109 protein-coding genes (1 of these 109 only partly in view) are annotated in these 112,726 nt (G+C 60.0%); 54 read left to right on the top strand and 55 right to left on the bottom strand.

All coding sequences use genetic code 11. The annotated features are described in order from the left end of the window. Both glcF and IB254_RS13455 read left to right on the top strand, forming a co-directional pair. Positions 1-674, top strand: the 3' portion of a protein-coding gene (glcF, locus tag IB254_RS13460; RefSeq protein ID WP_192417645.1) for a glycolate oxidase subunit GlcF. The gene continues 568 nt to the left of window position 1, outside the view; only the last 674 of its 1,242 coding nucleotides appear in the window; its start codon lies off the left edge, out of view; it ends in the stop codon at positions 672-674. Then, positions 671-1,072, top strand: a complete 402-nt coding sequence (locus tag IB254_RS13455; RefSeq protein WP_192417643.1) for a heme-binding protein — start codon at positions 671-673, stop codon at positions 1,070-1,072. Before glcF ends, IB254_RS13455 begins: the two co-directional genes overlap by 4 nt. Before the next feature lie 313 nt (positions 1,073-1,385). Here the strand turns inward: IB254_RS13455 and IB254_RS13450 are convergent, their stop codons facing one another. From IB254_RS13450 to IB254_RS13440, 3 genes are all read right to left on the bottom strand, one after another. Then, positions 1,386-2,858, bottom strand: coding sequence for a bacteriocin immunity protein (locus IB254_RS13450; RefSeq protein WP_192417637.1), 1,473 nt, complete (start codon positions 2,856-2,858; stop codon positions 1,386-1,388). A gap of 91 nt (positions 2,859-2,949) precedes the next feature. Then, on the bottom strand, positions 2,950-3,228 hold the full coding sequence (locus IB254_RS13445) for a bacteriocin immunity protein (RefSeq protein WP_192417635.1): 279 nt from the start codon (positions 3,226-3,228) through the stop codon (positions 2,950-2,952). Continuing rightward, positions 3,228-5,774, bottom strand: a complete 2,547-nt coding sequence (locus IB254_RS13440; RefSeq protein ID WP_192417634.1) for an S-type pyocin domain-containing protein — start codon at positions 5,772-5,774, stop codon at positions 3,228-3,230. Before IB254_RS13440 ends, IB254_RS13445 begins: the two co-directional genes overlap by 1 nt. Positions 5,775-6,066: 292 nt before the next feature. Between IB254_RS13440 and yghX the strand changes: the two genes are divergently transcribed. From yghX to IB254_RS13425, 3 genes are all read left to right on the top strand, one after another. After that, positions 6,067-6,954 carry a YghX family hydrolase gene (yghX, locus tag IB254_RS13435; RefSeq protein ID WP_192417632.1) on the top strand — a complete coding sequence of 296 codons (888 nt, stop codon included), beginning with the start codon at positions 6,067-6,069 and terminating at the stop codon, positions 6,952-6,954. 67 nt (positions 6,955-7,021) lie between these two features. Then, positions 7,022-7,849, top strand: a complete 828-nt coding sequence (locus tag IB254_RS13430) for a glycosyltransferase (protein WP_192417630.1) — start codon at positions 7,022-7,024, stop codon at positions 7,847-7,849. Positions 7,850-7,905: 56 nt separating this feature from the next. Then, entirely contained in the window at positions 7,906-8,709 is an 804-nt protein-coding gene (locus IB254_RS13425) for a 2OG-Fe(II) oxygenase (RefSeq protein WP_192417628.1), read from the top strand. Between the two features lie 12 nt (positions 8,710-8,721). Here IB254_RS13425 and IB254_RS13420 read toward each other — a convergent pair whose 3' ends face one another. Beyond that, the gene (locus tag IB254_RS13420; RefSeq protein ID WP_192417626.1) at positions 8,722-9,666 is read right to left on the bottom strand and encodes an aldo/keto reductase; all 945 of its coding nucleotides are present in this window, start codon (positions 9,664-9,666) and stop codon (positions 8,722-8,724) included. Between the two features lie 1,570 nt (positions 9,667-11,236). Here IB254_RS13420 and IB254_RS13415 point away from each other — a divergent pair. Continuing rightward, positions 11,237-12,025: an alpha/beta hydrolase gene (locus tag IB254_RS13415; RefSeq protein WP_192417625.1), complete on the top strand. Its 789-nt coding sequence runs from the start codon at positions 11,237-11,239 to the stop codon at positions 12,023-12,025. A gap of 9 nt (positions 12,026-12,034) precedes the next feature. Here IB254_RS13415 and IB254_RS13410 read toward each other — a convergent pair whose 3' ends face one another. The 4 genes from IB254_RS13410 to IB254_RS13395 all read right to left on the bottom strand — a co-directional run bounded on the left by IB254_RS13410 (position 12,035) and on the right by IB254_RS13395 (position 16,022). Beyond that, positions 12,035-12,364 carry a hypothetical protein gene (locus tag IB254_RS13410; protein WP_192417623.1) on the bottom strand — a complete coding sequence of 110 codons (330 nt, stop codon included), beginning with the start codon at positions 12,362-12,364 and terminating at the stop codon, positions 12,035-12,037. A gap of 201 nt (positions 12,365-12,565) precedes the next feature. Further along, positions 12,566-13,606, bottom strand: a complete 1,041-nt coding sequence (locus IB254_RS13405; RefSeq protein ID WP_225602344.1) for a GGDEF domain-containing protein — start codon at positions 13,604-13,606, stop codon at positions 12,566-12,568. A gap of 273 nt (positions 13,607-13,879) precedes the next feature. Next, positions 13,880-14,899, bottom strand: coding sequence for an ABC transporter substrate-binding protein (locus tag IB254_RS13400; RefSeq protein WP_192417620.1), 1,020 nt, complete (start codon positions 14,897-14,899; stop codon positions 13,880-13,882). Positions 14,900-14,948: 49 nt separating this feature from the next. Then, a complete protein-coding gene (locus IB254_RS13395) occupies positions 14,949-16,022 on the bottom strand; it encodes a sigma-54 interaction domain-containing protein (protein ID WP_192417618.1) in 1,074 nt (357 codons plus the stop codon). A 685-nt stretch (positions 16,023-16,707) separates the two neighbouring features. On the opposite strand from IB254_RS13395, the gene IB254_RS13390 reads away from it, so the two are divergent. The 6 genes from IB254_RS13390 (at position 16,708) to IB254_RS13365 (ending at position 25,739) form a co-directional block, all read left to right on the top strand. Next, positions 16,708-17,781 carry an ABC transporter substrate-binding protein gene (locus IB254_RS13390; protein WP_192417616.1) on the top strand — a complete coding sequence of 358 codons (1,074 nt, stop codon included), beginning with the start codon at positions 16,708-16,710 and terminating at the stop codon, positions 17,779-17,781. 14 nt (positions 17,782-17,795) lie between these two features. Further along, on the top strand, positions 17,796-19,019 hold the full coding sequence (locus IB254_RS13385; RefSeq protein WP_032828708.1) for a lipase family protein: 1,224 nt from the start codon (positions 17,796-17,798) through the stop codon (positions 19,017-19,019). A gap of 15 nt (positions 19,020-19,034) precedes the next feature. Further along, positions 19,035-20,243, top strand: coding sequence for an LLM class flavin-dependent oxidoreductase (locus IB254_RS13380; protein ID WP_192417615.1), 1,209 nt, complete (start codon positions 19,035-19,037; stop codon positions 20,241-20,243). 4 nt (positions 20,244-20,247) lie between these two features. After that, complete coding sequence (locus tag IB254_RS13375) at positions 20,248-21,837, top strand: ABC transporter substrate-binding protein (protein WP_192417613.1); 1,590 nt, start codon at positions 20,248-20,250, stop codon at positions 21,835-21,837. A 200-nt stretch (positions 21,838-22,037) separates the two neighbouring features. Continuing rightward, positions 22,038-24,620 carry a TonB-dependent receptor plug domain-containing protein gene (locus tag IB254_RS13370; RefSeq protein ID WP_192417610.1) on the top strand — a complete coding sequence of 861 codons (2,583 nt, stop codon included), beginning with the start codon at positions 22,038-22,040 and terminating at the stop codon, positions 24,618-24,620. A gap of 33 nt (positions 24,621-24,653) precedes the next feature. Continuing rightward, positions 24,654-25,739: an LLM class flavin-dependent oxidoreductase gene (locus IB254_RS13365; RefSeq protein WP_192417609.1), complete on the top strand. Its 1,086-nt coding sequence runs from the start codon at positions 24,654-24,656 to the stop codon at positions 25,737-25,739. 125 nt (positions 25,740-25,864) lie between these two features. On the opposite strand, the gene IB254_RS13360 is transcribed toward IB254_RS13365, so the two are convergent. The 8 genes from IB254_RS13360 to IB254_RS13325 form a co-directional block, all read right to left on the bottom strand. Further along, positions 25,865-26,323 carry an REP-associated tyrosine transposase gene (locus IB254_RS13360; RefSeq protein ID WP_192417608.1) on the bottom strand — a complete coding sequence of 153 codons (459 nt, stop codon included), beginning with the start codon at positions 26,321-26,323 and terminating at the stop codon, positions 25,865-25,867. 202 nt (positions 26,324-26,525) lie between these two features. After that, a complete protein-coding gene (locus IB254_RS13355; protein ID WP_192417607.1) occupies positions 26,526-28,340 on the bottom strand; it encodes a dipeptide ABC transporter ATP-binding protein in 1,815 nt (604 codons plus the stop codon). Next, positions 28,337-29,182 carry an ABC transporter permease gene (locus IB254_RS13350; protein WP_192417606.1) on the bottom strand — a complete coding sequence of 282 codons (846 nt, stop codon included), beginning with the start codon at positions 29,180-29,182 and terminating at the stop codon, positions 28,337-28,339. The genes IB254_RS13355 and IB254_RS13350 overlap by 4 nt, the downstream gene beginning before the upstream one ends. Positions 29,183-29,192: 10 nt before the next feature. Continuing rightward, complete coding sequence (locus tag IB254_RS13345) at positions 29,193-30,254, bottom strand: ABC transporter permease (protein WP_192417605.1); 1,062 nt, start codon at positions 30,252-30,254, stop codon at positions 29,193-29,195. Further along, positions 30,247-31,815, bottom strand: a complete 1,569-nt coding sequence (locus IB254_RS13340) for an ABC transporter substrate-binding protein (RefSeq protein ID WP_192417604.1) — start codon at positions 31,813-31,815, stop codon at positions 30,247-30,249. Before IB254_RS13340 ends, IB254_RS13345 begins: the two co-directional genes overlap by 8 nt. A gap of 10 nt (positions 31,816-31,825) precedes the next feature. Then, on the bottom strand, positions 31,826-33,025 hold the full coding sequence (locus IB254_RS13335) for an LLM class flavin-dependent oxidoreductase (protein WP_192417603.1): 1,200 nt from the start codon (positions 33,023-33,025) through the stop codon (positions 31,826-31,828). Positions 33,026-33,164: 139 nt separating this feature from the next. Further along, the gene (locus tag IB254_RS13330; RefSeq protein WP_192417602.1) at positions 33,165-33,896 is read right to left on the bottom strand and encodes a class II aldolase/adducin family protein; all 732 of its coding nucleotides are present in this window, start codon (positions 33,894-33,896) and stop codon (positions 33,165-33,167) included. A gap of 15 nt (positions 33,897-33,911) precedes the next feature. Continuing rightward, positions 33,912-34,967: an ABC transporter substrate-binding protein gene (locus tag IB254_RS13325; RefSeq protein ID WP_192417601.1), complete on the bottom strand. Its 1,056-nt coding sequence runs from the start codon at positions 34,965-34,967 to the stop codon at positions 33,912-33,914. A gap of 440 nt (positions 34,968-35,407) precedes the next feature. Here IB254_RS13325 and IB254_RS13320 point away from each other — a divergent pair, with 440 nt between their 5' ends. From IB254_RS13320 to IB254_RS13260, 13 genes are all read left to right on the top strand, one after another. After that, on the top strand, positions 35,408-36,676 hold the full coding sequence (locus IB254_RS13320) for an acyl-CoA dehydrogenase family protein (protein WP_192417600.1): 1,269 nt from the start codon (positions 35,408-35,410) through the stop codon (positions 36,674-36,676). Positions 36,677-37,168: 492 nt separating this feature from the next. Then, positions 37,169-38,950 (top strand): ABC transporter ATP-binding protein, encoded by a 1,782-nt coding sequence (locus IB254_RS13315; RefSeq protein ID WP_192417599.1) that lies wholly within the window; start codon positions 37,169-37,171, stop codon positions 38,948-38,950. Beyond that, entirely contained in the window at positions 38,943-40,811 is a 1,869-nt protein-coding gene (locus tag IB254_RS13310) for an ABC transporter ATP-binding protein (protein WP_192417598.1), read from the top strand. The genes IB254_RS13315 and IB254_RS13310 overlap by 8 nt, the downstream gene beginning before the upstream one ends. Before the next feature lie 378 nt (positions 40,812-41,189). Further along, complete coding sequence (locus IB254_RS13305) at positions 41,190-42,350, top strand: LLM class flavin-dependent oxidoreductase (RefSeq protein ID WP_192417597.1); 1,161 nt, start codon at positions 41,190-41,192, stop codon at positions 42,348-42,350. 20 nt (positions 42,351-42,370) lie between these two features. Further along, positions 42,371-43,423, top strand: a complete 1,053-nt coding sequence (locus IB254_RS13300) for an ABC transporter substrate-binding protein (protein WP_192417596.1) — start codon at positions 42,371-42,373, stop codon at positions 43,421-43,423. A gap of 36 nt (positions 43,424-43,459) precedes the next feature. After that, a complete protein-coding gene (locus IB254_RS13295; RefSeq protein ID WP_192417595.1) occupies positions 43,460-44,518 on the top strand; it encodes an ABC transporter substrate-binding protein in 1,059 nt (352 codons plus the stop codon). Positions 44,519-44,893: 375 nt separating this feature from the next. Further along, the gene (locus IB254_RS13290; RefSeq protein ID WP_192417594.1) at positions 44,894-47,164 is read left to right on the top strand and encodes a TonB-dependent receptor; all 2,271 of its coding nucleotides are present in this window, start codon (positions 44,894-44,896) and stop codon (positions 47,162-47,164) included. Positions 47,165-47,536: 372 nt separating this feature from the next. Next, positions 47,537-49,999, top strand: a complete 2,463-nt coding sequence (locus tag IB254_RS13285) for a TonB-dependent receptor plug domain-containing protein (protein WP_192417593.1) — start codon at positions 47,537-47,539, stop codon at positions 49,997-49,999. Between the two features lie 225 nt (positions 50,000-50,224). After that, positions 50,225-50,986, top strand: coding sequence for an ABC transporter permease (locus IB254_RS13280; RefSeq protein WP_192417592.1), 762 nt, complete (start codon positions 50,225-50,227; stop codon positions 50,984-50,986). A gap of 9 nt (positions 50,987-50,995) precedes the next feature. Continuing rightward, a complete protein-coding gene (locus IB254_RS13275; protein ID WP_192417591.1) occupies positions 50,996-51,757 on the top strand; it encodes an ABC transporter permease in 762 nt (253 codons plus the stop codon). Positions 51,758-51,770: 13 nt separating this feature from the next. Then, on the top strand, positions 51,771-52,565 hold the full coding sequence (locus IB254_RS13270) for an ABC transporter ATP-binding protein (protein ID WP_192417590.1): 795 nt from the start codon (positions 51,771-51,773) through the stop codon (positions 52,563-52,565). A gap of 341 nt (positions 52,566-52,906) precedes the next feature. Beyond that, positions 52,907-53,068 carry a hypothetical protein gene (locus IB254_RS13265; protein WP_192417589.1) on the top strand — a complete coding sequence of 54 codons (162 nt, stop codon included), beginning with the start codon at positions 52,907-52,909 and terminating at the stop codon, positions 53,066-53,068. Further along, on the top strand, positions 53,065-53,712 hold the full coding sequence (locus IB254_RS13260; protein ID WP_008029123.1) for a helix-turn-helix domain-containing protein: 648 nt from the start codon (positions 53,065-53,067) through the stop codon (positions 53,710-53,712). Before IB254_RS13265 ends, IB254_RS13260 begins: the two co-directional genes overlap by 4 nt. Before the next feature lie 452 nt (positions 53,713-54,164). On the opposite strand, the gene IB254_RS13255 is transcribed toward IB254_RS13260, so the two are convergent. The 5 genes from IB254_RS13255 to IB254_RS13235 form a co-directional block, all read right to left on the bottom strand. Then, a complete protein-coding gene (locus IB254_RS13255) occupies positions 54,165-54,674 on the bottom strand; it encodes a hypothetical protein (protein ID WP_081500240.1) in 510 nt (169 codons plus the stop codon). A gap of 492 nt (positions 54,675-55,166) precedes the next feature. Further along, the gene (locus IB254_RS13250) at positions 55,167-56,513 is read right to left on the bottom strand and encodes a glutamine synthetase family protein (RefSeq protein ID WP_192417588.1); all 1,347 of its coding nucleotides are present in this window, start codon (positions 56,511-56,513) and stop codon (positions 55,167-55,169) included. Positions 56,514-56,536: 23 nt separating this feature from the next. Further along, positions 56,537-57,091 carry a helix-turn-helix domain-containing protein gene (locus tag IB254_RS13245; protein WP_192417587.1) on the bottom strand — a complete coding sequence of 185 codons (555 nt, stop codon included), beginning with the start codon at positions 57,089-57,091 and terminating at the stop codon, positions 56,537-56,539. A 26-nt stretch (positions 57,092-57,117) separates the two neighbouring features. Beyond that, on the bottom strand, positions 57,118-58,407 hold the full coding sequence (locus IB254_RS13240) for an NAD(P)/FAD-dependent oxidoreductase (RefSeq protein ID WP_192417586.1): 1,290 nt from the start codon (positions 58,405-58,407) through the stop codon (positions 57,118-57,120). A gap of 182 nt (positions 58,408-58,589) precedes the next feature. Next, complete coding sequence (locus IB254_RS13235; protein ID WP_192417585.1) at positions 58,590-59,792, bottom strand: NAD(P)/FAD-dependent oxidoreductase; 1,203 nt, start codon at positions 59,790-59,792, stop codon at positions 58,590-58,592. A 266-nt stretch (positions 59,793-60,058) separates the two neighbouring features. Between IB254_RS13235 and IB254_RS13230 the strand changes: the two genes are divergently transcribed. Then, the gene (locus IB254_RS13230; protein ID WP_192417584.1) at positions 60,059-60,616 is read left to right on the top strand and encodes an RrF2 family transcriptional regulator; all 558 of its coding nucleotides are present in this window, start codon (positions 60,059-60,061) and stop codon (positions 60,614-60,616) included. 106 nt (positions 60,617-60,722) lie between these two features. On the opposite strand, the gene IB254_RS13225 is transcribed toward IB254_RS13230, so the two are convergent. Together IB254_RS13225 and IB254_RS13220 are read right to left on the bottom strand one after the other, a co-directional pair. Next, complete coding sequence (locus tag IB254_RS13225; RefSeq protein WP_008044852.1) at positions 60,723-61,058, bottom strand: hypothetical protein; 336 nt, start codon at positions 61,056-61,058, stop codon at positions 60,723-60,725. Between the two features lie 71 nt (positions 61,059-61,129). After that, positions 61,130-61,348, bottom strand: a complete 219-nt coding sequence (locus IB254_RS13220) for a hypothetical protein (protein WP_192417583.1) — start codon at positions 61,346-61,348, stop codon at positions 61,130-61,132. 170 nt (positions 61,349-61,518) lie between these two features. Between IB254_RS13220 and IB254_RS13215 the strand changes: the two genes are divergently transcribed. Both IB254_RS13215 and osmE read left to right on the top strand, forming a co-directional pair. Further along, complete coding sequence (locus tag IB254_RS13215; RefSeq protein ID WP_192417582.1) at positions 61,519-61,758, top strand: hypothetical protein; 240 nt, start codon at positions 61,519-61,521, stop codon at positions 61,756-61,758. A gap of 14 nt (positions 61,759-61,772) precedes the next feature. Next, positions 61,773-62,132, top strand: a complete 360-nt coding sequence (osmE, locus tag IB254_RS13210) for an osmotically-inducible lipoprotein OsmE (RefSeq protein WP_192417581.1) — start codon at positions 61,773-61,775, stop codon at positions 62,130-62,132. Between the two features lie 43 nt (positions 62,133-62,175). Here the strand turns inward: osmE and IB254_RS13205 are convergent, their stop codons facing one another. After that, the gene (locus tag IB254_RS13205; RefSeq protein ID WP_008029102.1) at positions 62,176-62,379 is read right to left on the bottom strand and encodes a hypothetical protein; all 204 of its coding nucleotides are present in this window, start codon (positions 62,377-62,379) and stop codon (positions 62,176-62,178) included. Positions 62,380-62,602: 223 nt separating this feature from the next. On the opposite strand from IB254_RS13205, the gene IB254_RS13200 reads away from it, so the two are divergent. Continuing rightward, the gene (locus IB254_RS13200; protein WP_192417580.1) at positions 62,603-62,965 is read left to right on the top strand and encodes an NUDIX hydrolase; all 363 of its coding nucleotides are present in this window, start codon (positions 62,603-62,605) and stop codon (positions 62,963-62,965) included. A gap of 6 nt (positions 62,966-62,971) precedes the next feature. Here the strand turns inward: IB254_RS13200 and IB254_RS13195 are convergent, their stop codons facing one another. From IB254_RS13195 to benA, 5 genes are all read right to left on the bottom strand, one after another. After that, positions 62,972-63,670, bottom strand: coding sequence for an alpha/beta hydrolase (locus tag IB254_RS13195; protein WP_192417579.1), 699 nt, complete (start codon positions 63,668-63,670; stop codon positions 62,972-62,974). 39 nt (positions 63,671-63,709) lie between these two features. Beyond that, positions 63,710-64,483, bottom strand: coding sequence for a 1,6-dihydroxycyclohexa-2,4-diene-1-carboxylate dehydrogenase (locus IB254_RS13190; RefSeq protein WP_192417578.1), 774 nt, complete (start codon positions 64,481-64,483; stop codon positions 63,710-63,712). A 162-nt stretch (positions 64,484-64,645) separates the two neighbouring features. Then, positions 64,646-65,659 (bottom strand): benzoate 1,2-dioxygenase electron transfer component BenC, encoded by a 1,014-nt coding sequence (gene benC / locus IB254_RS13185; RefSeq protein WP_192417577.1) that lies wholly within the window; start codon positions 65,657-65,659, stop codon positions 64,646-64,648. Between the two features lie 10 nt (positions 65,660-65,669). After that, positions 65,670-66,158 carry a benzoate 1,2-dioxygenase small subunit gene (benB, locus tag IB254_RS13180; protein ID WP_008029093.1) on the bottom strand — a complete coding sequence of 163 codons (489 nt, stop codon included), beginning with the start codon at positions 66,156-66,158 and terminating at the stop codon, positions 65,670-65,672. Continuing rightward, positions 66,158-67,519 carry a benzoate 1,2-dioxygenase large subunit gene (gene benA, locus IB254_RS13175; RefSeq protein ID WP_192417576.1) on the bottom strand — a complete coding sequence of 454 codons (1,362 nt, stop codon included), beginning with the start codon at positions 67,517-67,519 and terminating at the stop codon, positions 66,158-66,160. Before benA ends, benB begins: the two co-directional genes overlap by 1 nt. Positions 67,520-67,700: 181 nt before the next feature. On the opposite strand from benA, the gene IB254_RS13170 reads away from it, so the two are divergent. From IB254_RS13170 to IB254_RS13160, 3 genes are read left to right on the top strand one after another with little or no spacing between them, the layout of a single operon-like run. Then, positions 67,701-68,186: an Hcp family type VI secretion system effector gene (locus tag IB254_RS13170; RefSeq protein ID WP_192417575.1), complete on the top strand. Its 486-nt coding sequence runs from the start codon at positions 67,701-67,703 to the stop codon at positions 68,184-68,186. Further along, positions 68,183-69,649 carry a hypothetical protein gene (locus tag IB254_RS13165; protein ID WP_192417574.1) on the top strand — a complete coding sequence of 489 codons (1,467 nt, stop codon included), beginning with the start codon at positions 68,183-68,185 and terminating at the stop codon, positions 69,647-69,649. Before IB254_RS13170 ends, IB254_RS13165 begins: the two co-directional genes overlap by 4 nt. After that, on the top strand, positions 69,646-70,032 hold the full coding sequence (locus IB254_RS13160; protein ID WP_192417573.1) for a hypothetical protein: 387 nt from the start codon (positions 69,646-69,648) through the stop codon (positions 70,030-70,032). Before IB254_RS13165 ends, IB254_RS13160 begins: the two co-directional genes overlap by 4 nt. 37 nt (positions 70,033-70,069) lie before the next feature. On the opposite strand, the gene IB254_RS13155 is transcribed toward IB254_RS13160, so the two are convergent. The 4 genes from IB254_RS13155 to IB254_RS13140 form a co-directional block, all read right to left on the bottom strand. Beyond that, entirely contained in the window at positions 70,070-71,029 is a 960-nt protein-coding gene (locus IB254_RS13155; RefSeq protein ID WP_008044866.1) for an AraC family transcriptional regulator, read from the bottom strand. Positions 71,030-71,312: 283 nt separating this feature from the next. Beyond that, positions 71,313-72,242, bottom strand: coding sequence for a catechol 1,2-dioxygenase (gene catA, locus IB254_RS13150; protein ID WP_192417572.1), 930 nt, complete (start codon positions 72,240-72,242; stop codon positions 71,313-71,315). A gap of 54 nt (positions 72,243-72,296) precedes the next feature. After that, positions 72,297-72,587, bottom strand: a complete 291-nt coding sequence (gene catC / locus IB254_RS13145) for a muconolactone Delta-isomerase (protein ID WP_008029082.1) — start codon at positions 72,585-72,587, stop codon at positions 72,297-72,299. Between the two features lie 10 nt (positions 72,588-72,597). After that, positions 72,598-73,746 (bottom strand): muconate cycloisomerase family protein, encoded by a 1,149-nt coding sequence (locus tag IB254_RS13140; RefSeq protein ID WP_008029080.1) that lies wholly within the window; start codon positions 73,744-73,746, stop codon positions 72,598-72,600. Between the two features lie 124 nt (positions 73,747-73,870). Here IB254_RS13140 and IB254_RS13135 point away from each other — a divergent pair, with 124 nt between their 5' ends. Then, positions 73,871-74,767, top strand: a complete 897-nt coding sequence (locus tag IB254_RS13135) for a LysR family transcriptional regulator (protein ID WP_008029078.1) — start codon at positions 73,871-73,873, stop codon at positions 74,765-74,767. A gap of 506 nt (positions 74,768-75,273) precedes the next feature. Here IB254_RS13135 and IB254_RS13130 read toward each other — a convergent pair. Continuing rightward, positions 75,274-75,516 (bottom strand): DUF1652 domain-containing protein, encoded by a 243-nt coding sequence (locus tag IB254_RS13130; RefSeq protein ID WP_192417571.1) that lies wholly within the window; start codon positions 75,514-75,516, stop codon positions 75,274-75,276. A 281-nt stretch (positions 75,517-75,797) separates the two neighbouring features. On the opposite strand from IB254_RS13130, the gene IB254_RS13125 reads away from it, so the two are divergent. The 6 genes from IB254_RS13125 (at position 75,798) to IB254_RS13100 (ending at position 79,372) form a co-directional block, all read left to right on the top strand. After that, positions 75,798-76,457 (top strand): hypothetical protein, encoded by a 660-nt coding sequence (locus IB254_RS13125; RefSeq protein WP_192417570.1) that lies wholly within the window; start codon positions 75,798-75,800, stop codon positions 76,455-76,457. Then, a complete protein-coding gene (locus IB254_RS13120; protein ID WP_192417569.1) occupies positions 76,454-76,864 on the top strand; it encodes a PAAR domain-containing protein in 411 nt (136 codons plus the stop codon). The genes IB254_RS13125 and IB254_RS13120 overlap by 4 nt, the downstream gene beginning before the upstream one ends. Continuing rightward, on the top strand, positions 76,861-77,433 hold the full coding sequence (locus IB254_RS13115) for a DUF4123 domain-containing protein (RefSeq protein WP_192417568.1): 573 nt from the start codon (positions 76,861-76,863) through the stop codon (positions 77,431-77,433). The genes IB254_RS13120 and IB254_RS13115 overlap by 4 nt, the downstream gene beginning before the upstream one ends. Continuing rightward, positions 77,426-77,791: a hypothetical protein gene (locus IB254_RS13110; RefSeq protein WP_192417567.1), complete on the top strand. Its 366-nt coding sequence runs from the start codon at positions 77,426-77,428 to the stop codon at positions 77,789-77,791. The genes IB254_RS13115 and IB254_RS13110 overlap by 8 nt, the downstream gene beginning before the upstream one ends. Before the next feature lie 172 nt (positions 77,792-77,963). Beyond that, entirely contained in the window at positions 77,964-78,623 is a 660-nt protein-coding gene (locus tag IB254_RS13105; protein WP_225602343.1) for a Tox-REase-5 domain-containing protein, read from the top strand. A gap of 29 nt (positions 78,624-78,652) precedes the next feature. Next, positions 78,653-79,372 carry an Imm52 family immunity protein gene (locus tag IB254_RS13100; RefSeq protein WP_192417566.1) on the top strand — a complete coding sequence of 240 codons (720 nt, stop codon included), beginning with the start codon at positions 78,653-78,655 and terminating at the stop codon, positions 79,370-79,372. 78 nt (positions 79,373-79,450) lie between these two features. On the opposite strand, the gene IB254_RS13095 is transcribed toward IB254_RS13100, so the two are convergent. Together IB254_RS13095 and IB254_RS13090 are read right to left on the bottom strand one after the other, a co-directional pair. After that, positions 79,451-80,350: a polysaccharide deacetylase family protein gene (locus IB254_RS13095; protein WP_192417565.1), complete on the bottom strand. Its 900-nt coding sequence runs from the start codon at positions 80,348-80,350 to the stop codon at positions 79,451-79,453. A 100-nt stretch (positions 80,351-80,450) separates the two neighbouring features. After that, positions 80,451-81,341, bottom strand: a complete 891-nt coding sequence (locus IB254_RS13090) for an ABC transporter substrate-binding protein (protein WP_411737722.1) — start codon at positions 81,339-81,341, stop codon at positions 80,451-80,453. A 354-nt stretch (positions 81,342-81,695) separates the two neighbouring features. On the opposite strand from IB254_RS13090, the gene IB254_RS13085 reads away from it, so the two are divergent. The 6 genes from IB254_RS13085 (at position 81,696) to IB254_RS13060 (ending at position 86,614) form a co-directional block, all read left to right on the top strand. Then, entirely contained in the window at positions 81,696-82,682 is a 987-nt protein-coding gene (locus IB254_RS13085; protein ID WP_192417563.1) for an aliphatic sulfonate ABC transporter substrate-binding protein, read from the top strand. A gap of 64 nt (positions 82,683-82,746) precedes the next feature. Further along, a complete protein-coding gene (locus tag IB254_RS13080) occupies positions 82,747-83,589 on the top strand; it encodes an ABC transporter permease (RefSeq protein WP_192417562.1) in 843 nt (280 codons plus the stop codon). A gap of 3 nt (positions 83,590-83,592) precedes the next feature. Beyond that, positions 83,593-84,306 carry an ABC transporter ATP-binding protein gene (locus IB254_RS13075; protein ID WP_192417561.1) on the top strand — a complete coding sequence of 238 codons (714 nt, stop codon included), beginning with the start codon at positions 83,593-83,595 and terminating at the stop codon, positions 84,304-84,306. A 662-nt stretch (positions 84,307-84,968) separates the two neighbouring features. After that, a complete protein-coding gene (locus IB254_RS13070) occupies positions 84,969-85,649 on the top strand; it encodes an SOS response-associated peptidase (RefSeq protein ID WP_192417560.1) in 681 nt (226 codons plus the stop codon). A gap of 273 nt (positions 85,650-85,922) precedes the next feature. Then, complete coding sequence (locus tag IB254_RS13065) at positions 85,923-86,195, top strand: hypothetical protein (protein ID WP_192417559.1); 273 nt, start codon at positions 85,923-85,925, stop codon at positions 86,193-86,195. A 191-nt stretch (positions 86,196-86,386) separates the two neighbouring features. After that, on the top strand, positions 86,387-86,614 hold the full coding sequence (locus tag IB254_RS13060) for a DUF6555 family protein (protein ID WP_192417558.1): 228 nt from the start codon (positions 86,387-86,389) through the stop codon (positions 86,612-86,614). A 69-nt stretch (positions 86,615-86,683) separates the two neighbouring features. On the opposite strand, the gene IB254_RS13055 is transcribed toward IB254_RS13060, so the two are convergent. The 3 genes from IB254_RS13055 to IB254_RS13045 all read right to left on the bottom strand — a co-directional run bounded on the left by IB254_RS13055 (position 86,684) and on the right by IB254_RS13045 (position 87,908). After that, complete coding sequence (locus IB254_RS13055; RefSeq protein WP_192417557.1) at positions 86,684-86,833, bottom strand: hypothetical protein; 150 nt, start codon at positions 86,831-86,833, stop codon at positions 86,684-86,686. 65 nt (positions 86,834-86,898) lie between these two features. Beyond that, positions 86,899-87,210, bottom strand: coding sequence for an AzlD domain-containing protein (locus IB254_RS13050; protein WP_167362959.1), 312 nt, complete (start codon positions 87,208-87,210; stop codon positions 86,899-86,901). Next, positions 87,210-87,908, bottom strand: coding sequence for an AzlC family ABC transporter permease (locus tag IB254_RS13045; protein WP_032828797.1), 699 nt, complete (start codon positions 87,906-87,908; stop codon positions 87,210-87,212). The genes IB254_RS13050 and IB254_RS13045 overlap by 1 nt, the downstream gene beginning before the upstream one ends. 378 nt (positions 87,909-88,286) lie before the next feature. Here IB254_RS13045 and dapA point away from each other — a divergent pair, with 378 nt between their 5' ends. From dapA to IB254_RS13030, 3 genes are all read left to right on the top strand, one after another. Further along, positions 88,287-89,159: a 4-hydroxy-tetrahydrodipicolinate synthase gene (gene dapA / locus IB254_RS13040; RefSeq protein WP_192417556.1), complete on the top strand. Its 873-nt coding sequence runs from the start codon at positions 88,287-88,289 to the stop codon at positions 89,157-89,159. A gap of 64 nt (positions 89,160-89,223) precedes the next feature. Next, the gene (locus tag IB254_RS13035; protein ID WP_008030239.1) at positions 89,224-89,625 is read left to right on the top strand and encodes a DUF2784 domain-containing protein; all 402 of its coding nucleotides are present in this window, start codon (positions 89,224-89,226) and stop codon (positions 89,623-89,625) included. A gap of 283 nt (positions 89,626-89,908) precedes the next feature. Beyond that, positions 89,909-90,826 carry a LysR family transcriptional regulator gene (locus IB254_RS13030; RefSeq protein WP_192417555.1) on the top strand — a complete coding sequence of 306 codons (918 nt, stop codon included), beginning with the start codon at positions 89,909-89,911 and terminating at the stop codon, positions 90,824-90,826. A 2-nt stretch (positions 90,827-90,828) separates the two neighbouring features. Here the strand turns inward: IB254_RS13030 and IB254_RS13025 are convergent, their stop codons facing one another. Continuing rightward, the gene (locus IB254_RS13025; RefSeq protein WP_192417554.1) at positions 90,829-92,406 is read right to left on the bottom strand and encodes a sensor domain-containing diguanylate cyclase; all 1,578 of its coding nucleotides are present in this window, start codon (positions 92,404-92,406) and stop codon (positions 90,829-90,831) included. Positions 92,407-92,484: 78 nt separating this feature from the next. Beyond that, positions 92,485-93,012 carry a DUF3087 family protein gene (locus IB254_RS13020; RefSeq protein WP_192417553.1) on the bottom strand — a complete coding sequence of 176 codons (528 nt, stop codon included), beginning with the start codon at positions 93,010-93,012 and terminating at the stop codon, positions 92,485-92,487. A gap of 213 nt (positions 93,013-93,225) precedes the next feature. Here IB254_RS13020 and ppnN point away from each other — a divergent pair, with 213 nt between their 5' ends. After that, complete coding sequence (gene ppnN, locus IB254_RS13015; RefSeq protein WP_192417552.1) at positions 93,226-94,599, top strand: nucleotide 5'-monophosphate nucleosidase PpnN; 1,374 nt, start codon at positions 93,226-93,228, stop codon at positions 94,597-94,599. 570 nt (positions 94,600-95,169) lie between these two features. Here the strand turns inward: ppnN and IB254_RS13010 are convergent. Together IB254_RS13010 and IB254_RS13005 are read right to left on the bottom strand one after the other, a co-directional pair. Continuing rightward, the gene (locus IB254_RS13010; protein WP_008043220.1) at positions 95,170-96,234 is read right to left on the bottom strand and encodes an alpha/beta fold hydrolase; all 1,065 of its coding nucleotides are present in this window, start codon (positions 96,232-96,234) and stop codon (positions 95,170-95,172) included. A gap of 116 nt (positions 96,235-96,350) precedes the next feature. Beyond that, entirely contained in the window at positions 96,351-96,614 is a 264-nt protein-coding gene (locus IB254_RS13005) for a DUF2790 domain-containing protein (protein ID WP_192417551.1), read from the bottom strand. Positions 96,615-96,841: 227 nt separating this feature from the next. Between IB254_RS13005 and IB254_RS13000 the strand changes: the two genes are divergently transcribed. From IB254_RS13000 to IB254_RS12980, 5 genes are all read left to right on the top strand, one after another. Next, positions 96,842-97,582: a response regulator gene (locus IB254_RS13000; protein ID WP_192417550.1), complete on the top strand. Its 741-nt coding sequence runs from the start codon at positions 96,842-96,844 to the stop codon at positions 97,580-97,582. 199 nt (positions 97,583-97,781) lie between these two features. Then, a complete protein-coding gene (locus IB254_RS12995; protein WP_192417549.1) occupies positions 97,782-98,174 on the top strand; it encodes a hypothetical protein in 393 nt (130 codons plus the stop codon). A gap of 148 nt (positions 98,175-98,322) precedes the next feature. Then, a complete protein-coding gene (locus IB254_RS12990) occupies positions 98,323-99,057 on the top strand; it encodes a substrate-binding periplasmic protein (protein WP_192417548.1) in 735 nt (244 codons plus the stop codon). A 110-nt stretch (positions 99,058-99,167) separates the two neighbouring features. Then, positions 99,168-99,392, top strand: a complete 225-nt coding sequence (locus IB254_RS12985) for a hypothetical protein (RefSeq protein WP_032832783.1) — start codon at positions 99,168-99,170, stop codon at positions 99,390-99,392. A gap of 426 nt (positions 99,393-99,818) precedes the next feature. Further along, positions 99,819-99,992, top strand: coding sequence for a hypothetical protein (locus IB254_RS12980; RefSeq protein ID WP_192417547.1), 174 nt, complete (start codon positions 99,819-99,821; stop codon positions 99,990-99,992). Positions 99,993-100,449: 457 nt separating this feature from the next. On the opposite strand, the gene IB254_RS12975 is transcribed toward IB254_RS12980, so the two are convergent. From IB254_RS12975 to IB254_RS12920, 12 genes are all read right to left on the bottom strand, one after another. Further along, positions 100,450-101,877 carry an FAD/NAD(P)-binding protein gene (locus IB254_RS12975; RefSeq protein WP_192417546.1) on the bottom strand — a complete coding sequence of 476 codons (1,428 nt, stop codon included), beginning with the start codon at positions 101,875-101,877 and terminating at the stop codon, positions 100,450-100,452. 14 nt (positions 101,878-101,891) lie between these two features. Next, positions 101,892-102,659: an ABC transporter ATP-binding protein gene (locus IB254_RS12970; RefSeq protein ID WP_008029215.1), complete on the bottom strand. Its 768-nt coding sequence runs from the start codon at positions 102,657-102,659 to the stop codon at positions 101,892-101,894. Between the two features lie 3 nt (positions 102,660-102,662). Next, on the bottom strand, positions 102,663-104,003 hold the full coding sequence (locus tag IB254_RS12965; RefSeq protein WP_008029213.1) for an ABC transporter substrate-binding protein: 1,341 nt from the start codon (positions 104,001-104,003) through the stop codon (positions 102,663-102,665). A gap of 30 nt (positions 104,004-104,033) precedes the next feature. Then, positions 104,034-105,083: a branched-chain amino acid ABC transporter permease gene (locus IB254_RS12960; protein WP_192417545.1), complete on the bottom strand. Its 1,050-nt coding sequence runs from the start codon at positions 105,081-105,083 to the stop codon at positions 104,034-104,036. Between the two features lie 4 nt (positions 105,084-105,087). Then, positions 105,088-105,969, bottom strand: coding sequence for a branched-chain amino acid ABC transporter permease (locus IB254_RS12955; protein WP_008043195.1), 882 nt, complete (start codon positions 105,967-105,969; stop codon positions 105,088-105,090). After that, positions 105,969-106,745, bottom strand: coding sequence for an ABC transporter ATP-binding protein (locus IB254_RS12950; protein ID WP_192417544.1), 777 nt, complete (start codon positions 106,743-106,745; stop codon positions 105,969-105,971). Before IB254_RS12950 ends, IB254_RS12955 begins: the two co-directional genes overlap by 1 nt. Beyond that, positions 106,742-107,647, bottom strand: coding sequence for an AMP-binding protein (locus IB254_RS12945; protein WP_192417543.1), 906 nt, complete (start codon positions 107,645-107,647; stop codon positions 106,742-106,744). Before IB254_RS12945 ends, IB254_RS12950 begins: the two co-directional genes overlap by 4 nt. A gap of 500 nt (positions 107,648-108,147) precedes the next feature. Continuing rightward, positions 108,148-109,551 (bottom strand): LLM class flavin-dependent oxidoreductase, encoded by a 1,404-nt coding sequence (locus tag IB254_RS12940; RefSeq protein WP_192417542.1) that lies wholly within the window; start codon positions 109,549-109,551, stop codon positions 108,148-108,150. Positions 109,552-109,839: 288 nt separating this feature from the next. Further along, entirely contained in the window at positions 109,840-110,148 is a 309-nt protein-coding gene (locus tag IB254_RS12935) for a hypothetical protein (protein ID WP_192417541.1), read from the bottom strand. Positions 110,149-110,427: 279 nt separating this feature from the next. Next, positions 110,428-110,856 (bottom strand): acyl-CoA dehydrogenase, encoded by a 429-nt coding sequence (locus tag IB254_RS12930; RefSeq protein ID WP_192417540.1) that lies wholly within the window; start codon positions 110,854-110,856, stop codon positions 110,428-110,430. 10 nt (positions 110,857-110,866) lie between these two features. Beyond that, positions 110,867-112,069 carry an SfnB family sulfur acquisition oxidoreductase gene (locus tag IB254_RS12925; protein ID WP_192417539.1) on the bottom strand — a complete coding sequence of 401 codons (1,203 nt, stop codon included), beginning with the start codon at positions 112,067-112,069 and terminating at the stop codon, positions 110,867-110,869. A gap of 216 nt (positions 112,070-112,285) precedes the next feature. Beyond that, positions 112,286-112,606 (bottom strand): hypothetical protein, encoded by a 321-nt coding sequence (locus tag IB254_RS12920; RefSeq protein WP_192417538.1) that lies wholly within the window; start codon positions 112,604-112,606, stop codon positions 112,286-112,288. Positions 112,607-112,726 lie beyond the last annotated feature (120 nt).

Here is a 112,726-nt window from a genome sequence, read left to right as displayed (position 1 = left end):
CGCGGGTGCTGGATCGACTGGGTATCAGTGTCACCCCGTCCAGCGAAGCCGGGTGTTGCGGCGCGGTGGATTATCACCTCGACGCTCAGGCCGCCGGCCTCGACCGCGCTCGCCGCAATATCGATGCGTGGTGGCCGAGTATCGAGAACGGTGCAGAAGCCATCGTGCAAACCGCCAGTGGCTGTGGCGCCTTCATCAAGGACTATGGCCATTTACTCGAACGCGATCCGGCCTACGCCGAGAAGGCAAAAAGAGTCAGCGCGCTGGCCAGGGACCTGGTGGAAGTGTTGCGCGACGAACCGCTGGAAACACTCGGCATCCACAGTGACCAGCGCCTGGCCTTCCATTGCCCCTGCACGTTGCAGCACGCGCAAAAGCTCGGCGGCGCGGTGGAAGCGCTCCTTGCCCGCCTCGGTTTCAACCTCACACCTGTGCCCGACAGCCATTTGTGCTGCGGGTCGGCGGGCACTTATTCGATCACCCAACCCGAACTGTCCCGGCAACTGCGCGACAACAAACTGAATGCGCTGGAAAGTGGCCATCCTGAAGTTATCGTTACCGCCAATATCGGCTGTCAGTCGCATCTCGACGGCGCGGGCCGAACCCCGGTCCGGCACTGGATCGAACTGCTCGACGCGGCGCTGCCCTCATCGATCACCGGAGATTCCCCATGAAAAGCAAAGCCGTCCTGAGCCAGACCGAAGTCAGCCGGATCCTAACGGCCGCACGCACCGAAGCACAAAATAACCAATGGGCCGTGACCATCGTGATCGTCGACGACGGCGGCCACCCCCTCGCCCTCGAACGCCTCGACGGCTGCGCGCCCATCAGCGCTTACATCGCCACCGAAAAGGCGCGCACCTCGGCGTTGGGCCGGCGCGAATCCAAAGGTTATGAAGAAATGGTCAACGGCGGGCGCTTCGCGTTTTTGTCGGCCCCCTTGCTGACATCCCTGGAAGGCGGCGTGCCGATCATCGTCGACGGTCAGGTGGTGGGTGCGGTTGGCGTGTCCGGCGTAAAAGCCGATCAGGATGCGCAAGTGGCGAGCGCCGGGGCGCAATGCCTGAACTGACCTGTGATTGACGGTTCACACAAAACCTGTAGGAGCCGGCTTGCTGGCGATAACGATCTCACGGACGCCATCGCTGGCAAGCCAGGCTCCCACAGATCCAATGGATGCTCGAGGATTTGGGGTTAACGCAAAACTTGTAGGAGCCGGCTTGCTGGCGATAGCGATCTCACAGACGCCATCGCCAGCAAGCCAGGGTCCCACAGATCCAATGGATGTTTGAGAATTTGGAGTTAACGCAAAACCTGTAGGAGCCGGCTTGCCGGCGATGGCGATCTCACGGACCGCTCATGCAGGCCTCGAGCGAGGCAAACCGTCATATCAATTGGGCAGGTCGGTTGAAAACGATGTAAATCGGGTCAAGCCCTGACTCGACGGGAAACACCAGGATGTAATCGTCAAACCGGCCATGCGCCTCGTCTGCAAAAGCTTCAATGGTCGGCGCTGACGCGGAGCGAACAAACCCTATGCGACGCGAATGGACTGACTCAAGGGCAACCGTGGTCGACCAGTGAACGGCGATCGCTGCCACACCCTCAGAGGTAAAACTAAAGCTATTCAGGTGCTGGTCCTGCGTCACCGCTCTGACCCTGACACCCGAGATCGATTGGTATCCTCTGCACGCAGAGAGGGAAACCTGTGACAGCGTTTTGATCTCGCGCAAACCCTGGAACATTTTTCCGGGTTGGGCCGGGATTGTCGCAGTGCTCATACGAAAAGGTACATCGACCTCAGCCTCGCTCGCGGCCAGGTGTTGCCAATCCTGGCCTTCGATGGGCAGAAGTTCGCTCAGGGGCACGCTCAAACCGTAAACCTGAGTGTCTGCCCGGCTGGAAAAAGCGAAACTCATTACCGCAGCCTGCTGGTTTCCAGTGTCCGGCTCGCCTGAGGTGTTCTGCCAGGAAAACTCCGCAACAACCGAGCGCACCGCTTTGAGCAGATCCTTCTGCTGAGACGCCAGCAGCGCGGATGAACCGCCTGTCAGCAAAAGGTCGGGACGTTTATCGGCGAAAGCGAGCGAAGCGCTGATCGTGGGCATCGTTTGATTAGAACCGCGCGAATCGATCAAACGTTGCGACGCCGCCATCAGCAATGCCTCCGCTTCATCATGCAAAGCGCGATGGCGCAGGGAAATGCTGGCAAGCCGTGAGATGTAGCGTTCCTGGGTTGCGTTGATCCGCTGCACAAGGCTCTGCCATTGCGCTTGCTCGGATCGCGCGTAAGTCAGGTTGCGCTGAGCACCGCTTTGGACAAACGCTACTCTCATTTTCCAGAATTCATACTTTCTGACGGCCATCAGCGCTTCATGCTGGGCATCTTCCAGAATGCGGATGCCTGCTTCGTTTTGGTGGGTGTCCGGATGGGTGTTCTGTTGACTTCGCAGGTTGTAGATTTGCTGCGCGAAAACGCTGAAAGCCTCTTCAACAACCTGTCCTGAAATCGCCACATCCGCTGTGATTTTTTCGACCTCGGCCAAGCTTCTGGCCAAAGGAGTTAGCGGCGCGACAGGTGTTTTTGCAGCGGAAATATCCTCGCCTTTGAATGCCGATATTCCTTGCTGGTGATGCCATGTTCTGACGTAGTGGACAACGCTTTCCGGGCTGTTGGTGTTCGACTTGTCCGATGGGTAGAACAGCAAATCTGCCCCTTGGGGATGACCAACGATCCGGTCGAAATGGTCGATCAGTTGGTCATGTTCCGTTTTCGGCAGATCAACGGCCCAGATTCTGTTGACCAGTGCCTGGAATTCCGACACGGTGTAATCCTTGAGTGTGGTTTTAAGTTCCATCTTTAATTCTTCCTTGTTCTTTCGCACGACAAAAACGGCGCACCTGCTCACTCCTTATGAGCAGGTGTCAATCTATTACGGCAGACAATGACTATTCAGGCTTGAATCCTGGCTTGTTATTGGCTGCACGCCATTCTTTTACTAATTTCAGAACTTCTGCCGGTGTGCTTCTACCTCGCTCTCCCTGATTCAGAAAGGCATGCAGCCCCCCAGGGTGCTGCGTAACAGTCTCAAAATGCAAAATGCTTTTGACTACGAGATCATCAAACGCGTCATCAGACAAATCATCGCGCTCCTCATAAATAGCGTCCAACAATTCTAAAAACTCTGCTTCTGTGTAGTCTTCAAATTTCTCTTTAAAAACCATCATCAGTTCCTTTTTCCATGAAGTTTTATATGCCGCACTGGCGTCATCACAACCAAATTATCCATTTCGTAAACCGCGCCCCCTTGAGCAACTTCTACAATATGATGAATTTCAAACTTAATCCGTCCTCCATTTCTATCTGGTAATAATGCAACAGGTGCTTTGCCTCGCTTCATCAAGTTTAAATCGAAAGGCTCGAATTGCGTTCTCAACTCAGGATCCGCCGCAACCGCCTTCCAGAACGCCCGCCTGAATCCATGAAAATTACGAAACTCCTTCCACCGCAACTGTTCTGCAATTTCCCATGGAACCGGTGCCCCATCTCCCCTCGCATCGTCCCCAAGCCAAACCTCCGAGACGTCGGATCCCCAACCTGTAGCGATGCCGGGGTCATCACGTCGATCCCGGAACAGCGCATCCGGCGAAGGCAGCTCCATATCCCCCGGATACCCGGGAATACTCGCACCAATCTCCCCTTCGTCAACAGCCGGAAACGTCTCGTTTTGCGGTAGGACCGGGATGGCAGGGCTGCCGGGATAAACCACTGGGACAACGGGTGCGATCGGCGATGTCGTCGAACCCAGATGTTCGCTACCCGGCGGCACCAACGGTGTCCAGGTGCCAACAGGCGGAACCGGCCAGGGCACAACCGCCGGTACGATGCCCAACCACCCTTCGGCACTTTGCGGCGTTTTGATGCTGATTTTGTCGAGATTGAACGGGTCAGACCAGAACTCCGGCCGCTCCTGAAACCGCAGTTCGAACTCGCGACTTTCACCCGTCCATGTGCTTTTCGGCGCGTACGGGGCGAAGCCTTGCTCAATGCGCTTTTTGTTCACCTCATCGAGTGGATGAGTCAGGGCCGAGTGCTCACCGAGCGTTCGCCACAGCGCTTCGTCGAAAGCCTCGAACGACTTGAATTCCCGGCCTCGGAACTGATCGCCAATCTGACTAGGGATCGCGGCGCCGGCTGTCTGGCTGGTGCTTTTCCACCAATCAGCCGTCGGCGGTTGACCGGTTCCGGTGACAATGCCGGAGCCCATGGCCGGAACGTTGAAGGACAGGTAGGTCGGTGGCAGGCCTGGCACGCAGACAATGCAATCCTGAATGCGCCAATCAACACCCGTCGGGATGTCCTGAATCTGCGGTTCCGTGACGGTTAGACGAGTCTCGCTGGCCAGGGCCGCTTGAGGCGTGGCGTCTGGGGCGAACTGCACCTGCCTGGCAGGTGATCCTGGAATCTCGGCGGTGTAGACGCCAGTCTGCGGATTGAGCACCGCATTCACGACCAGGACGCGGGAATCGATATCGCCCCCCGTGCCGGCAACGACTATCGCGAGACCTTGCGGCGTGGCCACGGGTTTGAGCCGGTATTCCACCGCCACCGATCCGCCTGCATCGGCAGCGGCCTGTAGCTCTTGAGAGTCATGAAGTTCCAGGGCGTGAGCCGGGACTGCGACAACCTCAAACAACCGATGTCGTTGCTCGGGGGTCAACTCGCCGTTGCCCAATTCACGAGTCGGATAAAACACTCCCGCCATGAATATCGCAGCTTGCGGTCGCGTGACCGTGCTCAAGACGCCACCTACGATGGTGGCCGCACGCGTCACCGCGCTTACCAGATTTTGCGCATCGACCCATTCCCCGCCGTGGCTGGGCAATATCCCCGCGGAAAGCGCTGAAGAAGTAACAGGCAAATCAAAGGTGTTGGCCTGCCTGACTCGTTCGAGGCGAGCATCCTCATCAACCTGCTGCTTGAACCGAACGCGCGCGCCACGCTGCTCGGCGTGCTGTCGTTGGCGTTCCCAAAGTGCCTCTCGCTCACGCCAGACAGTGCTTTGCTCGGCATGATGAGTGGCCAGTGCGCTGGACTTAGGGTTGAGCGCGTCGATTTGCGCCTGCAGCAGTCGGGCTTCGTGAGCAGCGTTGTAAGCGCTCTCCCAGAGTTGATGCCCCGCCATCAACGCATCACCGAACTGGTCGAGTCGGATCAGGTAATCGGCGGCGGTGCGCGTGAGCGGATCGTGTCCGTCGAATGCCGCGGCAATTGCGTTTTTACCGTTGAGTTCTGTGGTTTTTCGGGAAATCAGCCCATCGATTTCGCTCTTGTCTTTGGTGATGAGGTACAGCTGCCAGCGTTCGCTGGACATACCTGCATGGTGGCGTTTGGCGGCGGTGATTTCGTGCTCAAGTGATTGTGTGAGCTGTTCGGCCCTGGCGTTAAAGCTTCGGTCGAGCTCGGTTCTGAAGGTGCCATGACGCTGCGTCAGAGCCGTGAGCAGTTGCTGCCGCGACTGGAGGCGGGCCTGTTCCTGCACTCGTGCCGCAGCGTCGGCCCTGTCTTGGGCCGCCTTGGCTTCGCGTTCTCTGTTCGCCGCCTTCCTGAGTGCGATGGTTTTTGAGCTGGGGCCCCCAAAATTGCCGGAAGCGCCTACGCGATTACCTCCAAAACTTCCGCCTCCTCCCCCACCACCACCGCCGCCAGAAGCAGGCGGACCGGATCTGATGACGACGTCTCCTGACGTCCCATCGTTGAATCGTTGTGCCATACAGTCTCTCCTTGTCTGTAGGGCACAGTTTGTCGATGGGGGAATGGCTGGGTGCGGTACATATGTATCGCGCGGGGTTTACTCAGGAGATCGTTTTTTTTACGCGGTAGGGGTGTCCGGCGTCGTGGCGAGCGCCGGGGCGCAATGCCTGAACTGAACCGTGCTCGAGAACGTAATCAGAAGAAACAAAAAAGAGACTTACGTCTCTTTTTTTATGCGCGGCTAGAATTGATAGTTGTTGCCGCTTTTTCGAACTGACAGAGCAACCGTCCACTTCAAAGGAAGCGCAAAGATGAATCGTCTTACTGCGAATGACTTTGCCCCTGAGCTGCTCGAACTCTACGACTACTACGCCCACGGCAAGATCAACCGGCGAGAGTTTCTCGACCGGGCGGCGTTATTCACCCTTGGCGGCCTGACCGCCAGTGCGCTCCTCGCCGCCCTGAGTCCCGACTATGCCTTGGCCGAGCAAGTGGCGTTTACCGATCCGGACATCATCGCCGAGTACATCACCTACCCCTCGCCCAAGGGCCACGGGCAGGTTCGGGCCTATCGGGTGCGTCCGGCAAAAGCCACCGGCAAAGTGGCGGCCGTGGTCGTCGTGCATGAAAACCGCGGGCTCAACCCCTACATCGAAGATGTTGCCCGACGCGTGGCCAAGGCCGGGTTCATCGCCCTCGCCCCCGATGGCCTGACGTCAGTGGGCAGCTATCCCGGCAACGACGACAAAGGCCGGGAGCTCCAGGCGACCGTTGATCCTGAAAAGCTCATGAATGACTTTTTTGCCGCGATCGAGTGGCTGATGAAACACGATACGACCACTGGTAGAGTCGGCATCACCGGCTTCTGCTATGGCGGTGGCGTCGCCAACGCGGCTGCCGTGGCCTATCCCGAACTCGGGGCTGCCGTGTCCTTCTATGGCCGGCAACCAGACGCCAGGGATGTCCCCCGGATCAAGGCGCCGGTAATGCTTCACTTTGGCGAACTGGACACACGCATCAACGAAGGATGGCCCGCCTACGAGCAGGCATTAAAAGCAGCCGGCAAAACCTATGAAGCCTACATCTACCCCGGCGCCAACCACGGTTTCCATAACGATTCCACGCCTCGATTCGATGAGGCTGCAGCCAAACTTGCCTGGGAAAGAACGCTAGACTGGTTCCGGCGATACTTGTCTTAGCGCCGCAAGCAATAAGTGGTCTTGAATTTTTATTGCTGTTTCCAGGTTTTTAAAGAGTGCATCACACATGAATAACAATGATTTTCTGTCGCAACAGAAACCACCCTTCAGCATTGTCCTGGTCAATTACAAAACCATCGAAATAACCCGGATTTGCCTCGACCTGCTACATCAACACCTGGGCGACAGCAACATTCCGGTCTGGGTGGTTGATAACGACTCGGCCGATGAAAGCACCGACTATCTGCGCACACTGGACTGGATCAACCTGATAGAGCGAAAAGCTCCCGGACCGGAGCATGGTCATATCGCGCATGGCAAAGCACTCGACCTGGTGCTGGAACGGGTTGAGACCGACTTTCTGTTCCTGCTGCACACCGATACCTTTATTTTCGACAAAAATGTATTTTCAATGATGCTGAACAAGTGCATCAAAAACCCGAATGTCGTGGCCGTCGGGTGCACAGAACAACTTAACCGCGGCACCACCAGAACCCTTTGGCGCTTTAGCTCACGACTGGTAAAACATCACGTCAGACGCCTGAAACTGTCTCTGGGACTACGTTCCAGAGAGCCAAAGCCCTACAGGGAAGTTTATTTGAAAAGCTTCTGTACCTTATGGAACTGCAAGCTGATGAAGCAGCACGGCATGCATTTCCTGATGGATGAGCGCGTACCCGGTTATACCCTCCAGGACCGCATGACCCAGTTGGGCTATGTTGTTGAACTGTTGTCCCCGCGCAAGATATTCAGCTACCTCGACCATATTCAAGCGGGCACCGTCGCGGCCGCTGGCGGTTATGCGACAACGCACAGACGAACGAAGATGTACAACGACATCCTTAAACGTTTGAAAGGTGACAACAACCAGGTATCGGCAGCGCGTCACAAGTAGCGCTCCTCTTGCAGGAAGCACTCGCAGGTTGTTATGAACAGACTATTGGAGCGGTAATGACACCGATCACTCAGACACTCCCCATCGTCACCACCCCGGAGCTGGATTTTGACCAGAACGCTGCCAGCACTTTCGGTCACTCGCTAGCCAGTACTTATGCTCAAGCCACCCCCTTTCCGCACATCGTCATTGACGATTTTTTACCGCAGGACCTGATTGCGAGCATCTGCGCGCATTTTCCCGTCGAGCCAACCAACAACGAAATGCTCTATGAGCGAGGCTATAAGGGTCAGCACAAACGGCAAGTCAGCCCCAACGAGTGCGATCCCTACTTGAAGACGGTTTTCAACGCCTTCAACTCGGCGCCCATGTTGCAGTTTCTTGAAAAGCTCACAGGTATCGAGGGTTTGATTCCCGATCCTTACTTTACCGGCGGCGGACTGCACGAAACGAAAAAGGGTGGGTTTCTGGGGGTGCACTCGGACTTCCGGCTCAACAAAAAGTTGAATATCGAGCGCAGACTGAATGCCATTATTTACCTGAATCAGGATTGGCAAGAGGCGTACGGCGGCAACCTGGAGCTATGGGACGTCGGGATGAAGACTTGCCTCAAGAAAGTCCTGCCGATCTACAACCGCTGTGTCATTTTCAACACCGACAAGGACAGCAATCATGGACACCCGGAGCCTCTGACGACGCCGGAACACATTACACGCCGGTCCATCGCGCTGTACTACTACACCGCAGCAACCGTGGCGGCTGATCCTGCGCAAAGAAACAAAACCCACTACAAACCAAGGCCCAAGGATCGCTTGAGCCTCAAGTACTACCTCAACAAACTCATCAAGAAAAAAAACTGACGGCACCTGCGGTTATCCGACCACATCGATCAACTGCTCGCGTTGCGCCCCCGTCAGCATCGGGCCGAAACCGGCACCGGCGTTGTCCGCCATGTAACGCGGGTTGCCGGTGCCGGGGATGACGCAGGTCACTGCCGAATGCGCCAGCAAATACTTGAGCGCCAACTGTGCCCAACTGGTGACGCCGACTTGCGAGGCCCAGCCGGGCAGCGGTTTGCCCTTCAAGCGGGCAAGCAAATCACCGCCGCCAAATGGCCGGTTGCAGATCACCGCCACGCCGCGTTCGCGACACAGCGGCAGGATGCGTTTCTCGACCCCGCGATCGTCCAGCGCATAGTTGATCTGCAAGAAATCCAGTGACTCGGTTTTGAGCACCGCTTCCACTTCCTCATATGCCGACGCGGTGTAATGGGTGATGCCGATGTAGCGAATCCGCCCTTCTTCCTTCCATTTGCGCAATGTAGGCAAATGGGTTTTCCAGTCCAGCAGGTTATGGATCTGCATCAGGTCGATCCGGTCGGTCTGCAGCAGTTTGAACGATTGCTCCATCTGCGCGATGCCTTCTTCGCGGCCACGGGTCCACACCTTGGTGGCCAGGAACGCTGGTGAACGCGGCTTGTGGATCGACAGCAGTTCGCCGATGGTCTGCTCGGCGCGGCCATACATGGGTGAGCTGTCGATCACCGTGCCGCCCTTTTCAAATAACGCGCTGAGAACGGCGGGCAGGTTTTTGTAGGCCGGATCGGCAGGTGCGACATCAAAGCCGCGATAGGTGCCCACGCCGACAAGGGGCAATGGCTCGTTGCTGGAAGGAATGGCGCGGGTCAGCATGTTCTTGCCTCCTGTTTCCTTCGACGGCGCGGTGGCTGCAAAGGCCGGATCGAAAGTGAGCACCGCCGAAGCACCGGCAGCCAGCGTGAGTATTCGTCGACGCGTGTATCCATCAGTGTGGCTCATGGTGGTGTCCTTCCACTCTTTTGCGCTTGTTGCGCGGCAAATGGCGCGGTTACTAGCGTCACGAGTCCTCTGCTAGCCAAGAGAATAGCTGCCGGCGGCAATTCGTCCCTGCTTGAAATACAACATGGTCGCAGGCGTTGGTGTGTAGCAGCGATCAGTTGGGTGAATATCCGATTCTTCGGTGATGGCGGCTGGCGGTTTCGCCCTTACGGCGAGTCACTTGGAGAAGCGCCAAGTAACCAAGCGCTCTTGCCCCTTTCGTTCGGTGCCTCGCCTAGGCTCGGCATGCCCTCGCTCCGGTCCTGCTCCGTGGGCCCGCCGCCATCGGCCATCCATGACCGGGGGCGGCTAACCCGGCATCCATGCCGGGTTGCCCACTGCGCAGAACCTGCGCTCGGCCTCTCGAGGGGGCGCTCAGATCAAGAGCTGAAGGCGAGCTAACGCTCGGCCTGATGAGTGGTGAAAATCAAAAGCGTATGGGATTCCCTGTAGGAGCCGGCTTGCCGGCGAAAAACGTCGGGGCAACGCGTTCATTCAGACACTCCGCGTTATCGTTGGCGTCCATCGCCAGCAAGCTGGCTCCTACAAGGGAAATGCATAGGTGTTTGGATAAATACGATCAACTGTAGGAGCCGGCTTGCCGGCGAAAAGCGTCGGGGCGACGCGTTCATTCAGACAGCCCGCGTTATCGTTGACGTCCATCGCCAGCAAGCCGGCTCCTACAAGGGAAATGCAGATGTGTTTGGATAAATACGATCAACTGTAGGAGCCGGCTTGCCGGCGAAAAGCGTCTGGGGGACGCGTTCATTCAGACAGCCCGCGTTATCGTTGACGTCCATCGCCAGCAAGCCGGCTCCTACAAGGGAAATGCAGATGTGTTTGGATAAATACGATCAACTGTAGGAGCCGGCTTGCTGGCGAAAAGCGTTTGGACAACGCGTTCATTCAGACAGCCCGCGTTATCGTTGGCGTCCATCGCCAGCAAGCTGGCTCCTACAAGGGAAATGCAGATGCATTTGGATAAATACGATCAACTGTAGGAGCCGGCTTGCTGGCGAAAAGCGTTTGGACAACGCGTTCATTCAGACAGCCCGCGTTATCGTTGGCGTCCATCGCCAGCAAGCCGGCTCCTACAGGGGATCGGTGTACATATCCGGAATGAGGGAACGCGTGCACCAAAGAGCCAGGTCGGCTTTCAGGCCGCCTCGGCGGCGGTAGCGGTAGTCGCCCCCTCGAGAGGCTGAGCGCAGGTTCTGCGCAGTGGGCAACCCGGCATGGATGCCGGGTTAGCCGCGCACGGCCAAGGATGGCCGATCGCGGCGGGCCCACGGAGCAGGACCGGAGCGAGGGCATGCCGAGCATTAGCGAGGCACCGAACGAAAGGGGCAAAAGCGCTTGGTTACTTGGCGCTTCTCCAAGTGACCCGCTGTAAGAGCGGAACCAATAGCCGCCACTACCCAAAAAACGGATATGCCCCCCCTCAAAAACCACACCCCCAAGGGCCCCACCGTGATTCAACTACACTCTGTAAGCGATCAAGCCGTCGCGGTCCTCAGGCCCAGAGCAGTCAATGCCACCCACTCACGCTAACCGAATGTCACGCTCCCTGATGTATCTCATCGTCATCGTTACCGCGTTGTACCTGGCGCTCTGCGTCGCGCTGTTCGTGTTCCAGCGCGCCCTCATCTACTTCCCGCAACCCGCCGCGCTCGGGACGCCCGAAACGCTGCTCACGCTATCGGTGGCGGACGCACAGGTGCAGGTCACCGTCAAACCGCACGACGGGCCAAATGCACTGATCTATTTTGGTGGCAATGCCGAGGACGTTTCGCGCAACCTGCCCGTGTTTTCCCAGGCATTCCCCGGCCATGCCCTCTACTTACTGCACTACCGGGGCTTCGGTGGCAGCACCGGCTCACCTTCCGAAGAAGCGATTTCCCGCGATGCCCTGACCTTGTTCGACAAAGTCTACGACACCCATCCTCACATCGCCGTGGTCGGCCGCAGCCTGGGATCGGGCGTCGCCGTGCGCCTCGCCAGCCAGCGCCCGGCCTCCCGACTGGTCCTGATCACCCCCTACAACAGCCTTGAAGACCTCGCCGTCCGCCAGTACCCGATATTCCCGGTGAAGTGGCTGCTGCAGGACAAGTTCGAATCGTGGAAATACGCCGGGCACATCTCGATACCGACGCTGTTGCTCGCGGCCGGGCAGGATGAAGTCATCCCGCCCTCCAGCACGGAAAAACTCTACGGGCATTTCGCCAAAGGTGTGGCGACCCTGAAGGTTATTCCTGGCGTGGGGCACAATTCGATCTCCGACAGCCCCGAGTATCTGAAGCTGATGGAAGACGGGCTGTAGGTCACTCGGTCATTTGCGCGCCAACTTAAAGCGCACGCAATCTTCGTAGAAACTCTGGCGCAGTGCTGCGGGTTTGATCCGCGACGGGCTGTCGTAGGTTTGCTCGGTAATACCCATGGCCGTCATGCGCATCCACGGTTTGCTGAACTTGTAGGTCTGTAATTTCTGGCGGGCGGCGTACAGCGAAACACCGGCCAGTTTGAGTTCCTGGGCTCTGGCTGCAGTGCCCGCGCCCCAGCTGCACATATACCGGTCATTGGCTTGAAGCTCTTTGGCCTGGGCGGAGACGGCGATGCCCGCCAGGCCTAATGAAATCAGCGTAATCCACACATTGCGCATTTAAAGCCAGCCCTAACCACCTGAAATTAAAGTGATTCTGTCTGTAACTTTCGAGCTTCGGGGCCAGCAAAATGCCTTATTTCAAAACTTCTCGGCTTTCCCGTGACCCGCTTGAGTCCGATAACGCCGACCAGGATGACGACGATGCACAAGCCCGGCAGTAAATGGATCCGACCGGCGCTTTGAAAGGCGTTTCAGCGCTTAGCGATGCACCCGGTTCCGCCCAGCGCGCTTGGCCTGGTAGAGCGCGTCATCGGCGCGGGTCAGGAGGCTGTCCATATTCTCGCCGGGTTGCGCGAAGGCCACGCCAAAGGATGCCGTGATCGTATCGAGCACCTTGCCATCAAGCCGCGCCTTGATCCGCAACGACTGTACTTTCACCCGCAGTTGCTCAGCGAAAACAGCGGCACTCGCCAGGTCGGCGCAGTGTTGCAGAATCACGCAGAACTCTTCACCGCCGTATCGCGCCGCCGTGGCGTGGGGTGGCAGCGAACTGCGCAGCACTTGCCCGACATGCTGCAGCACTCGGTCGCCCAACGGGTGACCGTACTGATCGTTGAATTGCTTGAAGTGATCGATATCCAGCATGACCAGCGCGACGCCCTGAGACTCATTGCTCAGCGCCTGCTCCAGCAAACGGGTAAACGCGGTGCGGTTGAGCAGTTCGGTCAGGCCATCGAGCGTGGCCGCCAGTTGCGCACGCTCAAGCTTGCTGCGCAGGCTTTTGATCTCGCTCTGGGCCGAGTGCAGTTGGGTGAGGAACTGTTCCTGCTGACTGTGCATCAGTTGGGTGCTTTGTTGCAGCTCACTCAAAATGCCCGGCAAGCGCTCGTTGACGGGCGACTCGAGCATTTCCAGGCAACGTCCCAGACTGCTCTGGAAGTTGAGATTGCCCTCGACGCTGCGCGAAACGTCGCGCTGCATGTCGTCCACCAGATTGATCGCCTGTTGCTGCCCGGCGCGGGCCTCTTCCAGCTCGTCGCGAATGATGTAGTCGCGGAAAAGCCGGGTGGCGGATTCCGGCGGGAAGCTATCGAAGTCTTTGACCACCCGGTCCAGATGACGATTGAGTTCGGGGTCCAGACCTTTGCTGTAGGTGTACCACAGCGCGTAATGCACCGGATTGGGCGGGATGTTGTGACGAACCATCAGCGGAATGGCTTGTTTGAGCAGCGCCGCGGCCTCGCGGGAATCTTCCGGATACAGCGCAAGGGCAGTCGCACGCGTCTCTGATTGGCTCATGACATCACTGTGGTTGTTAATGATTGGCAAATGCAAAACGATGCGAGCATAACCATACGCATGACAAACGGCCATCCCCCTGTGTATTGCCGTGCCATTCGGGTTGATTCAGGTCAGTTTTATGGCCTGCATTTACCACCGCGACAGCGTGAAAACACGGACCTGTAGGAGCCGGCTTGCTGCGGGCGGCGTTCCGACGATGAGGCCTTCATGCCCTGCGGCGCGCCTGAGGACGCCATCGCCAGCAAGCCGGCTCCTACAAGGGGTTTGTGTTTAGCTGCCGGCGCCGCCGTGTGCTTCTTCGAAGAAGTAGTCCTTCCAGCTGGCGGCCTTGTTCTTCAGTACGCCCAGTTCCTGCAGTTTCTCGGCGTAAACCGCCGTGCGCTGCGGCACCACCGTGAAGTTGATCTCTGGATCGTTGACGATTTTCTCAACCAGCGGCAGGGCCAGCTTCGATTGCTCGACGCGGATGTAGGTCTGGGCGGCGGCGGATTTATCGGCCTTGATGATTTTTTCCGCTTCGGCCAATGCGTCGTAAAACGCCTTGTAGGTTTTCGGGTTTTCGTCGTGGAATTTTTCCGTGGTGTACAGCACGTTGAACGTGGCCTGGCCACCCAGCACGTCGTAGGAACTCAGCACCTTGTGCACGTTGGGATTCTGCAATTCCTGATACTGGAACGGCGGGCTGGAGAAGTGCGCGTTGATCTCGGAACCCCCGGCGATCAATGCCGCCGTCGCATCCGGATGGGCCAGGCTGATTGAGATGTCGTCGAATTTCTTGTAGTGGTCATTGCCGAACTGCCTGGCCGTTTCGATCTGCAAGGTGCGCGACTGGAACCCTACCCCGGCCGCAGGCACGGCAATGCGATCCTTCTCGGTGAAGTCCTTCAGGCTCTTCACATTCGGGTTGTTGGTCAGCAGGTAGTTGGGCATCGAGCCCAGCGAGGCAATCGCCTTGACGTTCTGTTTGCCCTTGGTGCGATCCCAGATCGTCAGCATCGGTGGCACGCCCGCCGACACCACATCCAGCGCGCCGGCCAACAGCGCTTCGTTCATCGCCGTGGCACCGGAGATGCTGTTCCAGTCGACCTTGATGTCGAGGCCCTGGGCCTTGCCGTGCTTCTCGATGAGTTGCTGGTCGCGAACCACATCCAGAATCAGATAACCGATACCGAATTGCTGGGCGATGCTGATCTTGCCTTCGGCCTGCGCGCCGGGACTGAGTAACGCACTCATCGCCGCCAGGGAGGTCGCCAGGAGGGTCAACGCTGAACGCTTGTAGGGAGTTGCCATGAAATGCTCGCTGTAAGTGGACGAATCAGAAATAAAGCGACGACGAGGACTATTCCTCCACCGCCAGTGTCTTGTTCAGCTCCCCGATTTTCTCCAGCCGCGCCCGGACGATGTTGCGGCTGATGTTCAGCAGGCGTCCGGTCTGCAACTGGTTGCCATGGCAGAACCGGTACGCCGCGCGGAAAATGGTTTCTTCGATATGTTCGTAAAGGTCCGGGATGTTCTGTTCGAACAGCGCGTTGAGGGCGGCTTCCAGGTCCACCGGGCCAGCAACGGCGTGGCCGGTTTGACTGGCCTGTTCCTGGCGGATGCCGGAGGAGCGCATGTCCACCAGGTGCAGATCCGCCGGGGCGACCCGCTGATTGCGGCACACCAGCAACGCGTGGTGAATGGAGTTTTCCAGCTCGCGGATGTTGCCTGGCCAGCTGTGCTCCAGCAGCTTGCGTTCGGCTTCGACGCTCAATGACGCACGGTTGTAGCCCAGGCGCTGGCAATGTTCTTCGAGGAAAAACTCGGCCAGTGGCAGGATGTCGCCGGGTCGTTCGCGCAAGGGCGGCAGGCGAATGGTCGCGACGTGCAGACGGTAAAACAGGTCCTCGCGAAAATGCCCGGCGACGACCGCATCCGCGAGGTTGACGTTGGTTGCAGCCACCAGCCTTACGTTGATCGGGATCGGCGTGCGCGAGCCCAGGCGCACCACTTCGCGCTCCTGCAAGACTCGCAGCAGTTTGACCTGCATGTTCAACGGCAGATCACCGATTTCATCGAGAAACAGCGTGCCGCCATTGGCCGCTTCGAACCATCCGGCCTTGTTGGTCGTGGCGCCGGTAAAGGCGCCTTTTTCGTGGCCGAACAGCTCACTTTCCACCAGGGTTTCGGCAAACGCTCCGCAGTTCACCGCCACGAAGGGCTCGCGTCCGCGGCGGCTCAAATTGTGGATATGCCGGGCGACCAGTTCCTTGCCGGTGCCGGTCTCGCCAATGATCAATGTGTTGGCTTCACTGGGCGCCAGGCGCTCGATGCGGCTGAGCAATTCCTGGGAGCGCGGGTCCTTGAACACCAGGACGGTGGCCCGCACCGACTTGGTCAATTCGCGAGCGTTTGGATGAGTGATCAGCGACATGATGCATTCCTGGCAGTAAAAGCGCGTGCTCAATAGTGCATGAAGTTGTTTAGACTAAAAAATTCTTAATTAGTATTTGTATATTCCTAAAAACCATATGCGGCATAACTGCTGCCAGCCTGTTGCTGGAGCAGCAATTGGCACGCACCGGCCTGCTTGCACATCAACACCCCACGCTCCCGACCGCTCCCTCCCCTCACCCTGAAACCCAGTCCCAGCGCGGCCTGCAGCGCGTTTTTCGCGCAGTGGCATGCAATCTGCTCTCTCCCATATGCACCGCAAAACTTTTGTAGGAGCTGGCTTGCCGGCGATGGCGTCCTCGAAAACGTCGCAAGGTTTGAAGGCCCCATCGCCAGCAAGCCGGCTCCTACAAAGACTGTGTTCACAACGCTGGAAAAGGGGTGCGCCGCAATCCCCCTGTAGGAGCCGGCTTGCTGGCGATGGCGTCGGCAGAAACGCCGCAAGGTTTGAAGACCTCATCGCCGGCAAGCCGGCTCCTACAAAGACTGTGTTCACAACGCTGGAAAAGGGGTGCGCCGCAATCCCCCTGTAGGAGCCGGCTTGCTGGCGATGGCGTCGGCAGAAACGCCGCAAGGTTTGAAGGCCTCATCGCCGGAACGCCGCCCGCAGCAAGCCGGCTCCTACAAAGACCGTGTTTCGCCAATAGCCATTTAGGGAGAGTTCAATGAAACGTTTCTGGCGCAACAGCCTGGTCGCCTTGACCGGGTTTCTGCTCAGTGCCACGGCGCTGGCCGGACAGGCACCGGCGTCGGTGAAGATCGCTATCGTCGCGTATACGCAGGGTGGCCAACCGGTATTCGGCGGGATCGCCGGGCGGGTGATCGAGGACGGTTGGCTGGAACAGCAACTGGCGCAGCGCGGTGTGAAGCTCGACTGGATCGCCCTGCCCCATGCCGGCGCCGGGCCGCAGATCAACGAAGGCTTCAGCAACAACAGCATCGACTTTGCCGTGCGCGGCGACCTGCCTTCCGTGATTGCCGGGGCTGGCGGTGTGCCGGGCAAGCTGATCGTGCCCGGTGGCAGCGGTAACAACATCTATCTGGTGGTGCCCGCCGGTTCCAGCGCCAACAGCATCGACGACCTCAAGGGTAAACGCCTGGCCCTGCATCGCGGTCGTCCGTGGGAGTTCGCGTTCAGCAACTTCCTCGCCAGCAAGGGCCTGAAGCTCGACGATTTCAAGATCGCCAACCTCAATCCGCAAGTCGGCGCCGCAGCGGTGTCCGCCGGCAAAGTCGATGCGGCCGTATTGCTCAGCGAAGCCTATGCGCTGGAAGACAAAGGCGTCGGCAAGATCATCTGGTCGACCAAGCAAGGCGCCAACGACTGGCGTCTGGTCTCCGACCTCTGGGGCACCGACAGTTTTGTCGCGCAGCACCCGGACATTACTCAACTGCTGGCGACCGCCTGGATCAAAGCCGCCTGGTGGATCTCCCAGGAACAAAACCAGGACGCCTACTACGAACTCTCCTCCCGCGCCGGCACCGCTGAAAGCGTGCTGCGCCGCGACGACCAGAACGATCCCGTGGCCTGGAAAGACCGCTGGGCGCCGAAAAGCGACCAGCAACTCAAGGCCCACTATCAGGCGCTGACCGCCTATGCGCTGGCCAACCACCTGATTCGCGACACCTACGACATCACCCCTTCGCTGGCCACCGGTTTCACCAACCAGGCGCTGATCGATCTGAAACTCACCGACTACTGGCCGGCCCTGCGCGGCCAGGTCAGCAACAATCCATGAATAGGGAAATCCAGATGAAACTGCCGCAACAATTCGTTTTCGGTCTGAGCGTCCTGGCGCTGTCCATGAGTGCCATGGCCGCCGGTGCCCACGCCCCCAAACCCGACCCGCAGCAAGGCGATGGCCGCGTCTCGGCGTTCTACACCTGGCAAGAGGTGATCCCGGCCACGCCAGGCAAACTGCTGCGCAGCGAGCCGCTGGAAAAAACCCTGAGCCTGCCGAACGCAGCAAGCGCGCAGCGGATTCTCTACACCTCCACCGACGGCATCGACAATAAGACGCCGATCGTGGTCTCCGGCACGTTGTTCCTGCCCAAAGGCAAGGCGCCCGCCGGTGGTTGGCCGGTTGCCAGCTGGGGGCATGGCACGGTCGGTGTGGCCGATGTGTGCGCGCCGTCCTGGCAAGGTCGCTCCTACCGTGACGTGCAATACCTCAGCCGTTGGCTGGATGAAGGTTATGCCATCGTCGCCACCGACTATCAGGGCCTCGGCGTCCCCGGCGGTCACCCGCTGCTGAACAATCGCATGGCCGCCTACGGCATTCTCGACGCAGCAAAAGCCGTGGTTGCGGGCGTTCCGGGGCTGGCCAACAAAGTGCTGATCGTCGGTCAGTCCCAGGGTGGCGCGGGCGCCTTCGCCTCGGCGGCCTATGCCCCGACCTACGCGCCGGACCTCGGCGTCAAAGGCAGCATCGGCACCGGCGTGATCTATACCGTCGGCGCGAAAAACGTTGGCGAACAGGACGTCAACAAAGTCGATGCATCCCTCGCCTACGGCTTCTACACCCTGCTCGCGGCCCAGCAATACGACCCAAGCATCAACCCCAAGGATTTCTATACCGACAAGGCCCTGCCGCTGTTCGAACAGGCGCGTACCAGTTGCCTGGCAGCGCTGGTCAGCGATGTGGTCGGCGTCGGCCTGACCCCGGCCAATGCCAAGAAAGACTACAAGGGCGACCAGCTCGCGGCGTGGCAAAAACAGGTCTCCTACCCGACGCTGAAGCTGGCCCAGCCGATCTTCATCGGCACCGGCGCCGAAGACAAAACCCCGGCCGCCTCGACACAGGTCGCGCTGATGCAGGACGCCTGCAAGACCGGCTCGGTGGTTGAAGGCCATCTCTACAAAGGGCTGGGCCACAGCGAAACGGTCAACGCCTCGCTCAAGGATTCGGTGCCGTTCGCGCACAAGGTCATCAACGACCAGCCCATCACCCCGATCTGCAGCCCCAGCGTGCAGTAAGACGGAGCCTTCGACATGAGTATTGAATTCTTCACCCGCCTGCCCCTGCATGGCGAAACCCAATTCCTCCCCGGCGACCCGCGCAACCGTGGCGACTGGCACCGTGGCGGCCCGAGCACCGGCGCCGTCTCGGGGTTCAGCGTCGGCGATCACTTCACCTACATCGACTACCTCGGGCAGATCGCCAAGGCTGCCGAGATCAACGGTTTCGGCGGTGCGCTGATGGTCAACGCGCCCTCCGGCGAGGAACCGTGGACGGTCTGCTCGCTGCTGGCCCGGGAAACCCGCACGCTGAAATTCGTCACCGCGTTCCAGCCCTACCACTACACGCCGTGGGTGGCGGTGCAGCAGGCCGCGACCTATCAACGGGCGACCGGCAACCGGCTGGTGTGGAACATCATCAACGGCGGTTCGGATGCGATTCAGCGTCAGGTCGGCGATTTCAGTGATCACGATGAACGTTATGAGCGCGCCATCGAGTTCATGGACGTGGTCAAGGGTTACTGGCACAACGAGAATTTCCACTACGAAGGCAAATTCTACAAGGCCGAGGGTGGTGGCCTGCGCGGGCCGTTGAAGAAAGCCGAGCTGCCGCTGATTTGCACCGCCGGCTCGTCGATTCCCGCCCGGGAATTTGCCGCCAAGCACGCTGATTTTTATCTGATGCGCGCCGAGCACCCGAACGAGATTGCCGCGCTGATCGCCGACATTCGCGAGCGTGCGCTGAAGTATGGGCGCAGCGACATTCGCTTCGGTTTGTCGATTGACGTCATCACCCGCGAGACCGAGGAACTGGCCCGCACCGAAGCCAGGCGCTTCTTCGATGAAGGCATCGCCAGGGGCGCGGTCAAGGCCGTGGCCGCGCATGCCGGGCTGCGCACCGCGCGCAAACTCAGCTATGAAAACGAGTTCGCGCAGAAGACGGAAACCCAGAGTTTCGATGACTTTTTCATCCACCCGAATGTGTGGACCGGCTTCGGCTACATCGGCATCCCGCCGGGCTGCGCGCTGGTGGGCAGCTACGAAAATGTCGTGGCGCGGATTCGCGAGTACAACGCCATCGGCATCGACCTGTTCTTCCTCGCCGGTTACCCGCATCTGGAAGAAGCCTATCGCCTGGGCGAGCACATCCTGCCGCACTTTCGCGGCGAGCGCACCGAACTGAGCCGCCCGCTGCCGGCGCCGCTGGAACTGCGTTCCGCCAACGGCCCGGCCGGAGCCTGATGCCATGAGCGAGGATCATTCATTGTTCAGTCGCCGGGATTTTCTCGGTCACAGCGCACTGCTCGGCGGCGGTTTGCTGCTCGGTGGCGGCCTGCTCGCCGGGTGTGGCCCGAGCGGCGAAAAAACGGCGGCGGCGATTGCCACCGCCGATGATGAGCCACGTTATGGCGGACGCCTGCGCCTGGGGATTCTCGACGGCAACCAGAGCGGCAACCTCGATGCGCACAAACCCATCGGCAGCGGCATCGTTCGGGGCTTTGCGCTGTACAGCAAGCTGTGGGAATGGGACGAACAGATGCAGCCGCGCCTGGCCCTCGCCGAGTTCGCCGAGCCGAATGCCGACGCCAGCAGCTGGACGTTACGCCTGCGCCCCGGGCTGGAATTCCACCATGGCAAGACCATCGATGCCGATGACCTGATCTTCTCGATCCGCCGCCTCACTGACCCGCAATTGGCCTCGCCCTATGCCGCGCTGTTGCACTGGGTGGACCGCGACAACCTGGTCAAGCTTGACTCGCGCACCGTGCGCCTGAACTTCCGTGAAGGCCGCAGCTATATGCCGCTGGCGGAAACCTGGGTCAACTTCGGCGGCATCGTGCCGGTGGACTATCACCCGGTGAGCAACCCGGTGGGCGCGGGCCCCTACAAACTGAAAAGCTTCACCCCCGGCCAGCGCTCGCTGTTCACCCGCTTCGAGAACTACTACAAGGACGGCAAACCCTACGCCGACGAACTGGAAATCATCGACTTCAAGGATCAGGTTTCGCGCTTGGCGGCCCTGCGTTCCGGGCAGATCGACATGGCCAACGTGATGCCCACCGAACAGCTGGAAGTGCTGCAGCACGACCCTCGGCTCAAGGTGTTGAAATCGGTGACCGGCAACTGGTTGTCGTTCGACATGAACCTCGACAAGCCACCGTTCAACGATCCACGGGTGCGCGAGGCCTTTCGCCTGCTGGCGGATCGCGAAGAACTGGTGCGCCGGGCGCTCAACGGTCAGGGCCGCGTGGCCAACGACCTGTATGCGCCGAGCGATCCGACCTTCAACCACACGCTCGGGCCGCGTCCCCACGATCCGCAGCGCGCGGCGCAATTGCTCAAGGAGGCCGGCTACGAAAACCTTGAGCTGGAACTGGTGACCACGCCGGGGCCGGGGCTGACGTCGGCGCTGGTGCTGGCCGAACAGGCCAAGCGCATTGGCGTCACGCTCAAGGTCAAGCAAGTGGACCTGGCCACGTTCCAGGGACCGCTGCGCACCGACTGGACCTTGAGCACCGGCGGCAGCATCGGCGCGCCGTTCCTGGCCAGTGCGATCCACACCGACGCGCCGTTTGCCGTGGCCAACAAGACGCACTTCAAGGATGCACAGTTCAGCGAGCTGTTTCTGGCAGCCATGGCCCAGCCCGATCTGGAGAAACGCAAAGCGTTGGTGCATCAGGTTCAACAGATCCAGTACGAACGCGGCGGCATGCTGATCTGGGGCTACGCCGACCTGCTCGACAGCGTGGCCAACCGCGTAGGCGGCGCGGCGGCGGAAGAGTCGCTGTTCAGCACCTGGCGGTTTGAAAAGCTCTGGTTGAAAGACACGGCGTAACCCACCGCAGCCAGCTTGCTGATGCGATTCAACTGACACACCACGCCCCTGTAGGAGCCGGCTTGCTGGCGATGGCGGTGGTGGCCGTTATGACGCCATCGTCGGAACGCCGCCCGCAGCAAGCCGGCTCCTACAAGGTCGGGGGGTGTCAGGAAGCGCCTACAAATTTCCATGAATTTTTATCTCGAGGCTCATTTGCCATGCCCTCTGTCGCCTTTCGTTTGCCCGTAAAACGCTCCGCCCTGGCCATGGCGGTGATATCGACCCTGTCGATGCCGACCTTCGCCGCCGACACCCAACTGCAAACCGTCACCGTCCAGGCCAGTGCCAGCGAGTCCGACGATGACGCGCTGCCCACCCGGCCACCCACGTCGGTCTACGGCGGCATCGAAACCAAGGTGCTCGACACGCCGCGCTCCATCACCCAGATCAACGCCGAGCAACTGGCCAGCGACTCGATCCGCAGCGCCGATGACCTGGTGAAATACGCCCCCGGCATTACTCGCGGCGGCGGCCAGAACGCCGGCCTCGCCCCGCAGTTCCGCGCCCAGGGTTCCGAAGTGTTCCAGGACGGGCAACGCGCATACGGCGTGCGCCACCCGGCCAACTTCAACGCCTACGAAGGCGCCGACATCGTCGCCGGTCCGTCCTCGGTGACCTACGGTTCGGTGTCGGGCAGCGGCGGCTACGTCAATTACCTGAGCAAGAAACCCAATTTCAACGAATTCAAAACCAAACTCAGCGGCGAACTGGGCGCCTGGGTGCCGGACGGTGAATCCCGCGATTCCAGTAAATTCAGCATCGACAACACCGGGCCGCTGACTGACAACCTCGCCTATCGCCTGAGCATCACCAAGCAACGTCAGGAAGACTTCTACGACAACGTCGACAACAACTTCGACGCGTTCTACGGCGCCCTCGCCTGGCGCAACGACAATGTGCGGGTCGACTGGAACGCCAGCTACGACAATTACTACGACTACAACATCACCCACGGCTGGAACCGCGCCAACCAGGAACTGGTGGACAGCGGCAAGTACTACGCCGGGCGCGCCACGCCGATCATCCAGAACGGCAACACCTTGTGGTCGCCGGTGCTGGCGTCCGGCGCGGCCGATGCGCCGACCCTCGGCTGGGTCAAACGCCAGCGCAACGCACAGGGTCAATACAGCGTGGTCAACGGCAGCTTCCAGACGGCCTCGCCCAACACCCAAAGCAACCCCGGCAGTTTGCGCGGCTGGGTGTATGACCCGACGTTGACGGGCAATGGCCTGACCAGCCTGTCGTCACAAACCGGTCAGCGCGACGAGGATGAAAACAGCTCGCGGCGCTTCACCACACAGCTGCGGGTCGAAGCCGACCTGACACCGACCATCACCCTGGCCAACAGCACCTTCTACCAGCGCTCCAAAGACATGACCGATGCGGTCGGTTCTTTCCAGGTGCAGTCCAAGGACAACCTGTTCGATAACCGCTTCGAATTCCGCTCGCACAACGAAGTGCAGCTCGGCGGCTTGACCCTGCGCGATGACAGCAACACCGGGGTGATCTACCGCCGCGAGTTCAACCAGTCGATCGCCGCCAACAACAATTTCGGCTCGACCATCAACGCCTATGACTTGACCCAGGACCCGTCGGGCAAGAATCCCGGCACCTTGCTGGGCCTGACCGGTTCCAACCCCGCCGGCGGCAATGGCGCCTGGATCGGCCAGCCCGGCGTGGCGCAATTCTCCAACTACTATGGCTGGCTGAATCTGCCGGCGATGTACCCGGCGGGCCACGGTTTATACGCCGAGTCGGTGGCGCCCTACACCGCCGAAAGCACCTGGACCACCAAGACCCTGTTCAGCCAGCACAACCTGCGATTCGGTGACAGTGTCGGTCTGAACATTGGCGCCAGCCGCAGCTGGATCGACGCTGAAATCGAGAACCCGTTCGTGCTGGCCGGCGGCAATCCGCGCAAGGACAGCGACAATTATCGGCTGTTCGCGTTTCAGGTCAGCCCGTACGTCAAACCGACCGAAAACAGCACGCTGTATTACACCTTCGATCGCTCATTGGCGGTCAATACCGGGTTCTTCTCCAACGGCCTCGGTTGGGGCAGCGGCGCCGGTGCCAATCAGCTCAACCCGCTGGCCTTCCAGAGTCTCAGCGTGTTGCACGAAGTCGGGCTGAAGGTCGAAGCGGTGCCCAACGAACTGTTCATGACCCTGGCCGCGTTCAAGCAGGCGCGGGATCAATCGCCCGACAGCAATAACAACATTGCCCGACTGGTGATCAAGGGCGTGGAATCGACCCTTCGCTACCAGCCGGACAATCACCTGCGCAGCGGTCTCAACCTGTCGAAACTCAGCGCCTACAACGAGTTTGCCTCCCAGGCCGGCTTCGCCTCGGCCGGGTTTGTGCCCGACAACGGCACGGTGTTCGGCGACAACAACAGCCTCAATCAGCGGCCGTCCGGGCGCTTCGACGCGGTGCATATTCCCGAGTACACCGCCAGCGGTTATGTCGACTATCGCTTCGACTCGGGCTTCGGCGCCGAGCTGTCCGGCTGGTGGACCAGCAGCTGGTATTTGAACCTGAGCAAGACCGTGAAAATCCCCGACGAGTACAACCTCGACCTCGCGGTGTATTACCGCCAGCCGCAATGGAGCACCACGTTGCGGGTGCTCAACCTGACCAACGAGCTGAACTTCGTCAGCGGCCTGGCCGGCTCGACCAATACCTTTTTGCAACCCATGCCTGGCCGTACGTTGCTGGCCCAGGTGGATTACCAGTTTTAACGCAGCGGCACCTATCGCTATCAGGAGTGTTCCATGTCCATTGAATTTGTCGGCATGATTTTCCCCCGCCAGTGGTCCGAGACCCGTGGCATTCGCAGCGCGGATTTCGATCTGGACTTTATCCGCCACCACGCCCGCGCCCATGAACATGCAGGCTTCGACCGGGTGCTGATCGCCAGCGGCCCGGGCAGCGCGGACAGTTTGCAGATTGCGGCCTACGCGGCGGCACACACCGAACGCCTGGGTTTCATGATCGCCCATCGTCCGGCATTGAACGCCCCCACCGCCGCTGCCCGAGCCTTCGCGACACTCGATCACACCACCGGCGGCGGGCGGATTCGCCTGCATGCGATTACCGGCATCACCGCCGAACCCCAGGAAGGCGACTTCCTGCTGGACAAGACCGAACGCTACAAGCGCACCGATGAATACCTGGAGATCGTCCGGCGCACCTGGACGGCTGAAGAGCCGTTCGACTTCGAGGGGCAGTATTTCAACATCAAGGGCGCCTTCTCACCGGTCAAGCCATTGCAGCAGCCGCACATTCCGATTTCCTTTGGCGGGTCGTCGGACATTGCCTATCAGATCGCGGTGAAACACGCGGACCTGTATGCGTTGTGGGGCGAGCCGTTGAGCGGCGTCGCCGAACAGATCGGCAAGCTGCGCGCGGCGGCGAGTGCGGCGGGCGTGGAGGCGCCACGGGTGAGCCTGTCCGTGCGCTTGATTCTGGGGGCGACCGAAGAATTGGCGTGGCAGCGGGCGGAGCAGATTCTGGAACAGATCAAGGCCAATCCACAGTTCGCCGCCGGCAGCCCCTGGCAAAAACGCATCAAGGGCACCGGCTCCGAACGCTTGCTCGCCGCTGCGGCACAGGGTGATCGCCACGACCGCGCCCTGTGGATGCCCACCGCCACCGCCGTCGGCGCCTACGGCGACACCACCGCCCTGGTCGGCACCCCGGAAACCGTGGCCCAGGCGTTGCTCGACTACGTCGACCTGGGTGTGACCACCTTCCTCAATCGTGGTTATGACCCGCTGTACGACACCGTCGATTACGGCCGCTGGATCATCCCGGCGGTGCGCGAGGAAGCACGGCGGCGCAAGGCGCGGGTGGCGTAACGTTCACCCTCGAATCGTCGGAACGCCGCCCGCAGCAAGCCGGCTCCTACAGTTTGAAATGCGATCCCCTGTAGGAGCCGGCTTGCTGGCGATGGCGGCGTAACATTCTCGACCTATTATCCCGCCTACAACCATTTCGCATCCCACAACGGGTAATCATGCACCCGCGTGACAAGCCCCGCGCGCAATGGATTGGCAACGATGTACCGGGCCACCGCCAACAAATCCTCCTCCCGACGAATCGCCCGATCGTGAAAGCCTCTTTGCCAAAGCGCCCCCCTGCGTTGCAGACGTGCATTCACCGCCCTGGCACTGTGCGATTTGGTCGCCAGCATCAACGCCGGCAATGTGCTGTTCTTCAATTCGACCAGCCAATGGAAGTGATCGGGCATCACCACCCATGCCAGTGAGTCGGCCCATTCTTCTGTCTGGGACTGGCGGAACTGATCCACGATCAGACGTCCCACCCGCCAATTGGCGAAGACGGAATCACGGTTATGGGTGACGGCAGTGAGCAGGTAGATTTGGCCGGATTCGGAATAGCGCCCGGCGCGCAGGTGGTTGGCATGGGGAAGATCGGGCATTCCATTGCCCTCCTGTGTTTTTGGGAGAAACACAAGGCTAGTGCGCAGTTGGGAGGCCGTTGCCAGAATTCGGTTCCGGATGTGTCTGGACGATAGCCATCGCCAGCAAGCCGGCTCCTACAGGTTTGTGTCGCGCCACATTTCTGCGTACACACACATACTCTGTAGGAGCCGGCTTGCTGGCGATGGCGATAGTGGCTGCCTACAAAGATCCACCGCCCAACGTCGGCGAATTCTCCAGCAACGTACGCGTATACGCCGCCTGCGGCTGATCCAGCACATCGTCCACCGCCCCCTGCTCCACCACCCTTCCCAGCTTCAGCACCAACACCCGGTCGGCAATCGCGCGAACCACGCCGAGGTCGTGGGTGACGAACAACAGGGTCAGTCCTTCGATTTGCAATTGCCGCAGCAGCGCCAGGATCGAAGCCTGCACCGACACGTCCAGCGCCGAGGTAATTTCATCGCAGATCAGCAGTTTCGGCTCACACACCAGCGCCCGGGCAATGGCCACACGCTGGCGCTCGCCGCCGGACAGGCTGTGCGGATACAGATCGGCCACCGACGCCGGCAGCGACACCCGCTTGAGCACCGCATCCACGCGCTGGCGCGCAACGTTGCCCTTGATGCCGAAGAAGTGTTCCAGTGGCGCACTCAGGGTCTGGTAAACGGTTTGTCGCGGGTTCAGCGCCCGGTACGGATTCTGAAAAATGTACTGAATCTGATGCCGTTGCCGCCCGTCACGTCGGCGGGCCGACAAGCTCAGCGGCACACCCGCGTAATGCAAGTCGCCCTCGGCGTTTTCCCCGAGCCCGGCGATGGCCCTGGCCAGGCTGGTCTTGCCTGAACCGGATTCGCCCACCAGCGCCAGGCATTCCCCGGCGGCCACCCGCAGAGAAACGTCGAACAACACCTGTCGATCGTAGGCCACGTTCAAGTCTTTGATCTCCAGCAACGGCGCCCGCTCCACCGGCACATCGACAGCCGACACCGGCGCCTGGGCAACTAGCTGCAAGGCCTGAAGATGCGGATCGAGACACGCCACTCGCTGCGCTGAAGACAGGTCGTGCAAGGCCGGCTCAGCCTGCGAGCACTCGGCGGCGCGACGCGAACACCGAGGCGCGAAAGCACAGCCGTGCGGCCGCTGCCCCGGTGCCGGGGCATGCCCCGGGATCGCCTGCAAATCGCGACGCTGCGCCACATCGGGAATCGCCGCCAGCAGGCCTCGGGTGTACGGATGAGCCGGCCGCGTGAACAACGCTTCACGGTCAGCGACTTCAACAATGCGCCCGGCGTACATCACCATCACCCGGTCCACCAGGTCCTTGATCACCGCAAGGTCGTGGGATACATACACCGCCGCCACGCCGAGGCTTTTGCACAAGCGGCGCAAGGTCGCGAGGATGTGCGCCTGAGTGGTGACGTCCAGCGCCGTGGTCGGTTCATCGAGGACGATCAACTGCGGACGCAGGACAAACGCCAGCGCCAGCATCACCCGTTGCTGCTGCCCACCGGAGAGCTGATGGGGGAAGCGCCGCAAAAACGCCGGATCGTCCGGCAAGCCAACATCACGCAAGGTATCGACGATGCGCTGCTGTTGCGCCGCACGATCCAGTTCAATCTGATGCGCACCGAGGGTTTCGCGCAGCAGACTGCCAATGCGCAGCGCCGGGTTCAGCGCCGTCGCCGGGTCCTGCGCGACGTAACCGATCAGGCTGCCACGGGCCCGGCGCAACGCTTCGCCTTCCAGGGTCAGCAGCGAATGACCGGACACCTCGACCTGCCCGCCGACAATCCGCGCCCCGCGTCGGGCATGAGCGAGCAACGCGGTGGCCAGGGTCGTCTTGCCGGAGCCGGATTCGCCGACCAACCCCAGAATCTCGCCCGCCTCAAGGCTGAACGAAACCCCGGACAGCACGTCAATCTGTCCCGCCAACTCGACCCGCAAATCCCGCACCTGCAGCACCCCGGCAGTGGTCACCGGCGGGCGGGACTCGATCCCGGCAATCGCATTCATGGCTGTTTTTCTCCGATCCGTGAACTGCTGCGGCCGATGCCTTCAGCGAGGATATTGGTGCCATAGGCGAAGATGCCGATCAGGATCGCCGGGGCCAGCACCGCCCACGGCTGCACCAGCAAACCGGCCTGGTTTTCATTGATCATCAGCCCCCAATCGGCGGTCGGCGGCGCCACGCCGTAGCCGAGAAAACTCAGGCCCGAGAGCATGCCGACGCCCCAGGTCAGCATGTTGCCGAAATGCACCAGCAGCGGCGTGAGGATGTTCGGCAGGATCTCCCTGAACAGAATCCGCCGCCGCGAGTAGCCCATCATCTGCGCGGCCTCGACGAACTCCTGCCCCGCCACCGCCACCGAACTGCCACGGGCCAGGCGGATCACACCGGGCGTGAAGGCGATGGCCACGGTCAACACGATCAACCACGGCGCACGGCCGAGCATGGAGACGATCAACAACACCAGAATCAGGTCGGGAAAGGCCAGCGACACGTCCGCCAGCCAGGTAATCAACTGGTCGAGCCGGCGCCGGGAAAAACCCGCCAGCAAACCCAGCGCGCTACCGATCAACAGCGCAATCGAGGCCGCCGCAACGGACATCCACAACACCGAGAGGCCGCCACTGAGCAAGCGTGACACCACGTCGTGCCCGAGAAAGTCATAGCCCAGCAACGCCGCGCCAACCGGGGCGCCGTACACCGAACCGAGCATTTCCGTTGGGCTGTGCGGCGCCAGCCACGGGCCAGACAAGGCCAGTGTCACCACCATGGCAGTGATCAGCGCGCCCTTGCGGGTTTGCGGTTCCGCCAGCCATACCTGCCAGCGCGAACGTCGGGAGTCAGTCATGTTTTACCTCTCAAGGCGCCTTGGATGGGGAACGTCGCCACCACGGCTGAATGCCCCGGTGGTTACGCTGAATCATGGTCACGCGGCGGGCGGTGCGCAGTTTCGGCGTAAGCAGCACGGTCAGCAGATCCGCGAGCAGGTTGATCAACACCACGCCGAGGGTGATCACCAGCACGATGGCCTGGACCATCGGCAAGTCGCGCATCTGGATCGCCGAATTCAACGAGGTGCCGATGCCGGGGTAACTGAAAATCACCTCGGCCAACAGCGCGCCGCCGATCAACGTTCTCAGCGTCAACGCCACGCCTTGAATCGCCGGGATCAGTGCGTTGGGCAGCGTGTGGCGCCAGACGATGCGCCACTCGGGAATGCCGCGCAGGCGCGCAGCGATCACGTAATCGGACTCCAGCGCCTCGATCATCGATGCCCGCACCATGCGCGTCAGGTACGGCAATGCCGACAGACTCAGGGCCAGCACCGGCAACACCAGGAACTGCAATTGACGCAGCAGCGACTTGTCCGGATCGAGGATCGACACCGCCGGCAGCAGGTCCATGTGCGGCATGGAAAACAGCAGCACCAGACCGATGGCCAACAGAAACCCCGGCGTGGCTTTAAGGAAGATCAGCAGCGACAGGCTCCAGCGATCCAGCCGACTGTCACGGCGCAACGCCAGGGAAACGCCGAGCAACAGCGCCGCCGGCACCACCACTGCAATGACCCCGGCGAGCAGCGCCAGGGTGTAGCCGAAACGGCCGAACAGAATGCTGCCGACCGGCGCGTTGGAGTCGAGCGACACACCGAGTTCGCCGCTCAGGGCATGCCCGAACCAGCGCAGGTACTGTTCGAGAATCGGCCGGTCCAGACCCAACTGGCGTTGCAAGGTGAGGATGCTTTCCAGCGGCGCGTCGGGGCCGAGAATCACCCGGGCCGGGTCCGAGGGCAGCGCCTGCGTGGCAATGAACACCACCAGGCTGATGACCCATGCCGTCAACAATCCGTAAGCCAGGCGCCCGATAAACCACGACAGCCAGGCTGGCGTGCGGGGTTCTTTGCAAGAAGGCTCAGGCATGGTTCACCCACAATTCATCAAAACGCCAGGAGGCAAACGTGGTCTGTTCAGGCTGCAAACCGCCGACCCGCACCGATGCTGCGTCCAGCACATCGTTGAAGCCCCAGATCAGCAAGCCACCGCGTTCGTGTTGAATGCCTTGCGCTTCGTGCACCAGCACTTTGCGTTGCTCAAGGTCGGGTTGCGCCAACGCCTGGCGGTACAGCGTACTGAAGCGCCCATCGTGGAAGTTGCTGCGGTTGTAGATGGCCTGTGGCGCATCGTTGTGCAGCGCCGACGCCAGAAAGCCCCGGGCGGGTGTGGAGCCCGGCGACAGCAGCCAGTTTTCCCGTTGTGGACCGTTGAACACCGAGCCATCGACCTGGGTGACCTTGATCTCGACCCCGGCCTTTTTCGCCTGTTGCGCAAACACCAGCGCCGCGTTGACACCCGGCCCCGGCGTGGTGGTCAGCTCCACCCGCAGGTCAGTCTGCCCGGCCTGGCGCAACAGCGAACGCGCCTGTTCCAGGTCGTAGGGACGCTGGGCAATGCTGTGGTTGTAGGTGGGGTCGTGGGGCGAATACAGGTCGTTGGCGATGCGCCCGAAACCGTTGAGACCGCGGTCCACCAACTCGCGACGGTCGGCCAACAGGCGGAACGCCTGGCGCACCCGCTGATCCTGAAACGGTTGCTTCGCCAGATTCAGATTGAACCCGGTGAACGAGGTGCTCGGCGAGGCGTACAACCTCAGCCGCGAGTCGGCCTTGAGCAGTGCGCTGTGTTCGGCCTGCACGCCGCTGGCCACGTCAATTTGCCCGGCGCGCAGGGCGGCGGCGCGGGACACCTGGTCCTTGAACTCGATGATCTCCAGTTCATCGGCATAGGGTTGGCCGGGTTTGTAGTAATTCTCGAAGCGCTGATAAAGCGAGCGCTGGCCGGGAATGAAACTCTTGATCTTGTAAGGGCCGGCACCGACCGGGTTGCTGACGGGGTCGTAATCGGTGGGGACGATGCCGCCGAAGCTGATCAGGGTTTCATCCAGCGGGTAAAAACTCTGGCCTTCCTTGAAGCGGATTTCGATGGTGCGCGCATCCAGTTTGCGCAACGCGTTGCGGTCGATCGCGCCCACCAGACCGGCGAATGGCGACGCCAGTTTCGGATCGGTCAGGCGCAGGATCGAGAACAGCATGTCATCGGCGCCGATGCTCTTGCCGTGATGGAACTCCAGGCCCGGCTTGATGCGAATGGTCCATGCGCTGGCGTCGGCGTTGGGCTCGGCAAACTCGGCCAGGGCCAGGCGCGTGCTGACGTCGGTGTTCCATTCCCAGAACTTGCTGTACAGCGCCCAGCCGCGAATGATCCCGCCGCCCACCGGTTTGTGCGCGTCGAGGTTGCCCGACTGATCGCCATCGATGATGCCGACCCGCAAGCGACCGCCGCGCACCGGAGTGCTGGACAATGCGGCCGCACCGCTGACCTGCGCCCCGCTGTCGCATCCGCTGAGCAGGCTGCTGCCGAGCAACAGGCCGCCACTGACCGCCAGGCCATTGCCGAGAAACCGGCGACGGGAAAATTCGTTCATCGTTGTCTCCTCAGACGGTCTCGACCGCTGCCGCACGCTGCGGTGCCGGTGTGCTGACACCCAGTTTCGGCACCTCGAAACCGTGATCCAGATCGAGCAACGGGAACAGCAGATCCGCCACCCGGTGCGCTTCATCGATCAGCGGGAAACCGGACAGAATGAATGCCGATGTGCCCTGCGCTTCGTATTCGCGAATACGCTCGGCGACCTGCTCGGCGCTGCCCACCAGGTAAGTGCCGGCCGCCGGGCCGAGGATGTTGAAGCCGAACAGGCTCGGGCCGAGCCAGACGTTCGGGTAGATCTCCAGGTCCCGGGCCTTGGGCAAACGGCCGGCGCGAATGGCCTCGACGTTGCGCTGGATCTGCGGATCGTCGCTGTGGAAGCTCTCCAGGGTTTCGCCGGGCGGCAATTGACGTTCGATGGCCGTGCGCGCGGTTTGCAGCGAGGTACGTTGCAAGAGTTTTTCAGCGTGGGCCCAGGCCTCTTCCTCGGTTTCGCGAACGATGATTTGCAGGCGCGTGCCGAAGGTCAGCTCACGGCCGATTTTCGCGGCTTCTGCTGCGACCTTGCGGAATTTCTCACCGAGTTTCGGTGGGGTGTTGGCGAAGCTCAGGTACACGTCGAGCAGTTGCACCGAATGCGCGACACCCGGCCCCGACGTGCCCGCGCCCCACAGTGGGATGCCAGGCTTTTGCTTCGGCGGATGCCAGCCACCCAACGGATGACTCGCGGCAGCCGGTGAACGGGGGGCGAGTTTGACGTACTGGCCGTCGAACCCCGAGGTGTCCCCGGCGTAGAAGCTCTGGAACGCACGCCAGTATTCGAGGCTGAAGTCATAACGCTCGTCGTGGGGGTAATGCACGCCGAGGGTGGCCAGGCCGGCGTCATTGCCGTTGACCACGTTGAACAGCAGGCGGCCGTTGGAGAATTGATCAAAGGTCAGCGCCCACTTGGCCAACACGGCAGGCGACAGTTCGCCGGGGTGCTGCGCGACCAGGAAGCGCAGGCGTTTCGTGGCATCAATCAGCGCGGCCGAGACAGCGAGGCTTTCGTTGGGGCTGGAACCCAGCAGCGAACCGTAGTAACCGAGACGGTCGCTGGCCACGGCGAGTTGTTTCAGATGTTCGAAATCGGTTGTCCAGCGGCCTTCGGGTTCCCACGGATAAGGCCCGTCGGGGGTGGTGAGGTACCAGAGAATTTTTACAGCCATGGGTGTGTTCCTTGTAGGGGCAATGCACCTTTGTAGGAGCCGGCTTGCTGGCGATGGCGTCAGTGAAATCGGCGCAAGGCTCGAGGCCCTATCGCCAGCAAGCCGGCTCCTACAGGGGATGGTGGTGGCCTGGAGATTGTTAACTGCGCCGGTCGATGGCTGGCACCAGGCCCAGCTCGGTGGCTTTGTCGTACAGGCCGCTCATTTTCCATTGCTGGGTCAACACGCCAGGGCCATAGGCACGGGAGCCGCCGAGGGCGTCGGCGAGCAATTGCAGTTGCGCGCCCTCCTCCAGCAACAGGATGAATTCGGCGGTGGCGCGCAGCCCCTGTTTGCCCCACACGGTGGAGCCGCCGTTGGCTTCTAGAATCGCCAGGTTGAAGGGGTTCTCGGCAATCTTGTCGAGGATGAAATCAACTTCCTGCTGACGACGATCGATGTACACCGGCAGTTCCCGGGCCAGTTGATAACGCTGCACCGGCACATAGTGGAACGGCAGCGTGCGATGGGTTTGCGCCCAGGCGCCGAGGTACGGCGAGTGCACATGGGACACGGTGGTCACATCGGCATGTTGCTGGAACAGTTTGGTGTAACGCCCCAACCCGCCCTTGCCTTTGCCGAAGATCACCTTGCCTTCGAAGTCGGTGACCGTGGCTTGCAGCGGCTTGCGGTAATTCCACGGGCCGCCGTAATTCACCGACACCAGCAGTTCCTGGCCCGGTACGCGCTCAATGAAACCGACGGTGCCGTTGGCGGTGATGGTGTTGGTTTCACGGAACACGGTGAAGGCTTCTTCAGCCTCGATCAGCACCTTGTCGATGAAGTTCTTCAGTTCTTCGCTGATCAGTTGTTCGTTGATGAGGACGGTCATGGCAATTCTCCAGAGTCAGGCGCGGCGCTTGGCCAACAGTTCATGGGCGGCTTGCAACGGGCGCGGATCGACCCAGTCGGCGATGGAAAAATCGCGTTCGAGGAAGCCGTGCAGGTAAAGGAAATCTTTCTGGATATCGAGAAATTCCAGACGCTGTGCCGACAGGTCCGGCGCCAGCGTGGTGTGGAATTCACCGCGATAGGCTTCGGCGACACCGGCACTGCCGGCGCGGGTTTCTTCCTCGAGAATCGCGTTCAACGCCTCGCGATTGTTCGCCGCCCAATCGGCGGCGCTGAGGGTTTGCGCGAGAAAGCGCACGACCAGGTCGAAATGGTTGTCCAGCAGGCTCTGGTGGACCGTGATCGGGCGCGGCGTGCCATTGTTGATGCGATAGCGCGGCTCGGCGATCAGGTCGAGGTCGATCCCCACCACCAGCCCGAGACGTCGTGCCGCATCGGCGGCGGACGCGCCTTTGACGTACACCGCGTCGACTTCACCGCGCACCAGGTAGTCGAGGCCCGACCACAGGCGTTGCAAGCCCTCTTGAGGATTCGCAGCCTGCTCCTGGTTTTGCAACGCCACTTCCACCAGTTCGACGTCATCGAAGCCCAGCCCCGCCAGGCTCAACGCGCCTTTGTAGCCGTGCAGGCTCATGGCCCGAGCGATGCTGCCGGGGCGGGTTTCACCCCAGGCCGGCAGCGCCAGACGCTTGCCTTTGAGGTCTTGCGGACGACGAATGCCGGAGTCCGGGCGAACCAGGATGGTTTGCCACTCTTCGATCCAGGTCAGGCCGATCAGGCGACTCGGTGCACCAGCGGCGCGTGCCGCCAGGGCCGGTACGTTGCCGCCTTCGCGAAACAGGCCCGGCAACTCGTGATCGTAGTGGTGATGCCCCAGTTGCCGGGCCTCCTGCAAGGTCGACACCGGCAGGCCGTCAGCGGCGAATTCTTCGCTGAGCCAACCGAGTTTGTAGGCGATGCCGGAAGCGGTCGGCACCGGGCAACGGGTGAACCAGATCTGCTCCAGTTCAGCCGGGGCAGCGGGTCGGGATTGTTTGGCAGCAAGCGTCATGGGCAGCTCCGTGGTTGGGCAAGTGTCTGTTGCCGGAGCTATTGCAGCGCCCGTGCCAAGAGCTGAAACGCCCGGTTTACAGGGCTTTGCGCCTGGCATCGAGCAAACAACCGACGCTGATTGCTTGCCTGCCAGCAGCATTGCGCGGTGACTGCTGCTGGCCGAGCAGTCGCTTCCCCGGCATTGCTTCCCCAGCAACACCACCCCGCCCAACCCCTTGCCCGGCGGGCGTTCCAGCCCTTGGCGCAGAACTTGCTCAAGGCCCTTCAACGCCCGTGAAACACCGATCCCCCTGTAGGAGCCGGCTTGCTGGCGATGGCGGTGCATCAGGCGACATCAATGTTGTTTGATCCGCCGCCATCGTCGGAACGCCGCCCGCAGCAAGCCGGCTCCTACAAGGGTTCACGGCCATCATCAGATCAATGATCAGAGGTACAGCAATGAGCAAGGTCGAACACAACCCCGCCGGACAACTGATACAAGAACAGGCGCCGATCCGCCTGCTGGACAGCGAGGCTCAAGCCATCGCCGTGGCCAGGGACATCGCCCGGGAGATTGCCGAGATCGCCGCCGACGCCAGTCAAAACGGCCAACTGCCACGGCGTCAGGCGCAACTGTTGTCGGAGAGCGGCTTGACCGCCATTGGCGTGCCCAAAACGTTTGGCGGCCTCGGCGCTTCGGTGGAAACCATCGTCGAAACCGTGCGAATCATTTCAGTCGCCGACGGCGGTGTCGGTCAGTTGCTGCAAATCCACAACGTCATGCTGCGAGGGATTTTTACCGGGTACTCCGACGAGATTCGCGACCGACTGGTTCGCGATGTATTGGCCGGCAAGCGTTTCGGCAATGCCCTGGCGGAAGTCGGCGGCAAGAACAAATTCGCCCTCAAGACCCGCGTCGAACGCCGCGCCGACGGCAAGTTGATCCTCAATGGCAGCAAGTTCTACTCCACCGGCTCTTATCTGGCCGAGTGGATTTCCCTGACCGCCGCCAGCGATGACGGCGGTGCCGGGGTGCTGCTCAATCGCAACACACCGGGCCTGACGCTGGTGGATGACTGGGAAGCGTTCGGCCAGAAAAACTCGGTCAGCGGCACAGTGATTTTCGACAACATCGAACTCGACGAAGGTTTTGTCTCCCAGCGCAAAGGGCCGATGAAACGCACCGGGCTGACCTTCCCGCAGATCCTTCATGCGGCCATCGATACCGGCATTGCCGAAGGCGCGCTGTCGGCTGCGGTGGACTACCTGAATCACAATGCGCGGCCGTGGGTGGAAAGCGGCGTCGATCACGCCAATCAGGAGCCGCACATCATCAAGCAGATCGGCGAATACGCCGTGGCCCTGCGCGGCGCGCAATCGCTGCTGCGCGACGCGGCGCGGGTGTTCGATCAGCACGAACTGGACCCGGACAACAAGGAATTGCAGGACGACCTGATTCTGTCGGTGGCCACCGCCCGTGCCCACTCCGACGCGGCGTCGCTGAAAATCTCCAGCGACATTTTCTCCCTGCTTGGCGCCAGTTCCTCGCTGAGCAAATGGAACCTCGACCGCTTCTGGCGCAACGCAAGGGTCCACACCACCCACGACCCGATCCGCTGGCGCCTGCACCACGTCGGCAACTACTACCTCAACGGCGTCGACCCCGGCGAATACACCGCGATCCTCAATGCCAAGGAAAAACAGGGCGCGACCAGCCCCGGACGGTGATCCCCCAGACACCACCACCCCTTGTAGGAGCCGGCTTGCTGCGGGCGGCGTTCCGACGATGGCGTCCCCGAAATTGATGCAAATTCAAAGGCCCCATCGCCAGCAAGCCGGCTCCTACAGGTTCGGCGCTCCACCTGAACATATACGAAACCTTGTAGGAGCTGGCTTGCCGGCGATGGCGTCCTCGAAATCGATGCACATCCAAAGGCCTCATCGCCAGCAAGCTGGCTCCTACAGGGACGGCGTTCTACCTGAACAAATACGAAACCTTGTAGGAGCTGGCTTGCCGGCGATGGCGTCCTCGAAATCGATGCACATCCAAAGGCCTCATCGCCAGCAAGCCGGCTCCTACAGGTTCGGCGTTCCACCTGAACAAATACGAAACCTTGTAGGAGCTGGCTTGCCGGCGATGGCGTCCTCGAAATCGATGCAAATCCAAAGGCACCATCGCCGGCAACCTGATCGTGTCCGCACACCACACAGAGCTTTTTCATGATCGAAAAACATCCTCTCTTGCGCAGCCTGGCGATTTACCGGGAGATGCCCTGGCGCTTCGCCCTGGTGGCGGCGTTGTACATCGCAGTGAACCTCGGGCTGGTCTGGCAGCAATGGCTGATCGGCCACGCCGTCAACGACGTCAGCGCCGGCCGCGCGGTTGTCCGGCAAGCCGATGGCAGTCTCGACGCCAGCCTGGGCTGGTACTGGTTGTGGCTGATGCTCGCCGTGGCGTTCGGCCGTGGCGTCTTGCAATACGCCGCCAGCGTGCTGTCGCTGGTGCTCAGCCAGGAACTGCTGACACGCCTGCGCGAGCGCATCCTGCAGCAGGTGCAAACCCTGCACCTGGGTTATCACTGGCAGCACGGCATGGGCGAAATGATCACCCGCACCACCCGCGATGCCGACAAGGTGCGCGATGCGCTGATCAGCTTCTGGCGCCAGGTGGTGGAAACCCCGCTGGTGGTGCTGGCCACCGTCGGCCTGCTGAGCTGGTACAACCCGCTGCTGGGGTTGGTGCCGCTGCTGCTGACGGTGTTCGGCCTGTGGATTTTCGTGCGCCAGACCGAACGCCTCGTCAGCCTCGACCGCGCCGTCGGCGAGGCCTACGACCGGGTCAATCAGGACCTCAGCGAAGGCATCGGCGGCGTGCGGGTGATCAAATCGTTTGGCCTGGAACACAGCCGCATCCAGCGTTTCGCCGGGCAGGTGGCGGTGTTCGCCGAGCACGCCCGCCAGGCCCTCGCCTATTCCAGTTCGCGGATTCCGTTGCCCCAGGCGGTCGTCGCGCTGGGGCATGTGTGGATCCTGGTGTACGGCGCGCATCTGGTGGCCACCGCGCAATTGGGCATCGGTGAACTGGTGACCTCGCTGCTGATCGCCACCACCCTGGTGTTCCGCATCGAAGGCATTGGCCGGGTGATGCAGACCTTCGCCGACGCACGTTCCAGCGCCGAACGTATCTGGCAACTGCTGGACGAGCCTGCGGCGATCCGCAGCGGCAACGCGACCCTGCCCGACACGCCGCTGGGGTTGAAACTGGAACACGTCAACGTCAGCGCACCGGGTGGCGGCCTGGACATTCTTCATGACTGTTCACTGACCGTGCAGCCCGGTGAAATCGTCGCGCTCGTCGGCGCCACCGGCACTGGCAAAAGCCTGTTGGCGAGCCTGCTGCCTCGCCTCAGCGACATCAGTTCCGGGCGTCTGCTGATCGGTTCGGACAGCGCCGGCTGGCAAGATATTCGCCAGTTGAACCTCGACGAATTGCGACGCCGGGTGCACGTGGTCCCGCAGGAAAGCTTCCTGTTTTCCGACACCCTGGCGGCCAACCTGCGCCTGACCGCACCCGACGCCAGCGATCAACAACTGCGTCACGGTTTGCGCCTGGCCGCCGCCGAAGATGTGCTGGAACGCCTGCCACACGGCCTGGCCACGCCGCTGGGGGATCGCGGCGTGACTTTGTCCGGCGGCCAGCGCCAGCGTCTGAGCCTGGCCCGCGCGCTGCTTGGCGAGCCGGACATTTTGTGCCTGGACGACGCCACCAGCGCGCTGGATGCGATCAGTGAACGCCAGGTGCTCAACAACATTCGCCAGTTGCGCCGCGATCAGGGCCGGGCCACCACGTTGCTGGTGATCTCCAGCAAGCTCTCGACCATCCTCCTGGCGGACCGCGTGCTATTGCTGCAGGACGGCAAAATCGCCGCCAATGGCACCCACGAAGCATTACTCAAAACCCATCCGGACTACCGCGACCTGCTAGGGATCGACCATGGCTAACCCAATCGCCGGCAAGGCCCTGAGCGATATCGAAATCGAAGAAATGCTCGCCCGCAAGGCCCTCGACCGGAGCATGTTCAGTCGGCTGTTGCCGCTGCTGAAACCGATTCGCCGGCACATTGTCGGCGTCATCGGCATTGAACTGCTGCTGGTGTTCACAGTGTTTCTGCGGCCGTGGTTTGTCCGCGAATTGCTCGACCGTGGGCTGATTCAACAGAACGATCATTGGTTGCTGGACGAACGTTTGGTGCTGTGGCTCGGCCTCGGACTGGCGGCCAGTTGGCTCGGGCGCTTCCTGCTTGCCGGTGTCTCGCAGTTTATCGCGGGCAGCGCGGCGATCCGCGTGCTCAATGACTTGCGGGTGCGCGTATTTGCCCATGTGCAGAGCTTGAGTGTCAGCTACTTCGACCGGACCAAGGCCGGGCGGATCATTTCTCGCGCCGACCGCGATGTCGACGCCCTAGAACCGCTGCTGATTCAGGGCCCGCCCGAACTGCTTGGCGCGCTGCTGCGCTGTGGCCTGGCTTCGGTGATGTTGTGGCGGATCGATCCGCGATTCTTTCTCAGCCTCGCCGCCACGGTGCCGTTGCTGGTGTTGGCGACCTGGAGTTTCAAACGCATTTCCCAACGCAACTGGGCCAAAGTCGCGGAAAATCGCAGCCGTTTCACCGCGCATCTGGTGGAGAGCGTCAGCGGCGCACGCATGTTGCAACAATGCGCCCAGCAAGCGCCCAACTTGCGGCGCTATCGCGGCTTGCTGGATGATTTCAATCAGGCGCTGATTCGCGGCAGCCTGCGATCCAGCTGGTTTGCGCCGTTCACCGCGCTGCTCAGCTCCGCCGGCATGGCGGTGCTGTTGCTGGTGGGCGCCTATGGTCTGGCGCAGGCGGATGTCACCGTGGGCCAGGTCGCGGAAAGCCTGTTTTATGTGTTCCTGTTTCTTGGGCCGTTGCAGGAACTGTCAGACCTGTTCGAGCGTTACGCCACCGGCTCGGCCTCGGCGCAGCGGATCTTTTTGCTGCTCGACACGCGCCCGGAGATCAGCGACAGCACCACCCCGCAACACTTGGGCAAGGCCCGCGGTGAAGTGAGTTTTGAACGGGTGCGGTTTGCCTACGATACCGGCAGTTCTTCACCGGTGATCAATGACCTCGACCTGCGGATTCCGGCCGGCGAAGTGCTGGCGATCGTCGGCCCCTCGGGCCATGGCAAGAGCACGCTGGTGCAGTTGCTGACGCGTTTTTACGAGGTGCAGTCGGGGGCGGTGAAACTCGATGGCGTTGATATCCGCGACCTCACCCAGCATGAATTGCGGCGCAACGTCGGCGTGGTGCTGCAGGACAACGTGCTGTTCAGCGGCAGCATCCTCGACAACCTGCGCCTCGCCGCACCCCAGGCGGACGATGCCCGGCTGATTGCTGCTGCCCGGGAACTGGGAGCGGACGAAGTGCTGGAACGCCTGCCGCATCAGTACCAGACCGAAGTCGGGCCGCTGGGCGGGCACTTGAGCCACGGCCAGCGGCAACTGGTATGCCTGGTGCGCGCCTACCTCGCGGACCCGGCGGTGCTGGTGCTGGACGAAGCGACTTCGGCGGTCGACATCCACACCGAGCGACGCATTCAGCGCGCGTTTCGCCGACTGTGCGAGGGTCGCACTGCGATCATCATCGCCCACCGCCTGGCAACCATTCGCGATGCCGACCGCATTGCAGTAATCCGTTATGGCCGCCTGGTCGAACAAGGGCCGCACAGCCAATTGATCGACCAGGGCGGCGCCTATGCGGCGTTGTACCAGACCTATCTGCGCAGCGCCGAAGCGGGTGCGTCGATCGATGACATCGTCGCCACATCGCCGGCATAACGAAAACCGCAATCGCTTGTAGGAGCCGGCTTGCTGGCGATGCGGATTGCGCGGTGTGTCAGGCAGGCCGCCATCGCTGGCAGGCCAGCTCCCACAGGGGATTGGCGTCGTACACGAAACCTGTAGGAGCCGGCTTGCCGGCGATAGCAATCTGCAAAACACCAAAAAACCCACCTGCTGCACCCCGAACAACCATTGCTGACAGACTGCTGCTACAGCAGCACCTCCCACCGCCGACACCGCTTCTATCCCCGTCAACCCCCCGCCCCTGCGGCTCCAAACCCACCCCGCCGACCATGGCATGTCCGTTGCAAACACCCCTGACAAGGCGTCCTCGCACCTGCGCGACGCAACGCATACTTGAATCAGGAGCATCCCATGAGCACTGAATTTTTCTGGCGTCTGCCGCTGGGCACCGATGGTCCGCAACTGACCACCGACAAACACAATCGTGGCAATCCGGACTATCGACCGGGCAACATCGCACCGGGGCGTTTGCCCAACGGCGAACCGGATGATTTCACTTACATCGACTACATCGCCCAGGTCGCTAAGGCTGCGGAACTGGCCGGGTTCGAAGGTGCCCTGCTGCCCACCGGCCCGGAGCCGTGGATTGCCGCAGCGGCCCTGGCCCGGGAAACCCGCCGGATCAAATTCCTGATCGCTTTCCAGGCCACCTGGACCTTGCCGGCCTATGCCGCGCAACAAGCGGCCATCTTGCAAAACCTCAGCCGCGGCCGCCTGGAGTGGAACATCATCACCGGTGGCAACCCGGCCAGTCAGCGGGCCAACGGTGACTTCCTCGAACACGACCTGCGCTACAAGCGCACCGGCGAATTCCTCGACATCATCCAGGGTCTTTGGCAGAACGAACGTTTCTCCTACGACGGCGATATCTACCAACTGGAGAACGGCGCCCTGCCCCATGGCTTGCAAAACGAACGCAAACCCGGCGTGTATTTCTCCGGTTTTTCCGATGCCGCGCTGGATGTCGCCGCCAAACATGCCGACGTTTACCTGAATTGGGCCGAGCCGATCGACAAGCTCAAGCCGCACATCGAGCGCGTCCGCGAACTGGCGGACAAACAAGGTCGCAGCGTGCGCTTCGGACTGCGCGTCGACCTCTTCGCACGCGAAACCGAAGAGCAGGCCTGGAAAGATCTGCGCCGCCAGTTCGACAAGCTCGAAGGCAAGAGCAGCGTGGTCGCCAAAGGCTTTACCAGCGGTTCCGATTCAGTCGGTGGCGCACGGCAAACGGCTTACCACCAGAACGTCGATCGCTTTGATGACCTGATCATTGGCCCGAACCTGTGGGCCGGTTTCGCCAAGGCCAAACCCGGGCCGACCGTGGGCCTGGTGGGCAGTCACCAGAACATCGCCGAACGCCTGTCGGAATACCGCGACGCCGGTTTCTCGACCTTCATCCTCGCCGGCAATCCGCACCTGGAAGAAGCCCTGCGCATCGGGCAGGAAGTGCTGCCGCTGGTGCACCAGCGCCCTGTCGCCCAACCGCAAACTCACTTGAAGGCCAGCGCCTGAGCGCGGCGGGAGAATCATTCATGACGCAAGCCCTCGACACCCTCTGGTACACCCGCTGCCCGGTCCCGACCGGGCTCGGCATCGCCGTGCAAAAAGGCTGGCTGCAAGACACCGTCGGCGCGCTCGGCACCGAGGTTCAATCGCTGCGCGAGTCCACTGACAAAGCGGTTCGCGAATCTCACTTCGATCACACCTTGCGCAACTCAGTACGCCACGGCGGCAACATCCCGGCGATCTGGGCCCGTGCGCAGGACCGGGAAACCCGGGTCATCGGCCTGTCCTGGGCTGACGAAGTGCAACTGATCCTGACCCGCGCCGACAGCGGCATCAAAACCGTCAAGGACCTAAAGGACCGTCGTTTCGGCCTGCCGGACTGGGCCGGCGCGCAGATCGACTTCACCCGCGCCCAGGCCCTGCGCGGCCTGGAAAACGCCCTGAAACTCGAAGGCCTGCAAGTCGGTGACGTGCAATTGGTGAACTTCCGTTATGACGGCACGTTCAGCGACCCGCAGGTGCAAACCGTCAACGGCACACCGGTCAGCGCGCAGCGGGTCGAGGGCCGTAACCTGGAACTGGTGGGCCTGCTGCGCGGTGAAGTCGATGCGATTTTCCTCAAGGGCGCGAGTGCCGCCCGGCAGGCCCACGAGTTCGGCCTGCACACGGTGATCGACACCGGCTCGCACCCGGAACCGCTGATTCGCAGCAACAACGGCACCCCGCGCACACTGGCCGTGGACCTGAACCTGCTGGACCAACATTTCGATGTGGCCACCGGCATTCTTGATTCGGTGCTGCGCGCCGAACAATGGGCGCACACCCACCCGGAAGAAACCCGTCGCTACCTGGCGCGGGAAACCAACAGCAGCGAGTACTGGGTCAGCGCCGCGTATGGCGACGACGCGCACCTGCGCCTGTGCACCGAGCTCGACGAACAGGCCATCGCCGCGTTGCAGGATTTCACCCACTTCCTGCATCGCTGGCGCTTCATCCCTAAAAGCTTCGACGTGCGCGACTGGATCGATCCACGGCCGCTGCAAGCACTGCTGGCAACACCCACCGCACTGGCTGGCTAACCCGCCGGATTTCATGGATTGGAACTGAAGACCCTTATGAGCAAACCACTCGATACCCTTTGGTACACCCATAGCCCGGTGCCCACCGGGCTTGGCATCGCCGTGCAGTCCGGACGTCTGGCGGAAGCCTTTCTGCCGTTCGGCACCAATATCCAGTCCTTGCGCGAGTCCAGTGAACGGGAAGTTCGCGAAGCTCATTACGACCATCACCTGAAAAATTCGGTGCGCCACGGCGGCAATATTCCAGCGATCTGGGCCTACGCCAGCGGCGTGCAAACCCGCGTACTGGGGTTGTCCTGGAGCGACGAGGTGCAGTTGATCCTGACCACTGCGGAAAGCGGTGTGAAGAGCATTCGCGACCTGAAGAACCGCCGCTTCGGCCTGCCGAAATGGGCCAACGTGCAGATCGATTTCACCCGCGCCCAGGCCCTGCGCGGACTGGAAAACGCCCTCAAGCTTGAAGGCCTGGAGGTGTCCGACGTCGAGCTGGTGGATTACCCCTACGGCGGTACTTACAGCGACGATCAAAAACAGCATGTCTTCGGCTCGGAAGTCAGCCTTGGTGTCACACGCTTCAGCAAGCGCAACAACGAACTGATCGGATTGCTGCGCGGCGACATCGACGCGATTTTCCTCAAGGGTGCGCACGCCGTGCACCTGGCGAACGAATTCGGTTTGCAGGTGGTGGTCGATACCGGCTCGCACCCTGACCCGTTGATTCGCTCGAACAACGGCACGCCACGGACCCTGACCGTGGACACGCACCTGCTGCACGAACATTTCGATGCCAGCGTGAAAATCGTCGACACCGTGCTGCGCACCGAGCAATGGGCATGGGCCAATCCGGAAGAAACCCGACGCTTTTTGGCGCGGGAACTCAATACCAGCGAGTATTGGGTGGCCGCTGCGTATGGTGAAGATGCGCATCGGCGTTTGCGCACGACCCTGGATGCGCGCTCGATTGAAGCGTTGCAGGATTTCACCGATTTCCTGCATCGCTGGGATTTCATTCCACGCCGGTTCGATGTGCGCGACTGGATCGATTTCAGTGTGTTGGAAAAGGTGATTGGTTCGACGTCGCGATTGGCGGTTTGAGGTTTTTTGTCGTTTGTGAGGGCCCCATCGCCGGCAAGCCGGCTCCTACAGGAACACCGATAACCTGTAGGAGCCGGCTTGCCGGCGATGGCGTATTCAACATCACCGCATTGCTCGCCTGGCAACACACCCCCGCCCCACTCCTGCTGCTCCAGCAACACCCGCCAAGCAACTTTCTGCTGAATCCCCGACAGGCACTTAGCGCCAGACTGGATCCAACTAACTCACTTATTAAAAATCGCCTGTAATAGCAACTTCAAAAAACTATTTAATCCTTTTATTTCAATAATTTAACAAAACTAACATCCCTGAAAAATAATCTGGCACGATCTCTGCTCTACCCCTATTAGCGAAACTTTAACGGGGGAGATTCACATGCATAAACTTAATCCAATCACCAAGAGTATCTGGTTAACCTTGCTGCTGTCCGGGGGGACTGTCAGCGAGGGGCTGCTGGCGGCGCAATCCAAGGACGCAGACAGCGACAAGACCACCACGGAGCCTTCACTCAAGACGGTCACCGTCACCGCTCAACACCGGGAAGAAACCCTGCAAGAGGTTCCGGTGGCCGTGTCGGCGGTACAGGGCACCAGCCTGGTGGCCGATGGCGTGCGCAATATCGGCGACATCACCACATTCGTTCCCAACGTAGCGGCGAAGAACCCCGACGGCGATGGCCGGCCGCGTTGGTACATTCGCGGCCTCGGCACCGGTGATACGGGCGCGGCCACGGTGTTCCCGGTGGGGATCTACGCCGATGACGTGTACCTGAACGCGCCGATTGCCGGTGGCGGGCCGTTGTTCGACCTGGAACGCGTGGAGATTCTGCGCGGTCCGCAAGGCACGCTGTACGGCAAGAACACCACTGCCGGCGCGGTGAACATCATTTCCAAAAAGCCGACTTTCGACACTGACGGTTTCGGCACCATCGGCTTCGGCAGCAAGAACGAACGCATCGTCAGCGGTGCCCTCGGCGGCGCGCTGGTGGATGAAAAACTCGCCGCACGGGTGGCGCTGTATTCCGAAGAGCGCGACGGTTTCCAGAAGAACCTCGTCGACGACAACACCTACGGCGACGTCAACAAGAAAGCTGTGCGCCTGCAATTTCTCGCGCAACTGAATCCGGACCTGGAGGCCCTGTTGAAGATCCACAGCCGCGAATTCAAAGGCGATGGCAGCAACGGCTCGCTGGCCGTCGGGCGTTACTACAACGTCGGTTATCAGCGACCCAACGGGCGCGACACCGCGCTGAACGTCAACGAGGATTCCAAGCTTGATCACGACGGCACGTCGCTGACCCTGAACTGGAATTTGGGTGATTACACCCTGACGTCGATCAGCGCTTATGACTACATCCGCGGCCAGTCCACCAGCGACGCCGACTACACGCCTTTTGAGGTGAACGGCGCGGCGATTTCCGACAACAAATACACCCAGTACTCGCAAGAAATCCGCCTGGCCTCGCCGCAGCAGGAAACCCTGCGCTGGCTCGCCGGCGCGCATTACTTCCACGAAGACCTCGACAGCTCGGCCCAGCGCATCATCACGCCCGGCCCGACGCCCAACGGCACAGGCTCGAACCAGACCGGCGGCGCCACCGATTTTCGTGACCTCAACTTCGACCACACCACCGACAGCTATGCGTTGTTCGGCAACCTGACCTACGACTTCACCGACGACTTCAGCGTCACCGGTGGCCTGCGCTGGACCCAGGAAAAGAAAGACATCGACCTCAACCTGACCCAACTGACCCGCACCACGGCCAACGGCCCGCTGGTGCCGCTGGGCGGCGCCGGCACCAACGGCAATCGTCAGGAAGACAAGACCTGGGAAGCCTGGACCTACGACCTGACGCCGGAATACCGGATCAACGACAACGTGCGCGTGTTCTTCCGTTATGCCCACGGTTTCCGTTCCGGCGGCTTCAACACCGGGCTGTCGACCAGTCTTGCGCAACTGACTACGGTCGATCCGGAACAACTCGACGCCTACGAAATCGGCCTCAAGTCCGAGTGGTTCGACCACCGCCTGACGGCCAACGCCAACATCTTCTACTACGACTATTCGGACATTCAGGTGAACCTGCTGACGGTCAACAACGGCGTGTTGACCACCGCGCTGACCAACGGCGCCAAGGGTACGGTCAAGGGCGCCGAGCTGGAGCTCGAAGGCCAGCCGACGGACTACCTGCACTTGCGGGCGGCGGTGTCGTTCCTCGACACCGAGTACACCGATTTCAAAAACACTAACCCGACCACAGGCGCCGTCACCGGTGACTACAGCGGCAACAGCTTCGTGCGTTCGCCACGCAACGTGGTGTCGCTCGGCGCCGATTACACCTTCCCGCTGGAAATCGGCGGCAAGCTGGTGGCCGGCGGTGACGTGAGTTTTCGCGACAAGGAATACTTCCTCGCCGATCGCCAGAGCAGCGCCGACAAGACGCTCACCCAACCCCATTACACCTTGGCCAACACCCGCCTGACCTGGTTCAGCCCGGATGAAAAACTCAGCGTCACGGGTTTCGTCAACAACCTCACCGACCGCCGCTACCAGGTCCATGGCCGGCCCAACGGCACCCTCGGTCAGTACGTCATCACCTACGGCGACCCGCGCACCGTCGGCCTGAGCGTGACCAGCCGTTTCTGACGCCCCCTCTGTAGGAGCCGGCTTGCCGGCGATGGGGCCTTCAAGCCTTGCATAGCCAGTAAGGACGCCATCGCCAGCAAGCCGGCTCCTACAAGGATTGTGTTGCTCTCGATTTCCGTGACACCGCTTCCCCCTGTAGGAGCTGGCTTGCCAGCGATGAGGCCTTCAAGCCTTGCGTCGCCAGTGAGGACGCCATCGCCAGCAAGCCGGCTCCTACGAAGGATTGTGTTGTTCTCATTTTCCGTGACACCGCTTCCCCTGTAGGAGCCGGCTTGCTGGCGATGGGGCCTCAAGGCGCGCATCGCTCATGCGGTCGCCATCGCCGGCAAGCCGGCTCCTACAGGGGCTGCGGACCTTTTAAGGACTCTGCTCATGTTCCATCGCACTCCGTTGGCCGGCGCTATTGCGCTGGTCATTGGCAGCCTTGCCGTGCCTGTTTCGGCTGCCGAAACCCAACCCACCGCCAGCGGCGATCACCTGGACACTGTCGTGGTGCTCGGCACCCGGCGCAGTGATGTCACCGCACTGGAAAGCGCCGCGCCGGTAGACGTCCTGACCGGCGAGCAATTGCAGCAGACCGGTGCCAGCGACCTGTCCGGCGCGCTCACGGCCCTGTCGCCTTCGTTCAGCTATCCGCAATCACCCCAGGGCGCGTTCGCCGGTTCCATCGCTCAGGGCGCCTCTTTGCGTGGCCTGGCCTCCGATCAGGTGCTGGTGCTGGTCAACGGCAAGCGCCGCCACACCAGCGCCAACGTCACGCGGCAAAGCCTGGTCAATGGCCGTGGCGCCGCCGCGGTCGACCTGAGCCTGATCCCCTTGAGCTCGATCCAGCGCGTCGAAATCCTGCGCGACGGCGCTGCCGCTCAATACGGCTCTGACGCCATCGCCGGGGTGATCAACATCGTGCTCAAGGAAAAGGACGACGGCGGCAATCTGGGCTACCGCTTCGGTGGCTACGACAAGGGTGACGGCATCCAGCGCAAACTCAGCGGCTGGAAGGGTTTCGCCCTGCCCAACGACGGCTTCCTGACCCTGAGTTTCGACGCCGGCAGCCAGGACCCGGCCAGCGACACCAACCCTGACAACCGGATCTTCTACCCCGGCTCCACCAGCATCAACACGCCGCGCGAGCAGAACAACCGCTACCGCACCTGGCGCTGGGGCTCGGGCAATGTCTCGGACCAATACAACTTCGCCGCCAACAGCGAAGTCAGCATCGGCGACGGTCTGACGGCCTACGGTTTCGCCACCTACTCGCACAAAAACACCGACGCCGAAGGCTTCTTCGACCCGCCCACCACCCTGCGCAACAACTACAGCAGCACCGCGTTGCAGCGCTTCCCGGACGGGCGCCTGCCGATCACGCGCTATTCGCTGGAAGACTATGCGCTGACCGGCGGCCTGCGTTACGAAGACGACCTTCTGGGTAAATTCGATTTCGCGGTGAACCATGGCAACAACACCCTGAAGTCCACCGACCGTAACGCGATCAACCCCAGCTGGGGCGCCACCAGCCCGGAAAAAATCTTCACCGGCGAACGGGAGGCCGATCAGACCAACGTGACGCTGGACTGGGTGCGGGATTTCCCCACCGACCTGCTGTTCAAGCCGCTGACGCTCTCGGCCGGCCTGGCCTGGCGTCAGGAGAATTACGAGCTGAACGCCGGCGAAGCGGCTGGCTGGCAGAACGGCCCGTTGTTCAACACCGTCGACCCGGTCACCGGCCGGCGCATCCCGGGTTACTACTCGGGCATCACCCAGGTCGATGCGGCTTCACTGGACCGCAACGTGCTGGGTGCCTACGTCGACGTCGAAGGGCAGATCACCGAGAAATTCCAGGCCGGCGTCGCGGTGCGCACCGAGCACTATTCGGACTTCGGCGACACCACCAACGGCAAACTGTCGCTGCGCTATGACTTCACCCCGCAGATTGCCGCACGGGCCACGGCCAGCACGGGTTATCGCGCACCGTCGCTGGTGCAGAGCGGCTTGTCTTCGTTCAGCGTGCAGGTGGTCGAGCAGCCGCCCGGCAGCGGCAACTTCGTCGAAGTGCAACAACGCACATTGCGCGCCGACAGCCCGGAAGCGGCGCTGCTGGGCGGCAAGTCGCTGAAACCGGAAGAGTCCACCAGTTATTCCCTGGGTCTGGTCTGGCGCCCGTTGGCCAATGCGTCGGTGACGCTGGACGCCTACCGGATCGACATCGACAACCGCATCACCCTCTCCGATCAGTTGCCGGCGGCAGTGGTGTCGCCGATTTTCGCCGGCACGCCCTACGCGAATATCCAGAGCGCGGCCTTCTACACCAACGTTGCCGATACCCGCACCGACGGGGTCGAGCTGATGGGTAACTATCAGCTGGAGCTGCAGCAATGGGGCCGCCTGAACCTGAGCAGCGGCATCAGCCAGAACAACACGAAAATCACCGCGTTGCGCGATGTCGGCAACATCAAGGGCTCGCAGATTGTCGGCCGTACCACCCAGGGCCTGATCGAGGACGGCACACCGGAAACCAAACTGGTGCTGAGCGCCAACTGGCTGTTTGATGAGTGGGGGGTGACCGTGGCTCAGCGTCGTTACGGTGAATGGAAAAGCCTCAACGCCACCAACCCGACCCTGGACCAGACCTACAGCCCGCAATGGGTCACGGACCTGGATGTGTCGTACACCTTCAACAAGGCGCTGAAGCTGTCGGTGGGCGCGATCAACCTGTTCGACACGCACCCGGACAAGGCGGAAGGCGCGCAGTTGTACGGCGTACCGAAATACTCGATCACCAGCCCTGAAGGTGCGCAGGGTGCGTTCTATTACACCAGCTTCAGTTACGAGTTCTGAGGCGGGTGCTGATGGGGTGTTGCTGGGGCAGCAATGGGTGCTGGTGAAGCACCACCGCTCTTGTAGGAGCCGGCTTGCTGGCGATGCGGTCAGCACGGTTTCGGGTGTCTATGACGCCGTCATCGCCAGCAAGCCGGCTCCTACAGGTGTGTGCCCGTCAAATGCATCGCGGATGGCACACCTCTTGCGATACCCCTGCGGTACTTCGCCGAAATAAGACCCGCCATGCGTACCCGACGTCTGTTGTTTTCCCTGACCTGGCTCATCTCCCCTGCCGCCCTGCTGTTGCTCTGGGCGGTGGTGGCCGAGGTCGGGATTTTCCCGCGCAACCTGCTCGTCCCGCCCGCTCAGGTGTGGCAGACCTTCGAGGAACTGTCGGCCAGCGGTGAGCTGCTCGACCACTTGCTCAACAGCCTGTCACGGCTGGGGCTGGGTTTCGGCATCGGCTCGCTGCTGGGCCTGGCGTTCGGGGTGCTGATGGCATTGTCGAAGAACGTCGAGATCTACTGCTCGCCGCTGTTCCACACCCTGCGCCAGATCCCCAGCATCGCGCTGATACCGATGTTTGTGTTGCTGTTCGGCATCGATGAAACCTTCAAGATCATCATCGTCGCCAAGACCGCGTTCTTCCCGGTGGCGCTGGCCGCCAGTGAAGGGGTCAAGGCCATTCCGCGCAGCTACTTCGAAGTCGCCGATGTGTATCGCCTGCGCTGGCCGACGTTTGTCCGCGCCATCGCCCTGCCCGCTGCCGCGCCGCCGATCATCACCGGTTTTCGCATCAGCCTGACCCGCGCCTGGGTGGTGTTGGTGGCCACCGAGTTGCTGGCCGCCGACAGCGGTCTGGGGCAGATGATCGAAATGAGCCGGCAGATGTTGCGCATTGATGTGGTGATGGTCGGGATTGTGGTGACCGGCGTTATCGGTTTCGCCCTGGACTTCACCTTTCGCCAACTGGAACAGCGGCTGTTCCGCTGGCAGAACCGCTAGGAGCCGATGATGATTCGATTGCTTGCCAAATCCCGCGGCCTGCTGCTGCCGCTGCTGTTGATCGGCAGCTGGGAATACCTGTCGCGCCAGGGTGCCGCCGGCGCGTACGCCTTTGTGCCGTTGTCGGCGATCGGCGCGGCGTTGCTTGAACTGTTGGCCAACGGCGAGTTGCTGGTGAACCTGCTGGCCAGTCTGGCCCGCACCAGCACTGGCCTGGCACTGGGGATTGTCTTCGGCGTGTTGCTGGGGGTACTGATGGCGCTGTCGGCAGTGGCCAATCGGCTGGTCGGGCCGCTGTTTCATTCGATCCGCCAGGTGCCGATGCTCGGCTGGATTCCGTTGATCGCCATGTGGTTCGGCAATGGCGAGTTTTCCAAAGTGTTGATCGTCAGTCTCGCGGCGTTCTATCCGATGGTCCTCAACACGTATCAGGGTTTCAGCCATGTCGAGAAGCGCTATCGCGAGGTCGGCCAGGTGCTGGTGCTGAGCCGCTGGCAACGCTTTCGTCATGTGCTGCTGCCGGCGGCGCTGCCGAGCATTGCCACCGGCGTGCTGCATGCGCTGGCGTTTGCCTGGGTCACTGCGGTAGGCAGCGAACTGTTCCTGTCTTCGGGCGCCGGCCTGGGCAACCTGATGATGAACGCCGAAGCCGGCTCACGCATGGAAGTCATCGTCCTCAGCGTGCTGTGCATCGGCCTCTGCGGTTACCTGATGACCCTGCTGTTCACTCTTCTTAGCCGCCATCTGCTGCGCTGGCGCAACATTCGCTGAAAGGCCGATAACCATGAACGCAATTGCCCAACACGCTGTGCCACACAGCACCTCATTACACACCGGTGCGCTGCAGATTCGCGGCCTGAGCAAGGCCTACCGGATCGAAGGCCAGCCTTTGCCGGTGCTGCAGCATATCAATCTCGACGTGCGTCCCGGTGAGTTCGTCAGCATCGTCGGTGCCAGCGGTTGCGGCAAGTCGACGCTGCTGCGGCTGGTCGTCGGGCTGGAGGACGACTATGAAGGCGACATTCTGCTGGATGGCAAACGGGTGGTCGGCACCAGCCTGGAACGCGGGATCGTGTTTCAGGACCATCGACTGTTTCCGTGGATGACCCTGAGCCAGAACATTGCCCTGGCGCTGAAAAACCATCCGTTGTCCAAGGCAGAAAAGGACCGTTTGGTGGCCGAGCACATTGCGCTGGTCAACCTCGAAGGTTTTGAAAACGCCTACCCTCACCAATTGTCCGGCGGCATGGCGCAGCGCGCGGCCATCGCCCGCGCGCTGATCAACCAACCGAAAGTGCTGCTGCTCGACGAACCCCTCGGCGCCCTCGACGCCTTGACCCGGGTGCGCCTGCAACACGAGTTGCAACGCATCTGGGTGCAACAGCGCTGCACGGTGATCATGGTCACCCACGACATCGAAGAAGCGCTGTACCTGGGCGACCGGGTCATCGTGATGGACGCCCACCCGGGCCGGATCAAGCACGAAATCAAGGTCGACCTGCCCCACCCACGGGACCGGGCTTCAACGGTTTTGCAGGGGTACAAGGAACAATTGCTGGAGGAATTGGTGGGGCATTAAACGCTGGACCTGTAGGAGCCGGCTTGCTGGCGATTGAAGCGACGCGGTGTGTCCGATGCGCCGCCATCGCCGGCAAGCCGGCTCCTACAAGGTCATTTGATAAACACAGAATCCTGTAGGAGCTGGCTTGCCAGCGATGGCGTCTGGCTTGATATACCGCGTCGATCCGATCGCCAGCAAGCCGGCTCCTACAGGATCAGGGGGCATCCAGAGGCCTTCTGGCAGCTGGCTTTTAAAAGAACCAAAAGGAATTAATAAATACATAAACAGTATTTATCGTTATAAAAATATCCGCGTAGTCTCAGACCATCCCGTCATTCACCACGACAGTGAAGAGCCCTATGAATCCGACCGCCAACATCATCGACTTCGCCAGCTACCGCAAACGCAAACAAGCGCAGCAATGGGCGCGGGCCATGTGGGAAATGTACGCACGCAATGCTGGCCTGCAGGCCTTTCAGTGGGTTCAGGCTTCGCGTTCGACCGAGACTCGTCAGGCGTGAATACACAAAACCCCTCGCGCTTTCTGGCGAGCGCTGACGAACCCGTGCTGGACCTGAACAACCTCGAATCACTGGAAGAGGACCCGATCTGCGAGCGGGTCGCGCAAAACCTGCAACGCCTGCGGGGCAAGCGTCACCTGTCCCTCGACGCCCTTGCGCGACAATGCGGTGTGAGCCGGGCGATGCTCGCGCAGATCGAATCCGGACGCAGCGTTCCGTCGATCAAAGTGCTGTGCAAAATCGCCAAAGGCTTGAAGGTATCGGTGGCCGCGTTTCTCGAACATCGGGCCTTTGAAGGGGTGGCCGTGTTATCGGCGAGCCAGAGCAAACGCCTGGTCAGCGCCAGCGGCGCCTTTGTCAGCCGTGCGCTGTTCCCGTTTGACGTGGCGCGCCAATCGGAGTTTTACGAACTGCGCTTGAGCCCATTGGGAGAGGACGTTTCCGAGGGCCATGGCCCCGGCGTCCAGGAGAACCTGGTGGTTTCGCAGGGCGTACTGGAAATCAGCGTCAACGACGAACGCTACCTGCTTTCCACCGGCGATTCGATCCTGTTTTACGCCGACCAGCCCCACCGCTATCGCAACCCGGCGGACAGTGAAGCGGTGGCGTATCTGGTGGTGACGTACCCGGAACGCCTTGACTGACAAAACCGGCTTGCGGGTGATGGCGGCTTTGCTGGCGCCATCGCCGGCAAGCCGGCTCCTACAGGGTAGGTGGTCAACTCCAACTCATCGAACGACGCAAACATTGTAGGAGCCGGCTTGCTGGCGATGGCGATCTCAAGTACGCCTTCGCCGGCAAGCCTGGCTCCTACAGGGCCGTGGTTGCCGCTATTTTTTCGGACGACATCAAACTGTAGGAGCCGGCTTGCTGGCGATGGCGATCTCAAATACGCCATCGCCGGCAAGCCTGGCTCCTACAGGGTCGTGGATACCACCAGTTTTTCGGACGACATCAAACTGTAGGAGCCGGCTTGCCGGCGATGGCGATCTCAAGTACGCCTTCGCCGGCAAGCCTGGCTCCTACAAAACAGGACATAAAAAAGCCCGGCCAATCTGCATTGGCCGGGCTTTTTAATGGCTGCTGTCGCTCGGGATCAGCAGGTGCAGCACATCATCGGCATGCCATTGCAGCTCATCATCATCGGCATGCTGCAATCGTTCATCATTTTCATCATCAGGGTGCAGCAGTTTTTCATCATGTCCATGTTCATGCCCGCCATCGGCATGATTTTGCACATCATGCCGTCAGCCATCATGGTGCATTCCATCACGCACTTCATCGACGGCATCGGCATGCCCATCATCGGCATTGGCATCATCATGTTCATCATCGGCATGGCCATGGCCGCCTGGGACATGCACATCATGCTCATGTTGCCGCAGTGCATCATCATCGGCATGCCGCAGTTCATCATCATCTGCATCATTTCTGCGCTGTTCTTGAACATCGCCATGTCCATGCCAGCGGCAGGCATCATTTTGCACATCATGCCGTCGTCCATCATTTCGCACGTCATGGTCGCCATCATCATCGGCATGCCCATCATCGGCATCATCGGCATGTTGGCGTTCATCGGCATTTGCATCTGCATGGCGTTCATCATGGTGTTGTTCCCCAAAGGTTTGAATAGTTGGACGAAGCTGATGGGGGCGATTCTAAGGATTGGACCGCGGGCAACAAGATGACCATCGAACAGCGGAATTTGATGCTGGGGCAGCTTTAACGAGGTGGATGGAACGTCTATTTCTGCCATGACCGCCATTCGGATTTGATTGCAGACACAACCCGATCCACAACGCGGATTTCACGGTTATGGATATGCAGAAGAGGTCTATTCAAATAACCGAAAGAAATAATCGTTCTAACTGAACGAATAATTTTTGAAGCACCGCTTATTTCAGGCAAAAAAAATCCCAGGCAGCTGATGGACGCCTGGGATTTAAAAATGCATAAACCGTGGTGGTGAACGCGGTGCGGATATTACGGAATATTTCACCGTGTAACAAGATATTTTGACTCACCAGCCGGTTACTAATCTTTCCAAGTCCTTAAATATCCACACTTTTTTTAAGGTCGAGTGACGACAAGCGGTCAACTACAAGTACCAGCGATATTCACGCGCATTGATGTCCTGCATAAATGCCAAATGGTCCTGACGCTTGTTTTCGCAGTAGACATTTACAAACTCCGCACCCAATCCCTCACGCAACTGCGCGTTGTTTTGCATGGATTGAACGGCCTCCAGCATCTCCAGCGGGAAGTTGATGCCACTGCTGCGATCTTCATTCAACGGTGCTATCGGTTGACGACCGGTTTCGAGTCCTTGTTCCAACCCGACCAGAATCGCCGCCAACACCAGATACGGGTTGGCATCGGCACCGGCGAGGCGATGTTCGATGCGCAGATTCCTCGCGTCCGACTCAGGAACCCGCAAGCAGGCGTCCCGATCTTCGAAGCCCCAACTGGCACGCGTCGCGACATTCACGGTGCCGCTCAAGCGACGCAGCGCATTGTGGTTCGGCGCGAAGATCGGCATGCAATGCGGCAACAGTTCAAGGCAACCGGCCACTGCATGGCGCAGCGGCTGCTGGTCATTGGCCGCTAAAAGGTTATTGCCCGCCTCGTCGTACAGGCTCACATGAACATGCATGCCGCTGCCGGGGTGTTGCAAGTAAGGCTTGGCCATGAAACTGGCGCGGTAGTTGTGTTTGAGCGCCACGCCACGGGTGCTGCGGCAAAACAGCGCCGCCCAGTCGGCAGCCCGCAGGCCGTCATCCAGGTGGCCGAAGTTGATCTCGAACTGACCCGGGCCCAGCTCGGCAGTAATCACCGTGGTGTCGATGCCTTGCGCCCGCGCCGTCTCGACCATTTCATCGAGCACTGGCGCAAACCGGGACAGCCGCTCGATGTGCATGTTCGGCTGATCGTCCGCATCGTCGGTCAGCGGATCGCGCGCAAACTGCGGCAAGCCGTCACGCAACTGGCGATCGAACAGGTAGAACTCCAGTTCGAAAGCCACCACCGGGAAAATCCCTTTGCCAGCGAGGCGCTCCAGCACTTGCGCCAGCACTTCCCGTGGCTCGAAGACGATCGGTTTTTCAGTGCCGCTGGAGGTGATCAACATCTGCCCCAGTGGCTGTTTTTCCCAGTCGACGATTTTCAGCGTACCCGGCACCAACCGACGGGGCGCATCCGGGTCGCCGTCGTTGAAACAGTAGTCGCCGATTTTGAACAGCCCGCCTTGAGTGCCGAGCAATACACAATTCTGCGGCAGCTTGAGCGCGCTACCGGCGGCGACCTTTTCGAGCATCTCGATCGGATAGCGCTTGCCGTAGAAATGCCCCGGGATGTCCAGGGAAATCAGGTCGACGTAGCGCACATCCGGAAAGCGCTGCCGAAATGCGCGCACTTCAGCAACCAGATCAGAGCAGACAGCATCCATCATGTGGTTCCTTGTTGTTTTTATCAGGTGTAAACCCAGAGCACCCGGGTGAGCTGATCGGTGAGATTGCCGTAGCGGCAATGGGTATGGCTGGCGAGTTGAAAGCTGTCCCCGGCCCCCAGGGTGACCGGTTGATTGTCATCCAGCCAAAGTGTCAGTTGTCCTTCGAGCACGTAACCGCCCTGCTCCGAGCTGTCATTCATGTGCCGGTCACCGCTGCTGGCGCCGGGTTCGAGACGACTTTCGAGCATCGAGAACGAGGCGCGCATTTTCGGCGAGACCAGGATGTCGGTGATGCCGTCGGCGTAATACAGCGTGCGGCGCTCGTCCGGCCGGGTCACCCACGGCAAGGCCATGGGTTTGGGCAGGCTGTAGAAATAGGTGGTCGGCACGCCGAGGGTTTCGCTGATCGCGGTCAAGTCCGCTACGGTCGGCCGTGACAATCCACGCTCGACTTGCGAGAGGAAACCGACAGAGCGACCGATCTTGTCCGCCAGCTCCTTGAGCGTGTATTTTTTGTGTTTGCGCAGGTCCTGAATCAGGATCGCCAGCGCCGAAATCTCTTCTTGCATGTCCATCTGAAAGCTTCCAGAAAATGTGCGTTTCAAAGGCTGTCGCGCAACCGATACCAGGCCTTGCCGATGGCCTCCAGCGGCGCCGCCATGTATTTGCCGCCGGGGAAGCTGCCGTTGAGCAGGCCCTGATACAAGCCCAGCTCATCTGCTTGGCCGAGTATCGCGTCGGACACGGCGCGGGCGCCGGCCAGGGTCGGCAGCACACCGTGGCCCGAATAACCCTGCAGCCAATAGAGATCGCCGCGTCGGCCAATGTCAGGTGTGCGTTTGAGCGTGAGGTCGATATGCCCGCCCCAGGCGAATTCCAGTTCGACGCCCTTGAGCTGAGGAAATACCCGTTGCAGGAACGGCCGGGTCGCGGCTGCGATGTCCTTCGGCATGCCGCCCAGGTAGGTGCAACCGCCGCCGAACAGCAAGCGGTTATCCGGTGTACGACGGAAATAATCGAGAACGAACTGATTGTCGGTGACGCAGACATTGCTTGGCAGGAGCGCGGTTGCCTGTGCTTGCGAGAGCGGCGCGGTGGCCACCTGATAGGTGCCGACCGGCAACACACAACTTGATAGCTGCGGATCAAGCCGGTCCAGATAGGCGTTGCACGCCAGCACCAGCACATCGGCCCGGATGCGCCCGCGCTCAGTGGCGACCACGTACCGGCCACCCTCCTCGCGGTAATTCAGCGCCTTGCTTTGTTCATGAATACGACCACCGGCGCGCTCAATGGCAGCCGCCAGGCCGAGCGCCAGTTTCAACGGGTTCAGGTGTCCGCCTTCAGGATCAAACAGGCCCGCCTGATAGCGCTCGCTGGCGACCCATTGCGGCAACTGCTCACGGGGAATGAATTGCAATCCATCATGGCCCCATTTGTGGCTCGCCTCGTGTTGCCACTCGGTCAGCAGGCTCACCCGTCGCGGCATCACCGATGTCCAGAGGTGGCCGGGCCGATAATCACAATCGAATTCATGCCGGGCGGGCAGCGCGCGCAGTTCCTGCGCGGCCCAGCGCATGCCGTCCCATAAGCGTCGCGCGCGCTCATAACCCAGCGCGGCCTCCAGCGGCTGCATATCGCACGACCAACCGAGAATGGCCTGGCCGCCATTACGCCCCGACGCCGCCCAGGCCACTCGACTGGCTTCCAGCAGCGTCACGCGCTTGCCCGCCAGGGCCAGTCGCAATGCTGTGTGCAAACCACTGAAGCCGGCGCCGATGATCAACACTTCGGTGTCGTGCTCGCCCTCCAACGCCGCACGTTCCACCAAGCGATCTGCGCAAGTGTGTGCGTAATAACTGGCGACGTGGCGGGTGGATTGCTGGAACATGCGGGCCTCATGAAATTTTATTATTTAAATTTCATGAAAAAATACACACGTTATTTCACGAACGCAAGAACCTGTAGGAGCGAGCCTGCTCGCGATGGTGTGTCAGTCAACCCAATGTGGCTGACACTCCATCGCGAGCAGGCTCGCTCCTACAGGGATTCGGGGGATTTCCGCTCAGCGACTCAAGCGATCGGGATCAGCGGATCTGCTGCGGCCCATGCGGTTGCACGATCAGCTGCCGGCGGGTAGATCCACACGGTGTTGATCTGCGTCTTCAGGTTCTTGCCTTCCTGTTTCACCAGTTTGACCTGACGGTCCCAGCCCTCGGTGTACACCGCGCCCCAGGCACCCAGGTCCAGGCAGGTGACGTATTTGGGTTGGCTGTACGGCGTCGGGTCCACGCCCAGGATCTGCGCGGCAACGTTATTGCCGGCGTGACGCCCCAATACGATGGCGTGTTGGCAGGTCATCAACGCATAGTTGCCGATGTCGTCGGACGCGGCATAAGCCACATCGCCGGTGGCAAAGATATCGTCCTGACCGATGACTTTCAGGTGGCTGTCCACGTGCAGACGGCCCAGGTGATCGCGTTCGGCCGGGATCTGCTCGGTCAGCGAACTGGCGCGCACGCCGGTGGTCCAGACCACGGTTTTGGCTTCGATACGCTGGCCGTCGCTCAAAGTGACACCGCTGGCATCGACGGAAAGTACCGAAGCCTTCAAATGCCATTTCACGCCGGTTTCAATACTGGCCTCTTCGATCGACTTGGCGATTTCAGCCCCCATCGACCCGCCAATTTTCTCGCCGCGATCGACGATGATCACCTCGACGTCAGCCTGATCGCCCAAAATGGCACGCAGACGTGCGGTCATCTCGGTCGCCGTTTCAATCCCGGTGAAGCCGCCGCCGGCCACCACCACGGTGTTGCGGGCTTTGCTTTCCGGCAGGCTGGCCAGAGATTTCAGGTGGTTTTCCAGGCGCACGGCTTGTTCGATCTGGTCGACATCGAACGCATGTTCAGCCACGCCGGCGGTCGCCGGAATCGCCAGACGGCTGCCTGTGGCCAGAACGAGTTTGTCGTAGCTGCACACCTGTTTCGCACCCGAGGCGTCGACATAACCCACGCGTTTTTGCTCGACGTCGATGGTTTCCGCAGCGCCCTTGATGAACTTCACGCCCACCGCATCGAACAGCTCGCCAATCGGCGCGGCCAGTTGGTGCGCGTTCGGCTCATAGAACCGCGGACGCACGCGCAGCTCGGCCTGCGGGGCCAGGACGGTGACTTCTACGTCCTTGTGACCATGAATGTCGAACAGGCGTGTGGCGCTCAAAGCCGTCCACATGCCACCGAAACCTGCGCCGATTACCAGAATGTGCTGCTTCATCTTTAACTCCGTGAGAAGGCCGATCAATGAATTCGTAGAGGTCGTGCGCTTGCCAGTGCCGACCGAGCAACTACGACTGTATTGATCCTAGTTAATTAACGCAATCGGTTTTTTCTGATGGTTGCCATCGAAAGGTTCGATGGCTCGACCGAGAGAGCCTTTACCCACGCACAAGGCGTAATTCACAGAGAGATGCGCCGCCGGGATTCGTTGCCTGCCTAACCTTCAGCTGCTAACATTTACGACAAGATTAGTCGGAGATCCAAATGTCTCTTTACAGCGCTGGCGTTGAGTACGGCATTCATTGCCTGATTTTCCTGGTGGGCAATTGCGGCGACACCCGTGAGGCGAGCGTGCGTGACCTCGCAGAACTGCAAGGCGTGCCACTGGACTATCTGGCGAAAATTTTCACCAAACTGGCCAAGGCAAAACTGGTGGTCGCCACTGAAGGCGTGCGCGGCGGGTTCAAGCTGGCCCGGCCCTCCGACGAAATCAGCGTGCTCGATATCGTCAATGCCATCGACGGCCAAAAGCTGATTTTCGATTGCCGGGAAATTCGCGGGCGTTGCGCCCTGTTCGAAGGTTCCGCCCCGGATTGGGCGGTGTCAGGCCATTGCTCGGTCCATGCGGTCATGATGACGGCGCAGAAACGCATGGAAGACGCTCTCGCCCAGCAGACCATCCTGGATCTCGCCAGGAAAGTCGGACGAAAGGCGCCCTCGGAGTTCAGTGCTCAGGTTGATAACTGGATGAGTGATCGCCGGGACAAGAAAAGCGCAGCCCCGGTCGCTGACGAGCAGACCATTGTGGTTACCAACATTTGAAATGTGTTTGGCGACTGACGCCATCGCCAGCAAGCCGGCTCCTACAGGAAATTGCGGTGTCCTTGTAGGAGCCGGCTTGCTGGCGATGGCGATCCATCAAACGCCGCTATAAACAGTCACGAACCGCCTGACGCAGTGCGCCTGACTTGGCCCATGGCGGCCCTTGATACAGCGAAACCCGGCTGCCGTCTTTCGATTTCACGATATCCAGAATTTCGTCGGCCGTGATGATGCTCGGCGCCTTGATTCGGTAGCCATTGGAAATCGGCGTTTGAGTCGTATTGGAAATTTCTTTCTGCCACGCCGGCAATACGCAGGCGGCATACTCCTTCGGCGCCTTCTCACTGTATTTGCTGACATTCGGCTCACCCGGCACCAGTGACGCAGGCAAGGAACACCCCGCCAGTAACGCCACCACGACTCCCGCAATCAACGTCCGCATGACACCCCCCTATTTTGAAAAAAAGGAAATGTAGCGCGTCGTCTTGCAGACATCCATTCATTGAACCTTTCTCAATGTTTATCGTTGCTCTGGCCGGGATGCGCAGCAGGCCGCTCGTTCAGGAAAGTCATCCATCGTTCATACGCTTCGTGCTGCCATTGAGTGACCCGCTCCCATTCCGGGCCGCTGAGTTGATGAGCGGAAATCAGCTTCATCATCTCCGTGGTCGCTGCGTCCAGTTCGACCATCAGCTCATGCGCGTGAACCCTGAAGTCATCGGTCGTCGTCATTTGAAATTGCCTCGCCCCGGCGGAAATTCGCCACTTCAATACGACAGCAAATCTTTTCGCTCGCGTGCATCTTCCCGACCAAAGGCAGCATTGGCAGTTCGGACGAACAAAACGCCCTGTCCAGGGAAATGGGACTAAAATTTCGTAGCAGAGGTTTTCTGGAGATCGTCATGTGGCTCAACGAATCTGAAAACGAACTTCGACGTGACCTGCAAAGCGTTGCATCGGACCTGAGGTGGTCAGCGGTGGAGCTTCTACGCCTGGCAGACCAGCTGCGTCAGGCCGGAAATGATGTGGATGCGCAAGCGGTGATGAGGCTGTGCGACCTGTTTCAGGGCGACGAACAGCGTTTGGCAGGCTATGCCGAAGAAGTGAAAGCCAAGACCATCAGTCGCAACAAAGCTCACTGAACAGGAGCGCGGCCATGAACAAGCCTTTATTCGCGCTGGTTGTCGTACTGGCAGCGCTGGCAGGCTGCAGCACTGAATCACGCCTCTATGGCGACCTCCCGTTGGTCGCCAAAGTCGAGACCGGAATGAGCAAGGATCAGGTCGAGCAAATCGGCGGGCCGCCTCACACCATCACCGAGCGCACGGCTGTGCCTGGCACTTGCTATGACTACAAGCTGACGAAAGCCGGCCATCAACAAGCGTACAACGTCAGTTTCGATAACCGGGGCAAGGTCGACCACACCAGTTTCATCACCTGTGCGGAATGGAGCCGCCTGCAAACAAAAGCCAGGGAGTCTTCCCATGGCTCCAGCGGGGGCGGCGGCGGTTATTGAGCAGAAATGAAAAGCCCCGGAAAAAACCGGGGCTAGAAGCGTTTTACTTAACCGTCGTCTGGTTGCTCGCCGGCCTTTTGGCCCGGGATTTGTAACCGGGAAGTGCCGCGGCAAAGGCCAGTGCCTCTTCCCGGCTGGCAAAAGCGCCCAGTTGGTCACCTTGGGTGCACACCCGCCATGGGCCATTGCTTACGCTGAGTACGTCATAACCGTTCATGTGCATCTTATTCAGCATCGGAACGCTCATAAGCTACCTCCATTCTTCGGTACTGATGTCCAGGATTGACCTGTCTACCTTACACCCACCCTTTACCGAGGTGCCGACCAGACGTCGCGACAGGATTCCGCCATTCGGTTGCACTTTCCGCCTCTGTGACACCTCCAATCATCTAAGAGGCCCGTGCAGCCGTGGGCGGCCTGAATATTGCATTTTTATTACTGATTTATGACAACAAGCACTCAGGTAACACATGAAAGTACGCGCAACCGTCATTTGTGAGCAGGACCGGCACATTCTCCTGGTGCGCAAGCCAAGGTGTCGCTGGACGTTGCCCGGCGGAAAGGTCGAGCCCGGAGAGACCACGGCAGGCGCCGCCATGCGTGAACTTCAGGAAGAGACCGGGCTTGGGGTCGACGACATGCTGTACCTGATGCAACTGGAAACGGGCGGCACCCGACACCACGTTTACGAGGCGTCGGTGCTCAACTCGTCTGAGGCCCGGCCACAAAACGAAATCTTCGACTGCCTGTGGTATCCGCTGGACGCCGTGCAGAACCTGAACACCAGCGACGCCACGCTGCGAATCGTCAGAGCGTTTCAGCGTCGCCTGTAAGGTGGATCAGGCCTTGGCCACTGCCGTTGCCGCCTTGTCGATAAACGCCGCCACTTCGACCGGCATCGAGGCAAGCGACGCGTGACTGGCGTGCAACGTCAGGATCTCTTTGGCGTTCAACCGTCCCGCCATCCACTGCTGGTTTTGCGGCGCGATCATCCGGTCGTCGGTCGACACCTGATACCACGACGGTTTGTTCTTCCACGCCACCGTAGTGATCGCATCGCCAAACGTGCCGGCCAAGGGGGCTTTTTGGGTGATACCCATGACCAATCCTTCTGCTGCGGGCAGGTCCTGGCAGAAGCTTTCGTGGTAAAGCTCCGGTCTGACCCACAAATAACCATCACTGTCGGGGGCCAGGTTCGCTGCGGCAGCGGGTGGATGCCGTTGAGTGATGGCGCCGGGACTTTCACCCGCATCCGGCGCGAACGCGGCGATGTACACCAGACCCACGACATTCGCTTGATCGCCGGCCTCAGTGATGACCGCACCGCCATAGGAATGCCCCACCAGCAACACCGGCCCCGCTTCTTGCGCGACCATTTTGCGCGTGCGTTCGGCATCATCGGCCAACGACGTGAGCGGCATCTCGACCGCGCGGATGCGGGTGTAGCCCTTGTTCAACAGTTCGGCGATAACCTTGTTCCAGTGGGCGGCACCGCCCCAAAAACCATGGACCAGCACGATCGTGGGTTTTTCACTCATCACGTTGACTCCGTTTGATGGGGTGGTTGGCGAATGCTGTCAGCCCTGGTCGCCGCCGCCCACCGGCATGATCATGCCGGTGATATAGGACGCTTCGTCGCTGGCCAGAAACAGAATAGCGCCTGCCTGCTCATCCAGCGTGCCATAACGTTTCATCAAACTGCTGTCGAGCGTCTGGTCGACGATCTGCTGGTACCACACCTTTTCCTCGGTGCTCTGTTCGGCGCTGTTGCGCGGAATCACTCGCGGCGGCGCTTCGGTGCCTCCAGGCGCCGTGGCGTTGACCCGCACACCACGACCGGCGGTTTCGAATGCCAGGCACGCGGTCAGCGCATTCACCCCGCCCTTCGCCGCACCGTACGGCACACGGTTGATGCTGCGCGTGGCGATGGACGAGACGTTGACGATGGCGCCGCTGCCCTGCTCCAGCATGAACGGCAGCGCCGCATGGCAGCACCATAACGTCGGGAACAGCGAGCGGCGGACTTCGGCCTCGATCTGCTCGGCTTCGTAGTGTTCGAACGGTTTGGCCCAGATCGTCCCGCCGACATTGTTGATGAGGATGTCGAGACGACCGAAGCGCTCGACGGCGGTTTGCATCACCCGGTTGCATTCGCCGTATTGCTCAAGATCGGCGGTCAGCGCGAGCACCTGACTGCCCTTCCCCAATTGCTGCTGCACTTCAAACACCAGCTCGGAGCGGTCGACCAGAATCAACCGCGCCCCTTCCGCCGCCATGCGCTCGGCGACACGCCGGCCGATGCCTTGGGCGGCACCGGTGATCAACGCGACTTTTTCGTGAAATCTGTTCATGTGTACCTCGTTGAAAATCGTTGCCGCACCATCGCACTGTGTAGGAGCTGGCTTGCTAGCGATGGTCGTCAACGATTACGCGTTTCTGCAGAATGAACACGCTGCCATTGAGTCCATCGCCGGCAAGCCGGTCTCGCTCCCACATTGGTTTTGTGTCGCGACTTATGCCGCGCTGGCAGCGAATTTTTCGTAGTAGAAGTTCGCCGGCGCAATGCCTTGCTCGCGAATGTACTGGCTGACCGCCTCGACCATCGGCGGCGGGCCGCACAGGTACACATCGACGTCGCCCTCGTTCAAGTGTTTGGGCTCGATGTGCTGGGTCACGTAGCCCTTGAGCGGGTGCTGGCTATCGGGGCTAGCCACGCAGGCGCTAAAGCTGAAATTCGGGATTCGCGCGGCGAAGGCTTCCAGCCGATCCATTTCCACCAGGTCGAAATCGTTGGTCACGCCGTAGATCAAATGCAGCGGATGTTCACTGCCCTGCTCGGCGATTTTTTCCAGCATCGCGGTGAATGGCGCAAGCCCCGTACCACCGGCCAGCAGCAACAACGGCCGACGGATGTCGCGCAGATAAAAGCTGCCCAGCGGCCCGGCCAGGCTCATGCTGTCGCCGGCCTTGGCCATGCCGGTGAGGAAGCTGCTCATCAAACCGCCGGGCACATTGCGAATCAGGAAACTGACCTCGCCGTCGCGCTGCAACGAGCTGAACGAATAGGCGCGGGTCTGCTCGCTGCCGGGAACCCCGAGGTTCACGTACTGCCCCGGCAGAAACGCCAGTTTGCTCAGCGCATCGCCCTTGATCGACAGTGCGATGGTGCTGTCGGACAGCTGGCGCACGGCGCTGATGGTCGCTTCGAAACTGGCCTGCTGGGTGCGGCAGACTTCCGAGGAGGCCGGCACCCGAACCACGCAATCGCTCTGGGCGCGCATCTGGCAGGTCAGGACAAAACCCTGTTCGGCTTCCTCCGCCGTGAGCGCGTCCTCGATGTATTCCTCGCCCAGGTCGTAGCGGCCGGCCTCGGCGAAACACTTGCACGTGCCGCAGGCGCCGTCGCGGCAATCCAGCGGAATGTTGATGCCTTGGCGGTACGCGGCATCGGCCACGGTTTCGCCAGCGTTGGCGTCGATGAACCGGGTGACGCCGTCTTCGAAATTAAATGCGATGGAATGAGTCATGACGGCCGCCTCACAGGTGGTAAACATCGATGACCTGGCGAACGTAGTCGTTCTTCAGGATCACTTTCTTGGCCTTGATCAGCGGGTTTTCGCCGCGCATATCGAGGGTGTAGAAACTGCTGCCGAAATAGCTGTCGACGGTCTTGTAGCGAAAGCTCAAGGTGTGCCAGTTGAAGCGCACCTTGCACAGGCCGTCCGCCTGCTCCAGAAGCTCGATGTTGCTGATGTTGTGCGAGGTGCGGGTGTCCGGCACGGTGGCGCTGGAACGCTCGGTCTTGATGCGGAAGATGCGGTCTTCCAGACCCGTACGGTTGCCGTACCAGATCAGCGAGATTTCCCGTTGCGGGTCTTCAGTCAGTTCGTCGTTGTCGTCCCAGGACGGCATCCAGAACGTCGCATCCGTGGCGTACAACTCCAGCCATTCGTCCCATTGCCGATCATCGAGGTAGCGCGCTTCGCGGTAGAGGAAGTCGCGCACGGTTTCATAGGTGATGGTCATTACACGGTCTCCACGGCAATCAGCTTCGATTGCTCGGCAGCCAGGGCCTTGAGCATGGTTTGCTGCCAATACTTGTGCTGCAACACGAACAGGCCTTCGTCCTCGGTGCGCACACCGCTGAGCAACGGATGCAGGTCAATTTCCTTCGCCGCCTCATCGGCGCCTTCGACCCAGTGCTCGGCGCCACGGGACATGTCGTTCCAGGCGGTCACGCTGCCCTGGTAACCGGTCTGGCAGGAGCGAAACTCTTCCAGATCGTCCGGGGTGGCCATGCCGCTGACGTTGAAGAAGTCCTCGTACTGACGAATCCGGCTCGAACGGGCGTGATCGCTTTCGCCTTTGGGGGCGATGCAGTAAATGGTGATTTCCGTGCGGTTGACCGAGATCGGCCGGGCGATGCGGATCTGCGAGCTGAACTGGTCCATCAGGTACACGTTCGGGTACAGGCACAGGTTGCGCGAGTTTTCGATCATCCAGTCGGCGCGGGCCTTGCCGAAGTCCTTGGCCAGCTCATCGCGACGTTCGTACAGCGGACGGTCCTCCGGGTTGGCCCAACGGGTCCAGAGCAGCATGTGGCCTTTGTCGAACGAGTAGAAACCACCGCCCTGCTTGGCCCAGCTGCCGGCGCTCATGGTCGGGTTGGTGTCGCCGGCCTCGCGCTGTTTGCGCTGGTTCTGGGTGGCGGCGTAGTTCCAGTGCACCGAGCTGACGTGGTAACCGTCGGCGCCGTTTTCGGCGGTGAGTTTCCAGTTGCCTTCGTAGATGTAGCTGGACGAACCGCGCAGGACTTCCAGGCCATCGGCGGACTGGTCGACGATCATGTCGATGATCTTCGCCGACTCGCCCAAATGCTCAACCAGCGGCACCACATCAGCCTTGAGGCTGCCGAACAGGAAGCCGCGATAGGATTCGAAACGGGCGACTTTGGTCAGGTCGTGGGAGCCTTCGCAGTTGAAGCTCGCCGGGTAGCCGGCCGCTGCCGGGTCTTTGACCTTCAGCAGTTTGCCGGAGTTGTTGAAGGTCCAGCCATGAAACGGGCAGGTGTACGAGCTTTTGTTGCCGGACTTGTGTCGGCAAAGCATCGCGCCACGGTGACTGCAGGCGTTGATAAAGGCGTTCAGCTCACCGTCCTTGTTGCGCGCGATGAAGATCGACTGGCGCCCCATGGTGGTGGTGTAGAAATCGTTCTTGTTGGGGATCTGGCTTTCGTGCGCCAGGTACAGCCAGTTGCCTTCGAAGATGTGTTCCATCTCAAGATCGAACAGCCGCGGATCGGTGAACATCTCGCGCTTGCAGCGGTAGATGCCTTGTTCTGGATCGTCCTCGAGCAAGGATTGAAGATATTCGGGTCGCAGGGTCATGGCCGCCGCCTCCATTGTTATTGTTCAGGCAAGGCTCATGCTAGGACGGGGCAATGGGGTGGACTATCCGCTGGGTGCAGACCTTTATCCGATTTGTGCAGAACGTATTTTCGGAATCGGACTACATAACTGCTTACAACTTCTGAATAGACTGCCCTCCTGACTACAAGGAGTGGTTTGCATGGCTAATCACGGTTACATGACCATAAACGGTAAAGCTCAAGGAATGATTTCAGCGGGCTGTTCAACCCAGGCCTCTATTGGCAACAAGTACCAGGCCGCACACACAGACGAGATCATGGTGCTGTCCTACAGCCACAACATGACCACTATCGGGAACCTCAACAGGTCGACACACAACCCGATCATCATTACGAAAGCCGTCGACAAGTCATCACCGCTGCTCGCTCAAGCGCTTTCAAACCGGGAAGAAATCAACTGCACGATCAGCTTTTATCGCGTGTCGTCCTTCGGCATGCAGGAAAAGTTTTTCACCGTGTCGATCAATGGCGGGGTCATTGCCGACCTGACGCTTGAAGTGCCTCATGCCATTTTTCAAAACGATGCAGAGCCCCAGGAACTGGTGGCCATTCGTTACCGCGACATCACGTGGACCCACCACTTGGCAAAGACCTCCGGCTACAGTTCGTGGGGCGAAGAGGAATGAATCCTCGTGAGCAGTGGGACGTTAACAGCGCGGCGGGCAAACTGGCGGGACAGGCCCGCACGCTCGCCGCTCGCCATCTTGCTCAAGGCAGGTTGCGTGAGCGGTTCAATCGGGAAGTCGCCTTTTATGCAAAGCGCGTTGCGGACGATGTCGCGCAGGGCAAAACAACGCCAGGGCAAGGCCTACGGGCGCTTGCACAAGAACAGCACAACTTGCTTATCCAGTCGCAAGCCATCACGCAAAAAACTCAGGGCGCGGTAACTGAACGGGTTAAAAGAATCCCGGCCTCAATGCTCACACAGCCTTCATTGAAACCTGACCCGGAACGTTTATTGCGCTTTGTACATGCGCAGAATCTCAAGTCCACGGGCACGAACTCGCCCCGCCAATTGGCGGCAGCCGCTTCGCCGCATCCAGCTCCAGACCTGAAATTTTTCCCTCAAGAACAATGGCCCGCGCAAGTCGCACAAGAAGAACCCGGGTTCTACGTCGTGCCCAGAAGTACGACGGCTGACAAACTGGAAGCCCGACTATTCACGTCAGCCTCCCCCGCCGCCATCGCCAAATTCAAGGCCCTGAATCCGAATCTGGATCAGGTAAAGGCCGGGACGATGATTGTTCTCAGCGATCCGAATAATCATCTTTGTACTTTCGAAGAAGCGTTGCTGATGGAAGCGGCGGGCAATGTGAATAGAGCCTTGGAGCCTCTCAGTTCGGATGAGGCCGACTTTATGGCGCGGCACTATGACGAGATTGCGTTTCTTATTTCCAAGGGTTCACTCGGCGCCAGTGCGGGTTTGGCCATGTTCTCTAAGAACCTGGATGACGTGAATACTATTCTGCGTGACATCGAAAGTTTGCATACCCGGACTTTTCAAGCCAATGGTCACCTGAAGTCCGCCGAGTTTTACGCCGAGCGCAAACGTCTACTGACTCAGTTGGATGCCCAGCTCACCAAATTTACGAAAAAAAGCATTGGTTTTCCGGATCACCCCAATCTGAAAAGCGTATTGGGGATATCGACTAAAAGCCTTGTTCATCGGTGGAGAAAAGCGGGTGCTATTGGGCAGATTCCTGGTTATGCCACGCACATTGATGCCGTTTCCAAAGCCGCGAAGTACGTCAAATATGGTGGTTGGGTTGGTACGGCAGTGGGTGGTGGCGCGTCAGTAATCAAGGTTCAGGGTGTTTGTGCAGAAGGGAATGTGGAGGCCTGTGAGAAGGTGAAGTTTACAGAGACAGGTGGCTTTTTCGGAGGGCTAACAGGCGGCATTGCTACCGGTGCCCTGTTAGGCGGCCCTACCGCCGGCGTTATTTGTGCAGCGCTGGGGGTGCCTACTGGTGGGGTCGGAACTTTTGCATGCGGTTTATTAATAGTCGGCGGGAGTTCTTTGGCAACAGGGGAACTCTTAGGAAAGGGTGGAGAAATCATAGGTGAAAGAATCTACGAGGCAACTAAATGAGCATAAGTACCGCTGACAAAATAGTTATTTTTGTCGGTTTAATCGACTTTGGAGGTCTATTCATAATAATAGGCATATCACTTCACCTCGCCTATACAAAAATGGACGTGATGTTGAATCACCTGCAGAACTGCCCGGCGGTTATGATTCGAGCACCGTTCAGAAACGGTGGGCCTTGGGGGAATATGTTTTTACTGGGCGCCATAATGGGCGTGATGACTACACCTCGTCTTTATCTACGCGATGGAGGTGCCTGCGCTGAAGACCTGGAGAACTTCCCTGCCGACCTTAAACGAAAGCTGATTATTTTACAGTGGACCGGCTGGGGACTTTTACTCGTAATGTTTGGCCTTGTCGCAGCTGTTGAGCTCGAATTGGTTTGAAAAAAATCCTGTCGCGAGAGAATCTTATACGAGCGAATCACTCCCGCCGCTTCAACGTATCCGACGGCAACTCCCCAAACTGCTTACGATAGTTATCCGAAAACCGCCCCAAATGCAGAAACCCATAATCCATCGCCACTTCCGTCACGTTACGTACATTACAGGTCGGGTCGCTCAAACAGGCATTGATACGCTCCAGACGTTTCTGCCGGATGTAGTTTTTCGGCGTGGTGCCGGCGTTGCGTTCGAACAAGCCATACAGTGAACGCAGGCTCATCCGTGCCTGACGCGCCAGTTCTTCACTGTCGATGTCCTGCTTGAGGTGGCGTGCGATGTAGTCGGCAATCACCTCGAACGTGGCCGTCTGTGAGCCAAGGTTGATGCGGCTGACGTTGGTCTGCATCAGGCTGAGCATCTTGCTGACGATGATCTGCGCGTAATGCTCCTGCACCTTGGGAATCTGCTCGGTGGCCTCGGCTTCCTGGCAAATCATCGCCAGCAACCCGACAAACCCTTCGAGTTCATTGAGCTGGTAACGGTTCTCCAGAAACCGCACGCCCTGCCCCGGATAGCGCCAGCGCTGCTCGTCGCACACGGACTCAAGCAACGTCGTGGGAACTTTGAGGATGAATTTTTCGCAATCGTCAGAGTACGTCAGGTCCACCGGATCGTCGGGATTGATCAGCAGCAACTCGCCGGGCGCGAAGTAATGTTCCTGGCCGTGCCCGCGCCACAGGCAGTTGCCACGCAGCAACACTTGCAGGTGATAGATGCTTTCCAGTGCGCCCGAGGTGACCCGCACGCTGCCGCCATAGCTGATGCGGCACAGGTCGAGGCTGGCAAACTTGCGATGATTGAGACTGGCCAGGGGTTGCCCGGCGCGCGGCATCAGGATGCAATGATTACCGACATGCTGATTGACGTAGCCCGACACCGCGTACGGGTCGGCATGGTCGAATACGGAGCTGCGCTGACTCAACAGTTGCGCTTGCATCATCGGGTCACTCTCGTTGTTTTTATGGGGTGCGACGGGTCATTCTAAGGCAGTGCTTGCGGCGGTGTGTCAGTTGATCGACATGTGGAATGTCCGGGCCCCTTCGCGAGCAAGCGAACGTCGCCCGGCCCTCCCCACATTTTGACCGTAGTCCCACTGAAGAAACACGGTCGAATGTGGGAGCGAGCCTGCTCGCGAAGGGGCCATCAGCTTCAACATCAATGTTGACTGACACTCCGCTTTCGCGAGCAGGCTCGCTCCCACAATGGTCCCACCGTTATAGAGATCAATCCTCCAGCGCGCGAACCCGCTCGTGACGCTGCTGCTCTTGCGGCTGGGCGGACGACTGCAAGGTGAAATCGAATTCGATCTCGGCAAAACGACCGCTGACGCCATGCGCCGCTGCGCGTTGCTGATCATCGCTGAAGGTGATTTTCGCGATCAGCTCGTCACGGGTGGCGTAGGCGAAATCGTCGTGCAGGTATTGATCGCCGTCGAGGTTGATCTGGGTGGTCAGGTGACGATGATCCGCCGCCGAGATGAAGAAGTGCACGTGCGCCGGACGCTGGCCGTGACGGCCCAGTTGATCGAGCAGTTGCTGGGTCGGACCGTCCGGCGGGCAGCCGTAACCCGACGGCACAATGCTGCGGAAACGGTAGCGACCTTCGGCGTCGGTGACGATGCGGCGACGCAGGTTGAACTCAGATTGCGTGGTATCGAAGTACGAATAAGTGCCGCCGGTATTGGCGTGCCAGACATCCACAATCGCACCGGCCAACGGTTCGCCGGCGGTGTTGAACACACGGCCCTGCATGAACAGCGTCACACCCGGATCGACGCCATCATCAAGACGCGCTTCGCCCTGGGACAACGGTGCACCGGCCACGTACAGCGGGCCTTCGATGGTGCGCGGCGTGCCGCCAGCCTTGCCGGCCTGTTCGTCTTCGGCGTCCATCAGCAGGTCGAGGTAGTGTTCCAGGCCCAACCCGGCCACCACCAGTCCAGCCTCCTGGCGCGCACCCAGCACGTTGAGGTAGTTGACGGCTTTCCAGAATTCTTCCGGGGTCACGGCGAGGTCTTCGATGATGTTCACCGAATCACGCAGGATGCGGTAGATCAGCGCTTTGGTGCGTGGATTGCCGGCATCGTTGTGCAGGCCGCTGGCCTCTTCGAGAAACTTCTGGGCTTTGGCAGTGTGGGAAATTTTTACGTTCATTTTATCGGTTCCTCATCTTGTAATTATTAGCGTGGCGAACTGAACAGGCCAGGTTCAGCGGTCATCCTCGCGGATGGAAGAAGGATGCCGGCACATCGCGGTGACTTCGATCGCCATGTACGGGTACAGCGGCAATTGCATGAGCAAGTCGTGCAGCTCTTGAACGCTGTCGACATCGAACACGCTGTAATTGGCATAGAGCCCGGCAATGCGCCACAGGTGACGCCACTTGCCTTGATCCTGCAGACGCTGCGCCAGGGCTTTTTCGTCAGCCTTGAGCTGCGCGGCGCGTTCGGGGTTCATGTCGACCGGCAAATTCACGGTCATCTTTACGTGGAACAGCATAATGCTCTCCTCAGGCTTGATGAATGGCAGTGGATGTCTTGTCGCGACGGAAAAACGCCAGGCGTTCTTCATCGAGGTTCAGGCCCAGCCCAGGGGTTTTCGGCACGTGCAGCTCGAAATCGCGATAGACCAGCGGCTCGCTGAGAATGTCTTCGGTCAACAGCAGCGGGCCGAACAGCTCGGTGTCCCACGCCAGCTTGTTCAGCGTGACGAAGGCATGGGCCGAAGCCATGGTGCCCAGACCACCTTCAAGCATGGTGCCGCCGTACAGGCCGATGCCCGCTGCTTCGGCAATCGCGGCGGTCCGCAGCACGGCGCGTGGGCCGCCGTTCTTGGCAATCTTCAGGGCGAACACCGAAGCCGCACCTTCTCGGGCCAGGTTGAACGCATCTTCCACGCACTCGATGGATTCATCGGCCATGATCGGCGCCGGGCTGATGGCGTTCAGACGCGCCATGCCCGAGCGGTTATTGCGCGAGATCGGCTGCTCGATCAGGTCGATGCCGTTGCTGCCGAGAATCCGGCAGGCGCGCAACGCGACGGCTTCGTCCCAGGCCTGATTGACGTCGACCCGCACGCTGGCGCGATCGCCGAGGGCTTTCTTGATCGCGATGACGTGGGCCAGATCGCGATTGACTTCGCCGGCACCGATTTTCAGTTTGAAGATGCGATGGCGGCGCAGGTCGAGCATTTTTTCCGCTTCGGCGATGTCCTTGTCGGTGTCACCGCTGGCCAGGGTCCAGGCCACTGGCAGCGCATCCCGAACGCGGCCACCCAGCAGTTCGCTGACCGGCAGGCCAAGGCGCTTGCCCTGGGCATCGAGCAACGCGGTTTCGATACCTGACTTGGCGAAGGTGTTGCCACGGATGCTGCGCTCCAGGCGCAACATCGCAGCGTTGACGTTGGCGCTGTCCTGACCCAGCAGCAGCGGCGCGAAGTGCCGGTCGATGTTGGTCTTGATGCTGTCCGGGCTTTCATTGCCATACGCCAGGCCACCGATGGTGGTGGATTCGCCAATGCCTTCAATGCCATCGGCGCAGCGCACGCGAATGATCACCAGTGTCTGGTTCTGCATGGTGTGCATCGCCAGCTTGTGCGGGCGGATGGTCGGCAGATCGACGATGATCGTCTCGATCGATTCAATGGCAGTTGCAAGCATGTCGATACCCGTCAGGTTCTTAAAGTTCTGGAACCGATTCTGGTACGGCTTTTTTCGGGAAGCCAATATAGAATTGGTCTGACTTGATACCTTTAAGGTATGCAAACTGCTTTGCGGAGGCCTCATGGAACTGCGTCACCTGCGGTATTTTCAGGTGTTGGCTCAAACCCTCAACTTCACCCGCGCCGCCGAACTGCTGCACATTGCCCAACCGCCACTGAGCCGACAGATTCAGCAACTGGAGGATGAACTCGGGGTGTTGCTGCTGGATCGCGGACGACCGCTGAAGCTGACCGACGCCGGGCGGTTTTTCCATGAACACAGCACTGCCCTGCTGGAGCAACTGGGCAAGGTCTGCGACAACACGCGACGCATCGGCCTGGGGGAAAAAACCTGGCTGGGGATTGGTTTTGCACCGTCGACACTCTATGGCGTGCTGCCGGAACTGATTCGCCGTTTGCGCAGCGGCGAGCCTCTGGAGCTGGAACTGGGGCTCTCGGAAATGACCACGCTGCAACAGGTGCAGGCGCTCAAGGCCGGACGGATCGATATCGGTTTCGGCCGCATCCGCATCGACGACCCGGCCATTATCCAGACGGTGTTGACCGAAGACCGGCTGGTCGCCGCCCTGCCCGCCGGTCATCCGCTACTGGCCGGGCCGATCAGCCTGCGCGAACTGGCAAAGGAACCTTTCGTGCTGTACCCCGGCAACCCGCGCCCCAGCTACGCCGACCATGTGATCGGGCTGTTCGAGTCCTATGGCGTCAGCATTCACGTGGCGCAGTGGACCAACGAACTGCAAACCGCCATCGGCCTGGTGGGCGCAGGAATCGGCGTCACCCTGGTGCCGGCCTCGGTGCAATTGCTGCACCGCGACGACATCGGCTTCACGCCGCTGCTGGAAGACAACGCGACCTCGCCGATCATCCTCAGCCGACGTGTGGGCGACGTGTCGCCAGGGTTGAATCATTGCTTGCGGATGATTGATGAATTATCGCCGCAACAGCTGAACGCTTTGTAGGAGCCCAGCTTGCTGGCGATGGCACCCGTGAGATTGCCATCGCCAGCAAGCCGGCTCCTACAGATTGTGGGGGTGTCGGGATTGAGGGTTCACGCAAAACCTGTAGGAGCCCGGCTTGCTGGCGATGGCGTCCGTGAAATCGCCATCGCCGGCAAGCCGGCTCCTACAGATCGTGGGGGTGTTCGGGATTGAGGGGTTACGCAAAACCTGTAGGAGTCTGGCTTGCTGGCGATGGCGTCCGTGAGATTGCTATCGCCAGCAAGCCGGCTCCTACAAATTGTGGGTGTGTTCGGGATTGAGGGTTCACGCAAAACCTGTAGGAGCCCGGCTTGCTGGCGATGGCGTCCGTGAGATTGCTATCGCCAGCAAGCCGGCTCCTACAAATTGTCGGGGTGCTCGGGATTGAGGGTTCACGCAAAATCTGTAGGAGCCAGCTTGCTGGCGATGGCGCCCGTGAGATTGCCATCGCCGGCAAGCCGGACTCCTACAGGTTTTGCGGTTATTCCTCAGCCGGCAAACGCGCGGCGACCGGCGCGCATTTCGGTGTGAAATTCGCCAATCAGGTTTGAAATAGCACGAGCGCTGCTCAGTTGCGCGGGTGACACGCCGGTGATCAGCAGATCAATCCTGCCGGTGGAGCGCTCGAAAACCTTGATCCGTAGCGCCCCGTCAGGATTCACCGTGCAGGCGCAGGAAAGCGGTTGAAAACCGGACTCCACAATGCGGCAAAGTTCTGGAACTGAAACCATGACCGGGCGCTTCCGTGACGGTTGATCGGATTCGACCCGTTGAGGATAGCTGCGCTTTTGCGGTTCTGCGCCAGCGAACTCTGGGGAAGTATTTCTGTGTCCAATTCAGAGATCACGCACGGATACATTTTGTCATAACTTCACGCTAAACCTGCTTTGTTGGCTGTCAGTAAAAGCTCATTATGGCCCGCGCAGGGAACCAGCAACCCTGTCACATCGTTCCACCGCCCGAATGGAATTCGGCAGTTACGGTTTTGCACGGTAACGTTGAAGGAGTAAGGATGCTCTGCCTATCGACATTCAAGTCGTCCATTCGCCTGTATGGTCTGGTCAAAAATGTAAGCGGCGCTCAGGCCGGACTTGCGCTGACGACAAAAGGCCCTAATGGCCACCCTGCCGTTCAGACATTCGTTTCCAGACTGGACGCCGAACTCATGCTATGCACGTGCGGTGATGAAGATCTGCAGGTGCGCCTTCTCTCGCAATTCTTTGACCCCAACCCTTTTCTCGCAGCCAACCGTGGCTGGCTGACTCTGCATATCGGTAGTGGGTTTGCCGCTAACACCGACAGGCTGATCGAAACTGATGAACGATTGCAGCCCATGGGCTGGATCGTTCATGCCGATATCGGGATGTGGACTCCTGGACACTATTTGTATTGGGGTGAACAACTTTCCCGGCAGCTTCAAGCGACTTACGATGCTGCCGGGCTGCACCACTACAATACCCAGCTCAACGAACTGGATGAGGCATCGGCGCAAGACATTAGGTGGAATGCCACAGAAGCCCTCAACGCGTTGCCAGACGGTACCTGCACCACCGGATATCCCACGCAGGTCGCACTGTTTGACGCAATAGAATGTCGATGGTGTTTCGCAAAAACGAATACCCAAGGGAACTGCTTGCACGATACACGCGTGCGTCAAGGAGGATTGTCATGAGTGGAAAACCTGCGGCACGGGTCACCGACCCCACGGCGTGCCCACTTCCGGGTCACGGTACGAACCCTATCACCAGCGGTTCTCCTGATGTCTTTTTCGACGGATTGGCCGCAGCCCGGCAAACGGACACGACTGCCTGCGGGAGTGCTTTGAGCAGTAACGTAGTGCCCAATGTGCTGATCAATGGTCTGCCGGCAGTGACAATCGGGTCTGTGGGAAATCACGGAAACGTCGTGGCAGGAGGGTCCGGCACCATCATCATAGGAATGAGTGGTGGAGGAGCCGCTGTATCAACCGTCGCTCCACTACTGCTCAAACTCCCGACCCTTTGTCTTCCTTGCCTGCTGGCAGCGGCAAAGAAAAACGCGACCTTTGTTCCGCTGGAAAATCTCGGAGCCTCCCAATGACCCCGGATGACCAGACACCTCCTATCGATCTGCAAACACGACATTCGCTGCGTGCCATACAACGTACTCGCAGAACGAATCCCGATCTTCGTCACTATGCATTGGTTGATGGCGCGGGCTATCTGACCCTGACCAAACGCTTCAATGAGCCTGGCGACCGGGTTCACTGGCAATGGTTGCTGGAAGGCACCGAACTGGACGAAATCAAGCACGCAGGGCCGGCACTCCTGACCTTTACAGATGAAGACGCACGCAGCGATCAATTACTGCAATGGTTGATCGGGCGGGATCAACAATCGCCGCTGGTGTCTTGGCTGTGGAGTGAACAAGGGTTCGAAACCGTTGCCGCACACCTGAAAAGTCAGTTGTTTACCCAGCTTCCGGACGGTCGCCGCGCCTTGTTCCGCTATTACAACCCTACGGTGCGCCAGGCCCTCGAAGCGGTATTGACCGAGAAGCAACAGGCAGAGCTCATGACAGGCATCCTTTATTGGCAAACCTGGCGGCCTTTGCAGCAAGACTACCTGACCTTCACTGCACCGAAAAAACCGGAGGTTTGCAGTGCTTGAACTCAGCGCAGAACAACTCGAACAACTGGATCACATTCGCCAGGATGAAGTCATCGATAAGCTCCTGCTCGAAGTACGACAGCAAGATCCTGCATGGTTCGCAAAAGTAGGTGAACCCAAAGCCAGTGCGTATCTCAGACAGCTACGTGATGAAGCCAAGGCACTCGGTATCGAGGCCCCTGAAGAGACCGAACTGTTCATGCGCTACGGATTGTACAAACCCGGCTTCCAGCAATCACCCGAGTTTGTGGAATGGATGCAACGCCCCGTAGCCGATACGCCAGAACAGCGTTTTCGAGACTACGACAGCGTTATGCAATACGTTGATGCATTAAAGGAATGGCCACGCGCCAGGTAAACCAGGGACGAAAATGAGCAATCTTTTGAAAGCACCTGGAGCTACGGGCTCCGGAGAACAATTGGCGCGGGGACCGTTTCCCGTGCCTCGCGGTGGCCTGCGTGGTCCTCTCGAAGGCATAAGAGTTCCGCCTCCGACCCGTTTGCCCTCGCCACCGCCCCGCCCTGCCCCCATGCCTGCACCTCAACCGGCACCCAAGCCAATGCCGCAGCCACAGGTTCAACCGAAACTTCAAACCGATCAGAAAACCGATGCACCTCCGGTGACGCGCGAACAGACACGCCAAAAGGAAGAACAGTGCAAGAGCGATAAAAAGGAGTGTGTTGAATGCCCTCCTGAAAAGGGACTGATGGCGATTGCCAACAACGGCAAAGGTCACAGCATGTCGGACCTGTCGTCTCGGTATCAGCAATGGGTGACGAACTTCCCTTACCCCAATGAATGGCGATGGAGCAACACGTGGTGGGATGGTTTTGACAAAAGCCGCTGCGTACTGCTGGAGGCCAAGGCACGTTATGCCTTCATGTTCATCCCGGTCCTGAATACACCTCGACCTTGGGCAAATGTCAGGGAAGAACTGATTACACCTGCCAGAGCCCACTCACAGAAAGCCAGGCCAACACCTCCTGTTTCGGTCGAATGGCACTTCATGCAACGGATAGTCTACGAATACTGTTCAGAACAATACAGCGACCTTGGCCTGACCAACCTGAGAGCGTTCTGGAATCCGCTACCCGGCAGCAAGGATCAAGAGGAATACGATGAACTGCGCAGGGAAGAAGAGCAGCAGATGGAGGAGTACTACAGAGACAATCCTGGATTGATCGCCTAGTCCGACCAGCAAGCATTCAAGGTGTCAGCATGACAAATTTCAAAAGCTTCATTTTTACCTTCAGGTTCAACAAGCAGGCCATTACCTCACTTGCGCTTGAAACGCAGGTCGAAAAAGCTGCCGACTTTTTGCGTCAGGCCGGTGCTATCAGTCCACTCCTGGCCAACTGGTATTTGCAAGGAAAAAGCCTGAAAGACTCGCTTTCAACTAACGTCAGTAACAACACTCAAGCGCTGATCGACAAAGTTAAGCGCGCTCATGATCCTGACCTCCCCGACCTGACCGAATTTTCGGTCTGGAATGCCATCCAGGATCCGCTTGAGGGCGGAGTCGCCTTCCATTACAGCGCGCACAACCTCGATTCAGTGTCAGCCATGTCCTTCGAGGACGCCGGTGCTTTGTTGATGAAGTTTGCGCACCCGGAAGAAGCCTTCACAAAAATCATCAGTCTGGCCGTGAACATCTGGCCAGAAATTGACTGGGTCACCGTGGTACCGGCCAACTATTTCAGAAAAGGTCGTGTTTTCAAGGACCGACAGACAATTGGATGGATTGGCTTTTGCCCGCAACCGTTGAAACAGGAAGACTTCCCTCAGGCACACAAACTGGTTCCCGTGCCCGACAGGGGGACCATTATCGTCAGCTGTCCTGAAGTCATGAATGAGCAAAACCTCGACCACTTCGGACAGGTTGGGGATATTGATACCAAACTGGTAGAGCTTGGTTATTTGCCGTTGTTTCTGAACTGAATCGTGCACATGTGAATGACAGCGATCACCTGCAGGAGCCGGCTTGCTGGCGAAGCGCCCGCGAGCCTGGCGCTTTGATCACTGCGCATCCGCTCCCCAGATCCAGTTCCAGACCCCCGGCAATTTCACCGGTTGCGCACTGTCGCGAACGGTGCGCGCCATGGCCGCCCGTTGCAGTTCGGCCTGATCATCGTAAAACGGCTTCTGCGCCGTTTTCACGCCGGTCGCCTGCGCACTGTCGAGAAGGATTTGCAGGTATTCGCGGGCATGTCGGGCGGTGTAGCGATTGAGGTCGTGGAAGGTCACCACCACCGGGATCACCCCATCCACCGTCGGCAACTCACCCAATGCGATGCGCTCGCGCACCTCCGACATCTGCCGCAGCATGTTGGCCCGGCGCCGGGGGCTGGCGTTGAAACCCCAGATCTTGCCGTCGTTGGCGCTCAGGTCGGTCAGCAACACGTGCATGCCGTGCTTTTGATAAGCGGCGAAAACCCGTTTGTCGTAATTCCAGAACGGCGGCCGTACCAGAGTCGGCGGCGTGCCGGTGATGGCGGCGATGTCGGCACTGCCTTTGGTCAATGACTGTTCCAGTTCTTCCGGGCTCAGAGAACGGTGATTGGTGTGCCAGTGGGTGGCCGTATGGAAACCGAGAATCTGCCCATCGGCATGCTCGCGGCGCATGACCTCACGGCCGATGTCGCTGTCGCCCGCCCGTGGCGCGCCGGTCTGCACAAAGAACACCGCTTTGAGGTTCGGCTGCACCGGGTTGGTGGCGAGACTGTCGAGGATGGTCATCGTCGGGTTCCAGAAACTCGACGCGCTGGGACCGTCGTCGAACGTCAGCAGAAACCGGATCGGTGCTTGCGCGTGCAGACGCTGTTCGGTTTGCGGTGTCATTTCGATGGGAGCAGCGATGCAACCCACCAGCCCGACGGCAATGGCGAGTGCGCTGAGAATCTTGAACAGCTGTTTCATGTTGTGCCTTGAGCCGGACCGTTAAGCCCGCACAGTTGTGCGGGCGCGGTTTGGATCAGGGTACACAGTGTTTGGTTCCGGTGCTGCCCGGCATTGTCGATTACTGGGTAAACGCCTGCTCGAACGAGTTGTCGATAATCGGCGCGGTCGCCAGCGCTGTCGGCAGTGCTTTGACCTTGAACAGAAAATCCGCCGTGCTTTGCAGGTCCTTCGCGGCCTGTGCATCCACCGGGCCGACGGTCATGTGAGCCTGGCGTAACCAGTGACGCGAGACGTTCTGGTCAAGATTCGCCTTCTTCGCCCACAGATCGGCATATTCGTCGGTGTGATTGTCGACCCAGGCCCGTGCCTTTTTCAGGCGAACCAGGAAGTCGGCGATGGCTTCGCGCTTGCTGTCGATTGACGGTGTCGAAGCGGCGATGGCGCTGAGGCCTGGCATGAGGTTCTTGGCGGTGAGAATCGGTCGCGCGCCGGAGAACAGAATCTGTTGGGAAATGTAGGGTTCCCAGACCGGGAAGGCATCAATGCTGCCCTGAGGCAGCGCGGCGGCGGCATCGATCGGCATCAGCTTGATGAAGTCGACGTAGTCCTCCGGCAGGTCAGCTTGTTGCAAGGCGCGCAGGGTCAATTGCTGGCTCCAGGCACCGGGCCAGTAGGCGACTTTCTTGCCCTTGAGGTCGGCGATGCTTTTGACCGGCGAATCCTTGGGCACCAGCAAGGCGATGGTGTCCGGGTTCTGCCGCGAGACGCCGATCAGCTTCACCGGCGCCTGCTTTGCAGCGAGGAACAGGAAGCCTGAATCACCCAGGAAACCCACGTCCAGCGCCCCGGTGTTCAACGCTTCGGCCAGCGGTGCAGCGGCCTGAAAATGCTTCCAGTCAACGGTGTAAGGCGCCCCTTCCAGCACCCCCGAAGCCTCCACCGAAGCGCGCACGTTGTAGTAATTCTGATCACCGACATGCAGGACAACGGGCTCAGCGGCGTAGGCCATTGGCGCAGCAAACAACGCGCTGGTCAGCAAACTGCGGACGAATTTTGACAGGTTCATCGGGGGCTCCTTGAGAGTGAATGTCATAGACCATAACGCTCTTACAGGATGCTTTTTAAATTCGATTTACGCATAAGCTCATGACTGTCAGCCAACACTGTTCACCCGGCAACAGTGAGCCGACAGACTGTTTTCCCTGCAACACCCTTCTGCTTCATTCCTCGCCTCAACGCCTTGAAAACGCCTGATATCCAAGACATGGCACAGAGCCTGCAATATTCCTTTTACGCAGGAAAAATTTATAAAAAATGAATTTTTCGACATAAGAAACTCAACGCCTTGTCCGGAGCCGATCCCATGAAGTCCACCTTCCGCTTTCCCAAAGTCAGGTATCTGCTCAGCGCCTGCGCCCTGGCCTTGAGCCTGCAACCCGTCGCGCAGGCCGCTGAAACACCGCCGGCCGAAGTGCATCTGGATTACGCCTACTACTCGCCAGTGAGCCTGGTGCTTAAACACTTCGGATTTCTGGAAAAAGCCCTGCCGCAGACCAAAGTCAGTTGGGTGCTGAGTCAGGGCAGCAATCGCTCGCTGGAGTACCTCAACAGCGGCGGCGTTGATTTCGCCTCTTCCGCCAGCCTCGCCGCCGTGCTCAGCCGCGCCAATGGCAGCCCGATCAAATCGGTTTACGTCTATAGCCGCGCCGAATGGACCGCATTGGTGGTGCGCAAGGATTCGCCCTACCAGACCGTCGCCGACCTGAAAGGCAAGAAAATCGCCGCCACCAAAGGCACCGACCCGTACCTGTTCACCCTGCGCAGCCTGCAACAGGCCGGTCTGAGCAAGGACGATGTGGAACTGGTGCACTTGCAGCACCCGGATGGCCGCACGGCCCTGGAAAAAGGCGACGTCGACGCCTGGGCCGGCCTCGATCCACACATGGCCGCCAGCCAGGTCCAGGCCGGTTCGCGCCTGTTGTATCGCAACACCAACTTCAACAGTTATGGCGTAGTCAGCGTTACTGACACTTATGCGAAAGAGCACCCGCAGACCATCGAAACCGTACTGAAGGCGTACGAAAAGGCCCGCGAATGGGCGGTAAAAAACCCTGACGAACTGGCGAAACTGCTCGCTACCGAATCCGGTCTGCCGCTGGAAGTGGCCAGGCTGCAACTGTCCCGCACTGACCTGAGCAGCCCGCAACTGACCGCCAGGGATGTGATCGCTTCCAAGGCCGCCGCGCCGATTCTGGTGTCCGAAGAACTGGTGCGTCGTGGGGTGAATGTCGATCAGGTCATCGATCAGTTGATCGACACCGGCTTCAAGGAAACCGTGGCCCGTCAGTAAATAACCGCCAACAGGTCACAACGAATCCGCGCCAGTCGCGGATTCGTCGTGACCGGAGAATCTCATGACCAGCAAAAGCAAAGACCTGCCCCTCGAACTGCCGACGCCACGTCGTGCTGCTCTTTCCTTGAACAATGCCTGGCGTTTGCGTCTCAAGGGTCTGGCGTTGCCGGTGCTGATCCTCCTGGTGCTGGAATTTGTCGTACGCGTCGGCTGGTTGCCGTCCTACCAAATGCCGGCGCCCAGCGAAATCGCCCTGACCTTGAGAGACCTCGCAGAAGGTGCGCTGTGGAAACACATCAGCGCCAGCCTGTTGCGCGTGTTGCTCGGTTTCGCCATCGGCGCCGGTCTGGCACTGGTGTTTGCCGCCTGGGTCGGTTTGAGCCGCGAAGCCGAAGCCTGGCTTGAGCCGACCTTCGCCGGCCTGCGTTCGATTCCGAGCCTGGCCTGGGTGCCTCTGTTGTTGCTGTGGCTGGGCATCGACGAAACCTCGAAAATCGTCCTGATTGCCATCGGCGCGTTCTTCCCGGTGTACCTCAACGGCGTCGCAGCGATCCGCGACATCGACCGCAAACTGGTGGAAGTCGGGCAGATGTATGGCTTCGGTCGCACACGGCTGGTCCGGCGGATTTTGCTGCCCGCCGCCCTGCCCGGCTTGTTTACCGGGTTGCGCAGCGGCATGAGCCTGGCGTGGATGTTTCTGGTGGCCGCGGAGCTGATCGCCGCGACCAAAGGGTTGGGTTATCTGCTCAGTGACGGGCGCGAGACCTCCCGCCCGGACATCGTGCTCGCGGCAATCATTGTGCTGGCGCTGCTGGGCAAACTCAGCGATGGCATGCTCGCCGGCCTGGAGAAACGCTTCCTGGCGTGGCGCGACACGTTCAACGGCCAAAGCACAGAGGATTGAGCCATGACCGATTACCTGCTGAACATTCGCGTCGAGCGCAAAACCTTCGCCACCACCACTGTGCTCAGGGATATCCACCTGCAATTGCAGCCCCGGGAAACCGTCAGCCTGCTGGGCCCCAGCGGGTGCGGTAAAAGCACGTTGTTGCGGATCGTTGCCGGTCTGGAAAAGGACTTTCAAGGTGAGCTGAATCGCAGCGCCGGTGAGGTTGCGTTCGTGTTTCAGGAACCTCGATTGATGCCCTGGCTGACGGTCGAGCAGAACATCGGCTTCAGCGCCGACAACCGATACGACAAGGCCTGGGTCGCACAACTGATCGATGAAGTCGGCCTCAGCGGGTTCGCTCAAGCGCTACCCAAGGCGCTTTCCGGCGGCATGGCGCAGCGGGTCGCCATTGCTCGCGGCCTCTACTCACGGCCCGATGTGTTGTTGCTCGACGAACCGTTCAGCGCAGTGGATGCCTTCACCCGGATGAAACTGCAAGATCTGTTGCTGCAACTGGCCGAGCGTCACGCTATCGCCCTGCTGCTGGTGACCCACGATGTCGATGAAGCGCTGTACCTCAGCGACCGCGTCCTGGTCATGGACAATCGCCCCAGCAGCATTCGCCAGGAACTGGCGGTGCAACTGCCCCATCCGCGTGATCGGCGCGATCCGCTGCTGGCGCAATTGAAGGCCCTGTCGTTGACCGAACTGCAACGGGCGCACGTCATTTGAATCGCCCAGCGTTCCCCGATCCGTAGGAGCCAGGCTTGCCGGCGAAGGCGTCCGCAAGATCGCCATCGCCGGCAAGCCGGCTCCTACAGGGTTCGCGTGAATCCCCGATCCAGAACATCCCCAATCCGTAGTAGCCAGGCTTGCCGGCGAAGGCGTCCGCAAGATCGCCATCGCCAGCAAGCCGGCTCCTACAGGGTTCGCGTGAATCCCTAATCCCGAACATCCTGGCGATCCGTAGGAGCCAGGCTTGCCGGCGAAGGCGTCCGCAAGATCGCCATCGCCAGCAAGCCGGCTCCTACAGGGTTCGTGTGAATCCCCAATCCCGGGCATCCCCCAATCCGTAGGAGCCAGGCTTGCCGGCGAAGGCGCCCGTAAGATCGCCATCGCCGGCAAGCCGGCTCCTACAGGATTCGTGTGAATCCCCAATCCCGAACATCCTGGCGATCCGTAGGAGCCAGGCTTGCCGGCGAAGGCGCCCGTAAGATCGCCATCGCCGGCAAGCCGGCTCCTACAGGGTTCGTGTGAATCCCCGATCCCGAACATCCCCAATCCGTAGGAGCCGGCTTGCTGGCGATCGCGTCTGTGAAATCGCCATCGCCGGCAAGCCGGGCTCCTACAGGTGAAGCGTCTAAGCTGAAGGTTCCAGTAAGAGGTTTCTTTCGATGTGTGGAAGACTCTCGCAATACCGGGGCATTCATGACTTCGTGGCGGTGCTGAGTATTCCCGACGCGCTGATCAACCATGTCGGCGATGAACCGCTGGCCAGATACAACGCCGCGCCGACGAATCAACTCGCGTTGTTTCATCGGCAAAGCAATGGGCTCCAGGCTGACAAGGTGCGCTGGGGATGGCGGCCGCATTGGGCGAAGGATCGTGCGGCGCCGATCAATGCACGGGTGGAGAAAGTCGCCCACAGTCCGTTCTTCCGCGCAATCTGGCCGCACCGCGCGATTGTGCCGATCGACAACTGGTTCGAATGGGTCGATACGCCGGACTCAACGAGACAGCCATGGCTCATCCGGCGGCAGGACCGCGATCCGATTTTCTGTGCCGCGATTGGCCGGTTTCCCACAGTTGGCGAGGACCCGACAGACGACAACGGTTTCGTGATCATTACCGCGGACAGCGCCGGTGGCATGCTCGACATTCATGACCGGCGACCGGTGGTGTTGTCGCCGGAACTGGCACGGGAATGGCTCGATCCCGCCACGCCCGCGGAACGCGCCGAACAGATGGCCTTGTTTCAAGGCGAAGGCAGCGAGGTTTTCGAGTGGTACAGAGTTGGCAAGGCTGTAGGCAACGTGAGGAATCAAGACGCGTCTCTGATTGACGAGAGTGCATGAACTTATCAATACCAACAGCCTGACGGCAGCCAATAACTGTTATTTATGCAGACCAATAACTTAAACGTTACACAGACTGTTTCACCCAAGTAACACTTACTGATAGAGGACGCTTTGCTGTCTCAACCGCTTGTCCGACAATTTGATCGTCATACATACATTTAGAATAACTACGGATAGCATGCGCGCCGCATTTCCATTGGCATCGCCTGGTTGACCAATGAGTCAACAACTAAGGAAATCCCAACTACAACAAGCCTTGCAGAGAATTAAATGCGCGACGATTTTGCAATCATTCAAGTCGTTGGTCTGGAGTGCGTTTATCTTTCGACGACAGAGCACTATCGGCTGGACTGTTTCATCGAGCAATACATAAAGACCCGCAACCTGCTATCGGTTCCGGGGATTGACGGCACCTTGCGTTCAACGCTCATGTACTACCCCGGCAAGCCGCCGGTCATGGTCAACGAAGTGAACGCATGGATCGACAAGACCCTGGGCTATCGGGCCTCACATCCCGACGAATTGCAGCTCGAGGACGCTTGAAACGACACGCAGGTCTACGTTTGGCAAAAGGACTGAACGAACCCGTCGTCGCCGCACTCTGAACGGTAGAGGCTCACTGAGCCTCCTCCTTTTTCAGCAGTCCTATTTCTGCATCACACTTTCACCGCAGATCTCTCTGAATTTTTATTCGACGACTAAGCCACTGACCTGGCTGGCTCCACGAGAGATAGATGAGTGAACTCATTCCCTATGCCGTGCATTACTTATTCGACGGTGTGCGACAGCACTTTTTCAAGCTGGCTGTGCATTTTTCCGATGTCGAAGCGATTCATTCGGCGTCCGCGCATGCTTACCCTGAATCCGGCCGCAAGATCGCCGAACACGCCACCCTCGAAGCGGCACGCATCAAAGCCCGGCAATTGGGCATTACCCAGATTCGCTGGAACGTGTCGATCTGATCGACCGGCAAAAAAAGCCCCGCTCGCTGGCGGGGCTTTGTTGTATGCGCAGATCGGTCAGGGCGCCTGCTAAAACTTTCTATCAGGTTCTGACAGTTCCTTCCCGTCGTCGGGATGCTTCCAGTCAGGCGTCGAACGTCTCTGCCGCTCGATCTCTTCTTCCGTCGGTTCATCCATGTCTTCATCTTCCGGATCCGGACGCTTTTGTTCAGTTGCCATGCTCACCTCTCTCCCTAAGGGTTCAGTCATCAACTTTAAGCGTAGAACAGTTTCGCGCTCCCGGCTCAGAGCCACCAGCGCAGCAAAAAGAAGAACCCCATGCTCAACAACATGCTGAGCAAGGTGTTGCGGGTGTACAGCACCAGCCCCACCGCCACCAGCGAACTGATCAGGTACGGGTTGTCCCATTGTAGGTTCAACTGTTTATCCGGCATGAACACAATCGGGCCGCAGATCGCGGTCAACATGCCCGGCACTGCAAAACCGAGGAATTGCCGGGCGTTGCTGCTCAGGCGCAGCGGCAGCCGTGGCTCGAGAAAGACATAACGGTTGAGGAACACCAGAATCCCCATACCGACAATCACCGCCCAGACCATCATGTGCGTCCACCGTAGAATTTATTGCAGATGAAGCCCGCCGTCATGCCCGCCAACCCCGACAACACCAGCGCCGAGCCCCATTGCCAGTAGCTGAACAACACCGAGCAAAACAGCGAAACCGCCACGCAGACCACGGTCGGTACGTTGCGCACCACCGGGGTGATCAGGGCAATGAAGGTCGCGGCGATGGAGAAGTCCAGGCCCAGATGTTCCAGACCGGGAATGCTGCTGCCCAGCACGATGCCGGCCAGCGTGAAAAGGTTCCAGGCAATGTAAAACGTCAGGCCGACGCCCAGGGCATACCAGCGGTTGAATTGCTGTTTGTCATGCTGGCTGGTCAGGGCGAACAGCTCGTCGGTGAGCAAAAAGCCCAGCCCGGCACGCCAGCGACCCGGCAGCGGGGAAATTACCGAGCGCATGCTCATGCCGTAGAGCAGATGCTGCGACGTCAGCAATAACGTGGTCAGCAGAATCGAAAAGATTCCGGCACCGCCCTTGAGCATACCGATGGCCACCAATTGCGCCGCCCCGGCAAACACGATGCTCGACAACCCCTGGCCTTGCAGCGGCGTGAGGTTGGCTTCGATGGCCATGGAACCGGCCAGCAATCCCCACGGCGCGGTCGCCAGGGACAACGGCATGATCGCCGCGGCGCCACGAAGAAAGGCGCTGCGCGGCATGAGTGAGTGAGTCATAACGCTCTACAAACAGGAAAGACGCCTGACTGTGCCAGCAGTCGCGCCCGATGGCTTGAACAATCTTGCGCACTTGTGCCGTTTTTGGTGATTGACAAAATTCCCGCCGACTCTTAAAACTGAGCGCCTCATTCAGGGTGTAAGCAAACATGTCCGCAACCTTCAACCTCAACATTGACGCCATTGGCTTGATTGCCAAGGCGCAAGGTTGCGTTGCGCACGCCCTCAAATCGAAGAAACAGTCGCTCATGTGACCGGGGCGCGCTGTCCCGTCAGATGAGCTGACAGGACATTGAGCGCGACGGGCACCCTCCCCCTGCTTACTTCCTTCTACGCTTCTGACGGTGACGAAATCGGTCAACTTTCAGGAGTAAGTGCATGTCATCGTTTCAAGGTATCTGGGTTCCGCTCGTTACGCCGTTTCAACACGGTGCGATCGATTTCGTCGGGTTGCGCCGGCTCGTCAGCCATTTGCTGGACAAAGGCGTCGATGGCCTGGTGGTCTGCGGCACTACCGCTGAAGCGGCGGCACTGAGCAAACATGAACAACTGGCGGTGCTGGATGCCGTGCTTGAGTTAGTGCCTGCGGATCAGGTGGTCATGGGGCTGGCCGGCAACAACCTGACCGAACTGCTGCAATTGCAGAGCGAAATCCTCAAGCGGCCACTGGCCGGGTTGCTGGTGCCGCCGCCGTACTACATTCGCCCGTCCCAGGCGGGTCTTGAAGCGTTTTTCAAAACGGTTGCCGAAGCGTCCACTGTGCCGATCATTCTGTACGACATCCCGTATCGCACCGGAATCGCCTTCGAACAGGCAACGTTGCTCAACATTGTGGCCCACGAGCGAATCGTCGCGATCAAGGATTGCGGCGGCAATCAGGGCAACACCCTGGCGCTGCTGACCAGCGGCAAGGTCGACGTGTTGTGCGGCGAAGACAACCAGATATTCAGCGCCCTGTGCCTCGGCGCCAAAGGGGCGATTGCCGCCTCGGCGCATGTGCATCCGGAGTTGTTCGTGACGCTGTATCAACAGATCCGCGACCAGCGGTTGGCGGAAGGACGGGCGACGTTTTTCCGGTTGCTGCCGCTGATTCAAAGCCTGTTCATTGAACCCAATCCTGCTCCGGTGAAAACCGCACTGGCCCTTGAAGGCTTGATCGACGACGAACTGCGCGCGCCGATGCAACGTAGCAGTGAGGCCATGGTGCTGCGTCTGAAGGCCGTGCTCGCTGGGTTGGGCAGCAAACAATAGATAGAGCGCCGACGCCCCGCCCGAGTACCATGGAGTGATTCGCATCACGCGTCAGGGAGTCGCCATGCTTTACCGGATTGCCGCCGATGGGCTGGTGCTGTTTCACCTGTTGTTCATTCTGTTCGTGCTGTTTGGCGGGCTGCTGGTGCTGAAATGGCGCCACCTGGCCTGGTGGCACCTGCCGGCCGCAACGTGGGGAATTGCGGTCGAAGTGTTCCACCTGACCTGCCCGCTGACACAGTGGGAAAACCTCATGCGCAGCGCGGCCGGGCAAACCGGCTATGGCGGTGGTTTCATCGAACATTATGTGTGGCCGGTGATTTACCCGGCCGGGTTGACTCCGAGTATCCAGTTGGGACTCGGCGGCGTGGTGCTGGTGATCAACGTGTTGGTCTACGTTCGAGTGTTCAGGCAGCGCAAATCACGCCGAACGTCCACCCTTTCAAATACCACACGATCCCTGTAGGAGCCGGCTTGCCGGCGATGGCGGCCTCAAATTCGACGCAGTGCTCAAGGGCCTCATCGCCAGCAAGCCGGCTCCTACAGGGGGTGGGGTGGCCGATAAATTTCAGACAGCCCGCGATTTTGTAGGAGCCGGCTTGCTGGCGATGGCGGCCTCAAATTCGACGCAGCGCTCGAGGGCCTCTTCGCGGGCAAGCCTCGCTCCTACAGGGGTTGGGGTTGGCCTATATTTTGTTCTCGTTGCTCCAGACATTCATTTCCAGGCCGTTCGTTCGAGGATTCAGAACATGTTGTCGATTGAGGACCTGGCGTTGCTGGAGGCCATTCGGGAAACCGGTAGCCTGTCGCGCGCGGCGGTGCACCTGGGCAAGGCGCCATCGACCGTGTCGTATGCGGCGCGGCAACTGGAAGAGCGTTTCGACGCCTTACTCTTCGATCGCCGCCGTTACCGCTTGCAGCTCACCCCGGCCGGTGAATTGCTGGTGAACGAGGCGGCGCGGCTGATGCAGGACGTCTCGCGCCTGACCCAACGGGTGCAGCAAGTGGCCAATGGTTGGGAGAGTCGCCTGTGGATCGTCACCGACGAACTGCTGGAGTTCGAAACCCTGATCCCGGTGATTCACGAGTTCGATGCGCTGGAATCCGGCGTACCGTTGCGCATCACCCAGGAAGTGCTCAAAGGTGTCTGGGAAGCCCTGCGCGAAGGCCGGGCGGACCTGATCATCGGCGCCACCAACGAACCGCCGGCCATCCCTTCCTTGCGCTGGATGCAGTTGGGGGAAATGGAATGGGTGTTTGCGGTCTCACCGAAGCACCCACTGGCCAAGGCCAAGGAACCGATCTCACGGGCAACGGTGACGCAACACCGGGCGATTGTCGTGGCCGACTCGTCCAGATTCACCGAAGGCAGCACTTATGGTGTCTCCGGCGGACAACCCGTGCTCGCCGTGCCGACCATGCGCGCCAAAATCCACGCCCAGTGCGACGGCCTGGGCGTGGGGTGGCTACCCAAACATCGGGTCGGCTCGTTACTGGAAAACGGCACGCTGGTCGAAAAACAGATGGCCGACCCGCGCGAACCTAACATTCTGTATGCCGGCTGGCGTGGCGACCATGACGGTCGCGCCCTGGGTTGGTGGCTGGAAAAACTCAAGCAATCGTACCTCGCGACCCAACTGGTTCAGGGCAGCGGTGGGTTTGTTTGAGTTCAGTTGGCAATGACGCTCATGTTCCTGCCGCTGGCCTTGGCCACGTAAAGCGCCTTGTCCGCAGCGCCCACCAGGTCGTTCGGCTGGGCCTGTGATGCCGGATCGTAAGCGGCGACACCGATACTGACCGTCACCATGCCTTCTGCGCCTTCACGGTGGGGAATACCGGCCTGCAACACCGCACGACGGATTTTTTCCGCCACCAGAAACGCCCCCACATAGTCAGTCCCTGGCAGCACCACCGCAAACTCTTCACCGCCGTAGCGCGCCGCCAGATCCCCGGGCCGCTTGATGTTGTCGGTGATGATCGCGCTGATGTTGCGCAAACATTCGTCGCCGGCCACATGACCGTAGTGGTCGTTGAACAGTTTGAAGTGATCGACATCGATCATCAGCAGCGCGAGGCCGCTCAGGCTGCGCCGGGCGCGGCCCATTTCCGAGTGGATGAACAGGTCGAACTGACGCCGGTTGGACAGCCCCGTCAGCGCGTCTTCCAGGGCCAGCAATTCCAGGCCGCGATTGACCTCGAGCAGTTTGTCCTGAGCGTCCAGCAGTTGGTTCTGAATGCGGTTCTGCTGCTTCATCAGATTGATCAGGCGAAAACCCAGTACACCGACAAATCCCAGCAAAAGCGTAACGATGCCAGCACTGAGCAAAGACTCCTCACGCCAGCCGTCCAGGACTTCCTCCTTGTCGAGCGCGGTGAAAACAACCAGCGGATACCCCTCGACCCGGCGAAACCCCACCACCCGCACAACGCCATCTACCATGGATTTGAATGTTGCCGTCCCTGAACTCCCCGAGGGCAACAACTGCTTGAACAGCGGGCTGTTGGCGAGGCTGGTGCCGATATCCGCTTCGTTGAACGGCCGGCGAACGATGATGGTGGCATCGTCGGCGATCAGGTTGATTACGCCGTTGCGGCCCATGTCGATGCTGTCGTACAGGGACAGGAAGTGATTGAGATAAATCGTCGCCAGCGCCACACCGGCAAAACTCCCATCGGCATGATTGATCCGGCGCGACACCGTCATGATCCATTCGCCGCTGGAGCGGCTTTTGATCGATGGGCCGATATGAGGCCCACGGTCGGGATGATTGCGATGGAAGATGAAATATTCACGGTCGGCATTGTTGGCATCGGTCAGGGCGGCGCCGTTGGAATTGGCAATCCAGCGCCCCGTTTCGTCATAGACGAACAGGCCATGCAACTGACTCAACTCACTGCGCTGGGCGCTGAGCAAGCGCTCCAGATGTGGCAGCCCGGCCGGGTCAAAGCCGTCGTTTTCGAGGCGTTCTACCAGCGTAAACAGCAGCGTATCGGCCTGCTTGATCGTCGCCTGCGCTTGCGAGGCCAGGGTCTGCGCAAGGTTGGACATCGCCACTTCCTTGTCATGCAGATGATACTGGCGCGAACTCCACGCTTCCCAGATCACGATGACAATCATGGACAGGCACACTGCAACAAGCAGTACCACCGCGGAGCGCACCTTGATCCTGGCCCCGACCTGTTCGGTGACCAAAGGCACGCTGTGGCGTAATTGTTCAATTCGGTCTTTGACAGACGGGTTACCCATGACGCTCCCTGAATCCTGATGAATGGCGACTGATCCCGTTCGCCTTTTTATTATCAATGTGCCTTGATCCTGTACCGGTTAGCGTTGCGTCTGTTTCACGGCCTCAAGCCACGCCGGGTTCAATTGCGTCTGTTCGGTTTCGATGCCCAGCGCTTCCATTCGTGCCTTGTGCAGGTCCATTTCACGTATCAATTGGCCGTGATCACTGGAGTTACCGTCCAGTTGGTGCATCTGGCTCAGCCCCAGGTGATAAAAACGCAGCAGCTTCATGGCACTCGGATCACCCGCGTCCACCGCCGCCGTCACCTGATGCATGACGTTGGTGACGCTCATCAGGCTGCGTTTGAGCTGCCAGCCGTAGACCGCCGGCGCCATCCACTCCTGAGTCCAGAACGTGCCGCGCATCAGCGCCGCCATCAACAGCACCGCGACAAACACGCCGCCCACGTTGAAGCGTAGATTGTCGCCCCCCGGTTCGCCGAACATTGCCACCGCCGCGGTGGACAAAACCATCGCCAGGGCGAGGAAAACCAGGGCGATGATGATCGTGCTGCGGCGCGTCTGGCTTCGATAGATTTCTGGGTTCTGCGGCTGGATTTCAAACATCGCGACGGGGTTCCTCAGGCGGCGTGAGCAAAAAGACTGCGGGGCATTATCGCCTCTGCGAGGGATTTAGCTATGCTGGGGCTCCTTTTCATCTTTTCATCGTCAAAGGGGAACGTGGCGATACAGCGCAGTTCGTGCCATCTTCTTTCGTGGATACATACTATTCGGATGTCATGCGTCCTCGGCGGGTGACATCGTTTTAAGGATCATTGAATGTCCCAACGACAAGTAATCAACGCTTCGGTCAGCCCGAAAGGCAGCCTGGAAACCCTCTCTCAACGTGAAGTACAGCAACTGAGCGAAGCCGGATCCGGCAGCACCTATACCCTCTTCCGCCAGTGCGCCCTGGCCATTCTGAATACCGGCGCCCATGTCGATAACGCCAAGACCATCCTCGAAGCCTACAAGGACTTCGAAATCCGCATTCACCAGCAGGATCGCGGTGTACGCCTTGAACTGCTGAACGCCCCGGCCGACGCATTCGTCGATGGCGAAATGATCGCCAGCACCCGGGAAATGCTGTTCAGCGCCCTGCGCGACATCGTCTACACCGAAAACGAACTCGACAGCCAGCGCATCGACCTGAGCAATTCCCAGGGCATCAGCGACTACGTGTTCCACCTGCTGCGCAACGCCCGCACCCTGCGCCCCGGCGTCGAACCGAAAATCGTAGTGTGCTGGGGTGGCCACTCGATCAACACCGAAGAATACAAATACACCAAGAAAGTCGGCCACGAACTGGGCCTGCGCAGTCTCGACATCTGTACCGGTTGCGGCCCTGGCGTGATGAAAGGCCCGATGAAAGGCGCGACCATCGCCCATGCCAAACAACGCATTCACGGTGGCCGTTACCTCGGTTTGACCGAGCCCGGCATCATCGCTGCCGAAGCGCCGAACCCGATCGTCAATGAGCTGGTGATTCTGCCGGACATCGAGAAACGCCTGGAAGCGTTCGTGCGTGTCGGCCATGGCATCATCATTTTCCCTGGCGGCGCGGGCACAGCCGAAGAGTTCCTGTACCTGCTCGGCATCCTGATGCACCCGGACAACAAGGGCCTGCCCTTCCCGGTCGTCCTCACCGGACCGAAACACGCGGCGCCGTATCTGGAACAACTGGACGCGTTCGTCGGCGCCACCCTGGGTGACGCGGCGAAGCAGCATTACGAGATCATCATCGACGACCCGGCTGAAGTCGCGCGGCAGATGACTGCTGGCCTCAAAGCGGTGAAACAGTTCCGCCGCGAGCGCAACGACGCGTTCCATTTCAACTGGCTGCTGAAAATCGACGAGGGCTTCCAGCGCCCGTTCGACCCGACCCACGAAAACATGGCCAACCTGAAACTGAGCCGCAGCCTGCCGGCCCATGAACTGGCCGCCAACCTGCGTCGCGCGTTCTCCGGCATCGTCGCTGGCAACGTCAAGGACAAGGGTATCCGCCTGATCGAAGAACACGGGCCGTACCAGATCCGTGGCGATGCGGCGGTGATGCAGCCGCTGGATCAGTTGCTCAAGGCGTTCGTGGCCCAGCACCGGATGAAACTGCCGGGCGGCGCGGCGTACGTGCCGTGTTATCGGGTGGTTGCGTAACCAAACCCTGTAGGAGCCAGCTTGCTGGCGATGAGGCCCTCGAGCCGTGCATCGCTCATCCGGCCGCCATCGCCAGCAAGCCGGCTCCTACAGTTTGGTGTCGTTTGAAAAACTACCGACACCCACAATTCCTGTAGGAGCCAGCTTGCTGGCGATGAGGCCCTCGAACCGTGCATCGCTCATCCGGGCGCCATCGCCGGCAAGCCGGCTCCTACAGTTGGGTGTCGTGTGAAAAACTACCGACACCCACGATTCCTGTAGGAGCCAGCTTGCTGGCGATGAGGCCCTCGAGCCGTGCATCGCTCATCCGGGCGCCATCGCCGGCAAGCCGGCTCCTACAGTTTGGTGTCGTGTAAAAAACTACCGACACCCACGATTCCTGTAGGAGCCAGCTTGCTGGCGATGAGGCCCTCGAACCGTGCATCGCTCATCCGGGCGCCATCGCCGGCAAGCCGGCACCTACAGTTTGGTGCCGTATGAAAAACTACCGACACCCACGATTCCTGTAGGAGCCAGCTTGCTGGCGATGAGGCCCTAAAGCCTTGCGCAGCGCAGCAAGCCGGTTCCGCTTTACAGGTTATCCGCGTCGATCACAGCCTTGGCAAAGGCTTGCGGATCTTCCTGCGGCAAGTTGTGGCCGATGCCGCCGCTAATGAGGCGGTATTCGTATTTGCCGGTAAAACGCTTGGCGTAATCCTCCGCGGCCGGGTGCGGCGCGCCGTTGGCATCGCCTTCCATGGTGATGGTCGGCACCGTAATCACCGGGGCCTTGGCCAGTTGCTGCTCCAGCGCTTCATACTGGGGTTCGCCCTGCACCATGCCCAACCGCCAGCGATAGTTGAAAATCGTGATAGCGACGTGATCCGGGTTGTCCAGGGCCGCCGCGCTGCGGTCGAACGTTGCGTCGTCGAAGCGCCATTTTGGCGATGCCAGCTCCCAGATCAACTTGGCGAAGTCGTGACGATTCTTTTCGTAGCCGGCCTGGCCGCGCTCGGTTGCAAAATAGAACTGGTACCACCATTGCAACTCGGCCTTGGGCGGCAACGGGTTCTTGCCCGCAGCCTGATTGCCGATCAGATAGCCGCTGACGGCGACCAGCGCCTCGACCCGCTCCGGCCAAAGCGCGGCAACGATGTCCGCCGAGCGTGCGCCCCAGTCGTAGCCACCCAGCACCGCTTTCTTGATCTTCAGTGCATCCATGAAGTCGATGACATCACTGGCCAACGCCGCAGGCTGGCCGTTGCGAACAGTCTTGTCGGACAGGAAATGCGTGTCACCGTAGCCCCGTGCGTACGGGATCAACACCCGGTAACCCTTGGCCGCCAACAACGGCGCCACTTCGCTGTAGCTGTGAATGTCGTACGGCCAGCCGTGCAGAAGAATCACCACCGGCCCATCGGCGGGGCCGACTTCGGCGTACGCCACACTCAGCAACCCGGCATTGACATGCTTGAGCGGGCCGAACGTGTCCGCCTTGAGGGTCGCAGCACTCGCCACCACGGGCTCGGCAGTCGCGGCTTGCGCACTGGCAGCCCCGAGAGCACCGAGCTGCATCAGCGCGAACGCGAGGACCGAGGGGCCAAGGAAACGGCGACGACGCGAGGCGGAAGTACTGCTCAACACATTGATCTTCATGGTGATATCCCTGCAAGTCATTGATCGGGTGTTTGGACGACATGAATCAGCCATCGCGGGGCGCTGAGCAAACGGTGCGTTGCTCGACATCGACTGCGATGAGCGTAGTGGAAAGATCAGCCGCCCTGATTCGCGCAGTCTGCGAATTTGCTGTACCCGGTGACCTTCTGTGCGCCATTGGAATCGAGGTAGGTCAGGCGGGCATCGACAATGCCGCAGGTACCGCCGCCGTTGTCGACGATGGATACGACTTTCTTGATATCCAGATGCGTGCCGTACGCCGTGGTTTGCGCCGGCGCTTGAACATCGGCATGGGCCGAAAATGCGGCAACGTTCAGGACGGCGAAGAAGCTGGCGGCAATCAGTTTGTTCCAGTTCATGGTGAATTCCTCAGGGTTGCAATGGGTAATGGTTGCGAGGCAATCCGTGTTGTCTCGATGGAGCCCATTTAATCGACCCGAGGTATCTGCCATGTGTCTTAGAACCCGCGGAATTAAGGCGTAAGGTGTCAAACAGCGCAGCGGATACACTGTGATACAAAGCCTGTGGGCAGGTGCACCGTGGCTGCCTAGAATGCGCAACGTGCGAATAACAAGAGGGTTGAGCAATGGAACATGTAAACCACATCCTGATCGTCGACGACGACCGGGAGATTCGCGAGCTCGTCGGCAATTACCTGAAGAAGAACGGCCTGCGCACCACGGTGGTTGCCGACGGCCGGCAGATGCGCAGTTTTCTGGAAGCCAATCAGGTGGATCTGATCGTGCTGGACATCATGATGCCCGGCGATGACGGCCTGGTGCTGTGCCGCGAGTTGCGCTCGGGTAAACATAAAGCGACACCGATCCTGATGCTCACCGCACGCAACGACGAAACCGATCGCATCCTCGGCCTGGAAATGGGCGCCGACGACTACCTGACCAAACCCTTCGCCGCCCGCGAGTTGCTGGCGCGGATCAACGCCGTATTGCGCCGTACGCGAATGCTGCCGCCCAACCTGCTGATCACCGAAAGTGGCCGACTGTTGGGTTTCGGCCGCTGGCGCCTCGACACGACTGCCCGCCATCTACTCGATGAAGACGACACGATGGTCGCCCTCAGTGGTGCCGAGTACCGCTTGTTGCGCGTATTCCTCGATCACCCGCAACGGGTACTCAGCCGCGACCAGTTGCTCAACCTGACCCAGGGACGCGATGCCGACCTGTTTGATCGCTCAATCGATTTGCTGGTGAGCCGTTTGCGCCAACGCTTGATGGATGACTCGCGCGAGTCGACCTACATCAAGACCGTGCGCAGCGAAGGCTATGTGTTCTCCTACCCGGTGGAAATGCTCGGCGCAGAATCATGAAGCGTGCCTGGCGCTGAACACGACCGCCCTTCACATCTGAAGGGTTTTGTATCCGTCTGTATAAGAACCCGCGACAGATACGCAGACAGCGATTTCGCCGGGTTCGAGCACACATCACCGATACACCCGGGCGTTTAACTGTGATCACCGGATAGCAGCAGCTACCGACCCACTCAAACTAAACGCACGGAGAATCACCATGATCAATTTCTCGAAAGTTTCTTCCCTGGCACTCGGTCTGGCACTGGTCGGTGGTCTCGGCCTGTCGAATCTGGCCTCGGCCAGCACCGTGAACGCGGTGTCCCACGGCCAGATCCAGCAACTGCTGGTGGAAGGTGGCTCGGATCGGCTGCAACAGAACCGCGTGGCTGAAGGTGGTGCCGATCGTTTGCAAGAGCTGCGTGAACGTGTTGCTGAGGGTGGCGCCGATCGCCTGCAAGAGCTGCGTGAACGTGTCGCCGAAGGTGGCGCCGATCGCCTGCAGGAACTGCGTGAACGTGTCGCCCTGATCAGCCCGGACAACGCCGTACGCGACGGCGTGATCGTGGCGGAAAACCGCGCAGAGTTCGGTTCGAAATATCAGCGGTATTGATCGCGATCCACGTCGCAACAAAGATCCCCTGTGGGAGCGAGTGATACTTATAAATCCTCAGGTCTGACGCAAAAGCCCGCTCAATTGCGCGGGACAGTGACTGCACGCTCGTACTAAGCTTCGTGCCTCATTCGATCAAGGACGATTCATGAAGCGTATCGCCGTTTGCCTGCTGTCTCTTTTGACGTTCACTGCGGTCGCGGCAGACCTGAACATGCTGACAGACAACCACCCGCCCCTGCATTTCCAGCAGGGTAATCAGCTGGTGGGGTTTGGCGTGGACGTGGTGCAGGCACTGGCCGACATGGCTGGCGACCAGGTGCACTTTCAACAAGTCCCGCTGCTGCGCGCCTTGCACGTGGCCAGCACCGAGCCCACCACAGGGGTGTTCACCGTGTTGCGCACTGCCGAGCGTGATGGCCAGTATCAGTGGGTCGGTCCGCTGATGGAGGTGGAAACCGCTCTGTATTCCACTGAAAGTACCCGGCAACCGGTGCGTAGTCTGCTGGAGGCCGGTCATCAGGGCCGCATTGCCGTTCCGCGAAAATGGCTGGTCTACAGCTACTTGCAGAAGCAGGATGTGAACAATCTGTACGGCGTGGAAAACCCCGAACAAATGATGCGTCTGGCCCGTCTGGGTCGCGCGGAGTTCGTGGTGGCCGATACCCTTTCCGTCGCCACCATGGCCCGTGAAGAAGGAGTGCCACCCGAGCAGTTGCACTACCAGATACCGCTGATGAAGGAAGCCACGTATATCGCTTTTTCGCCGTTGAGCGACCCGCGTCAGATTGCGCGCTGGCAACAGGCGCTGGACACGATGCGCCAGGACGGGCGCCTGGAACAGCTCAAGCAGCGCTGGCTGGCAGACCGCATACCACGCTGACGGCTTGGATCAACGTTCTCGATAAAGACTATGCGTCAGGGTGTTTTTTCATCGTGATGCTCCAGGACTACTGTGGGCCCATCTTCTTCCCACAGTTCTGGAGCTACATCATGAAAAGCATTATCGGTCTTGGTTTCGTCCTTTCGGTTCTTGGTGCTACATCGGCAATCGCTGCCCCGCATGCTACGTTGCCCGTAGTGGCGGCGGCGAAGGTCAGTCAGCCGGCTACGTTGAATGTGAATACGGTTGGTGTTGATCGTAAGGACAGTCAGGCGAGTACGTTGTATGTCGCTGAAAACCGTCCTGAGTTTGGGTCCAAGTATCAGCGTTATTGATTGGCTGGTTTGTGCGGCTTTGAATAGGAAACCCCGAGAGGATTTGGTCTTTTCGGGGTTTCTTTGTTTGGGTGTATATCCGTTTTTTTTGTGATGGCTGATATTGGTTTCGCCCTTACGGCGAGTCACTTGGAGAAGCGCCAAGTAACCAAGCGCTCTTGCCCCTTTCGTTCGGTGCCTCGCCTAGGCTCGGCATGCCCTCGCTCCGGTCCTGCTCCGTGGGCCCGCCGCCATCGGCCATCCATGGCCGGGGGCGGCTAACCCGGCATCCATGCCGGGTTGCCCACTGCGCAGAACCTCCACTCGGCCTCTCGAGGGGGCGCTCAGATCAAAAGCGGAAGGCGAGCTAACGCTCGACCTGATGAGTGGTGAAAATCAAAAGCGTACGCAGATCCCTGTAGGAGCCGGCTTGCCGGCGAAAAGCGTATGGGCGACGCGTTCATCCAGATTGCCCGCATTATCGTTGGCGTCCATCGCCAGCAAGCTGGCTCCTACAGGGGAATGCGTACGATCAATGAGACAGGTCGGTTGGCAAGCCGCCTCGCTTTGGCTTTGGCTTTGGCTTTGGCTTTCGCATTTGATCTTGTGGTGGCCCACTAATTTCGGACACTTACGCATTCCCCCGTAGGAGCCGGCTTGCTGGCGATAGCGGTGTGTCAGTCAACGTATGTATTGGCTGGACGGACACCATCGCCAGCAAGCCGGCTCCTACAGGGGATCGCGTTTGTTTCGCTTCTCACCACTCATCAGGCCGAGCGTTAGCTCGCCTTCAGCTTTTGATCTGGCTTTTGCGGTACACGCCCCCTCGAGAGGCCGAGTGGAGGTTCTGCGTAGTGGGCAACCCGGCATGGATGCCGGGTTAGCCGCCCCCGGCCATGGATGGCCGATGGCGGCGGGCCCACGGAGCAGGACCGGAGCGAGGGCATGCCGAGCCTAGGCGAGGCACCGAACGAAAGGGGCAAGAGCCCTTTGGTTACTTTGGGGCTTTTCCAAAGTGACTCGCCGTAAGGGCGAAACCAATATCAGCCATCACAAAAAAAACGGATATACCCCCAACCTACCCCCCAACCAAGCGCAAAGCCAAAGCCTTGGCCTGACTAGCCACGTCAGTCACCGCCGTGCTCTCCCACCACATCCCCCGCAACGGCGGCCCCATGGCAAACAGTCGACTCGCAACCTGCCCATCACCACCCAGCACCGCGCCATCAACCGCCGCCGCAATCCCCAGCGCCAACGGCCCCGGCCGCACCAACCCACGGGCCAACAGCTGCCGCGGCAACGGTCGCGCCACCCGTCGCCAGTCATACTCGATGCCACTGGAATTGATCAACGCCGCGCCACTGACGACAACCGTTTGCGCTTCACCACGTCGACGAATACGGATACTGACACCACCCGAAGCAGGCTCCAGCCCTTTGAACGAAGCCGCCTGAATCCGCAACCGCCCTTCCCCGTGCAATCGCGCAACCAACTCGGCACTCAACGGCGGCGACCGGTGATGATGACTTTCCCACCACGGCCGCACATGCCGCACAAACTGCCGACGCTGCCCATCCGTCGCCTGATTCCACAACCGACCGATATGCGCCCGCACCGTATCCAGCGGCGCCTGCCAATCGATACCCTGTTCAATGGCATCCCGGCAATGCCGACGCAGTTCTCGCACCAACTGTCGCGGCGTACGAATGCTGTGATCCACGGCAAGAAAATCCACCCACGCCGGTGGTTGTCGACGCACGTGCGGCAGCAAGCCATGCCGGGAAAACACTTCGATCGGCCCGCGATGCCCGGCCTGTTCCAGCGACACCACGGCATCGACCATGGTCAGGCCTGAACCGATGATCAACACTGTCGATTGCGGATCCAGCTCACGCATCGCGGCAACATCCCAGGGATCAAGCGCCGCAGCGTTCAAGCCACTGGACTCGGTCTGCGGCGTGCGCGCAGCCGGAAACATCCCGGTCGCCAGCACCGCATAAGCACCCTGCAACCGCTGGCCGTCACTCAAGCTCAGCCGCACAGAATCATCCAGCGTCTGTAAGTCCACCACCTCGGCCCGCACATGTTCGACCGTCGAGCCATTCAACGCGCCCAGCGCTTGCGCTTCGGCCAACCGTTGCTGCACGTACAACCCGAAAATCCCCCGGGGCGGAAACAGTTCGCTGACCGGCACATGCTGCTCATCGGACTCCGGCCAGCCACCGCCGGCGATGTACTCGGTCAGCCATTGCGTCAGGTCGTCGGCGTTGTCCGGGTCGACGCTCATGCGCGCCGCGTTGCCGTTCAGCGTATGGCCCAACTCGACCGCGCTGTAGGCCTCGCCCCGTCCAAGTTCTGCCCGGGGCTCGATCACCAGCAACGAGCGTTTACCGGGCAGGCGCAACAACTGCGCCGCCAGCAACGCGCCGCTGAGGCCACCGCCGACGATCAGGATGTCCGCATGGCGGATGGCGTCGTTCGCCTGTCCGCGTTGGGTTTCAGTCATGGCGTTCTCACTGCTCAGTGTTTACCTAAATAAAAGTCATGCAGATCGCCCCGCGCCAACAGCGCCTCGCTGCTGCCGGACAACACCACCCGGCCGGTGTCGAGGACATAGGCCTGTGAAGCGTACTTGAGCGCCACATTAATGTTTTGCTCGGCAATCAGAAAGCTCACCTGCTCGTCGCGATTGAGCTGGGCGACGATCTCGAAAATCTCCTGGACGATAATAGGCGCCAAACCCATGGAAGGTTCATCAAGCAGTACCAAAGTAGGACGTGTCATCAACGCCCGGCCGATGGCGACCATCTGCTGCTCGCCACCGGACGTCAGCCCGGCCTGGGTCTTGCGCTTGGTTTTCAGGCGCGGGAACCAGGCGTAAATCCGCTCCAGGTCCCGGGCCAGGTCCTGGCGGTTCAAGCCGCGCACGAAGCCGCCACTGCGCAGGTTGTCTTCGACCGTCAACTGCGGGAACACGTGGCGACCCTCCAACACATGCACCATCCCTTGGCGCACCCGCAGACTGGGATCGACACCCGCCGTATCGCGACCGAGAAACTCGATCGTGCCGCGACTGACTTGCGCCCGCTCGGCTCGCACCAGCCCGGAAATCGCCTTCAGCGTGGTGCTTTTTCCCGCGCCATTAGCACCCAACAACGCGACGATGCCGCCCTTGGGCACCGTCAGCGAAACCCCGGCCACGGCCAGGATCGCCCCGTCGTAGATCACCTCGATGTCGTTGACCCGCAACAGGTCGTTGGCGGCAATGTCGCTGGCGGCTTGGCTCATGGTTTATTCATCCCCGGTGCAAGTGCGTGGCGTCAGGTTTTTTTCCTTGGCGAACGCGGCGGATTTTTCATCGATCAACGGCCGCAGCAAGGCGCGGTCGGCGGCGATCCAGTCGCTGATCAGCGTCCAGTTCGCACCGTCCCACTGCTGAACCCGCGCCGAACCGCCGCCCTCGTGGTCCTTGCAGGACAATTTGAGGTTTTGCATCAGGCCGAAATAACCCATGTCCTTGAGCCGCGCATCGTCGATGTTCAGGTGTTCCAGACCCCAGCGGCCTTCTTCGCCGTTCAGCGGACGCTTGCCGAATTTTCCTTGCGCAGTTCGGATCGCCTCCACCATGACAGCGGCATTCACCAGCCCGGAGTTGTAGTAGACGCTGCCGAAATTCTTCAGGTCCTTGAGGTCGCTCTTGCCCTTGTCGAGGATGAATTGCTTGAGGCGTTTGTGGATCTCGAAATCAGCGCCAGCGGGGTATGGCGTCAGCGCCAGATAACCCTTCGCGGCGGCGCCTGCAGGCAAGACGTCTTCGCTGGAACTGGCCCAGATGTCGCCGACGATGTGATCCACCGGGAAGCCAAATCGTGCGGCGGTTTTCACGGCGACCGGCGTCGACACGCCCCAGGTGCGCAGGAACACCCAGTCCGGGTTGACCTGGCGAATCTGCCGCCATTGCGCCGATTGTTCGTTACCCGGATCGGCCACCGGAATCTGGATGTTCTCGAAACCGTATTTCTCCGCCAACAGCTTCAATGGACCGAGGGTTTCCCGGCCATAAGCGGAGTCGTGATAGACCGTGGCAATCTTCTTGCCCTTGAGTTTGTCGAAACCGCCCTCGCGCTGAGCGATGTAATTGATCAGGCTCGATGCCTCGCTGTAGAAGGTCAGCATCACCGGGAAGTTGTACGGGAACACCGTGCCGTCGGTGGCTTCGGTGCGCCCGTAGCCGAGGGTAATCAGCGGGATCTTGTCGACTTCCGCGCGCTCGCTCAGCGCATAGGCCGCCGGCGCACCGTTGGGTGAATAGATCGCCACCGGCGCACCATCCAGGCCTTTCTTGAAGCGCTCATAGCACTCGATGCCCTTCTCCGCCGTCCACTCGGTTTCGCATTCCTGCCACACCAGTTTGACGCCGTTGATTCCGCCTTCCACATCGTTGATGTAGTTCAGGTAATCGAGCATCCCGGCCCACACCTGCACACCGCTGGAGGCGTAGGCGCCGACGCGATAGGTGGCCAACGGGAAGAATTGCTGGTCCGCCGAGGCCTGGACCACCGGCACTGCACTGCTGAAAACGGCCAGCGTCAAAGCGGCGCCAACCAACGAACGTTTCAAGGATGCACGCATGTTTTCTCTCTATCTAATAATGGAAAGGATTCAGAAGCGCAGCGGCCAGTGACTCAGCCGTTCACGAAGGTTGCCCAGCAGGCGGATCAGGCCTTCCGGTTCCTTGATCAGGAACAGGATGATCAGCACGCCGAAGATGATTTTTTGCAGGTTCTGCAACTGCCCGGCGTCCACCGAACCACCGAACAATGCTTGCCCGGCGTGACTGAGCAGGATCGGCAACAGGCTGATGAACGCCGCACCGACGAAGTTGCCGGCGATGCTGCCCATGCCGCCGATAATGATGATGAACAGGATCTGGAACGACCGGTTGATATCGAAACTGCTGGCGCTGGCGGTGCCCAGGTAGGCGAAGGCCCACAGCGCGCCGGCGATGCCGAGGTAGAACGAACTGACGGCGAACGCCAGGTGTTTGTAGCGCACCACCGGAATGCCGATTACCGCTGCGGCGGTGTCCATGTCGCGGATCGCCATCCAGTTGCGGCCGATCTGGCTTTTCACCAGGTTCACCGCCACCCAGGTCAGCAACAGCACAGTGGTCAGGGTCAGCAGATAGCGACCGAGCGGCGTGTTCAGGTCGTGACCGAACAGCGCCAGTTTCGGTGCGGAAATAGTCCCGGACGATCCGTAGTTGTAGAACCAGGGGAATTTGACGAACAGCCACTCCAGGAAAAACTGCGCCGCCAGCGTGGTGACCATCAGGTAAAAGCCTTTGATCCGCGAACTCGGCAGGCCGAAAACAAACCCCACCACCGCGCTGATCAACCCGCCGCCGAGCAACGCGACGGGCAAGCCCAGTTCAGGCAAGCGCAGCAAAAATCCATACGTGGCAAACGCCCCGACCGCCATGAACCCGGCCGCGCCGACCGAAGTCTGGCCGGTGTATCCGGTAAGCAGATTCAGGCCGAGCCCGGCCAGGGACAGCACCAGAAACGGGATCAGGATTGCGTTCAGCCAATAGTCGTTGCCGGTCAGCGGCACGACCACGAAGGCGATCAATAACAGGCCAAGCAGTCCAAACGGGAGACGACGCCGGATCAACACCGACGGCGCGGTTTCGCGGGCAAGGGAAATCGACATGGGTTCAGACTCGCTCGATGGCGCGCTCGCCAAACAGGCCGGCGGGACGGATGTACAGGAAGGCCAGGGCCAGGACATAGGCGAACCACGGGGTGATGCCGCCGCCGATCAGCGGACCGACGTAGACCTCGGCGAGGTTCTCCGCCGCGCCGACAATCAGCCCGCCGACAATCGCCCCGCCAATCGAAGTGAACCCGCCGATGATCAAGACCGGCAGAGCCTTGAGCACCACCAGCGACAAGGAAAACTGCACACCTTGGCGTGCGCCCCAGAGCAAACCCGCGACTAATCCGACAATGCCTGCGACGGCCCAGACGATCTGCCAGATCCGGTTGAGGTTGATGCCAATCGACAACGCGGCGGTGGTGTCATCCGCCACCGCCCGCAACGACACGCCGATGCGGGTCTTGTTGAACAACAACGCCAACACCGTCACCAGCACAATGGCCGCCGCCGCGGCGATCAGGTCGAACTGGCTGACCATCATCCCGCCGATGAACACCGGCACGTCGTCTATCCCTAAGTCCAGCGCCCGCACTTGCGAGCCCATCAAGCCTTGTGCCAGGCCTTCGATGATGAAGGACAGCCCAAGCGTGGCCATGAACAAGGTGATCTGCGAGCGATTGACCAATGGCCGCAGCACCAGCCGTTCGATCAGCAACGCGCCGATGATCATCACCACCACAGTCAGCAACAACGCCAGGGCAAACGGCACGCCCTGATCGTGCAGGCTGACGAAGGTCAGTGCGGCAAACAACAGCATCGCGCCCTGGGCAAAATTGAACACGCCGCTGGCCTTGTAGATCAGCACGAAGCCGATGGCGACCAGCGAATACATGGTGCCGGCGAGCAAGCCGCCGAGCAGGGTTTCGAAGAAGAACGTCATCAGTGCACCACTCCCAGATACGCCGCGATCACTTCAGGATCCGCCTGCACTTCGGCTGGCGTGCCATCGCCGACCTTGCGCCCGTAATCGAGGACCACCACGTGGTCGGACAGGCCCATAACCACGCTCATGTCGTGCTCGATCAACACCACTGTGGTGCCGAGGTCGCGGTTGATGTCGGCGATGAAACGGGCCATTTCCTGTTTCTCTTCGGCGTTCATTCCGGCCATCGGCTCATCCAGCAGCAACAGGCGCGGGCCGGCGATCAAGGCACGGCCGAGCTCTACGCGTTTTTGCAGGCCGTAGGACAGATTGCCCACCGGCACATCGCGATGCGCCTGCAGCTCCAGGAATTCGAGAATGCCCTGGGCTTGTTGGCGGAAGGCTTCGGCCTCGCGGCGTGCTCGCGGCAGGTTGAGTGCCTGTTCGATGAAGCTGCTGCGCAAGTGCCGCGACAGGCCGGTGAGGATGTTGTCGATCACGCTCATTTTCTTGAACAACGCGTTGTTCTGGAACGTGCGGCCAATGCCTCGGCGCGCAGCGGTCAACGGGTCGATGCGTTTGAACGGCTGTTGCTCGAAGACAATCGAACCGGCGTCGAAGCGGTACACGCCGTTCAGCACGTTGAGCAGCGAACTCTTGCCCGCGCCGTTGGGGCCGATCAGCGCGCAGATCTCGCCCCGACGCACGTCGAAGGACAGCTCGTTGATCGCTTTCACGCCTTTGAAGGACAGGGAAATGCCGCTGACTTGCAGGATGGAATCGGTCGAAGTCATGCGATGTCCCGTTTGAATTCAGTCAGCCAGGTTGGCGCGGCTTTCACCTCAGGCGTGCGCGTGGCCTGCCAGATGTAATGCAGGTTGTGAAAACCGAGCAGTCGCCGAACGCGGTTCTTGATCAGGCGTTGCAGGCCTTTTTCCGGGTGAGCGATGGCCCACTCGCAAAGACGTCGACGCCAGGTGCCTTGTGCGGCGAGGCGACTGTCGATTTCCTCGGCCAGCAGTTGCAGGCGCTCGGCCGACAGCAGCAGCCCCGAAGGCGCCACCTCACGACGGTCGCGACTGGCACTGCCGGGGCTTTCCGGGAAAGCCAGGGATTGGCCGCTGCTCAGCCATTGCTCAAGCAACACCGTCAGGCCGGCCTGCCATTGCGTACCCTCTTCGCTCCACAGTTGCGCGTTCTGGCGCCAACGGTTGAGGCGCTGCGGAGTGTCGACAGGGCCAAGCAGCTCGTTGAAGTTCAGCAGCGTTTGGCCCTGATTGAGCCACAGTTGCCGGGTCTGCCGGCCTTGAACGAAGGCGTGCGTGGGCCCGCTGCGCCAAAGGATTTTGTGCAGGGATTCGGGGTCGAGGTTGTCCGGCAGGGTCAGCAACTGCCCGCCGATGTGTTGTGCGGCCAGGGCCAGCAGTAACAGATTCGGTTCGAACGCACCGCTGAGGGCCAGGCGCGAATCTTCGGTAAAACCTTGCTGGCGCAAGCCGTCGGCCAAACGCTCGACATCGCGCAGGGCATCGATCCAGCGCCAGACAAACCACTGGCCATGGCGCTTGTGACGCAGCGCCGGTTGCAACGGACTGACCTGCGCCCAGTGACGCAATTGCTCCAGCGCCGTGGGCAGCTCGACCCGCCACTCGGCGGTGTCCGCGAGGGGCGGACGTTTGAGTTCATGCACGCTCATGGGTTGACCTCCTGTTCATGGGCAAAAGCGTGCGGTGGTCCGCTGGGCCAAAATCTCTAAATCACCACCATCCCCTGTAGGAGCCGGCTTGCCGGCGATAGCGGCGTGACAGCCGACATCAATGCTGGATGTACCGGCCCCTTCGCGAGCAGGCTCGCTCCTACAGGGTTCGTGTCGTTGGTGATATTTGTGCACGCCACAAAACCCTGTAGGAGCCGGCTTGCTGGCGATGGCGGTGTGACAGCCGACATCAATGCTGGATGTACCGGCCCCTTCGCGAGCAGGCTCGCTCCCACAGGGTTTCGTGTTGTCTGCAAATATCATCCACAACACGAATCCTGTAGGAGCCGGCTTGCCGGCGATGGCGGTGTGACAGCCGACATCAATGCTGGATGTACCGGCCCCTTCGCGAGCAGGCTCGCTCCCACAGGGTTTTGTGTTGTCTGCAAATATCATCCACAACACGAATCCTGTAGGAGCCGGCTTGCCGGCGATGGCGTCTACGCCGACACCACTTTCTTATCCTGCTGCCGCAACCCCGCCAAATCCCGATACCCCGCGCCCGGATGAATATCCGGCAACCGCGCGCCCTCCCCGAACAACTTCTCGCGCAAGGTCCCCGGTGCGTACTCGGTCTTGTAGACCCCACGCTTCTGCAACTCCGGCACCAGCAGTTCCACGGCGTCGATAAAGGTTTCGTGCGTCAGCGCATAGGCCAGGTTGAAGCCGTCCACATCGGTCTCTTCAACCCACTCCTGCAAAAGATCGGCAACCGTTTCGGGGCTGCCGACAAACAGCGGACCAAACCCGCCAATCCCGACCCAGTCCGCCAGTTCATTCGGCGTCCAGACCTTGTTCGGATCGGCCGTGGAGAACGCTTCCACCGCCGATTGGATGGCGTTGGTGTGCACATGCTTGAGCGGTTCATTCGGTTTGAACTGACTGAAATCGATCCCGGTCCAGCCCGAAATCAATGCCATCGCACCTTCGTAGCTGACCCAGGTTTTGTATTCCTCAAACTTGGCTTTGGCCTTGGCATCGGTCTCACCGAGGATCACCGTTTGCAAGTTGAAGATCAGGATCTTCGACGGATCGCGCCCGGCCTCGGCGGCGCGACGACGGATGTCGGCCACGGTCTTTTTCAGCAGCACTTTCGACGGCGCCGCCACAAACACGCATTCGGCATGTTCAGCGGCGAACTGCTTGCCACGGCTCGATGCACCGGCCTGGTACAGCACGGGCGTGCGTTGCGGTGAAGGTTCGCAGAGGTGAATGCCCGGCACCTGGAAGTGTTTGCCGACGTGCTGGATCTCGTGGATTTTGCTCGGATCACTGAAAATCCGACGCTCGCGATCCCGCAGGATCGCGCCCTCTTCCCAACTGCCTTCCCAGAGTTTGTAGCAAACCTCCAGGTACTCTTCGGCGAAGTCGTAGCGGGCGTCGTGTTCAGTCTGGTTTTTCTGCCCGAGGTTCTTCGCGCCGCTTTCCAGATACGAGGTGACGATGTTCCAGCCTGCGCGGCCCTTGGTCAGGTGATCAAGGGTCGATAGACGGCGGGCGAACGGATACGGATGCTCAAACGACAGCGACGCGGTCAGGCCGAAACCCAGATGCTCGGTGACTAGCGCCATCGGCGGGATCAGTTGCAACGGATCGTTGACCGGCACCTGCGCCGCCTGACGGATCGCGGCCTCACCGTTGCCGTTGTAGACGTCGTAGATGCCGAGCACGTCGGCGATGAACAATCCGTCGAACTTGCCGCGCTCGAGAATTTTCGCCAGGTCGGTCCAGTATTCGAGGTCTTTGTACTGCCATGAGCGGTCCCGTGGGTGCGCCCACAAACCGGGGGACTGGTGACCGACGCAGTTCATGTCGAAAGCGTTGAGGCGGATTTCACGAGGCATCAGGCAATACTCCTGAAAACCGCGTTAATAAGAAGAGGATATAGCCGGGGGCTGGCAAAGGTGATCGACATGACACTAAGGCTCCAGATGGATATAGGAGTCTTAATGCACAAGTCAGGCCAAAAACTACGAGGCGCTTAGTTTCTATACTTGAGGGAGATCCACACGAGATATCGAACCATTCAATAATACAAATTGTTCGACTACTGTTTGTAGAGCAACACTTCTATTTAAAAGTGCTCAGAACCTCAACGGGAAAGAGCACTCATCGTGAAGGCTTTTATAGTGTTAAGAAGAAGCACGTGGCACGATCGCACCTTCAGTCTCGTTTTTTTCGTCCCCTCTGGCCAGAGTAGCAAAGAAAATCACGGTGGCAGGGAGGTCCTTGGAGTTCCAAGGAAGTTTAACGCTTAATCCGTCACCATCATTTTCAACTATGCGATGGCCGACATTAACGTTCCCCGAGATTGTATCGAAATAAATTGCAATTTCATCCCCTGACTTAGTCATTCTGTTAAAACAGGGAGACGTGACAACCTTATAAAATTTCTCCTTCCTCAAGACCGTTACTTTAGGTGCTGCTAGATACTGTGCCATTTTGTCAATCCTCTTAAGATAATCAACAATGGTTTCGCAGCTCTTGGCTGAAATCTCCCACTGTTCAGCACACCCATTGCACTGAGTCATCATTTAAGGCTGGTGACAACTGTCTGTCTACTGTCACAAATAACAGGTCTGAGGGGAAATTGGACAAACGGTGAGTTGTGGTCAGATCACTACGCGGCGCGAAATATCCAACACGGAGACGCCTGTCATTGCGACAGGCGTGAGGTCGATAAGCAGCAAATTGCTGAACTCATCACGAGCATCCGTGACTTACGCAATCTTCGCCGGATGAATGCCATTCAGTCGAAAATTGCCAATAAGGTGAAGCTTCCAGCGCAACGGATCCTGCAGAGATCCAGGCAACACAGTGCGTTGCCCACTCAGTTCGAATTCAGCATCGCTGACCGCGCTCAGCGCCTCGGCACTGGCAAGGTGAGACTCGGCAATGGCGACGCTGACCTCAGTGGCGTCTTCATGGCTATTCAAGAATTCTTCCGCACGCTCGAGCAGCGCGGCGGCAACTTCGATGCGGATGTGCACATCGCCGAAGCGACTGATGACAAACGGATCGTCCGTGGTTTTGCTCTGCTGACGAACGAAGCGCAAGGTCGTATCGAGCAAACTGCGCGCGTTGTGCAAGTCGTGCTGACTTTTGGCCAGGGGTTGCCCGGCAGCAATCGGTTGGGTCAAGGCATTCATGGTGGACTCCTCAGTTCCAGGCGTGGCGCGCAGGCTTGACGCCGTTGAGCAGGTAGTTGCCGATCAGGTGGTATTTCCAGCGTGCCGGATCGTGCAGCGTATGCGTGCGGGCGTTGCGCCAGTGGCGGTCGAGGTTGTACTTGCCGAGCACCGAGCGGGTGCCGGCCAGTTCGAAAAGTTTGCTGCTGGCGAGCAGCGCGATTTCCGCCGAGAGAACTTTGGCCTGGGCAACCACCACCGACGCGTGGGCCACCGTGTCTTCGTTGGGGTTGAGCAACGCCGCATCGATGGCTTGCCCGGCTTTCTTGAGGATCGCTTCGGTGCCGTGGACCCGCCATTCGAGGTCGCCGATGGCGGCGATGCTGAACGGGTCCTGCCAGCCGTGGTCGTGTCCGCTGTCGATCCATGGTCGGGATTCACGGGCGTAGCGCTTGGTTTCTTCCAGCGCGCCGACGGCGATGCCAGTGTCCACTGCGGCTTGAATGATCTGTGAAATCGGGCCGTCGGCAGTGGGTTCGTCGAACGCTTTGTGAGCCGGGATCACCGCGTTCAACGGCACCTTAACCGCATTCAACGTGACGCCGCCGCTGGCGGTGGTGCGCTGGCCAAAACCGTCCCAACTGTCGATCACGGTCAGGCCGGGATTGTCGCGCTCGATGAACGCGATGAACGCCTGGTTCTGCTCGTTGACCGCCACCGCCGGGACGATGTGCGCGAACAGCGCGCCGGTGCAGTAAAACTTCTCGCCGTCGATCTGCGCGGTGTCTTTATCGAAACGAATGCGGGTTTCAAAGGCCCCGGCGTTTTTGCTTTTGGACTCGGAGAACGCGTTGCCGAAGCGGTAACCCTGCAGGACTTTGCCGAAGTAGTAGCGCTTCTGCTCTTCGGTGGCGGTTTGCAGCAGGATGTCGAGCACGCCGAGGTGGTTTTGCGGGATCTGGCCAAGGGAAGAGTCGGCGGCGGAAATGATCTTGATCACCTCGGCGACGGTCACGTAGGAAACGCCGGCGCCACCGTAAGCCTTGGGAACGGTGATGCCCCAGAGGCCGCTGGCGGAAAACTCGTCGAGCTCGGCGACCGGCAAGCGGCGCTCGCGATCACGCACGCTGGCCTCGATGGCGAAGCGTGCAGCGAGTTTGTGAGCGACGGCGATTGCCTCGGCATCCGAATGGATGACGTGGACGGTGCGAGGGGGTTGGGCTGAGATTGTCATTACGCGACTCCAGCGTCAGGTGAATACCCAAACACCTCTACAGAAGTCGTGCCAATATTTTTAATCTTTATTAATCAGTACGTTACCGGCAAAACCTCAATGACTTAACTAAATGAAGCGAGACAATCTGTGGATTTACTGTTGCTCGACAAACACTTCTGACAGCAAAACGCTCGACCCTTTGGTAGAGGTCGAGCGCTTTGTTATTCCGCTCAATCAAGAACGCAAGATATCGTAATTTATTGAATCAGAGAGGTCTCCGGCCTCGGCATACCAGATGATGTATTTGAACTGTTTGTTCGGCCCTACATGATCAAGCAAAGTACTTTTTGGTACTTTTACTTGATAATAGCCATCGGTCGGCACGCCGAGCTTCAGCAGATACTCCTGACGCTCAATAAACACGCTGACATCTTCACGGGGAAAATTATTGTCAGGCACAGGAATGAGGGCCGTAGCGCCATCCGCCGGAACATCTGCAAGTTTAATCACCCCACCTACAGCCTCTTTCATTTGGAGCTTTGGTAATAGAGCCATTTATCCAATTCCGTTCAGTGGACGATCGGGCAAACCCCACCCGGCAGTCAGGCCAAGTCACGAGGACAACGCACTGAACGATATTTAAAGAACAATCACCCCGACCGCCTACTGTCATAA

It is taken from the genome of Pseudomonas sp. PDM03, from assembly GCF_014852385.1.
Lineage (GTDB): Bacteria > Pseudomonadota > Gammaproteobacteria > Pseudomonadales > Pseudomonadaceae > Aquipseudomonas > Aquipseudomonas migulae.
The sequence above is the reverse complement of the archived record's forward strand: the minus strand, read 5'-3'. Positions and strand labels throughout refer to the sequence as shown.

Excerpts from the sequence above, each read along its gene's own strand:
- IB254_RS13455 (WP_192417643.1), top strand. The coding sequence starts at position 671 with ATGAAAAGCAAAGCCGTCCTGAGCCAGACCGAAGTCAGCCGGATCCTA.
- IB254_RS13450 (WP_192417637.1), bottom strand. The coding sequence starts at position 2,858 with ATGGAACTTAAAACCACACTCAAGGATTACACCGTGTCGGAATTCCAG.
- IB254_RS13445 (WP_192417635.1), bottom strand. The coding sequence starts at position 3,228 with ATGATGGTTTTTAAAGAGAAATTTGAAGACTACACAGAAGCAGAGTTT.
- IB254_RS13440 (WP_192417634.1), bottom strand. The coding sequence starts at position 5,774 with ATGGCACAACGATTCAACGATGGGACGTCAGGAGACGTCGTCATCAGA.
- yghX (WP_192417632.1), top strand. The coding sequence starts at position 6,067 with ATGAATCGTCTTACTGCGAATGACTTTGCCCCTGAGCTGCTCGAACTC.
- IB254_RS13430 (WP_192417630.1), top strand. The coding sequence starts at position 7,022 with ATGAATAACAATGATTTTCTGTCGCAACAGAAACCACCCTTCAGCATT.
- IB254_RS13425 (WP_192417628.1), top strand. The coding sequence starts at position 7,906 with ATGACACCGATCACTCAGACACTCCCCATCGTCACCACCCCGGAGCTG.
- IB254_RS13420 (WP_192417626.1), bottom strand. The coding sequence starts at position 9,666 with ATGAGCCACACTGATGGATACACGCGTCGACGAATACTCACGCTGGCT.
- IB254_RS13415 (WP_192417625.1), top strand. The coding sequence starts at position 11,237 with ATGCCACCCACTCACGCTAACCGAATGTCACGCTCCCTGATGTATCTC.
- IB254_RS13410 (WP_192417623.1), bottom strand. The coding sequence starts at position 12,364 with ATGCGCAATGTGTGGATTACGCTGATTTCATTAGGCCTGGCGGGCATC.
- IB254_RS13405 (WP_225602344.1), bottom strand. The coding sequence starts at position 13,606 with ATGAGCCAATCAGAGACGCGTGCGACTGCCCTTGCGCTGTATCCGGAA.
- IB254_RS13400 (WP_192417620.1), bottom strand. The coding sequence starts at position 14,899 with ATGGCAACTCCCTACAAGCGTTCAGCGTTGACCCTCCTGGCGACCTCC.
- IB254_RS13395 (WP_192417618.1), bottom strand. The coding sequence starts at position 16,022 with ATGTCGCTGATCACTCATCCAAACGCTCGCGAATTGACCAAGTCGGTG.
- IB254_RS13390 (WP_192417616.1), top strand. The coding sequence starts at position 16,708 with ATGAAACGTTTCTGGCGCAACAGCCTGGTCGCCTTGACCGGGTTTCTG.
- IB254_RS13385 (WP_032828708.1), top strand. The coding sequence starts at position 17,796 with ATGAAACTGCCGCAACAATTCGTTTTCGGTCTGAGCGTCCTGGCGCTG.
- IB254_RS13380 (WP_192417615.1), top strand. The coding sequence starts at position 19,035 with ATGAGTATTGAATTCTTCACCCGCCTGCCCCTGCATGGCGAAACCCAA.
- IB254_RS13375 (WP_192417613.1), top strand. The coding sequence starts at position 20,248 with ATGAGCGAGGATCATTCATTGTTCAGTCGCCGGGATTTTCTCGGTCAC.
- IB254_RS13370 (WP_192417610.1), top strand. The coding sequence starts at position 22,038 with ATGCCCTCTGTCGCCTTTCGTTTGCCCGTAAAACGCTCCGCCCTGGCC.
- IB254_RS13365 (WP_192417609.1), top strand. The coding sequence starts at position 24,654 with ATGTCCATTGAATTTGTCGGCATGATTTTCCCCCGCCAGTGGTCCGAG.
- IB254_RS13360 (WP_192417608.1), bottom strand. The coding sequence starts at position 26,323 with ATGCCCGATCTTCCCCATGCCAACCACCTGCGCGCCGGGCGCTATTCC.
- IB254_RS13355 (WP_192417607.1), bottom strand. The coding sequence starts at position 28,340 with ATGAATGCGATTGCCGGGATCGAGTCCCGCCCGCCGGTGACCACTGCC.
- IB254_RS13350 (WP_192417606.1), bottom strand. The coding sequence starts at position 29,182 with ATGACTGACTCCCGACGTTCGCGCTGGCAGGTATGGCTGGCGGAACCG.
- IB254_RS13345 (WP_192417605.1), bottom strand. The coding sequence starts at position 30,254 with ATGCCTGAGCCTTCTTGCAAAGAACCCCGCACGCCAGCCTGGCTGTCG.
- IB254_RS13340 (WP_192417604.1), bottom strand. The coding sequence starts at position 31,815 with ATGAACGAATTTTCCCGTCGCCGGTTTCTCGGCAATGGCCTGGCGGTC.
- IB254_RS13335 (WP_192417603.1), bottom strand. The coding sequence starts at position 33,025 with ATGGCTGTAAAAATTCTCTGGTACCTCACCACCCCCGACGGGCCTTAT.
- IB254_RS13330 (WP_192417602.1), bottom strand. The coding sequence starts at position 33,896 with ATGACCGTCCTCATCAACGAACAACTGATCAGCGAAGAACTGAAGAAC.
- IB254_RS13325 (WP_192417601.1), bottom strand. The coding sequence starts at position 34,967 with ATGACGCTTGCTGCCAAACAATCCCGACCCGCTGCCCCGGCTGAACTG.
- IB254_RS13320 (WP_192417600.1), top strand. The coding sequence starts at position 35,408 with ATGAGCAAGGTCGAACACAACCCCGCCGGACAACTGATACAAGAACAG.
- IB254_RS13315 (WP_192417599.1), top strand. The coding sequence starts at position 37,169 with ATGATCGAAAAACATCCTCTCTTGCGCAGCCTGGCGATTTACCGGGAG.
- IB254_RS13310 (WP_192417598.1), top strand. The coding sequence starts at position 38,943 with ATGGCTAACCCAATCGCCGGCAAGGCCCTGAGCGATATCGAAATCGAA.
- IB254_RS13305 (WP_192417597.1), top strand. The coding sequence starts at position 41,190 with ATGAGCACTGAATTTTTCTGGCGTCTGCCGCTGGGCACCGATGGTCCG.
- IB254_RS13300 (WP_192417596.1), top strand. The coding sequence starts at position 42,371 with ATGACGCAAGCCCTCGACACCCTCTGGTACACCCGCTGCCCGGTCCCG.
- IB254_RS13295 (WP_192417595.1), top strand. The coding sequence starts at position 43,460 with ATGAGCAAACCACTCGATACCCTTTGGTACACCCATAGCCCGGTGCCC.
- IB254_RS13290 (WP_192417594.1), top strand. The coding sequence starts at position 44,894 with ATGCATAAACTTAATCCAATCACCAAGAGTATCTGGTTAACCTTGCTG.
- IB254_RS13285 (WP_192417593.1), top strand. The coding sequence starts at position 47,537 with ATGTTCCATCGCACTCCGTTGGCCGGCGCTATTGCGCTGGTCATTGGC.
- IB254_RS13280 (WP_192417592.1), top strand. The coding sequence starts at position 50,225 with ATGCGTACCCGACGTCTGTTGTTTTCCCTGACCTGGCTCATCTCCCCT.
- IB254_RS13275 (WP_192417591.1), top strand. The coding sequence starts at position 50,996 with ATGATTCGATTGCTTGCCAAATCCCGCGGCCTGCTGCTGCCGCTGCTG.
- IB254_RS13270 (WP_192417590.1), top strand. The coding sequence starts at position 51,771 with ATGAACGCAATTGCCCAACACGCTGTGCCACACAGCACCTCATTACAC.
- IB254_RS13265 (WP_192417589.1), top strand. The coding sequence starts at position 52,907 with ATGAATCCGACCGCCAACATCATCGACTTCGCCAGCTACCGCAAACGC.
- IB254_RS13255 (WP_081500240.1), bottom strand. The coding sequence starts at position 54,674 with ATGATGAACGCCATGCAGATGCAAATGCCGATGAACGCCAACATGCCG.
- IB254_RS13250 (WP_192417588.1), bottom strand. The coding sequence starts at position 56,513 with ATGGATGCTGTCTGCTCTGATCTGGTTGCTGAAGTGCGCGCATTTCGG.
- IB254_RS13245 (WP_192417587.1), bottom strand. The coding sequence starts at position 57,091 with ATGGACATGCAAGAAGAGATTTCGGCGCTGGCGATCCTGATTCAGGAC.
- IB254_RS13240 (WP_192417586.1), bottom strand. The coding sequence starts at position 58,407 with ATGTTCCAGCAATCCACCCGCCACGTCGCCAGTTATTACGCACACACT.
- IB254_RS13235 (WP_192417585.1), bottom strand. The coding sequence starts at position 59,792 with ATGAAGCAGCACATTCTGGTAATCGGCGCAGGTTTCGGTGGCATGTGG.
- IB254_RS13230 (WP_192417584.1), top strand. The coding sequence starts at position 60,059 with ATGTCTCTTTACAGCGCTGGCGTTGAGTACGGCATTCATTGCCTGATT.
- IB254_RS13225 (WP_008044852.1), bottom strand. The coding sequence starts at position 61,058 with ATGCGGACGTTGATTGCGGGAGTCGTGGTGGCGTTACTGGCGGGGTGT.
- IB254_RS13220 (WP_192417583.1), bottom strand. The coding sequence starts at position 61,348 with ATGACGACGACCGATGACTTCAGGGTTCACGCGCATGAGCTGATGGTC.
- IB254_RS13215 (WP_192417582.1), top strand. The coding sequence starts at position 61,519 with ATGTGGCTCAACGAATCTGAAAACGAACTTCGACGTGACCTGCAAAGC.
- osmE (WP_192417581.1), top strand. The coding sequence starts at position 61,773 with ATGAACAAGCCTTTATTCGCGCTGGTTGTCGTACTGGCAGCGCTGGCA.
- IB254_RS13205 (WP_008029102.1), bottom strand. The coding sequence starts at position 62,379 with ATGAGCGTTCCGATGCTGAATAAGATGCACATGAACGGTTATGACGTA.
- IB254_RS13200 (WP_192417580.1), top strand. The coding sequence starts at position 62,603 with ATGAAAGTACGCGCAACCGTCATTTGTGAGCAGGACCGGCACATTCTC.
- IB254_RS13195 (WP_192417579.1), bottom strand. The coding sequence starts at position 63,670 with ATGAGTGAAAAACCCACGATCGTGCTGGTCCATGGTTTTTGGGGCGGT.
- IB254_RS13190 (WP_192417578.1), bottom strand. The coding sequence starts at position 64,483 with ATGAACAGATTTCACGAAAAAGTCGCGTTGATCACCGGTGCCGCCCAA.
- benC (WP_192417577.1), bottom strand. The coding sequence starts at position 65,659 with ATGACTCATTCCATCGCATTTAATTTCGAAGACGGCGTCACCCGGTTC.
- benB (WP_008029093.1), bottom strand. The coding sequence starts at position 66,158 with ATGACCATCACCTATGAAACCGTGCGCGACTTCCTCTACCGCGAAGCG.
- benA (WP_192417576.1), bottom strand. The coding sequence starts at position 67,519 with ATGACCCTGCGACCCGAATATCTTCAATCCTTGCTCGAGGACGATCCA.
- IB254_RS13170 (WP_192417575.1), top strand. The coding sequence starts at position 67,701 with ATGGCTAATCACGGTTACATGACCATAAACGGTAAAGCTCAAGGAATG.
- IB254_RS13165 (WP_192417574.1), top strand. The coding sequence starts at position 68,183 with ATGAATCCTCGTGAGCAGTGGGACGTTAACAGCGCGGCGGGCAAACTG.
- IB254_RS13160 (WP_192417573.1), top strand. The coding sequence starts at position 69,646 with ATGAGCATAAGTACCGCTGACAAAATAGTTATTTTTGTCGGTTTAATC.
- IB254_RS13155 (WP_008044866.1), bottom strand. The coding sequence starts at position 71,029 with ATGATGCAAGCGCAACTGTTGAGTCAGCGCAGCTCCGTATTCGACCAT.
- catA (WP_192417572.1), bottom strand. The coding sequence starts at position 72,242 with ATGAACGTAAAAATTTCCCACACTGCCAAAGCCCAGAAGTTTCTCGAA.
- catC (WP_008029082.1), bottom strand. The coding sequence starts at position 72,587 with ATGCTGTTCCACGTAAAGATGACCGTGAATTTGCCGGTCGACATGAAC.
- IB254_RS13140 (WP_008029080.1), bottom strand. The coding sequence starts at position 73,746 with ATGCTTGCAACTGCCATTGAATCGATCGAGACGATCATCGTCGATCTG.
- IB254_RS13135 (WP_008029078.1), top strand. The coding sequence starts at position 73,871 with ATGGAACTGCGTCACCTGCGGTATTTTCAGGTGTTGGCTCAAACCCTC.
- IB254_RS13130 (WP_192417571.1), bottom strand. The coding sequence starts at position 75,516 with ATGGTTTCAGTTCCAGAACTTTGCCGCATTGTGGAGTCCGGTTTTCAA.
- IB254_RS13125 (WP_192417570.1), top strand. The coding sequence starts at position 75,798 with ATGCTCTGCCTATCGACATTCAAGTCGTCCATTCGCCTGTATGGTCTG.
- IB254_RS13120 (WP_192417569.1), top strand. The coding sequence starts at position 76,454 with ATGAGTGGAAAACCTGCGGCACGGGTCACCGACCCCACGGCGTGCCCA.
- IB254_RS13115 (WP_192417568.1), top strand. The coding sequence starts at position 76,861 with ATGACCCCGGATGACCAGACACCTCCTATCGATCTGCAAACACGACAT.
- IB254_RS13105 (WP_225602343.1), top strand. The coding sequence starts at position 77,964 with ATGCCTGCACCTCAACCGGCACCCAAGCCAATGCCGCAGCCACAGGTT.
- IB254_RS13100 (WP_192417566.1), top strand. The coding sequence starts at position 78,653 with ATGACAAATTTCAAAAGCTTCATTTTTACCTTCAGGTTCAACAAGCAG.
- IB254_RS13095 (WP_192417565.1), bottom strand. The coding sequence starts at position 80,350 with ATGAAACAGCTGTTCAAGATTCTCAGCGCACTCGCCATTGCCGTCGGG.
- IB254_RS13090 (WP_411737722.1), bottom strand. The coding sequence starts at position 81,341 with ATGGCCTACGCCGCTGAGCCCGTTGTCCTGCATGTCGGTGATCAGAAT.
- IB254_RS13085 (WP_192417563.1), top strand. The coding sequence starts at position 81,696 with ATGAAGTCCACCTTCCGCTTTCCCAAAGTCAGGTATCTGCTCAGCGCC.
- IB254_RS13080 (WP_192417562.1), top strand. The coding sequence starts at position 82,747 with ATGACCAGCAAAAGCAAAGACCTGCCCCTCGAACTGCCGACGCCACGT.
- IB254_RS13075 (WP_192417561.1), top strand. The coding sequence starts at position 83,593 with ATGACCGATTACCTGCTGAACATTCGCGTCGAGCGCAAAACCTTCGCC.
- IB254_RS13070 (WP_192417560.1), top strand. The coding sequence starts at position 84,969 with ATGTGTGGAAGACTCTCGCAATACCGGGGCATTCATGACTTCGTGGCG.
- IB254_RS13065 (WP_192417559.1), top strand. The coding sequence starts at position 85,923 with ATGCGCGACGATTTTGCAATCATTCAAGTCGTTGGTCTGGAGTGCGTT.
- IB254_RS13060 (WP_192417558.1), top strand. The coding sequence starts at position 86,387 with ATGAGTGAACTCATTCCCTATGCCGTGCATTACTTATTCGACGGTGTG.
- IB254_RS13055 (WP_192417557.1), bottom strand. The coding sequence starts at position 86,833 with ATGGCAACTGAACAAAAGCGTCCGGATCCGGAAGATGAAGACATGGAT.
- IB254_RS13050 (WP_167362959.1), bottom strand. The coding sequence starts at position 87,210 with ATGGTCTGGGCGGTGATTGTCGGTATGGGGATTCTGGTGTTCCTCAAC.
- IB254_RS13045 (WP_032828797.1), bottom strand. The coding sequence starts at position 87,908 with ATGACTCACTCACTCATGCCGCGCAGCGCCTTTCTTCGTGGCGCCGCG.
- dapA (WP_192417556.1), top strand. The coding sequence starts at position 88,287 with ATGTCATCGTTTCAAGGTATCTGGGTTCCGCTCGTTACGCCGTTTCAA.
- IB254_RS13035 (WP_008030239.1), top strand. The coding sequence starts at position 89,224 with ATGCTTTACCGGATTGCCGCCGATGGGCTGGTGCTGTTTCACCTGTTG.
- IB254_RS13030 (WP_192417555.1), top strand. The coding sequence starts at position 89,909 with ATGTTGTCGATTGAGGACCTGGCGTTGCTGGAGGCCATTCGGGAAACC.
- IB254_RS13025 (WP_192417554.1), bottom strand. The coding sequence starts at position 92,406 with ATGGGTAACCCGTCTGTCAAAGACCGAATTGAACAATTACGCCACAGC.
- IB254_RS13020 (WP_192417553.1), bottom strand. The coding sequence starts at position 93,012 with ATGTTTGAAATCCAGCCGCAGAACCCAGAAATCTATCGAAGCCAGACG.
- ppnN (WP_192417552.1), top strand. The coding sequence starts at position 93,226 with ATGTCCCAACGACAAGTAATCAACGCTTCGGTCAGCCCGAAAGGCAGC.
- IB254_RS13010 (WP_008043220.1), bottom strand. The coding sequence starts at position 96,234 with ATGAAGATCAATGTGTTGAGCAGTACTTCCGCCTCGCGTCGTCGCCGT.
- IB254_RS13005 (WP_192417551.1), bottom strand. The coding sequence starts at position 96,614 with ATGAACTGGAACAAACTGATTGCCGCCAGCTTCTTCGCCGTCCTGAAC.
- IB254_RS13000 (WP_192417550.1), top strand. The coding sequence starts at position 96,842 with ATGGAACATGTAAACCACATCCTGATCGTCGACGACGACCGGGAGATT.
- IB254_RS12995 (WP_192417549.1), top strand. The coding sequence starts at position 97,782 with ATGATCAATTTCTCGAAAGTTTCTTCCCTGGCACTCGGTCTGGCACTG.
- IB254_RS12990 (WP_192417548.1), top strand. The coding sequence starts at position 98,323 with ATGAAGCGTATCGCCGTTTGCCTGCTGTCTCTTTTGACGTTCACTGCG.
- IB254_RS12985 (WP_032832783.1), top strand. The coding sequence starts at position 99,168 with ATGAAAAGCATTATCGGTCTTGGTTTCGTCCTTTCGGTTCTTGGTGCT.
- IB254_RS12980 (WP_192417547.1), top strand. The coding sequence starts at position 99,819 with ATGGGCGACGCGTTCATCCAGATTGCCCGCATTATCGTTGGCGTCCAT.
- IB254_RS12975 (WP_192417546.1), bottom strand. The coding sequence starts at position 101,877 with ATGACTGAAACCCAACGCGGACAGGCGAACGACGCCATCCGCCATGCG.
- IB254_RS12970 (WP_008029215.1), bottom strand. The coding sequence starts at position 102,659 with ATGAGCCAAGCCGCCAGCGACATTGCCGCCAACGACCTGTTGCGGGTC.
- IB254_RS12965 (WP_008029213.1), bottom strand. The coding sequence starts at position 104,003 with ATGCGTGCATCCTTGAAACGTTCGTTGGTTGGCGCCGCTTTGACGCTG.
- IB254_RS12960 (WP_192417545.1), bottom strand. The coding sequence starts at position 105,083 with ATGTCGATTTCCCTTGCCCGCGAAACCGCGCCGTCGGTGTTGATCCGG.
- IB254_RS12955 (WP_008043195.1), bottom strand. The coding sequence starts at position 105,969 with ATGACGTTCTTCTTCGAAACCCTGCTCGGCGGCTTGCTCGCCGGCACC.
- IB254_RS12950 (WP_192417544.1), bottom strand. The coding sequence starts at position 106,745 with ATGACTTCGACCGATTCCATCCTGCAAGTCAGCGGCATTTCCCTGTCC.
- IB254_RS12945 (WP_192417543.1), bottom strand. The coding sequence starts at position 107,647 with ATGAGCGTGCATGAACTCAAACGTCCGCCCCTCGCGGACACCGCCGAG.
- IB254_RS12940 (WP_192417542.1), bottom strand. The coding sequence starts at position 109,551 with ATGCCTCGTGAAATCCGCCTCAACGCTTTCGACATGAACTGCGTCGGT.
- IB254_RS12935 (WP_192417541.1), bottom strand. The coding sequence starts at position 110,148 with ATGGCACAGTATCTAGCAGCACCTAAAGTAACGGTCTTGAGGAAGGAG.
- IB254_RS12930 (WP_192417540.1), bottom strand. The coding sequence starts at position 110,856 with ATGAATGCCTTGACCCAACCGATTGCTGCCGGGCAACCCCTGGCCAAA.
- IB254_RS12925 (WP_192417539.1), bottom strand. The coding sequence starts at position 112,069 with ATGACAATCTCAGCCCAACCCCCTCGCACCGTCCACGTCATCCATTCG.
- IB254_RS12920 (WP_192417538.1), bottom strand. The coding sequence starts at position 112,606 with ATGGCTCTATTACCAAAGCTCCAAATGAAAGAGGCTGTAGGTGGGGTG.